113 protein-coding genes, 1 tRNA gene, 1 other RNA gene, 2 pseudogenes and 2 riboswitches (1 of these 119 running past the window's edge) are annotated in these 115,343 nt (G+C 47.2%); of the genes and pseudogenes, 21 read left to right on the top strand and 96 right to left on the bottom strand.

Features of this window, described 5'->3' with window-relative positions; translation table 11 throughout:
• Positions 1 to 352 precede the first annotated feature (352 nt).
• From LCM00_RS12555 to fdhF, 9 genes are all read right to left on the bottom strand, one after another.
• Positions 353 to 916 (bottom strand): hypothetical protein, encoded by a 564-nt coding sequence (locus LCM00_RS12555; protein ID WP_224902337.1) that lies wholly within the window; start codon positions 914 to 916, stop codon positions 353 to 355.
• 117 nt (positions 917 to 1,033) lie between these two features.
• On the bottom strand, positions 1,034 to 1,612 hold the full coding sequence (locus LCM00_RS12560) for a GNAT family N-acetyltransferase (protein WP_224902340.1): 579 nt from the start codon (positions 1,610 to 1,612) through the stop codon (positions 1,034 to 1,036).
• A 30-nt stretch (positions 1,613 to 1,642) separates the two neighbouring features.
• Complete coding sequence (locus LCM00_RS12565; protein ID WP_224902343.1) at positions 1,643 to 2,215, bottom strand: GNAT family N-acetyltransferase; 573 nt, start codon at positions 2,213 to 2,215, stop codon at positions 1,643 to 1,645.
• 128 nt (positions 2,216 to 2,343) lie between these two features.
• Positions 2,344 to 2,988 (bottom strand): exonuclease domain-containing protein, encoded by a 645-nt coding sequence (locus tag LCM00_RS12570; protein ID WP_224902346.1) that lies wholly within the window; start codon positions 2,986 to 2,988, stop codon positions 2,344 to 2,346.
• Between the two features lie 178 nt (positions 2,989 to 3,166).
• Positions 3,167 to 3,898 (bottom strand): exonuclease domain-containing protein, encoded by a 732-nt coding sequence (locus LCM00_RS12575; protein WP_224902351.1) that lies wholly within the window; start codon positions 3,896 to 3,898, stop codon positions 3,167 to 3,169.
• Positions 3,898 to 4,872 carry a DUF294 nucleotidyltransferase-like domain-containing protein gene (locus LCM00_RS12580; RefSeq protein WP_224902354.1) on the bottom strand — a complete coding sequence of 325 codons (975 nt, stop codon included), beginning with the start codon at positions 4,870 to 4,872 and terminating at the stop codon, positions 3,898 to 3,900. Before LCM00_RS12580 ends, LCM00_RS12575 begins: the two co-directional genes overlap by 1 nt.
• A 278-nt stretch (positions 4,873 to 5,150) precedes the next feature.
• Positions 5,151 to 6,416 (bottom strand): ammonium transporter, encoded by a 1,266-nt coding sequence (locus LCM00_RS12585; RefSeq protein ID WP_224902357.1) that lies wholly within the window; start codon positions 6,414 to 6,416, stop codon positions 5,151 to 5,153.
• Positions 6,417 to 6,717: 301 nt separating this feature from the next.
• A complete protein-coding gene (locus LCM00_RS12590; RefSeq protein WP_224902360.1) occupies positions 6,718 to 7,257 on the bottom strand; it encodes a DUF1641 domain-containing protein in 540 nt (179 codons plus the stop codon).
• Entirely contained in the window at positions 7,250 to 10,219 is a 2,970-nt protein-coding gene (gene fdhF, locus LCM00_RS12595; RefSeq protein WP_224902770.1) for a formate dehydrogenase subunit alpha, read from the bottom strand. Before fdhF ends, LCM00_RS12590 begins: the two co-directional genes overlap by 8 nt.
• A gap of 199 nt (positions 10,220 to 10,418) precedes the next feature.
• Between fdhF and liaG the strand changes: the two genes are divergently transcribed.
• The gene (liaG, locus tag LCM00_RS12600) at positions 10,419 to 11,267 is read left to right on the top strand and encodes a LiaG family protein (protein WP_224902363.1); all 849 of its coding nucleotides are present in this window, start codon (positions 10,419 to 10,421) and stop codon (positions 11,265 to 11,267) included.
• Positions 11,268 to 11,284: 17 nt separating this feature from the next.
• Here liaG and LCM00_RS12605 read toward each other — a convergent pair whose 3' ends face one another.
• Entirely contained in the window at positions 11,285 to 12,085 is an 801-nt protein-coding gene (locus LCM00_RS12605; RefSeq protein ID WP_224902366.1) for an aminoglycoside adenylyltransferase domain-containing protein, read from the bottom strand.
• 180 nt (positions 12,086 to 12,265) lie between these two features.
• Between LCM00_RS12605 and LCM00_RS12610 the strand changes: the two genes are divergently transcribed.
• Positions 12,266 to 12,958, top strand: a complete 693-nt coding sequence (locus tag LCM00_RS12610) for a C39 family peptidase (RefSeq protein WP_224902369.1) — start codon at positions 12,266 to 12,268, stop codon at positions 12,956 to 12,958.
• A 314-nt stretch (positions 12,959 to 13,272) separates the two neighbouring features.
• Here the strand turns inward: LCM00_RS12610 and LCM00_RS12615 are convergent, their stop codons facing one another.
• Positions 13,273 to 13,638, bottom strand: a complete 366-nt coding sequence (locus LCM00_RS12615; protein ID WP_224902372.1) for a winged helix-turn-helix transcriptional regulator — start codon at positions 13,636 to 13,638, stop codon at positions 13,273 to 13,275.
• A 164-nt stretch (positions 13,639 to 13,802) separates the two neighbouring features.
• Here LCM00_RS12615 and hxlA point away from each other — a divergent pair, with 164 nt between their 5' ends.
• The 3 genes from hxlA to LCM00_RS12630 are packed head-to-tail and all read left to right on the top strand — an operon-like array spanning position 13,803 to position 15,741.
• On the top strand, positions 13,803 to 14,435 hold the full coding sequence (gene hxlA, locus LCM00_RS12620; protein ID WP_224902374.1) for a 3-hexulose-6-phosphate synthase: 633 nt from the start codon (positions 13,803 to 13,805) through the stop codon (positions 14,433 to 14,435).
• Positions 14,436 to 14,439: 4 nt separating this feature from the next.
• Positions 14,440 to 14,997 carry a 6-phospho-3-hexuloisomerase gene (gene hxlB / locus LCM00_RS12625; RefSeq protein WP_224902773.1) on the top strand — a complete coding sequence of 186 codons (558 nt, stop codon included), beginning with the start codon at positions 14,440 to 14,442 and terminating at the stop codon, positions 14,995 to 14,997.
• A 27-nt stretch (positions 14,998 to 15,024) separates the two neighbouring features.
• Positions 15,025 to 15,741 (top strand): 3-ketoacyl-ACP reductase, encoded by a 717-nt coding sequence (locus LCM00_RS12630; protein ID WP_224902377.1) that lies wholly within the window; start codon positions 15,025 to 15,027, stop codon positions 15,739 to 15,741.
• Positions 15,742 to 15,778: 37 nt separating this feature from the next.
• Here the strand turns inward: LCM00_RS12630 and LCM00_RS12635 are convergent, their stop codons facing one another.
• From LCM00_RS12635 to LCM00_RS12665, 7 genes are all read right to left on the bottom strand, one after another.
• Entirely contained in the window at positions 15,779 to 16,555 is a 777-nt protein-coding gene (locus tag LCM00_RS12635; RefSeq protein WP_224902380.1) for a sulfite exporter TauE/SafE family protein, read from the bottom strand.
• A 62-nt stretch (positions 16,556 to 16,617) separates the two neighbouring features.
• Positions 16,618 to 17,730, bottom strand: coding sequence for an MBL fold metallo-hydrolase (locus LCM00_RS12640; RefSeq protein ID WP_404802160.1), 1,113 nt, complete (start codon positions 17,728 to 17,730; stop codon positions 16,618 to 16,620).
• Positions 17,731 to 17,784: 54 nt separating this feature from the next.
• Positions 17,785 to 18,360, bottom strand: coding sequence for a sulfurtransferase TusA family protein (locus LCM00_RS12645; RefSeq protein ID WP_224902386.1), 576 nt, complete (start codon positions 18,358 to 18,360; stop codon positions 17,785 to 17,787).
• Positions 18,361 to 18,397: 37 nt separating this feature from the next.
• Entirely contained in the window at positions 18,398 to 18,691 is a 294-nt protein-coding gene (locus LCM00_RS12650) for a rhodanese-like domain-containing protein (protein ID WP_224902390.1), read from the bottom strand.
• A gap of 12 nt (positions 18,692 to 18,703) precedes the next feature.
• A complete protein-coding gene (locus LCM00_RS12655) occupies positions 18,704 to 19,183 on the bottom strand; it encodes a DsrE/DsrF/DrsH-like family protein (RefSeq protein WP_009793111.1) in 480 nt (159 codons plus the stop codon).
• A gap of 54 nt (positions 19,184 to 19,237) precedes the next feature.
• Positions 19,238 to 19,465 carry a sulfurtransferase TusA family protein gene (locus tag LCM00_RS12660; RefSeq protein ID WP_224902393.1) on the bottom strand — a complete coding sequence of 76 codons (228 nt, stop codon included), beginning with the start codon at positions 19,463 to 19,465 and terminating at the stop codon, positions 19,238 to 19,240.
• 82 nt (positions 19,466 to 19,547) lie between these two features.
• Positions 19,548 to 19,811: a metal-sensitive transcriptional regulator gene (locus tag LCM00_RS12665; RefSeq protein ID WP_224902776.1), complete on the bottom strand. Its 264-nt coding sequence runs from the start codon at positions 19,809 to 19,811 to the stop codon at positions 19,548 to 19,550.
• A gap of 315 nt (positions 19,812 to 20,126) precedes the next feature.
• On the opposite strand from LCM00_RS12665, the gene LCM00_RS12670 reads away from it, so the two are divergent.
• Positions 20,127 to 21,317 (top strand): cation:proton antiporter, encoded by a 1,191-nt coding sequence (locus tag LCM00_RS12670; protein ID WP_224902396.1) that lies wholly within the window; start codon positions 20,127 to 20,129, stop codon positions 21,315 to 21,317.
• A gap of 24 nt (positions 21,318 to 21,341) precedes the next feature.
• On the opposite strand, the gene LCM00_RS12675 is transcribed toward LCM00_RS12670, so the two are convergent.
• The 16 genes from LCM00_RS12675 to LCM00_RS12750 all read right to left on the bottom strand — a co-directional run bounded on the left by LCM00_RS12675 (position 21,342) and on the right by LCM00_RS12750 (position 38,719).
• Entirely contained in the window at positions 21,342 to 21,983 is a 642-nt protein-coding gene (locus LCM00_RS12675; RefSeq protein WP_404802159.1) for a sterol desaturase family protein, read from the bottom strand.
• Positions 21,984 to 22,103: 120 nt separating this feature from the next.
• Positions 22,104 to 23,267, bottom strand: coding sequence for an ABC transporter permease (locus tag LCM00_RS12680; RefSeq protein WP_224902399.1), 1,164 nt, complete (start codon positions 23,265 to 23,267; stop codon positions 22,104 to 22,106).
• 34 nt (positions 23,268 to 23,301) lie between these two features.
• On the bottom strand, positions 23,302 to 24,243 hold the full coding sequence (locus tag LCM00_RS12685; RefSeq protein ID WP_224902402.1) for an ABC transporter ATP-binding protein: 942 nt from the start codon (positions 24,241 to 24,243) through the stop codon (positions 23,302 to 23,304).
• Complete coding sequence (locus LCM00_RS12690; protein ID WP_224902405.1) at positions 24,240 to 25,112, bottom strand: ATP-binding cassette domain-containing protein; 873 nt, start codon at positions 25,110 to 25,112, stop codon at positions 24,240 to 24,242. Before LCM00_RS12690 ends, LCM00_RS12685 begins: the two co-directional genes overlap by 4 nt.
• A 2-nt stretch (positions 25,113 to 25,114) precedes the next feature.
• Positions 25,115 to 25,510, bottom strand: a complete 396-nt coding sequence (locus tag LCM00_RS12695) for a GntR family transcriptional regulator (RefSeq protein WP_224902408.1) — start codon at positions 25,508 to 25,510, stop codon at positions 25,115 to 25,117.
• A 15-nt stretch (positions 25,511 to 25,525) separates the two neighbouring features.
• Positions 25,526 to 26,245 carry a hypothetical protein gene (locus tag LCM00_RS12700; protein WP_224902411.1) on the bottom strand — a complete coding sequence of 240 codons (720 nt, stop codon included), beginning with the start codon at positions 26,243 to 26,245 and terminating at the stop codon, positions 25,526 to 25,528.
• Between the two features lie 160 nt (positions 26,246 to 26,405).
• On the bottom strand, positions 26,406 to 29,537 hold the full coding sequence (locus tag LCM00_RS12705) for an MMPL family transporter (protein WP_224902414.1): 3,132 nt from the start codon (positions 29,535 to 29,537) through the stop codon (positions 26,406 to 26,408).
• Positions 29,538 to 29,539: 2 nt separating this feature from the next.
• Positions 29,540 to 30,001: a MarR family winged helix-turn-helix transcriptional regulator gene (locus LCM00_RS12710; protein ID WP_224902417.1), complete on the bottom strand. Its 462-nt coding sequence runs from the start codon at positions 29,999 to 30,001 to the stop codon at positions 29,540 to 29,542.
• A 404-nt stretch (positions 30,002 to 30,405) separates the two neighbouring features.
• Entirely contained in the window at positions 30,406 to 31,959 is a 1,554-nt protein-coding gene (locus tag LCM00_RS12715; protein WP_224902420.1) for a glycine betaine ABC transporter substrate-binding protein, read from the bottom strand.
• The gene (locus LCM00_RS12720; RefSeq protein WP_224902423.1) at positions 31,952 to 33,097 is read right to left on the bottom strand and encodes an ABC transporter ATP-binding protein; all 1,146 of its coding nucleotides are present in this window, start codon (positions 33,095 to 33,097) and stop codon (positions 31,952 to 31,954) included. The genes LCM00_RS12715 and LCM00_RS12720 overlap by 8 nt, the downstream gene beginning before the upstream one ends.
• A gap of 95 nt (positions 33,098 to 33,192) precedes the next feature.
• Positions 33,193 to 33,519 (bottom strand): hypothetical protein, encoded by a 327-nt coding sequence (locus tag LCM00_RS12725; RefSeq protein WP_224902425.1) that lies wholly within the window; start codon positions 33,517 to 33,519, stop codon positions 33,193 to 33,195.
• A 145-nt stretch (positions 33,520 to 33,664) separates the two neighbouring features.
• Complete coding sequence (locus tag LCM00_RS12730; RefSeq protein WP_224902428.1) at positions 33,665 to 35,224, bottom strand: histidine kinase N-terminal 7TM domain-containing diguanylate cyclase; 1,560 nt, start codon at positions 35,222 to 35,224, stop codon at positions 33,665 to 33,667.
• A 162-nt stretch (positions 35,225 to 35,386) separates the two neighbouring features.
• The gene (locus LCM00_RS12735) at positions 35,387 to 35,539 is read right to left on the bottom strand and encodes a DUF1540 domain-containing protein (protein WP_224902431.1); all 153 of its coding nucleotides are present in this window, start codon (positions 35,537 to 35,539) and stop codon (positions 35,387 to 35,389) included.
• Positions 35,540 to 35,679: 140 nt separating this feature from the next.
• Positions 35,680 to 37,197, bottom strand: coding sequence for an osmoprotectant update ABC transporter permease/substrate-binding subunit OpuFB (gene opuFB, locus LCM00_RS12740; RefSeq protein ID WP_224902435.1), 1,518 nt, complete (start codon positions 37,195 to 37,197; stop codon positions 35,680 to 35,682).
• Positions 37,190 to 38,146 (bottom strand): osmoprotectant update ABC transporter ATP-binding subunit OpuFA, encoded by a 957-nt coding sequence (opuFA, locus tag LCM00_RS12745; RefSeq protein ID WP_094768536.1) that lies wholly within the window; start codon positions 38,144 to 38,146, stop codon positions 37,190 to 37,192. Before opuFA ends, opuFB begins: the two co-directional genes overlap by 8 nt.
• 246 nt (positions 38,147 to 38,392) lie before the next feature.
• Positions 38,393 to 38,719: a thioredoxin family protein gene (locus tag LCM00_RS12750; RefSeq protein WP_224902437.1), complete on the bottom strand. Its 327-nt coding sequence runs from the start codon at positions 38,717 to 38,719 to the stop codon at positions 38,393 to 38,395.
• 130 nt (positions 38,720 to 38,849) lie between these two features.
• Here LCM00_RS12750 and LCM00_RS12755 point away from each other — a divergent pair, with 130 nt between their 5' ends.
• Entirely contained in the window at positions 38,850 to 39,389 is a 540-nt protein-coding gene (locus LCM00_RS12755; RefSeq protein WP_224902439.1) for a flavodoxin family protein, read from the top strand.
• Positions 39,390 to 39,425: 36 nt separating this feature from the next.
• Here the strand turns inward: LCM00_RS12755 and LCM00_RS12760 are convergent, their stop codons facing one another.
• The 7 genes from LCM00_RS12760 to secG all read right to left on the bottom strand — a co-directional run bounded on the left by LCM00_RS12760 (position 39,426) and on the right by secG (position 45,782).
• The gene (locus LCM00_RS12760; RefSeq protein WP_224902441.1) at positions 39,426 to 40,325 is read right to left on the bottom strand and encodes a helix-turn-helix domain-containing protein; all 900 of its coding nucleotides are present in this window, start codon (positions 40,323 to 40,325) and stop codon (positions 39,426 to 39,428) included.
• An 84-nt stretch (positions 40,326 to 40,409) separates the two neighbouring features.
• Positions 40,410 to 40,868 (bottom strand): DUF2269 domain-containing protein, encoded by a 459-nt coding sequence (locus tag LCM00_RS12765; protein WP_224902443.1) that lies wholly within the window; start codon positions 40,866 to 40,868, stop codon positions 40,410 to 40,412.
• Positions 40,869 to 41,141: 273 nt separating this feature from the next.
• Positions 41,142 to 41,500, bottom strand: a transfer-messenger RNA (tmRNA) gene (gene ssrA, locus LCM00_RS12770).
• Between the two features lie 176 nt (positions 41,501 to 41,676).
• Positions 41,677 to 42,144, bottom strand: coding sequence for an SsrA-binding protein SmpB (gene smpB / locus LCM00_RS12775; RefSeq protein ID WP_148974016.1), 468 nt, complete (start codon positions 42,142 to 42,144; stop codon positions 41,677 to 41,679).
• Positions 42,145 to 42,259: 115 nt separating this feature from the next.
• Positions 42,260 to 44,602: a ribonuclease R gene (gene rnr, locus LCM00_RS12780; RefSeq protein ID WP_224902445.1), complete on the bottom strand. Its 2,343-nt coding sequence runs from the start codon at positions 44,600 to 44,602 to the stop codon at positions 42,260 to 42,262.
• Between the two features lie 27 nt (positions 44,603 to 44,629).
• Entirely contained in the window at positions 44,630 to 45,376 is a 747-nt protein-coding gene (locus tag LCM00_RS12785) for an alpha/beta hydrolase (RefSeq protein ID WP_224902447.1), read from the bottom strand.
• A 172-nt stretch (positions 45,377 to 45,548) separates the two neighbouring features.
• Positions 45,549 to 45,782, bottom strand: coding sequence for a preprotein translocase subunit SecG (gene secG, locus LCM00_RS12790; protein ID WP_224902449.1), 234 nt, complete (start codon positions 45,780 to 45,782; stop codon positions 45,549 to 45,551).
• A 178-nt stretch (positions 45,783 to 45,960) separates the two neighbouring features.
• Between secG and LCM00_RS12795 the strand changes: the two genes are divergently transcribed.
• Entirely contained in the window at positions 45,961 to 46,926 is a 966-nt protein-coding gene (locus LCM00_RS12795; protein ID WP_224902452.1) for a nuclease-related domain-containing protein, read from the top strand.
• 212 nt (positions 46,927 to 47,138) lie between these two features.
• On the opposite strand, the gene eno is transcribed toward LCM00_RS12795, so the two are convergent.
• The 10 genes from eno to LCM00_RS12845 form a co-directional block, all read right to left on the bottom strand.
• Positions 47,139 to 48,434, bottom strand: coding sequence for a phosphopyruvate hydratase (eno, locus tag LCM00_RS12800; protein WP_009793079.1), 1,296 nt, complete (start codon positions 48,432 to 48,434; stop codon positions 47,139 to 47,141).
• A 24-nt stretch (positions 48,435 to 48,458) separates the two neighbouring features.
• Positions 48,459 to 49,994 carry a 2,3-bisphosphoglycerate-independent phosphoglycerate mutase gene (gene gpmI, locus LCM00_RS12805; protein ID WP_224902453.1) on the bottom strand — a complete coding sequence of 512 codons (1,536 nt, stop codon included), beginning with the start codon at positions 49,992 to 49,994 and terminating at the stop codon, positions 48,459 to 48,461.
• On the bottom strand, positions 49,987 to 50,748 hold the full coding sequence (tpiA, locus tag LCM00_RS12810) for a triose-phosphate isomerase (RefSeq protein WP_224902456.1): 762 nt from the start codon (positions 50,746 to 50,748) through the stop codon (positions 49,987 to 49,989). The genes gpmI and tpiA overlap by 8 nt, the downstream gene beginning before the upstream one ends.
• A gap of 27 nt (positions 50,749 to 50,775) precedes the next feature.
• Positions 50,776 to 51,960, bottom strand: coding sequence for a phosphoglycerate kinase (locus LCM00_RS12815; protein ID WP_224902460.1), 1,185 nt, complete (start codon positions 51,958 to 51,960; stop codon positions 50,776 to 50,778).
• Between the two features lie 195 nt (positions 51,961 to 52,155).
• The gene (gap, locus tag LCM00_RS12820) at positions 52,156 to 53,163 is read right to left on the bottom strand and encodes a type I glyceraldehyde-3-phosphate dehydrogenase (RefSeq protein ID WP_094768528.1); all 1,008 of its coding nucleotides are present in this window, start codon (positions 53,161 to 53,163) and stop codon (positions 52,156 to 52,158) included.
• Between the two features lie 57 nt (positions 53,164 to 53,220).
• Complete coding sequence (locus LCM00_RS12825; protein ID WP_224902463.1) at positions 53,221 to 54,243, bottom strand: sugar-binding transcriptional regulator; 1,023 nt, start codon at positions 54,241 to 54,243, stop codon at positions 53,221 to 53,223.
• A 152-nt stretch (positions 54,244 to 54,395) separates the two neighbouring features.
• Entirely contained in the window at positions 54,396 to 54,647 is a 252-nt protein-coding gene (locus LCM00_RS12830; protein ID WP_224902466.1) for a glutaredoxin family protein, read from the bottom strand.
• 20 nt (positions 54,648 to 54,667) lie between these two features.
• Positions 54,668 to 55,999, bottom strand: a complete 1,332-nt coding sequence (gene rpoN / locus LCM00_RS12835; protein WP_224902468.1) for an RNA polymerase factor sigma-54 — start codon at positions 55,997 to 55,999, stop codon at positions 54,668 to 54,670.
• A gap of 193 nt (positions 56,000 to 56,192) precedes the next feature.
• A tRNA-Arg gene (locus LCM00_RS12840) sits at positions 56,193 to 56,264 on the bottom strand.
• Positions 56,265 to 56,361: 97 nt separating this feature from the next.
• Positions 56,362 to 56,868: a DUF6241 domain-containing protein gene (locus tag LCM00_RS12845; RefSeq protein WP_224902471.1), complete on the bottom strand. Its 507-nt coding sequence runs from the start codon at positions 56,866 to 56,868 to the stop codon at positions 56,362 to 56,364.
• 336 nt (positions 56,869 to 57,204) lie between these two features.
• Between LCM00_RS12845 and clpP the strand changes: the two genes are divergently transcribed.
• Positions 57,205 to 57,810, top strand: a complete 606-nt coding sequence (clpP, locus tag LCM00_RS12850) for an ATP-dependent Clp endopeptidase proteolytic subunit ClpP (protein WP_101549461.1) — start codon at positions 57,205 to 57,207, stop codon at positions 57,808 to 57,810.
• Between the two features lie 113 nt (positions 57,811 to 57,923).
• On the opposite strand, the gene LCM00_RS12855 is transcribed toward clpP, so the two are convergent.
• The 21 genes from LCM00_RS12855 to hprK all read right to left on the bottom strand — a co-directional run bounded on the left by LCM00_RS12855 (position 57,924) and on the right by hprK (position 76,154).
• Positions 57,924 to 58,181 (bottom strand): HPr family phosphocarrier protein, encoded by a 258-nt coding sequence (locus LCM00_RS12855; RefSeq protein ID WP_009793068.1) that lies wholly within the window; start codon positions 58,179 to 58,181, stop codon positions 57,924 to 57,926.
• Between the two features lie 30 nt (positions 58,182 to 58,211).
• Positions 58,212 to 59,162 (bottom strand): DNA-binding protein WhiA, encoded by a 951-nt coding sequence (gene whiA, locus LCM00_RS12860; RefSeq protein WP_224902474.1) that lies wholly within the window; start codon positions 59,160 to 59,162, stop codon positions 58,212 to 58,214.
• A 41-nt stretch (positions 59,163 to 59,203) separates the two neighbouring features.
• Positions 59,204 to 60,187, bottom strand: coding sequence for a gluconeogenesis factor YvcK family protein (locus tag LCM00_RS12865; RefSeq protein ID WP_224902477.1), 984 nt, complete (start codon positions 60,185 to 60,187; stop codon positions 59,204 to 59,206).
• Positions 60,184 to 61,077, bottom strand: coding sequence for an RNase adapter RapZ (rapZ, locus tag LCM00_RS12870; RefSeq protein ID WP_224902480.1), 894 nt, complete (start codon positions 61,075 to 61,077; stop codon positions 60,184 to 60,186). Before rapZ ends, LCM00_RS12865 begins: the two co-directional genes overlap by 4 nt.
• A 29-nt stretch (positions 61,078 to 61,106) precedes the next feature.
• Complete coding sequence (locus tag LCM00_RS12875) at positions 61,107 to 61,565, bottom strand: 8-oxo-dGTP diphosphatase (protein ID WP_094768572.1); 459 nt, start codon at positions 61,563 to 61,565, stop codon at positions 61,107 to 61,109.
• 570 nt (positions 61,566 to 62,135) lie between these two features.
• The gene (gene trxB, locus LCM00_RS12880; protein ID WP_224902485.1) at positions 62,136 to 63,086 is read right to left on the bottom strand and encodes a thioredoxin-disulfide reductase; all 951 of its coding nucleotides are present in this window, start codon (positions 63,084 to 63,086) and stop codon (positions 62,136 to 62,138) included.
• Between the two features lie 219 nt (positions 63,087 to 63,305).
• Entirely contained in the window at positions 63,306 to 64,805 is a 1,500-nt protein-coding gene (locus LCM00_RS12885; protein WP_224902488.1) for a tetratricopeptide repeat protein, read from the bottom strand.
• 500 nt (positions 64,806 to 65,305) lie between these two features.
• A complete protein-coding gene (gene hisIE, locus LCM00_RS12890) occupies positions 65,306 to 65,941 on the bottom strand; it encodes a bifunctional phosphoribosyl-AMP cyclohydrolase/phosphoribosyl-ATP diphosphatase HisIE (protein WP_224902491.1) in 636 nt (211 codons plus the stop codon).
• Positions 65,938 to 66,696 carry an imidazole glycerol phosphate synthase subunit HisF gene (hisF, locus tag LCM00_RS12895; RefSeq protein ID WP_224902494.1) on the bottom strand — a complete coding sequence of 253 codons (759 nt, stop codon included), beginning with the start codon at positions 66,694 to 66,696 and terminating at the stop codon, positions 65,938 to 65,940. Before hisF ends, hisIE begins: the two co-directional genes overlap by 4 nt.
• The gene (hisA, locus tag LCM00_RS12900) at positions 66,696 to 67,427 is read right to left on the bottom strand and encodes a 1-(5-phosphoribosyl)-5-[(5-phosphoribosylamino)methylideneamino]imidazole-4-carboxamide isomerase (protein WP_224902497.1); all 732 of its coding nucleotides are present in this window, start codon (positions 67,425 to 67,427) and stop codon (positions 66,696 to 66,698) included. Before hisA ends, hisF begins: the two co-directional genes overlap by 1 nt.
• Positions 67,424 to 68,062, bottom strand: coding sequence for an imidazole glycerol phosphate synthase subunit HisH (gene hisH / locus LCM00_RS12905; protein ID WP_224902500.1), 639 nt, complete (start codon positions 68,060 to 68,062; stop codon positions 67,424 to 67,426). Before hisH ends, hisA begins: the two co-directional genes overlap by 4 nt.
• Before the next feature lies 1 nt (position 68,063).
• Positions 68,064 to 68,651 carry an imidazoleglycerol-phosphate dehydratase HisB gene (gene hisB, locus LCM00_RS12910; protein WP_224902503.1) on the bottom strand — a complete coding sequence of 196 codons (588 nt, stop codon included), beginning with the start codon at positions 68,649 to 68,651 and terminating at the stop codon, positions 68,064 to 68,066.
• Positions 68,652 to 69,932, bottom strand: coding sequence for a histidinol dehydrogenase (hisD, locus tag LCM00_RS12915; protein WP_224902506.1), 1,281 nt, complete (start codon positions 69,930 to 69,932; stop codon positions 68,652 to 68,654).
• Between the two features lie 26 nt (positions 69,933 to 69,958).
• Complete coding sequence (gene hisG / locus LCM00_RS12920) at positions 69,959 to 70,600, bottom strand: ATP phosphoribosyltransferase (protein ID WP_224902509.1); 642 nt, start codon at positions 70,598 to 70,600, stop codon at positions 69,959 to 69,961.
• Entirely contained in the window at positions 70,597 to 71,781 is a 1,185-nt protein-coding gene (locus LCM00_RS12925) for an ATP phosphoribosyltransferase regulatory subunit (protein WP_224902511.1), read from the bottom strand. Before LCM00_RS12925 ends, hisG begins: the two co-directional genes overlap by 4 nt.
• A gap of 99 nt (positions 71,782 to 71,880) precedes the next feature.
• The gene (locus tag LCM00_RS12930) at positions 71,881 to 72,123 is read right to left on the bottom strand and encodes a hypothetical protein (RefSeq protein WP_224902513.1); all 243 of its coding nucleotides are present in this window, start codon (positions 72,121 to 72,123) and stop codon (positions 71,881 to 71,883) included.
• Between the two features lie 62 nt (positions 72,124 to 72,185).
• Positions 72,186 to 72,719, bottom strand: a complete 534-nt coding sequence (locus LCM00_RS12935; RefSeq protein WP_224902516.1) for an acyltransferase — start codon at positions 72,717 to 72,719, stop codon at positions 72,186 to 72,188.
• A complete protein-coding gene (ppaX, locus tag LCM00_RS12940; RefSeq protein ID WP_224902518.1) occupies positions 72,716 to 73,369 on the bottom strand; it encodes a pyrophosphatase PpaX in 654 nt (217 codons plus the stop codon). Before ppaX ends, LCM00_RS12935 begins: the two co-directional genes overlap by 4 nt.
• Entirely contained in the window at positions 73,366 to 74,313 is a 948-nt protein-coding gene (locus LCM00_RS12945) for a nucleoside recognition domain-containing protein (RefSeq protein WP_224902520.1), read from the bottom strand. The genes ppaX and LCM00_RS12945 overlap by 4 nt, the downstream gene beginning before the upstream one ends.
• A gap of 25 nt (positions 74,314 to 74,338) precedes the next feature.
• Complete coding sequence (lgt, locus tag LCM00_RS12950) at positions 74,339 to 75,166, bottom strand: prolipoprotein diacylglyceryl transferase (RefSeq protein WP_224902522.1); 828 nt, start codon at positions 75,164 to 75,166, stop codon at positions 74,339 to 74,341.
• A 58-nt stretch (positions 75,167 to 75,224) separates the two neighbouring features.
• Positions 75,225 to 76,154, bottom strand: coding sequence for an HPr(Ser) kinase/phosphatase (hprK, locus tag LCM00_RS12955; protein ID WP_224902525.1), 930 nt, complete (start codon positions 76,152 to 76,154; stop codon positions 75,225 to 75,227).
• Positions 76,155 to 76,401: 247 nt separating this feature from the next.
• On the opposite strand from hprK, the gene nagA reads away from it, so the two are divergent.
• The 4 genes from nagA (at position 76,402) to LCM00_RS12975 (ending at position 80,427) form a co-directional block, all read left to right on the top strand.
• Entirely contained in the window at positions 76,402 to 77,577 is a 1,176-nt protein-coding gene (nagA, locus tag LCM00_RS12960) for an N-acetylglucosamine-6-phosphate deacetylase (protein WP_224902528.1), read from the top strand.
• The gene (gene nagB / locus LCM00_RS12965; RefSeq protein ID WP_224902531.1) at positions 77,577 to 78,302 is read left to right on the top strand and encodes a glucosamine-6-phosphate deaminase; all 726 of its coding nucleotides are present in this window, start codon (positions 77,577 to 77,579) and stop codon (positions 78,300 to 78,302) included. Before nagA ends, nagB begins: the two co-directional genes overlap by 1 nt.
• Before the next feature lie 12 nt (positions 78,303 to 78,314).
• Entirely contained in the window at positions 78,315 to 79,040 is a 726-nt protein-coding gene (locus LCM00_RS12970; protein WP_224902534.1) for a GntR family transcriptional regulator, read from the top strand.
• A gap of 733 nt (positions 79,041 to 79,773) precedes the next feature.
• Complete coding sequence (locus LCM00_RS12975; RefSeq protein WP_224902536.1) at positions 79,774 to 80,427, top strand: N-acetylmuramoyl-L-alanine amidase; 654 nt, start codon at positions 79,774 to 79,776, stop codon at positions 80,425 to 80,427.
• Between the two features lie 393 nt (positions 80,428 to 80,820).
• On the opposite strand, the gene LCM00_RS12980 is transcribed toward LCM00_RS12975, so the two are convergent.
• The 9 genes from LCM00_RS12980 to LCM00_RS13020 all read right to left on the bottom strand — a co-directional run bounded on the left by LCM00_RS12980 (position 80,821) and on the right by LCM00_RS13020 (position 91,919).
• Positions 80,821 to 82,281, bottom strand: a complete 1,461-nt coding sequence (locus tag LCM00_RS12980) for an IS1182 family transposase (RefSeq protein ID WP_224902538.1) — start codon at positions 82,279 to 82,281, stop codon at positions 80,821 to 80,823.
• 516 nt (positions 82,282 to 82,797) lie between these two features.
• Positions 82,798 to 83,154, bottom strand: coding sequence for a phage holin family protein (locus LCM00_RS12985; protein WP_224902540.1), 357 nt, complete (start codon positions 83,152 to 83,154; stop codon positions 82,798 to 82,800).
• A 65-nt stretch (positions 83,155 to 83,219) separates the two neighbouring features.
• Positions 83,220 to 84,338 (bottom strand): DUF4097 family beta strand repeat-containing protein, encoded by a 1,119-nt coding sequence (locus LCM00_RS12990; RefSeq protein WP_224902543.1) that lies wholly within the window; start codon positions 84,336 to 84,338, stop codon positions 83,220 to 83,222.
• Between the two features lie 28 nt (positions 84,339 to 84,366).
• Positions 84,367 to 84,684 carry a DUF4870 domain-containing protein gene (locus LCM00_RS12995; RefSeq protein WP_257992387.1) on the bottom strand — a complete coding sequence of 106 codons (318 nt, stop codon included), beginning with the start codon at positions 84,682 to 84,684 and terminating at the stop codon, positions 84,367 to 84,369.
• Positions 84,685 to 85,066: 382 nt separating this feature from the next.
• Positions 85,067 to 85,393, bottom strand: coding sequence for a hypothetical protein (locus LCM00_RS13000; protein WP_224902549.1), 327 nt, complete (start codon positions 85,391 to 85,393; stop codon positions 85,067 to 85,069).
• Positions 85,394 to 85,475: 82 nt separating this feature from the next.
• Complete coding sequence (locus tag LCM00_RS13005) at positions 85,476 to 86,192, bottom strand: SGNH/GDSL hydrolase family protein (protein WP_224902552.1); 717 nt, start codon at positions 86,190 to 86,192, stop codon at positions 85,476 to 85,478.
• Between the two features lie 128 nt (positions 86,193 to 86,320).
• Positions 86,321 to 89,200 (bottom strand): excinuclease ABC subunit UvrA, encoded by a 2,880-nt coding sequence (uvrA, locus tag LCM00_RS13010; RefSeq protein ID WP_224902556.1) that lies wholly within the window; start codon positions 89,198 to 89,200, stop codon positions 86,321 to 86,323.
• 7 nt (positions 89,201 to 89,207) lie between these two features.
• A complete protein-coding gene (uvrB, locus tag LCM00_RS13015) occupies positions 89,208 to 91,187 on the bottom strand; it encodes an excinuclease ABC subunit UvrB (RefSeq protein WP_224902559.1) in 1,980 nt (659 codons plus the stop codon).
• A 498-nt stretch (positions 91,188 to 91,685) separates the two neighbouring features.
• Positions 91,686 to 91,919 carry a CsbA family protein gene (locus LCM00_RS13020; protein WP_224902562.1) on the bottom strand — a complete coding sequence of 78 codons (234 nt, stop codon included), beginning with the start codon at positions 91,917 to 91,919 and terminating at the stop codon, positions 91,686 to 91,688.
• A 244-nt stretch (positions 91,920 to 92,163) separates the two neighbouring features.
• On the opposite strand from LCM00_RS13020, the gene LCM00_RS13025 reads away from it, so the two are divergent.
• On the top strand, positions 92,164 to 92,442 hold the full coding sequence (locus LCM00_RS13025; RefSeq protein ID WP_224902565.1) for an alpha/beta-type small acid-soluble spore protein: 279 nt from the start codon (positions 92,164 to 92,166) through the stop codon (positions 92,440 to 92,442).
• Between the two features lie 41 nt (positions 92,443 to 92,483).
• Here the strand turns inward: LCM00_RS13025 and LCM00_RS13030 are convergent, their stop codons facing one another.
• Genes LCM00_RS13030 through LCM00_RS13045 form a run of 4 tightly spaced genes read right to left on the bottom strand, consistent with a single transcriptional unit; the run spans position 92,484 to position 96,251 of the window.
• Entirely contained in the window at positions 92,484 to 93,695 is a 1,212-nt protein-coding gene (locus LCM00_RS13030; protein WP_224902568.1) for a M20 family metallopeptidase, read from the bottom strand.
• A gap of 38 nt (positions 93,696 to 93,733) precedes the next feature.
• Positions 93,734 to 94,564: a MetQ/NlpA family ABC transporter substrate-binding protein gene (locus LCM00_RS13035; protein ID WP_224902571.1), complete on the bottom strand. Its 831-nt coding sequence runs from the start codon at positions 94,562 to 94,564 to the stop codon at positions 93,734 to 93,736.
• A gap of 15 nt (positions 94,565 to 94,579) precedes the next feature.
• Positions 94,580 to 95,230: a methionine ABC transporter permease gene (locus LCM00_RS13040; RefSeq protein WP_148974049.1), complete on the bottom strand. Its 651-nt coding sequence runs from the start codon at positions 95,228 to 95,230 to the stop codon at positions 94,580 to 94,582.
• On the bottom strand, positions 95,220 to 96,251 hold the full coding sequence (locus tag LCM00_RS13045) for a methionine ABC transporter ATP-binding protein (RefSeq protein WP_224902574.1): 1,032 nt from the start codon (positions 96,249 to 96,251) through the stop codon (positions 95,220 to 95,222). Before LCM00_RS13045 ends, LCM00_RS13040 begins: the two co-directional genes overlap by 11 nt.
• Positions 96,252 to 96,327: 76 nt before the next feature.
• A riboswitch (SAM riboswitch) is annotated at positions 96,328 to 96,430 on the bottom strand.
• A gap of 126 nt (positions 96,431 to 96,556) precedes the next feature.
• A riboswitch (SAM riboswitch) is annotated at positions 96,557 to 96,656 on the bottom strand.
• A gap of 324 nt (positions 96,657 to 96,980) precedes the next feature.
• Here LCM00_RS13045 and LCM00_RS13050 point away from each other — a divergent pair.
• The 3 genes and pseudogenes from LCM00_RS13050 to LCM00_RS24895 all read left to right on the top strand — a co-directional run bounded on the left by LCM00_RS13050 (position 96,981) and on the right by LCM00_RS24895 (position 99,898).
• The gene (locus tag LCM00_RS13050) at positions 96,981 to 98,408 is read left to right on the top strand and encodes a PAS domain-containing sensor histidine kinase (protein WP_224902577.1); all 1,428 of its coding nucleotides are present in this window, start codon (positions 96,981 to 96,983) and stop codon (positions 98,406 to 98,408) included.
• Between the two features lie 266 nt (positions 98,409 to 98,674).
• A pseudogene (locus LCM00_RS24890) lies at positions 98,675 to 99,136 on the top strand (protoglobin family protein); the annotation flags it as partial.
• Between the two features lie 243 nt (positions 99,137 to 99,379).
• Entirely contained in the window at positions 99,380 to 99,898 is a 519-nt protein-coding gene (locus LCM00_RS24895) for a methyl-accepting chemotaxis protein (RefSeq protein ID WP_404802161.1), read from the top strand.
• 59 nt (positions 99,899 to 99,957) lie between these two features.
• On the opposite strand, the gene LCM00_RS13060 is transcribed toward LCM00_RS24895, so the two are convergent.
• The 4 genes from LCM00_RS13060 to LCM00_RS13075 form a co-directional block, all read right to left on the bottom strand.
• Positions 99,958 to 100,098: a hypothetical protein gene (locus tag LCM00_RS13060; protein ID WP_224902583.1), complete on the bottom strand. Its 141-nt coding sequence runs from the start codon at positions 100,096 to 100,098 to the stop codon at positions 99,958 to 99,960.
• Between the two features lie 55 nt (positions 100,099 to 100,153).
• Complete coding sequence (locus tag LCM00_RS13065) at positions 100,154 to 100,927, bottom strand: methyltransferase domain-containing protein (protein WP_224902586.1); 774 nt, start codon at positions 100,925 to 100,927, stop codon at positions 100,154 to 100,156.
• A gap of 86 nt (positions 100,928 to 101,013) precedes the next feature.
• Positions 101,014 to 101,475, bottom strand: coding sequence for a GNAT family N-acetyltransferase (locus LCM00_RS13070; protein WP_224902589.1), 462 nt, complete (start codon positions 101,473 to 101,475; stop codon positions 101,014 to 101,016).
• A gap of 24 nt (positions 101,476 to 101,499) precedes the next feature.
• Complete coding sequence (locus LCM00_RS13075) at positions 101,500 to 103,767, bottom strand: EAL domain-containing protein (RefSeq protein ID WP_224902592.1); 2,268 nt, start codon at positions 103,765 to 103,767, stop codon at positions 101,500 to 101,502.
• 209 nt (positions 103,768 to 103,976) lie between these two features.
• Between LCM00_RS13075 and LCM00_RS24900 the strand changes: the two are divergent.
• The 3 genes and pseudogenes from LCM00_RS24900 to LCM00_RS13085 all read left to right on the top strand — a co-directional run.
• A pseudogene (locus tag LCM00_RS24900) lies at positions 103,977 to 105,011 on the top strand (HAMP domain-containing protein); the annotation flags it as partial.
• Positions 105,006 to 105,953, top strand: coding sequence for a methyl-accepting chemotaxis protein (locus tag LCM00_RS24905; protein ID WP_404802162.1), 948 nt, complete (start codon positions 105,006 to 105,008; stop codon positions 105,951 to 105,953). The pseudogene LCM00_RS24900 and the gene LCM00_RS24905, both read left to right, overlap by 6 nt.
• Before the next feature lie 153 nt (positions 105,954 to 106,106).
• Complete coding sequence (locus LCM00_RS13085) at positions 106,107 to 106,409, top strand: hypothetical protein (protein ID WP_224902598.1); 303 nt, start codon at positions 106,107 to 106,109, stop codon at positions 106,407 to 106,409.
• Positions 106,410 to 106,437: 28 nt separating this feature from the next.
• On the opposite strand, the gene LCM00_RS13090 is transcribed toward LCM00_RS13085, so the two are convergent.
• The 6 genes from LCM00_RS13090 to LCM00_RS13115 form a co-directional block, all read right to left on the bottom strand.
• Positions 106,438 to 106,605 carry a hypothetical protein gene (locus tag LCM00_RS13090; RefSeq protein ID WP_224902601.1) on the bottom strand — a complete coding sequence of 56 codons (168 nt, stop codon included), beginning with the start codon at positions 106,603 to 106,605 and terminating at the stop codon, positions 106,438 to 106,440.
• Positions 106,606 to 106,832: 227 nt separating this feature from the next.
• On the bottom strand, positions 106,833 to 107,831 hold the full coding sequence (locus LCM00_RS13095; protein WP_224902604.1) for a Gfo/Idh/MocA family protein: 999 nt from the start codon (positions 107,829 to 107,831) through the stop codon (positions 106,833 to 106,835).
• A gap of 104 nt (positions 107,832 to 107,935) precedes the next feature.
• Positions 107,936 to 109,816, bottom strand: coding sequence for a stalk domain-containing protein (locus LCM00_RS13100; protein WP_224902607.1), 1,881 nt, complete (start codon positions 109,814 to 109,816; stop codon positions 107,936 to 107,938).
• Positions 109,813 to 110,439 (bottom strand): hypothetical protein, encoded by a 627-nt coding sequence (locus LCM00_RS13105; RefSeq protein ID WP_224902609.1) that lies wholly within the window; start codon positions 110,437 to 110,439, stop codon positions 109,813 to 109,815. The genes LCM00_RS13100 and LCM00_RS13105 overlap by 4 nt, the downstream gene beginning before the upstream one ends.
• A gap of 202 nt (positions 110,440 to 110,641) precedes the next feature.
• Positions 110,642 to 111,835, bottom strand: coding sequence for a PDZ domain-containing protein (locus LCM00_RS13110; protein ID WP_224902612.1), 1,194 nt, complete (start codon positions 111,833 to 111,835; stop codon positions 110,642 to 110,644).
• Between the two features lie 163 nt (positions 111,836 to 111,998).
• Positions 111,999 to 113,453, bottom strand: coding sequence for a S41 family peptidase (locus tag LCM00_RS13115; protein WP_224902615.1), 1,455 nt, complete (start codon positions 113,451 to 113,453; stop codon positions 111,999 to 112,001).
• A gap of 201 nt (positions 113,454 to 113,654) precedes the next feature.
• On the opposite strand from LCM00_RS13115, the gene LCM00_RS13120 reads away from it, so the two are divergent.
• Entirely contained in the window at positions 113,655 to 114,683 is a 1,029-nt protein-coding gene (locus LCM00_RS13120; RefSeq protein WP_404802163.1) for an STAS domain-containing protein, read from the top strand.
• A 51-nt stretch (positions 114,684 to 114,734) separates the two neighbouring features.
• On the opposite strand, the gene LCM00_RS13125 is transcribed toward LCM00_RS13120, so the two are convergent.
• A protein-coding gene (locus tag LCM00_RS13125) for a murein hydrolase activator EnvC family protein (protein WP_224902617.1) crosses the window boundary here: on the bottom strand, positions 114,735 to 115,343 show its 3' portion. 756 nt of this gene lie beyond the right edge of the window; 609 of the gene's 1,365 nt are visible here — the last part of the coding sequence; its start codon lies off the right edge, out of view; the stop codon is at positions 114,735 to 114,737.

Here is a 115,343-nt window from a genome sequence, read left to right on the forward strand (position 1 = left end):
AGCCCCGACAAGCATAAGACGCTTAAGGATAGAAGGCGTTCTTTGCCTTCAATCCTTAAGTGGCTTATGACTCGAGGGGCTAGCGCCCGGAGCTGGACAATCCGAAATGCGGAGGGCGCTTGCTCAGCCCCGACAAGCATAAGACGCTTAAGGATAGAAGGCGTTCTTTGCCTTCAATCCTTAAGTGGCTTATGACTCGAGGGGCTAGCGCCCGGAGCTGGACAATCCGAAATGCGGAGGGCGCTTGTTTAACAGGCTAAAACCGCCACATCCTGTGGCAACGCCTGCATGACCCGCATCCTGCGGGCCCAGCATAAAACGCTAATGCCAGCCTATACAAGGCTGGCTTCTTTTAAGCGATGGAAGCATCCATGCTTTCGCGGGCTGGATCTGCCTGCAGGTAATCAGCCAGACTGCCTTTATATACAAGATGAAGCGGAAAGACTTTCTCCAGCTCATGCGGCTTGAGCAGCGATACAGGCTTTTCCACCCGGCATCCGCCAGTTTCCTTGAGGATGGTTCCGACGAATTCAGAGCAGAAGAAAGCATTGGACCTGTTATATTCCCAGTTGAACAGCACGGCAAATAAACCGAGGAGATTATATTTATAATGATGCCTGTTTTCTTCAAAAAATTCGGCCTGCTCCTGCATCCTGCCATACTCCTGCTCGCTCACCGTATAGGCATAAACCGCGCAGCGGGCCTTTGCAAACAAATCCGCGCGCACATCTTCTTTCACGAATCCGCCGGAGAACGGATTGGCAGGATTAATCCTCCCGAAGCTGTATACATCCAGCAGCCCTTCATCAAATGAGATGGACGCATGATTAAGTTCTTTTCCAGTAAAAATCCGGATCAGCTTTGTGAATAGAGTTCCTGTATCGGTCAGCAGTACAAATACCTGGCGATGGCCCATTTCTTTTCCCTCCTGAAAAAAATGAAGGGAAATGCGCAGTGGCGACCGTGCTGCCCTTCTCCATAATCATACAGCCACAATGCTCCCTCAAAGAACGAACTCTGGTATTATTTGCTTCTAAGACCCTAGGCCTAGATGATCGGGATTAATGATTGAAAACATCAGCAGATCATCAAACTTCCCGCAGGTATACTCATAATTCCTCAATAGTCCTTCACGGATAAAGCCGCATTTTCCGAAGAGGCGCTGGGATTGGAGGTTTGCAGGTTCAATCAGCGCCTGGATCCTCATCAGATTCAGATTCTCAAAGCCATACCGGATGATCGCCCCAATTGCTTCGGTGCCGATTCCCTGATTCCAATAGGCAGGATCCAGCTCAAGCCCTATATCTGCCCGGAAATGGCCGGAATCCATATTCAAAAATCCGCAGCTTCCAATCAGCTCTTTTCCGCCCTTTAAAGAAATTCCCCATCGGACACCCGTGCCTTCCTTCAGTATGCGCTCATACCAGCCGATTTCAGAGCGCGCATCCTCCAAATCAGCGAATGGCTCAAGTCCGTAATATTTCGTCACTTCAGGATCAGAAAGATACCTGAAGATATCAGCTGCATCTTCCATTTTCACTTTTCTGAGCAGAAGGCGGGCCGTTTCGATTTCCGGAAACGATCCCTTCAATTTTTCTTTTATATTATTCATTGGACATACTTCCGTTTCTCAATTTAGTAATTATTCTCCAGCAGCTGACCCAGCCAGTTGAAAGACGGGATTAGTCTCCCACTCTTCACGCAAAAGGCCCATCCGTATTGAATCATAATGGACACCGTTATAGATTCTGCATTTCCGAAGCCTGGCTTCCATCGTCATCCCCAGCTTTTCGCCGACCTTGACCATCCGCTCATTCCCAGACCAGGTGGTGTAGCCGGTCCTGGCAATCGGCTTTGTTTGGAAAAGATGGCTGATCCATAGTTTCAATGCCCTTGTCCCGTAGCCGCCGTTCCAATATTCCGGCGAATATATAACGATTCCCATCTCCAGCCACAGAGATGGCTCATGTTCCCAATAATAGCTGACAGTCCCTTCTATTTTGCCGTTGATTTCGATGGCCAGCATATCCTCCTGGTTGACTGCTTGCTCCTTCCTCTGCTCGTATTCAGCAAACGTCAGTGATTTGTGCTCAAAATAGGGTGCGTCCCATTTTTTCCACTCCGGATCCTCTTCCTTATAGGCCAGCTCCCATAACCGGGGCAAATCTTCTTCGGTGATGGTCCGGAGAATAACTACATTGTCAGTCAATAACATAGCTTTACCTCTTCGTTTTTTATTTTTGTAATATTTCCATTATATCAATAAATCCTTTCTCAAAAAATGGAAAATCCCATTATTTCTTCATAATAAAAACCGCCTTAATGGCGGTTTCGTTAAATAGATTAATTGAAGGGCGGATCAATGCTGCTGCCGGCACTCCATGAATAAGTTTTCCCAGGTTTTTTCGCGGGCTGATATTTTCTCATCGGCCCTTTATCAAGCACCTCTTTTAAGAACAGGCCGCCGTCCGGGTTCTGCTGCTTCATCAGCTCCATCAGATATGTAATATCGTCCATCGCCCTGTGGGTTTGATGATCTGTAATATTGTGGGCGGAAAGGAGCGTCGCCAGTTTGCTGTTGGCAAATCCATATTTTTTCCACTGTACTCCCTTCATAGTGCAATACCATTTAAGATCATTTACTTCAGGATACATCTGATACATGAAGCTTCTGTCAAATGATGCGTTATGGGCAAATACAGAGTCGGCTTTATTAAGGAAAAACTGGACTGACTCATCATGGAAAGCCTGCCCTCTTACCATTTCAAATGGAATCCCATGAATCCGGTAGGCACTGCTGTAATTTCTCAGTGCCCTGCTTGAAAGCGGCTCCCTCAGGAAAGACTCCTTTTCCTCAACCTGGAGGATTTCTCCTGTAGCTCCATCATATGAAAACAGAATGAACGCCAGCTCGATGATTTCGTCACCGCCAGGAGCCAGGCCTGTTGTTTCCACGTCGACCAGCAGTCCTTTTTTGTTTATATTCATTTTGATCACCTTTATATTTTTTTGCTTTCAAATAGAAAGCTGGAATTTTTAACACTCTTATATCTATTTCCTATTCTAGTATTTTCGAGGGAAAAATGACAGTTAAACCCTCTTTCTGGTTGAAAAAGGAAATTAAAGGATGCCAAAAGGTGCGGCAGTGACCGCACCTTTAATGCCGCTATAATGAAGCGACCCTTTCATATACATCTTTCAGAGTCATACAGCCTTTACTCCGGACCTTGTTTATATAACAGCACCAAAGCTCAGCAGCCAGGCGGGCATCCTCCAAAGCATGGTGGCGTTCCATGACCGGAATGCCATTATGACCGCACAGATCCTCCAGCCTCTGCAGGTTAAGCTCCGGCTCAGCAATCCGGTACAGAAAAGAGGTATCTATAATCCTGTGCTTAAGAGGTGCCTTGAAATGCTTCCAGTTCGCATTCTGCAGGAAGCTCTTCTCATGCTGGGCATGATGCGCTATAATGGTCCTCGCTTCGCAGAATTCAAAGAACCCTATCAGCACTTCAGGCAGCGGCGGCGCCTCCTTAAGCTGGGAATCCTTAATGCCTGTAAGCTGTTCAATCTGCGGTGAAAGTGTTTTTTCATATCTGATCAGGGAATAAAACTCTTTTTCCTCATTTATCGTCCCATTCTCTATCTTAACCGCCCCTATTGAGATAATCTCATCTCCCTGATCAGGAAAAAAACCCGTTGTTTCAATATCCATGACGACTGACTTCATCCTGTCAAGCGGTACCGACAGCGCTTCCTCTGCCCGTATCTCTTTATTCAGCCTGCGCAGGAAGGCCTGCTGCTGGGAATTCTGCCCGCCCTGCATCCCGCCGAATACACCGGAATTCAGTTTACCCGGCAGTCCTTTCATCATTTGGAACATACTTTCAAAGCCCATTATTGAACACCCTTTTCAATCTTGGCCTGTACAAATTGATGGAGCTTTTTTCCGTCCTTCAGAATATTGCGGAGCTTGGTCCGCTCTTCCTTTGAAAGCTTTCTTACATTCAAATAGTGTGAAGCTTCATAAGAGCTGGCACTGGAGAAAATGGATTCCCTGTAAGACAGCAGAAGGCGGAAATTGCGTTCTGCCTTTTCCAGCACGTCCCCATATTCTGCCTTTTCTGCAAGCCTGCTGATCCTTTCAAGAGTGGAGGTCTCAAAAAGCCCTTCCTTCATCGCCAATAGACGAATGCTGTTGACATAAGGAAGGAATGCAGTCTGCTTCAAGTCAATGCAGCCCTCAAACATCCCTTTTTCCTCGGCCAGGATCTGGCCCAGGGGACCTACAGCCGGTTTTATATGCATGCTGTTCTCCGCAAGTCTTTTCAACAGCCTGGGACTGACCATCATATTAGTGTGCACATAAGACTTAAGCTCGCTGATATACTCTCCGGTTCCTTCCAGGGATCTTGCATCATAAAAAATCTGCAGATACCGGATCGACTCCCAGCTTTCCTCCTCAATCCATTGCTCCAGCTGCCCTTTCCAGGCTTCTGCTGTTTTCCGCCACAATGGGTTGCTGCTCATCACCTTGCCTTCACAATAAGGATAGCCTGCTTCATCCAGGCCATATGAAACTTCCTGTCCCAGCTCCTCAAAATATGCAGCCGCCCCAACTTTCTCTTGAAAGACGATGCCGTGATCCTGGTCACTGATGACCCCCTGCTCCAGCCTGCCTCCGCTGCCGGTCACAAACCAGACAAACTCCGATTCCTCGGGCCTTTTTCCGATCTTTTGCACAGAATGCCTGAACACGTATTTCATTGCTTCATCATGGATTTCATTTATTCTGGCTGTGCTGGAGGCAGCCATGGAGATGCGGCTGTCCTTCCATTCCCTGATTTCTGCATATGACTGAAAATCCTGCATACAAACGCACTCCCTTGATAATAAGAAAAGCGCAAGCGCCTTGCTCACCCTTAAGGAATGCAGACTAAGAACGCCACGTCCTGTGGCAACGTCTGCATGCCACCCATCCTGGGGGCCTCAAGACGATCCTGCCGAAGAGGCGCTCTTTGCCTTTTTGGCAGGATTGGCTTGTGACCTCGAGGGAGTAGGCGCAGCTGCTAGACAATATTCGAAGTTAAAGAATATATTTACTTATCTGCGAAACATAAAGCCTCTCATAAAGAGGCCCTGTGCTATGCTCATGAAGACATTTTGTTATCTTTAGAAAGAAAAACTTCCGGGTACCCATAGCTGCCATGCTCGCTGACATCAAGGCCCATAATTTCTTCTTCCTCAGATACACGCAAGCCATTCATAACCTTTTTCGCTATAAGCAGTATGACAAATGATACGGCAAATGCATAGATGGCAGAGACAGCAACACCCATTAATTGGACTCCGAGCTGCGTGAAGCCTCCGCCATAGAACAATCCGGGCTGTCCGACTGTGGCCAATTCCGGAGTGGCAAAGAATCCGGTTGACAATGTGCCCCATACCCCTGCCGCACCATGGACCGAGAGGGCATATATCGGATCATCGATTCTCAGCTTCTCGAAGAATCGGACACTATAGAAGACAAGTACTCCTGCTGCAAATCCGATGAGGACAGCTGCCCATGTGTCAACGAAGGCACAGGATGCTGTTATGGCAACCAGGCCGGCCAGGGCACCATTCAGCATTGTTGTGATATCAGACTTGCCTAGAGCAATCCATGAAATAAGGAGTGCCGCGACCGCCCCTGCCCCGGCGGCAAGATTGGTATTCAAGGCAACAAAGCCAAAGAATGCTCCTTCAACAGAAACCGTGCTTCCTGCATTGAATCCAAACCAGCCGATCCAGAGGATCAATACCCCAAGGGCTGTGAACACCTGGTTATGTCCGTAAATATTATTGGCAGAGCCATCTTTATTATATTTGCCTATCCTTGGTTTAAGCAGGAGGGTCGCTGCCAATGCCGCCATTGCCCCTGTCAGGTGAACAACAGTGGATCCGGCAAAGTCCTGCTTCCCATGTTCAGCCAGCCATCCCCCGCCCCAGATCCAATGGGCCACCACCGGGTAAACAAGCGCTGAAAACAGAATCGTAAATATCAGATAGATTGAAAGCTTTGCCCTTTCTGCGAAGCCGCCAAGGGCAATCGTGATGGAGATGCCTGCGAAAGCAAGCTGGAAGAGGAAAAACACTGATGAGGAAAGACTCATTCCTTCAATTTCATACCCTGAATAAAAAAAGTGCGATAATCCTGTAAAGAAATTGCCGTTGTCGCCAAAAATGAATCCAAAACCGACTGCCCAGAAGACGAGTGAGGCAAGACCGAATGTAAAAATGGTCTTCCCCGCGATATGGCCGGCATTCTTCATTCGGGTAGACCCTGCCTCCAGCATAATGAATCCGCCAAGCATGAAAATGACCAGGACTGCACTAACCATGACCCATAAACTGTTCATCAAAAAAGTTGTATCCACTTTCTCTCCCCCTCAAATAATGTGTGCATTTCATCTAACGCAATGATGTTAGAAAACATAACATTAAATTTCTTACCCTTATTTTAACTCTTTTTAAACGGGTGTCAATGAGTATTTTAAAGTTTCTGATAACTAAATGTTAACTAACCTAACATGTAACCGCTATCTTTCTTGTTATGCAAGGCTTTTTTTTTTTAGGAAAAGTTAAAAAATGAAGATGCAGATGAGGAAGAAAGAACGAATGGCTGTACATGGTTTTTCCGCACAAAAAAAGAAGAGGGCATCTGCCCCCTCCTGAACATTACTCGTCTTGCTTTCTCTGCTCTTCAATTTGTTCCTGCGGAAGCTGAGTATTCCGCTCCAGCTCCTTCGTTTCCTGGCCCATCCCTTTCAGGAAGGTCAGCAGCAGGGTGACGGCCCTGTTGATTTCCGGATCTTTCAAAGATTTAGCCAGATCGAAAAAGCCTGTTTTTTCCTGTGTATCTCCTGCCTCTGCCACCCTGGCAATGCCTGAGTCGATTTTAAGCAGGAACGGCTCCAGCTGTTTGACATTGATCATGCCCAGTGTCCCGCCCATCAGGAGCAAATTTTTCAATGTGTTCGAGGTTTCCGGTTTGTCAGCCGCCCTGACGAGGATATCGAGGACTTTGTCTCCCTGGCCAAACAGCCCGCTGAGCAGGGTAAGCACCCCCCGGTCATGCATATTCCTCATGACCTTGAGGGACTCCAGGATGGCCTCTTTATTATCAATCAGGGCATCTTCTACTTCCATCAGATCTTTTTTACGCTTTTCTTCCTCGGTCAATGTCTTTCGCTGGATATGCGTGATCGCTTTAGCCATGTTCTCGCTCCTTTTTCACAAGATCTCCAGGGAAAATATAGTCCTTCCGCGCCCACTTTTTCTGGACCTGCACACCGATCTGCGGCTGCGGGTTTCCATAGCGGTGGTTGATCCTAGGGAGCGGATCTTCGCCCTTCGCTTTCAGGATTTCCATCTTGGCCCGGATTTCTTTATAAGCCGGCGTATCTGTATCTTTATCAGCATAGCTGCTTGTCAGAAGATTAATGGCAGCCTCTCCCCTGTCATTCATCGGAAGGTACACTTCCTTCCCTTTTACCCTGTCGGTAATATGGCATTGCACCTTCACATTCCCATAAGGAGACGAAAGCCTCACAAGCGTGCCGCTTTCCAGCCCGCGCTCTTCTGCAAGCTCAGGGGAAACCTCAAGAAACACCCTTGGCGTCTTCTCGGTGATTCCTTTGGAACGGTACGTCATATTGCCTTCATGGAAATGCTCTAGAAGCCGTCCATTATTAATATGGAGATCATACTCTTCCTCAAATTCCAGCGGCTTTGTCCAATCCACCGGCACGAGCCTTGCCCTGCCATCATCAAATGGGAATCTTTCTGTATATAAAAGCGGGGTATCCTTCCCATCCTCCGCTACCGGCCATTGCAGGCTGTTATACCCTTCCAGCCTTTCATACGTCACACCGGAATATAAAGGCATCAGCTTGGAAGCTTCTTCCATGATTTCGGATGGATGGTTGTAGCTCCAGCCTGCCCCAAGGCTGTTGGCGATTTCCATGATGATCTGCCAGTCAGGCTTTGAGTCACCAAGGGGTTCAAGGGCCTGATACAGCCTTTGGATCCTGCGCTCGGTATTGGTGAATGTTCCTTCCTTTTCAAGGCTCGGGCTTGCAGGAAGGACCACATCGGCAAACTCAGCCGTTTTGCTTAGGAAAATATCCTGGACCACGAAAAAATCAAGCTTTTCAAACGCCGCGTGCACGTGATTGATATTTGAATCAACGAGCCCCATATCCTCACCCTTCAGGTACATTGCCTTAAGGGTGCCTGCATGAATGCCTTCCACCATTTCATGGTTATTGAGCCCAGGCTCTCCTGGAAGCTCTGTTCCCCATGCCAGCTCATATTTCTTCCTGACCTCGGGATCAGCAACTTCCTGGTATCCCGGGAACATGTTCGGCATGCTGCCGAAATCGCTCGCCCCCTGGACATTGTTATGCCCTCTAAGCGGGTAAGCCCCTGCACCTGGCTTTGCATAGTTCCCGGTGACAAGCAGGAGGTTTGAAATAGCTGTACTTGCATCACTGCCGCCCATATGCTGGGTAATGCCCATAGCCCAGAGTGCGCAGACTGATTTTGCCCGGCCAATCATTTCAGCCATATCAGTCAGCTGCTCCAGCGGGATGCCTGTCACTTCGGCAGCATATTCCATCGTGAACTTTTCCAGATTCTTCGTAAATTCATCCAGCCCGTTCACTTTTTCAGCAAGGAACTTTTCATCTGCCATGCCATTGTCGATGATATACTTAGTCACTGCTGACAGCCAGACGATATCGGTTCCTGCCTTCGGCTGCACGAACAGATCGGCCCTGTCAGCCATTTCATGCTTGCGCAGATCTGCCACAATCAGCTTCTGGCCGCTGAGCTTGTGCGATCTTTTTACCCTGGTTGACAGGACAGGGTGGGATTCTGCTGTATTGGAGCCGATGATGAGGACAAGATCGGCTATTTGGATATCCCGGATGCTGCCTGCATCCCCGCCATAGCCGACGGTCCTGAACAGCCCGACAGTCGCAGGAGTCTGGCAGTATCTGGAGCAGTTATCGATATTATTAGTCCCGATTACCGCACGGCCCAGCTTCTGCATCAGGAAAGACTCCTCATTCGTACATTTAGAGGAAGAAATGAAGCTCATGGCCTGCGCTCCATGTTCATTCTTGATTTCGGTGAAACGGCGCGCGATCAGGCTGATGGCTTCATCCCATTCCGCTTCCCTGAAAGATTCTCCCTCCCGGATCAGGGGCTTTGTCAGCCGCTCTTCGCTATTGACAAAGTCCCATCCGAATTTTCCTTTCACACAAGTGGAGATCCCGTTTGCCGGGGCTTCCGCCTGGGGCTCCACCTTCAGGATCTCACGGCCCTTTGTCCAGACATCAAAACTGCAGCCCACTCCGCAATATGTGCAGACTGTTTTTGTTTTTTTAATTCTCTCGTCGCGCATTGCGGCTTCCATATCCGAAATGGCGAGTATAGAGCCGTAGCCTGTTTCGACATTTTTAGTGATCTCTATCATCGGCCGGAGCGTTTGCTTGGCGATCCCGGTCAAATAGCCGGCTTCCCCTTCCATGCCTTTTTCCAGCATGGCGTTGCACGGACAGACTGTTGAACAGTGCCCGCATGAGACACAGGAAGATTCATTGATTGGTACATCATTATCCCAGATGACCCTTGGCTTTTCCCGCTCCCAGTCGATTGTCAGCGTTTCTGTCACCTGAACATCCTGGCATGCTTCGACACAGCGTCCGCAAAGAATACACTGATCCGGATCATAACGGTAGAAAGGATGGGAATCATCCACAGGATACGGCTTTTGCGCAAAAGGGATGCTCTGATGATTGATTTTCATTTCTTTGACTGTGTTATGTACTTCGCATCCGCCATTATTATAATCGCATACTGTGCAGTAAAGCTCATGATTGGTCAGGATGCGGTCCATCCCGATAACCTGTGCTTCCTTTACATCCGCCGATACCGTATCAATGATATCCCCATCGTTGAGCTTGGTTGAGCATGACCTGACAAGCTCCCCATTCACACTGACGATGCAGGTATCACATGTTTCAATCGGCCCGAGGCTCGGGTGATAGCACACATTCGGCACCTCCACCGATGAGTTCTGCAATAGCTGAAGGATGGTTGTCTCATCACCTGCCGCCACCTTCACTTCAGCACCATTTAGTTTTACTTGATATGTATCAGGCAAATCCCTCATCCTTTCTCTCTTAATCATTTTCCTGCTAACAATCCCTCTACCCTCCTTTTTTCAAAATAAACCATCTGAAAAAGCGGTTTCACATATATGTCTCAGGTCTTAGAAGAAAATCATGCGGAGGTGCATTAAAGGGAAATGAATACTCAGGTAGACTATAAACAACAAATTCAAATCATGAAAAATAGAAAGAGGTTTTTATATGAAAAAAATCATTCTGCTATTCCTGTCTATCACGGGGCTTTACCTGGTTTTTACAAGTTTCAGCCATTTCAGCTGGCTCGGACTTGGTGCAAACGGAAAGGAAAAGGCGTCAGCTGAACGGGTAAGCCAGATCGAAGTAAATGTATCCGGCGTTGAAACAACCATCATCCAAGAAAAAAGGGATACCGTTGAAGCCGTTCTTGATGGCAAGGGTGAAGTGAGCGTTAAGAAAAAGGGCAGCCTGATAAAGGTTGACTACAAACGAAAATGGCCCCACTGGTTCAGCGGCTTTGAAAAGACAAAGCTCAGCATCTATATCCCTGATAACTATGACAAAGATCTGGATATCAATCTAGGCTCAGGGGATTTCGAATTTGCAGGCAATGATCCAATAAATCTGCGGGAAGTTTCACTGGATATGAGTTCAGGAGATGTTAAGCTCGGCGATCTTGATGTCCGGGAATTTGAGCTTAACGGCGCATCTGGTGAACTATTCATATCTTCTTTGAAAGCTGGAGAAGCAGACCTTGAAATCAGTTCAGGCAGCACGATCATCGACAGTTTAGAAGGAAAGCTTGAGGCCGGCATTGCATCAGGAGAGCTTAACATTAAGATGAAGAAGCTTACAGCACCCATCGATCTGGAGGTCAGCTCAGGAGATGTACAGCTCGACTTGCCTGATAATGCCAGCTTTGCACTCGATGCCCATTACAGCAGCGGTGATATTAGTGCAGACTTCGCACTGGACGAAAAAGAAATCAAAGACAACCGTATACTTGGCAGGCACAAAGAAGGCAAACATGAAATCAAGGTTGATGTTTCCAGCGGTGATGTCAGCATTTATTAATCTGGAAAGGGCCCCTCTTATGAAGGAAGGCCCTTCTTTTCTATCAGAATAGAAGAAGACAAAGCATCCATAAGCTGAAGCGCATCCATGATCACATCTTTTTCCGGTGCGGCCGCTGGCATATTCCCCTTCCGGACAAGAAGCGCCAATTCAATCACTGGATGCCATTTATCCGGCATATGTATGAGTCCATATTCCCCTGCACCGGATTTTGAGATAATCCCGTTTTCCCGTATTGTATAAAACTGCCGCAGCAGGCCAAGTATGCTCCACTCCAGCTCCTCATAAATCTTTTCTGCCGGAAGGGACAGGATTCCATCAGGATCAGTTTTCATTGCCTCCGTCCTTTTCCGCCAGTACGACTGGCTGTTCTCAATGATATATTCAGCCAAATCATCCTCCTGAATAGGGATAGAAAGATCTGATATCTCAGGACCTCTTAATCTGATAGCATGATCTTTTAAAATCCTCCACATAACAGGATTAAACGGGGCACCCTCTGCCAGCTCTCCGCCGTTATAGACATAGCGGAGTTCTTTGGAGAGGCTCCCAAAATCATCCCATACCAGATAACAGCCATCCAGCTCAGGATAACGATGCCTTGAGGCAAGCTCTCTATGGACTTTCTGCAGCCGCACTGCTTCCTCCTGTGTCAAGACCTCTTTTGTTACTGCTGCAAAGTCAATATCGCTCTTGCCCGGTTCAAAAGCTCCGAGCGCGGCAGATCCATGAATATACAGCCCTTCCAGCCTGCCTGGCAAATAACGGTCAGCCAGTTCCATATACTCTGCCATTATCAGATTGAATCCACTTTCCACTCTGCTGCCTCCTCTTGATCTTTCTTATCACCTTCTATTATTCGAGCCGGAAAATAAAAAACCTTCCTGTAAAAGAGAAATTGGCGATCATCCCTTCACTAAGGCTCCAGCATGCTTTTTCAGGTTAACTCACCGGTATAAAGGGAAAGGACAATAAAAACGCTAAAGGAGAGAAATTCTTTGAAAAAAGCAATGATAGCTGCAGTTATTGTGCTTGCCGGCTGTTCAGAAAGCAGCGGTTCCGAAGAAGAAGCTGTATCCAGGCCAGCCGAGGAGCAGACAGCCGAGCAGATGATGATTGATGCCCCTCATATTTCCCAAAAGCCTGAGCTGATGAGGGGCTGTGAAGTGACTGCCCTTGCCATGCTGCTCCAGGATGCAGGTGTCTCTGTTGACAAAATGACCCTTTCCGAGGAAATCAAGCGGGTGCCTTTCGAGGAAAACGGTGTCCGCGGCAATATCCATGAAGGATTTGTCGGCAATATGCAGACAATGGATGAGCCCGGCCTTGGCGTTTATCATGAACCGGTTGCCGAACTTGCAGAGAACTACCTGCCGGGGAAAATTAAAGACATGACAGGTGAAGACTTTGATTCTGTCCTGGAGCAGGTCGAAGACGGCCGTCCTGTCTGGGTCATCGTCACCAGCACCTTCGATAAACTGCCTGAAAGCGAATGGGAAACATGGGAAACCGAAAGCGGGCCTGTTAAAGTCACCTACAGCATGCATTCGGTCCTTGTCACAGGATTTGATGAGGAATATCTCTATGTTAACGACCCGCTCGACAAAAAAAACCGTAAGCTTCCGCGGAAAGAGTTCATAGCCGGCTGGGAACAGATTGGAAAGCAGGCAATTACCTATGAGGATGCGTAAAGTTAACCATGGCATTCCCTTATTTTGATGCAGCGGCAAATCATGCTATTCCATATTTGATGAAAGGGGGAGAACCTCACTTTGCCTCTTTTCCCCAGAGGCTGGATGAGAGATGCTGCTTTCTTTAGGCAGCTCTTCCTGGCCAATATCTTCAACCATCTGCTGCACGGCAGGTTTTCTTCAGGCCAAGAAAGGGAATCTGCAAACAGCCGCCTATTTTTCTCCTTATGCTGCTAAAATCCATTCGGCAGGACAACTTAATAAAGTCGTGTAAAAACAAAAAGACTGCTTCACATGAAGCAATCTTTTTTTCGTCAATTTGCAGTCTGATCGGGATCCTGGTCAGAATTCAGGACGGTTTCCATATAGTTTTTTCCCCAGCTGTACATGCTGTCCAGGATGGGCATAAGCGTCCTTCCCTGTTCAGTGAGGGAATATTCGACTTTTGGCGGCACGACAGGATAGACTTCGCGGTGGACGATGGCGTCTTCCTCCAATTCGCGCAGCTGGTTGACGAGCATGCGCTGGGTGATGCCCGGTATAAGGGCTTTGAGTTCGCCAAATCGTTTGGTGCCTTCTTTGCCTAAATGCCATAAAATAATCATTTTCCACTTTCCGCCAATCACAGAAAGAGTCAGTTCTTTTTCACAGTTAAAGGTTTTATCCAGCATGCGGGACATCCCAAACACCTCCGAAGCCTATTATAACTCATTAGTATACTTTTAGGCACTATGTAAAATTAAAGTGCGTACTTACAAACGAGAGTTGTTATCTCTATAATGACATTCATACTGTGATATCCAATAACACAGTTCATCCCAGACTATTTGAAGGAGTGAAAGAAATGGAATTACAATTAGCATTAGACCTGGTAAACATCCCTGAAGCAATCGAGTTGGTGAAAGAAGTAGAGGAGCATATTGATGTTGTGGAAATCGGCACTCCTGTTGTCATAAATGAAGGCCTCAAAGCCGTCAAAGAAGTAAAGGAAGCATTCCCTAATCTGAAAGTCCTTGCCGACCTGAAGATCATGGATGCTGCAGGATATGAAGTCATGAAGGCATCTGAAGCTGGCGCAGATATCATCACGATTCTCGGCGCTGCAGAAGATGAGTCCATCAAAGGCGCAGTGGAAGAGGCGAAAAAGCAAGGCAAAAAAATCCTTGTTGATATGATTGCCGTCAAGGACCTCGAAGGGCGCGCAAAAGAACTGGACGAGCTTGGCGTTGACTATATTTGCGTACACACCGGTTATGACCTGCAGGCTGTCGGCCAGAACTCTTTTGAAGATCTAATAACAATTAAAAGCGTCGTTAAAAATGCTAAAACAGCCATCGCGGGCGGGATCAAGCTTGATACCCTTCCAGAAGTGGTTAAGGCCCAGCCTGATCTGGTCATCGTCGGCGGAGGGATCACCAGCCAGGGCGACAAAAAAGCTGCTGCAAGCAAAATGCAGGAAATCATCAAGCAAGGTTAAGATGATGAATACGGCAGAATACCTGAAAAAGATTCTAAGCGAGCTGGAACATGCGGCAGAAGGGATTGACCCAGGGCAGGCGGAAGCACTCGCCAGCCAGATACTCGAAGCCGGAAAAGTTTTCACAGCCGGCGCCGGCAGATCAGGCTTCATGGCAAAATCCTTTGCCATGAGGCTCATGCATATGGGGGTTGATGCCTATGTTATCGGCGAAACCGTTACGCCAGGCTTCGAGGAGAATGATCTTCTGATCATCGGGTCAGGCTCCGGCGAGACAAAGAGCCTTGTTTCCATGGCTGAAAAAGCCAGGTCGATCGGCGGTACAATAGCAGCCGCTACAATCGTCCCTGACTCATCCATCGGCAGCCTTGCTGACATCACCGTCAAAATGCCGGGAGCGACAAAGGATCAGAATGAAGGCGGGCTTTCCACCATCCAGCCGATGGGATCCCTGTTCGAGCAGTCCCTGCTCCTGCTTTATGATGCAATCATCCTTCGCGTCATGGAGAAAAAAGGCCTTGATTCAGCCAAAATGTTTGGCAGACATGCCAATTTGGAGTAGTATCATATCATTAAAAGGAGTGATCTTATGCAAAGCCTAAAAGGCAAAACAGCTTTAATTACAGGCGCCGGCCGCGGGATTGGCCGTGCAGCGGCAATTGCTTTCGCCAAAGAAGGCATTTCTGTCGGACTGCTCGGAAGGACTCTTTCCAATCTTGAAAAAGCAGCCGAAGAGCTGAAAGAGTATGACGTAAAAGTATCTATTGCAGCTGCCGATGTCCAGGACAGCGAGTCCGTCAACAAAGCCGTTGAAAAGATAACGTCTGAGCTTGGCGGGATCGATATCCTGATCAATAATGCAGGCATAGCGAAATTCGGCGGCTTCCTTGAGCTTTCCCCGCAGGAATGGGAAGACATCATCCAGGTAAACCTGATGGGAGTCTACCATGTAACACGTGCGGTCCTGCCTGGAATGATTGAAAGAAAGTCGGGCGATATCATCAATATCTCTTCAAGTGCAGGCCAAAAAGGCGCACCGGTGACCAGCGCATACAGCGCTTCCAAGTTTGCTGTCCTCGGCTTGACAGAATCACTGATGCTTGAGGTCAGAAAGCATAATATCCGGGTCAGCGCCCTGACGCCGAGCACAGTGGCGACAGATCTTGCGATTGAAACAAACCTGACTGACGGAAACCCTGAAAAAGTCATGCAGCCTGAGGATTTGGCTGAATATATGGTTGCCCAGCTGAAGCTGAACCCGCGCATTTTTATTAAAAATGCCGGAATGTGGTCTACCAATCCATAAGAACTGCAGAAAAGCAGACCTTCTACGGTCTGCTTTTTTAAATAATATCCATCCATATCTTAATAGCTGTAGCAAAGATCAGGACAGCCAGGATTACCTGCAGCACTTTCGTATTGGCCTTTTTCCCGGCCTTCGCCCCAAGTGGGGAAGCCAGCAGGCTTGCAGCAACCATGATCAGGGCTGGCAGATATTCCACCTGTCCGGTCGAAATCTTAGCCGCCGTTGCACCGATCGAAGAAATAAATGTGATGGCAAGGGAAGATGCAATCGTCATCCTTGTTGGTATTTTCAGGATAACAAGCATAATCGGAACGAGCAGGAAGGCCCCGCCGGCGCCGACAATTCCTGCCCCGATGCCCACGAATAGGGCAAGCGAAGCTGCAAGCCACTTATTAAAAACGACCTCATCGAGCGGTACATCATCAATCCCCTTCTTCGGAATGAACATCATGACCGCCGCAATCAATGCGAGGATGCCATACACAAGGTTGATGCCTGCTTCAGGCAGGAACTTTGAACCGAATCCGCCGATCATGCTTCCGGCAAGGATACTGATGCCCATATAAAGGATCAGGGACTTATTTAGGAATCCGCCTTTGCGATAAGCCCATACACCGCCGAGTGTCGCAAATAGCACCTGGACCGCACTGATGCCGGTTACTTCATGCGCAGTGAATGAAGCCAAACCCAAAAGAGCCGGTATATACAGCAGCATAGGATAATTGATGATAGCACCGCCTATGCCAAGCAGCCCGGAAATAAACGATCCAGCAAAGCCAAGCAGGAAAACGACGATGATTAATTCAATGCTCATGGTTCTCATCCTCCCTTTTCAGGAAAAAGCCTGCAGGGGTACTGGCAGGCACTTGCCTGTTATTACCTGACAGCACAGCGGTTTGGACCTATTTCCATTTCACGCTGCTCATCTTCATCAGGAGTGATTCTGCCCATATTGGTTTTGCGGATTTCCTGATAGGCATTCGGCTGCGGCGGGAGGTTTTCGGTGACCAGCCTGCGGAATTCTGACTCATCGCTGATGTTCAGGCCATGGTTTTCTGCGAATAATGTGCCCAGCTCCTTTGAAACAGAACCATCATGATTCAATTCATCAATGATCATGAAATGGGCCGGCAGAACCAGCAGCTCTTCCGACAGATCGCGGTAACGCTTATACAATGTCTCACGCAGATCCCCTACCCAGTCGTCCGCGAGACCAGCCAGATCAGGGCGGCCAATGCTGTCGATGAATAAAATATCGCCAGAAAGCAAATATTGTCCATCAATCACGAAAGATGTTGATCCAATCGTATGGCCAGGAGAGTACAATGCATGGATATCAATAGCAGTTGTGCCGATTTCGACTGTTCTTCCACCTTCAAGGCTGCTGTAATCGAAAGCGACTTCGCCGGCATCCTTTGGCGGCAGCCAGTAGCTGGCGCCAGTCTGTTCAGCAAGCATTCTTCCTCCTGAAATATGGTCGGCATGAAGATGTGTGTCAAACACATGCTTGATCGCTGCGCCTTTATCGTCAGCAAAACCTCTGTATACTTCCGTCATCCGTGCTGCATCAATAATGGCCGCTTCCCCGCCGGAAATCACCATATAAGAAAGGCAGCCTTTCCCCAGGCGCACAAACTGGTACAGCTCTCCGCCGTCCTTCAGATCCCCAACTTTGACCGGTTCAAGATGCTCGCTCCATGCCTTCATTCCGCCCTGCAGATAAGATACATCCAGCCCTTCATCGGAAAGCATCTCAGCTACCATTACAGATGAACCTTCCTTGGCACAGACAACCAGGATATCTTTGTCTGCCGGCAGCTTCTCCATAATCTCCTCGACGCCGTCCAAAAGATCGAAATAAGGAATATTCAAATATTGAAAATGGTCTCCTTCAATTTTCCAATCCTCGAATGCATCATGATTGCGGACATCAAGAATGAACATTTCTTCTTTTTGAATTACTTTTTGCGCAGCTTCTTTAGCAGTCATTGCTTTTACAGTCAACCCAATTACCCCCTACCGTATATTTTTATTTAAAATTTTTTATTGATTCATACTGGCTGATGGACCGTTCCACTGGCTCATGCCAGGGAGCACGTTTTTGACATTCTTGAAGCCTTTTTCATCAAGCATCCTTGCAGCAAGATCGCTTCTGCTGCCTGTCCGGCAGACTACATAGACCGGAGCTTCCCCGTCCAATTCTCCAGCGCGCTCCTCCAGCTCTCCTAATGGGATGGAGACAGCGCCCGGAATGTGGTGGAAAGCAAATTCTGCAGATTCCCGTACGTCCAGCACAATGATATTGCCGTCTTCTGCCACAAGCTTCTCAAGATCATCATTGCTGATAACATGAGGATGCTTTTTCTCCTGCACCTCTTCACCGCTGGCTTTGCGGAGATAGTGCTTTAGCACGCCTTCCTCTTCAACAGTCCCGAGATACTGATGGCCGGCACTTTCAGCCCACGCCTTCAAATCTGCCTTCGAGCCTTTATCAGTAGCCAGCACCTCCAGCACTTCACCTGCATTCATACCGTTAATCTTTTTCTTCGTTTTGACAATCGGCATAGGGCAAGCAAGCCCTTTTGCATCAAGAGTGGAATCTGTCTTAATCTGTGTCATCTTTAAACCTCCCAGGGTATATTAGTTCTTAAAAAAATTACTTTATCTGCCCTTCCCAGGCAAGCATTCCGCCCTCCATATTAACAACCCTGAAGCCATGGGATTCAAGCAGCTGGCACGCCCTTCCGCTGCGGCCTCCTGACCGGCACACGAGGACATATTCTTTATTTTTATCAAGCTCATGCATCCGGAATTCAAGGAGTCCAAGCGGGATATTGACACTATCAGGAATACGGCCTTCTTTTACCTCATCCACTTCCCGGACATCCACAATATTTAGCATTCCTTTTTCCAGCTTGCTTTCTACTTCTTTAGCTGACCATTTCTCCATTGTTTTGCCCTCCTATATAAACAGATTTACATTGCCGTCTTCGGCATCACCGAGATAAGCTGCAACACCTGCATATTCAATATTGTCAAGCAGCTCTTCCTGCTGGAGTCCGAGCAAATCCATCGTCATTGTACAGGCAACCAGTTTTACATCCTGTTCCTGGGCCATCTCGATCAGCTGCGGCAGCGGAAGTGCATTATGCTTTTTCATGACACCTTTGATCATCTTAGGACCAAGCCCTGCGAAGTGCATCTTTGAAAGCCCCATTTTATCGGCTCCCCTTGGCATCATCCTGCCGAACATCTTCTCCATGAATCCTTTTTTCACCATAGTATTCTCATCTTTCCGAAGAGCATTCAGTCCCCAGAAAGTATGGAAAATTGTAACTTCGTGGTCATAAGCTGCAGCTCCGTTCGCAATGATATAGGCTGCCATTGCTTTATCATAGTCTCCGCTAAAAAGGACAATCGTTGTTCTTTTCTTCTCTGACATTCTAATCCCCCTCATCTAATATACACTACCGGGTATATAACCCCGCAAAAAAAATCAGCCTTTTTTAATGTAAAAAGTAAATACGCCTGCTTCTTCCTTCATATCAACCAGTTCATGCCCTGTTGATGAAGCCCATGCTGTCAGATCGCTCTTTGCTCCTTTGTCAGTCGCGAGAACCTCTAAGATCTGTCCTGATTCAAGCTCACCGATTGCCTTCTTTGTTTTAACGATCGGCATTGGACAAGCCAAGCCTTTTGCATCTAATACTTTACTGCTGTTCATGAAAAATTCCTCCTTGGATAATTGATTTATTTTTAATACCTCATGGGGTATATAATATTTTAAAATAAAAAGGATGTCAACCCTATCTGCTTCTTACAAGCAGATTGACTGCTTCCTTTATCATCTCTTCCGGCTCCAGAGTGCCATCTTCATCGGCTTCTTTCATGCATTCCACAAGATTTGTGCTCACGATTACGCCGATTGCCCGGTCAATTGCCGACCTTGCAGCAGACAGCTGGGTAATGACATCCTTGCAATCTGCATCTTCTTCAATCATGCGCATAATGCCGCGCATCTGCCCTTCGACCCGCTTAATCCGATTCTTCGTGCCATTATTATATTCCAAAGGATGCCCCCTCCATTTCTTGTGAACGCCGCTTTGTTCGGCGGCCATGAACCAATAATATACCCTAGTAGGTATTTTGTCAACACTCCAAATCTGAATTTGCGATAATACGGCAGAGAAGGGTCTTCCATACTGCTGAGAGGGATAGGATGGGCGGCCGGCCTCTTCATTCTGCTGCATCCCCCTGCTCTTTTTCATCATCAGTGCTGGCAATCCTTATTCCAGTACCCGTCCGATAAAGATACCCCCCCGCCTATAAGTTTCCATCTGCCGGCAAAAGGGTAATTTTCTATAAAATGCGAAAGGGGGAAAAGCATGGAGCCGATAAAAGTAATTTTGCTGCTTTTGGTGGGCTATATTGTTTTTACCATTGATAAAAAGAAAAAGCTGTTCCCTGGTCCGCCTGTATTGGTGCTGATAGGGATCGGCCTTTCTTTTATAGGCTATTTTGCATCGCTTCATATTGGAAAGGAAATTTTATATGATATTTTCCTGCCTTCATTATTATTCATTTCGGCATATCGATTTCCTCCAGCCGCCCTGAAAAAGAATGCGGGCATGATTGGCTTCCTTAGTACAGCAGGCCTTTTGATCACAGCACTGCTTCTTGGGGCTGCCATTTATTATTTTGCCAATCTTTTCTTCAGCATCAGCTTCCTGGGAAGCCTGATGATTGCGGCCATTCTTACCCCGACCGACCCGGTTTCTGTCATCTCCATTCTTAAGGAGGCGTCCTCCGACCCGAGGGTAAGTGAAATTGTCGAAGGTGAGTCCATGATCAATGACGGGACAAGCTTTGTACTGTTCACTGTACTGACAGGGATGTTTGCGAGAGGGGAATCTTTTTCGGTTCTTTCGTTTGCAAAAGACTTTCTCTTTGTATCACTCGGGGGTATTTTTCTTGGATTAATATGCGGCTGGATCGTCAGCAAGGCCGTCCATGTGACCGAGCGGAAGGATTATCAGGTGATGCTCAGTATCATTCTTTCGTACGGTATCTTCTATGCGGCCGAGCTTGCAGGCGTTTCAGGTGTGCTGGCTACGGTTTCTGCCGGCATCATGCTGTCTTGGGAGTTCAACCATACCAATAAGGAAGACCATTACCTTCAGTCGCTCGACAGCTTCTGGGGAATAATCGAGCCGACCATCATTTCCCTTGTCTTTCTTATGATCGGAATTGAAGCAACCAGCCATCTGACCATTGATCATTGGGGCATTGCCTTTGTCATTTTTGCTATGAGCATCCTGATCCGCTTTGCTGTCATCCATGGAACCGTCCTGGCCCTGCCGAAAGAAAGGAAGCTGTTCAGCTGGCGGGAATCGTCCATCATATCATGGGCAGGCATTAAAGGGACCATGTCGGTCGTTCTTCTGCTGATACTCGATGCGGCACAAACCACCAGGGCGGATATGATCATTTCGCTGACCTTTACAGCGGTCATCTTATCTTTGATTATTCAGAGCTCGACCATTTATCCGCTTTCCAAAGCACTTATAAAAAAATGAAAAAGCTGCCCAGGGGCAGCTTCTTCAGGATAAAAGCTTCTTTTCCTTGCTCCTGCCCTCAAGATCCCTCACCGTTTTGCTTGTTTCTACTTCCTTCTCATCCTTTAATGTCCCAAACAGAGCATCGACAAAAGGGGTTGAGACGCCATACCAATAGTTTTCATTTTTGAAATGATGAAGGATATGCGTTTTTTTCAGCCATATTCCAAATTGGGATTTTGGCTTAAGCGGGCGGTGGGCTACATAATGCTTCCATTCATAGATCAGCAGCATGAGCACGAGGCCTAGGCTGAATGACACAGTATCAGGCAGCGAACCAGTAAAGAAGAAAAAGATGAGGGCAAGGACCGACAAGTTCGGCAAACTGTACCAGACCGGCAGAAACAGCAGCTTCAAATCATTGGGATATTTGTGGTGGTCATAGTGGATACGCTTTAAAAATGTCAGAAACAAAGCATTCTTTGGCGGATTAAGATGGAACAGGAAGCGGTGTGTGAGATATTCACTGAACATAAATGTAAGCATTCCCCCAGCTGTAAAAGCAAGGAGCTGCCAGCCCGCACCCTGTACTGCTATATACCAAATGAGCCCGGCTGCAAAGAGGCCTGACATAATGATGATATCAGGATGAAAGAAGAAATCCTTATAAATGCCTTTGCTTTTCAATTGCTTCACACTCCTGTCTAATATGTCCAATATATTCTTGGAGATATTATATGTCAATATATTCTGAATATTATTAGGGCTTAATAAAAGCCTGGATGACTTCATCCAGGCTTTCTCTATTTATTCCGCCTTACTCAGCCACTTCCACATTTCCTGCGGAGTGGCATTTTTGCCGTGCATTAAAATCCCGACCTTGAAGATCTTTCCGGCCGCCTTCATCAGTAACGCAATACTGGCCAGGAGGATGGCTGCAGATAGAAGTATCTCTCCCCATGGCCATTCCTCCATGACGGAAAGCCTCATGATCCATACCCCCGGGGCTGTGAATGGGATATAAGAGCCCGCGATTGCAATCACTCCTTCAGGGTCGGAAAAGACCGGCTTGATTAATAAAAGCGGTGCAAAAGGAAGCATCAGTATAAAGCCCTGAAAATTGCTGGCAGAGTTTACATCCTCCACGGTTGCACCCATCCCTGCAAAAACTGCAGCAAACAGCAGATAGCCAAGGATCGCAAACAGCATAAGAACCAATGTTTCCGGAACTGCGAGATACTGGATCAGCGGTACATCGAGCCTCCATGATGCGGCCGGGATGACGAACAGAAGCCAGACGGCCACCTGGATGATGCCAAGGGTAAAATAACCGATGATTTTCCCCTGCATCAGTTCACCGGATGTCAGAGAAGACAGCATAATTTCAGCTATTTTATCTTTCTTTTCCTGTGACGCACTCTGGAAGATCATCATCCCCGAAATCACGACTGAAAACAGGACGACACCTGCTGTGATCCCAGGAATCAATCGTTCATATAAATCCTTTCCGGCTGCTGTATCCTTCGCTTCAATCGCTTCAAAGCTGATATCCTGTGAAACTGCTGCCAGCTCCTCTTCATCAAGTGCCAGCTGGCTCAGCTGAAAGGCGCGCAAGGGCTGCTCCAGCAGCATGGCCTGCTGCAGAACATCATCCGGTACTCCTTCACTCATATAGATCGGGAAACTTCCAGCATCAAGTCCGTTTTTTGTCAGTGGAATAAAGATCGTATTTTCAGCAGCTTCAAGCTTATTTAAAATTTCACTTTCAGAGGCATTCGTCAGCTCGACTTCCCACTCAAGCCCTGCCATGATTCCTTCTGTGCCATTCCAGATACCCAGTTCGTCCTTTATTATTACATTAACCGGCTCGGGCTCGCTTTGGAAACGGTCCATCACGGATGGCAATATGGCAAAAAGCAGGAAGCTTAGAGGCGTCAGCAAAAGCGAAATGACAAAGGATTTATTTTTCATATTCCGTTTTATCTCCCATTTGGCTACCTTTAAGCTATTGCGCAATTCTATGACCTTCTTTCTGTACAAGATGATTTTCCGATGCAATGTCTATGAATATTTCATGCAGGGAAATACGGTCGATGGACAGCTCCTGGACAGCCAGCTGTTCTGGCAGCTGCTTCAGCCACGTAGCTGGATGAACACTGCTGTCGAGAAAAAGGACTGATACATCGCTTTTTTGCTCCACCCTCTGCACATGGGGGATTTTCTCCAGCATTGCCGCTCCATTTGCCCCGCGGATTGTGCATTTATAGTTCGCATACTCTTTTTTCACTTCTTCCACCGTTCCTGCAAGGACCTTGTGCCCTTTATGGATCATAAATAACCGGTCGCACATTTCCTCTACCATATTCATCTGATGGGAGGAAAGCAGAATGGCCGTGCCTTTATCCGCAAGCTCCCTGATTTCCTTTTTGAAGACCTCCTGGCTGACTGGATCAAGCCCGGAAAAAGGCTCATCAAGGATGAGAAGGCGGGGCTCATGAAGGACAGAGGCGATAAACTGGATTTTCTGCCCCATCCCTTTGGACAATTCCTCCAGTTTAGCTTTCTCCTTCCCTTCCATATTGAACTTAGCCAAATACTCCAAGATCCGTTCTTTTGCCTTTTTCAATGGGTAGTCCTTTAACTCCGCAAGATAGAGCAGCATATCCATCACCTTGACATTCTTATAAAGGCCCCTTTCTTCAGGCAGGTAGCCGATCAGGTGGCGGGGAATGCTTTTTCCTGAAGAATGCCCGTGAAATGTGATATCTCCTTCATCAGGCAGAATGATGCCCATAATGCTGCGGATCGAGGTGGATTTGCCGGCGCCATTCGGTCCAAGGATAGCCATGATCTCACCCTCATGCACCGAAAAAGAAATATCCTTCAGCACTTGTTTGTCTTTATACGACTTGCCGATACCTTCCACAGATAGCACCTTCCCGCTCACTCTCTCCACCCCTTTTCCTGTTCTGGCTGCTGGAGCATGATGGCCAGCGCTTCCTCAAGCTCCAGCACCTCTTCCTCCAAAATTGAAATGCCAGCTTTTTTAAAATAATGTTCTGCTTCCAGGGCTGCCGACGTTATGACCATCCGAGTCCCCTGGCGTGATACTTCCCCAGGTATAGTGGCATCCGGCAGCTGCCCCACCCAATACTTTTTAAACTTGAGGGCCAATTCATCTTTTTCAAAATGCCCAGTGATTTTTCCATCCTTCATAAAAAGGATATAATCGGCCAGTTTGCGGATATCCTCCGCCTGATGGGTCGCAATGATCATCGTCTTGTCTCCCCGCTCCATCCACTCAGCAAGCGATTCCATCAAAAGATGCTTAGCAGGTATATCCATGGAGGCAGACGGTTCATCCAGGAGGAGGATCTCTGTATCCCGGGGCAGTGTCAATGCAAGATTAAGCTTCTGCTGGACTCCTTGGGAAAGCTTTCCGTAAGGCTTATCAAGCGGAACTGAAAACCGGCTCACAATTTCATCGAACAGCTGCTTATCCCAGGAAGGATACCATCGCGAAACAAGTGAATACAGCTCATATCCGGTAAGCGTGCTGACGCCGTTCAGTGTCTGGGGCTGATAAGCGATGTTCTGTTTCCAAGACTCCCCCTCTGAAATCGATTGTCCGTTTATCAGGATATATCCCTTGTCTCTCTTGGCAAGATTCATCATTAATTTTAATAGGGTGCTTTTTCCTGATGAGTTATTGCCGATCAGAGCTGTGATGGTCCCTGGCTCAAATCTTGCATCCAAAGGGCCCAGTTTAAAGCCGTCTATCTCTTTTTCAAGTCCGGTGATTTCTATTGGCATCATGCTTATTCCTCCCCGTTCTTTATTTTTTCTATGACTTTATGAAAAATCTCTTCAATTTCCTCAAGTGTGCAATCATAGCTCATGGCTGTCAGGATGCCATTTTCGAGCGCCTGGTAGACTGAATTGTGCTTAACATCCGCCTTTTCCGATTCAGCCACCTCGGCCACAAAGGTTCCCTTTCCCTGGATCGTGTGGATGAAGCCTTTATATTCAAGGTCCTGATAAGCCCTTCTCGTTGTGATTACACTTACCTCAAGATCCTTCGAGAGGGAGCGGATGGACGGGAGCGGCGATCCTGCCGGGAGCACACCGCTCGCAATCAAAGCTTTTATCTGTCCCTCAATCTGGTGGTAGATGGGAACGCGGGATTCCTTGGATAATCTGATAGGAAGCTCCAAGCGGTTTCCTCCTTTCTATGACAGATAGTCAATTGCTGCCATTTTCTTTAGCATGTATTTTTTATAGAAGAGCGTACAGGCCGCCGCTGCTGCTATTGCCAGCAACGAAGTTAATAGCGGCCATTTCCCCGCGGCCATAATCGTCCAGCCGACAAGGCCGCTGCTGTAGGTATTGAATAGGATGACAGCTGCAAGTCCTCCGCCATACAGCATAATGCTGTAAATAACCAAGTTGGTGCGCTTTATGATATCACCAGCTTCCATCGCCGGGAAAGACAGGCCAAAGAAAATGCTGAAAGCAAGCCACATAAGCGAAAAGGCAGTAAAGCCGCCCATTCCCAGCTCACTGTTCAGACTTGGACTAAAGCTGTACAGCAGAATCATGAAAATCAGCTGCGCTGGGATAACGGTCAGAAAATAAGTCAAAAAACGGCTTTTCACCAAAATCCCTTTCCCTATCGGGAGCTGGCTCAGCGTCATGAAATAAGGCGAGGCCCATACATCGGCTTGCACCCTTTGAGTCTGGAAGTCCTTTGTCCTCGACCAGGCCGCCGAAAATCCGAATAAAACCACAAACATAAAATCCACAATGGCTGTTTTACTTAAGTCAAGTGAAAAGGCCAGAATAGACACCACAAGAAACAGGACAGTATTAAATATCAATTGAATGAACCCTCTTGCTGATTTACCCATTTCAAACTTAACGAGCCACATTGCTTCTTTCCATTCGTTCAATTTTGATTCCTCCCACTGTTATACTGTTTATATCTATATACACAGTATAAAAGACACTCGTTCTTTTTGCCAGCATTTTTGTAAAATAATCCAAATCCTTTGCAGCCATAAAGAAACACCGTCCTGCCAAGCAGAACGGTGCTCAAGAAGCTAACAGCTTTTATTCATTTGTTCCCCTTCTAAATGGCCACCAGTTTGCCTGGCCAAAGTTTTTCACCATAACCGGGATAAACAGCGGCAGGATGATGAACGCATACAGCAGGAGTCCGACCAGAATGATAGAGGCAATCTGCAGCAATGACAGCATGCCGGATGGCATCATCGCCGCGAATGTGCCGCCAAGGATGACAACGGCCGAGATGATGACAGTTCCCATCTTTTTCATTGCCATCAGCATTGCATCTGCTACTGAAAGGTCTTTATATTCGTTAAATCGGTCCATGAGGAAGATGCTGTAATCCACCCCAAGCGCAACAAGAATGACGAATCCGAAGAACGGCACGGCCCAGCTGATGCCTGTATAGCCGAGAATATCCACGAAGATCACTTCGTTCATCGCCATGGACGTGTAATACGTCAGGATCAATGACCCGATAATATAGACTGGCATAATGATAGAACGGAACAGGAATACAAGAATGATAGAAATGCCGACAAGCATCAGCACAACTGTACGTGAATAATCCTTGCCTGACATCTCATCAAGATCTGCGTTCGTGCTTGTAATTCCGCCTAATGCCAATTTAGCATTTTCAAGCTTTGTATCCTTCGTCGCCCGCTCCACGGCATCCTTGATTTTAGGAACCTGATTGATGGCTTCATTTGAATATGGATTTGCTTCAAAAATAACATCCAGTGTCATGACTTTGCGGTCTTTGGACATATACGCATCTACCGCCTGGTCAAAATCGTCGCTCTCCAGGACTTCTTCCGGGAGATAGAAAGCATTCAGGGAATCTGACTGCGACAGTCCAGACAGATAGTCCTGCGCAGAACCCAGTCCGTCTGATACCTGATTCAGCCCATCCACACTCTGATCAAGGCCGTCCGTCAGCTCACCCAGCTGGCCGCCGAGGCTGCCGAAGCCGTCAAGGAGCTGCTTCTGGCCATCATTGACCCCTGCAAGTCCGTTTGACAGCTGCGGGAATCCATTGACAATCTGCCCCTGGCCGTCTGCCAGCTGTTCGAGGCCGGCCTGCTGCTGCTCGATGCCGGCGATGATTTTCTGAAGTCCGCCGGCCAAATTCTGCTGGCCTCCGATTGCCTGGCCGAAACCTTTGTTGGCTGTGTCAAGTCCGGTCCTGACATCCGCAAGACCGCCATTCAGCTGTGCCAGGCCTTCTGCCAGCGGTTTAATATTTGCCTGTACATTCTGCACAGTTCCTTTAATTTTTTTGTAAGAAGTGTTGTCAGCTATTCCCTGATAACTGTCTTCCAGTACAGCAAAATCATCTGCTTTAATGCCTGCAAGGGCTTCTGAAAGACCATTCAAACCTGAACCGATATTATTATATTTAGCTTGCAGACCGCTTACTCCGTCTGCTGCTTTCTGATATCCTCCGAGTAATGTATTATAATTTGCAAGAAGCTCTTCCGCCCCAGCCTTTGTCTCCTCCAGCCCTTTTTTCAGCTCAGTCGATCCGGCCGTACCCTGGCGGAGGCCGTCTTCAATTTTAGCCAAATTGGTTTCGATTTCGGATAGGCCATTCTGTATCTCGCCTGTTCCCGAAATTAAAGTTCCAATGCCGGAAACAGCCTGTTCCAGCTCCGGCTCTGATTTAGACAGCTCGCTTCCTGCTTCCTGAAGCCCGTCGCTGATCTGGTCGAGTCCGTCTTTTCCTTCGCCCAGGCCATCTTCAAGGCTTTCGGCCTGCTTGGAGACGAAGAAATCTTCGATCGGCTCACCGGTCGGCCTTGTTACAGACCGGACAGTATCAACCAGGTCCACTTTTTCCAGCTCCTGGCTGATTTTTTCTGCAAGGGCGATATATTCAGCTGAGTCCATCCGCTCATCATCCTGAAGCACAATTTGCGTTGGCATTGATTCACCAGGGCCAAAGCTGCCGCTGATGGCATCAAATGCCTTGATGGACGGTACATCCCCGCTGATTTCCTCAAGGGAGTTATACGATAGATCTCCGTCATACACCACAAGGAACGGCACACAGACTGCCGCAACAATCAATAGTGCGATGAATGGGCGGGCAAGAGAAAAGCGCCCGACTGTACCCCAAAGCTTACTTTCACCATGTTCAGCCGTACTTTTTGATGGCCAGAAGATCTTTTGGCCGAGCACAGCCATAAAGAAAGGGACAACTGTGAACAGGGCGATCAGCAGCAGTGCCACCCCGACAGCAACAGCTGAAGCTGACTGATACAGCTTAAACTGGGAGAATCCGATGGCTGCAAAGCCGATCATAACCGCCAATCCGCTGAAAAATACGGTTCGGCCGGCATTCTTGTATGTGGCAACAATCGCATCTGCCGTTGATTCGCTGTGAGCCAATTCTTCCTTAAAGCGGCTCAGCAGCAGGATACAGTAATCTGTCCCGATACCGAAAAGGACGGCCACCAGGAAGATTTGCGTATAGTTGGAAATCGGGAAATCCACTTTATCCACCAGGATCGATACAATCGATTGTGAAGCCAGATAAGAAAATCCAACCGTCAGCAGCGGAATAACCGGTGCCACGATAGAGCGGAATACAAGGAACAGGACAACGAGAATGAACACAACGGTAATACCCTCTGTTTTCTTCAGGCCTTCCTCAGAGCTGGTGGTCAAATCCTCATTGATCATCCAGTTGCTTGTATAATAATGGTCAACATCCGCATCTTCAATCGTTTCATACAGGGCATCGCTCAGCTCGCCTGCTTCGCGGCCGTTCCAGCTGATGCTCAATGATGCTAGAATCGATTTTCCATCATCGGAAACTAGCTGGTCTTTCAGGTTTTCTTCTGTAAAATGGGAGAGGATTTGTGTAATCCCCAGCTCCTCTTTATTTGCTTCCAGATCATTGATGGCTTTCTCAGCTTCTTTGATCTGATCTGCCGACAGCTTTTTATCATCATGAAAAACAAGGGCCACCGAGGTTTCATCGCCTCCGCCTTCCTGCTTCTGCACTTCGTCCATGATCTGGCCTGCCAGCTTGGAGGAATATTCCTCCGGCACATCCACCTGTCCTTTTTCACGGACAAGATCCGCCATATTTGGGGCCAGGAAAAACAATCCGGCAATGACTGCAATCCACGCGATAATGACAAACCATTTTCTCTTGATTATTGTATACACGCCTATTCCTCCACCTGTTGATCTTTAATTTCAAGCAGAATACTGTTCAGTTTCTCATAGGTTGTGATGAACTGCTCTATCTCCTGCTGGTCAAACTTTTTGATAAAAGATTCAACCAGTTTGCTGATTCTCTCTTCCGTTTCTGAAAAAAGCTCCCTGCCTTTTTCAGAAAGCGTTAAGTATACAACCCTGCGGTCTTTATCGTCACGGGTCCGTTCAATCAGGCCCTTCTCAAACAGCCTGGTAATGATGGCAGTGATCGCACTTTTTTTGACATCAAACACCTCGGCCAACTCCGTTGACGTGCAGTTCTCTGAATGGTGGATATATCTGAGTGTATAATGCTGGTCATTCGTCAGGTCATCCCCGAGCTGGCACTTCACCAGGTTCTCGCCCGTCTTGTTTACTGAGAAGGAAACGGATATGTACCGGTCCACTAAGTCTTTTATATTCTCATGCGGCATGCATTATTCACCTCTTTCGCTATAAAGTTCTATCCTTTAATAATTCAACACTTTAACTAATTTATCTTAATTGTATTTTTCTGTCAAGGGGGAGCCTTTCAATAAAAATCCCCCCCCTATGAGCATTCTTTTATAGACCATTTCTTTTTTCTTGCTTATAAATGGGGTGTTGATTTCCGTTGCAGGCACTTCGCTTTCCGCGGGGCGGCGCTGAGCCTCCTCACGCTTACGCGCTGCGGGGTCTCAGCTTTGCCGCTATCTCCCGCAGGAGTCTTCGTGCCTTCCACTGCAATCAACTGGTTTTTTGAAACTCGTTTAGCTTTTGTAACCAAGGCTATTGAACAATCAAACAAAAAAGAGGCACGGAATGAGATTATTCCGTACCCCTGGTGTCTGTTATTTGCTTAGTCGATTAAGTTTTTCTTTTTCAGGAAGTCGATTGCTACTTCGCGCGGGTTTTCTTTGTCCAGGTCTACTCTTGCATTCATTTCAGCCATTTCTTCCTCGGAAATCTGGCCGCCGAGCCTGTTGATGACTTCTTCAAGCTCCGGATATTTCTGGAGTGTTTCCTGGCGTATGATCGGGGCCGCATAGTATGGCGGGAAGAATTGCTTATCATCTTCAAGCACCTTCAGGCCGAAGCGTACTATACGCCCGTCTGTCGTAAAGGCAGGGATGGCATCCACTTCCCCTTCCTGTACAGCGGAGTACATCAGGTTCGCATCCAATGTCCGCTTTTCGCTGAAGTCCAGATTATATGCCTCTGTAAAAGCTGTGAAACCGTCCTCGCGTTCGTAAAAATCAGCAGGACCCCCGAATCGGAGCTCCGAGGACACAGGAGAAAGGTCGGAAATTTTTTCAGCACCATACTCACTGTCGGTTTCCTGATTGACTGCAAGGGCGTATGTGTTCTGGAATCCTAAAGGCTCCATCCACTCCAGCTGGTATTCTTCGCTGTAGCCTTTCTTTACCTTGTTATAAATATCCTCAGGGCTGTCCTCCGGGTTATAGGATTCCTTCATGATCGTCAGGAGACCCGTCCCCGTATAATCCACATACATATCAATATCGCCTTTTCGGAGGGCCTGGGTCAGGATCGGGGTATCTCCGAGACCTTCCTGCACCCTTACATTATAATCTGTCTGATCTTGAATATATTCAGACAGGATATGAGGGAGGATATACTGTTCTGTCCATCTTTTCCCGCCAAGGACAATGGTATCTTCCTCATTGCCTCCCCTGAGTCCAAAGAACAATGCCAGCGCAGCAATAGGAATGAGGAATAGTGAAATCCTCTTCCAGTTTACCCTTTTGCCTCTGCGCGGGTCGGTGGCAATTTCAATCCTTTTCAATATTAAATCAATGACAATCGCAAGGACCGCTGCAGGGATCGCACCTGCAAGCACGAGCTCATTGCGGGCTGTGGAAAGGCCCCTGTATATAAGGTCCCCAAGGCCGCCTGCCCCAATGAAAGCGGCCAGGGTTGCCACCCCGATTGTCAGAACGGCCGCTGTCCGCAGTCCTGCCATGATGATCGGCAATGCAAGGGGAAGCTCAATCATTCTCAGGATTTGGTTGCTTGTCATCCCCATGCCGCGTCCTGCCTCAACAGCAGACTGGTCTACACCGTTGATGCCTGTATACGTATTTCTCAGAAGAGGCAGCAAAGCATACACGGTCAAAGCGATGATTGCTGTTACATTACCGATTCCGAACAAAGGCAGCAAGAATCCGAACAGCGCGAGGCTCGGGATCGTCTGGAAGATGGATGTAACGCCGATGACCGGCTCAGCCAGCTTCTTCCTCCGCGAAATAAAGATGCCTAATGGCAGGGATATGGCGGCAGCTATCACAATGGAAACGACCGACAGAAATAAATGCTGCTGAAGGGCCTCCAGAATTTCAGGCCACCTATTTTTAAAAATATCAACAACAAGTACAAAGAAATTATCATTCATTTAAAGCGCCCCCTTCAGCCGGTGATGAAATTTTCATCCCTGCCAGGCCTCTCATCATCGTAGACCTTGTGATGAGCCCGGCCAGCTTTCCGGCCTCAAGGACGGGAATGTAAAGGGACCCTTTCGCAAATAGCTCAGCAACCTCATTATAAGGTGCATCAACATCCACTGACTGATAGTCCGCGCTCATAATATCGCCAAGTGTTTTTTCTTCCTCGGCGTAATATTTTTCGACATCATCAATAGTTGCGATGCCGAGGAGCTCATTCTGGCCATTCACTACAAAAAGTGAGTCAACCTTATATGTCTTCATCGTTTTCAGGGCCTGTGCCAGACCTCTGCCGGGACGGGCAGTAATAACCTTCCTGAGCATCAGGTCAGCGGCGGCAGGCTGTCCGTTCTCAGCGTCATTCAGGCGGTCTTCGCCAATGAAGCCTTTGACAAATTCATTCTTTGGATAACGAAGAATCCTTTCAGGCGTATCAAACTGGATGATCTCGCCGTCTTTCAGAATGGCGATCCGGTCGGCGATCTTAATGGCCTCATCCATATCGTGGGTCACAAACACAATGGTCTTCTTGATGGTTTCCTGCAGTTTGACCAGCTCGTCCTGCAGCTGCTCACGGCTAATTGGATCCAGCGCACTGAAGGGCTCATCCATGAGGATAATCGGAGGCTCGGCCGCAAGTGCGCGGATAACACCGACACGCTGCTGCTGCCCGCCCGATAGCTCGCCCGGAAAACGGGTCCGGTATTCTTTCGGATCCAGGCCGACAAGCTCCAGTAATTCATCCACTTTATCGGAGTACTGCTCCTTTTCCCAGCCTTTGAGCCTGGGTACCAGGGTAATATTATCTTCAATGGTCATATGGGGCAGCAGGCCGATCTGCTGGATTACATAGCCAATATCCCTGCGCAGCTTCACAGGATCCTTTTTGGAGATATCCTCTCCATTGATAAAAATCCGGCCGCTTGATGGCTCAATAAGCCGGTTGATCATTTTCATGGTTGTCGTCTTTCCGCAGCCGCTTGGCCCGATCAGAGCAACCAGTTCTCCTTCGTCTATATGGAAGTCGATATCCTTGAGAGCGACAAAGCCATCCGGATATTTCTTTCCTACATGCTTAAACGTAATCAATAATCAACGCCTCTTTCATTATGTAATGTTGCTAGGATTAACATGCCCAAAACAGGCAGCTTGAATGAACGCACAGAAAAAAACAGGCTGTAGCTTCATAAGCAGCCAGGCATATACGATTTAATTTGCAAATGGTATTTGACAAGAGTTCTGCCAATGGCAGATGCAGATATATGCGGGAATTTCAAAGACAGGTAGATTCCTGAAAGATTGATTTGCTTTATATGGCGCTGAGGAATTTGGCCATAATCTCGCGGTTTCAGCAAATCAATGTGTTGAGCAGGCTTTCGCAGTTGCCAGATACTCAGCAGCAAATGCGGTCGAGGCCGCCAAGCTGCCTGCCCAAAATAGGGCTGAAACAAAAAAAATGAAATCCCAAACCAATGATTCTTTGCAGCCTTCCCTCCTTTATAATTGTCCAACTTTTTACCCATCCCTATTTAATTGTAAACATAAATGACACAGTTTTTCAAATTTGTATATAATATCGACTGTTTCAACTTGGTGCAGAATTCTATCATATAACCAGTATATAAAACACAAAAGGCTGCCATTCAGGCAGCCAGGCTATAATACGGAAACAGGTGAATCGCAGCATGTAACTCTGTTTCTGCCTCCATATTTTGATTGATATAAAGCAGTATCTGCATTGTGAAGCAGGCGTTCGAGCGTCATTCCCGGAGCTGTTTCTGCCGCCCCAAAGCTTGCCGTAAGGGGAATCATCCCCTTTTCAGAAATCAGCAGCTCCTCTTCGATTCCGGCCCTGATTTTTTCCGCCTTCTCTGCCGCTGCCTCAAGATTGGCACCAGGGAGGCAAATGACAAATTCCTCTCCTCCGTAGCGGGCAAAAATTGAATCCCCGCCAAGGCGGCTTCCGCTGACCCGCGCTATATGCCGAAGCGCTTCATCGCCCTGCAGGTGTCCATACTTATCATTGATATTCTTAAAGAAATCGATATCAAATAAAATGACTGACATGGTTCCCCCGGCAGCTTCAGCTTCCTGAAGAAGCCTGCCGCTCTGCTCAATGAAATAGGTCCGGTTATAAATGCCTGTCAGCCCATCTTTAAAAGCAAGCTCCTCCAGTTCCTGCCTTAGCTGTACTTCCTTGGTGATATTGCTGAGGATCACCGTGGTACCGGCTAATTCGCCGCTGCTTTTTTTTATCGGGAAAGAATGAATCTGGAGATAAACTTCTGTCTCACCCTCAAATTTATGAATGCCTGAATAGCTGCCGCCAGCAGCCCAGGCCCCTGAATATCCGGCAGCTGACTGGAGAACCACCTTCATATTTTCACCGATCAGCTTGGAATCAAGCCCTGGCAGCATTTCCTTTGCCGCCGGATTATAGTCCACAAGTACATCATCCTGGGCAAAAACGATAACACCGTCCCTCATGCTTTCAAAGACACGCTCCTTTGCGATCGGCGCAGCTGTCAGCCTGTCCATGAAAAAGGAGCGCAAATATAAAAAGGATGTCAGGCACATCACCATTGGAACAGGATCCATGCCGTAAGGGGAATACCCCATTAAATAAAGGAAAGAGGCAGTCATGGGGATTGTCAGTCCCGCGAACATGGTAATAAGCCGCCTTCTGTAGGCGAATCCAGCTCTCTTCCAATACCATACAACCATGCATGCCCCAGCAAAAAGGCTGCCGAATGTAAAGCTGCCATGGATCACATACCAAAAGCCCACATCCATATCCACAAGCAGATATGATCCCTCATGATGCAGATGATATTGGGTGTAAAAAAGCCCATGCCAATCATTTGTCAGCACCATTACCATGCTGATGAAAGGAATGGTGTAAAAAATAATGAGATTGAGGCTGGTCAAATACCTGTCCAGACCGGTGAATCTCATGACCATGACTAAAGTGATAGGGGAAATAAAGGGCAGGCCCGCATACTGAAAGGCGATCCAGAACTTGATCTCTGCCAGCGAATCAGCAGTCAGCTCAAAAGCATGTCCGAATATGTAGATGGCCGAGGTCACCGCAATCCAGACAAAGATATTGCCGGCAGAAAATGTTTTTCTTTTAGCAAAGGCATACATGCCCAAAACGCTTGTCAGGACTCCGGACACAGAGATCAGAACAATATAACTGAAAATATCTGAGTTCATTATATTCACCAGGTTAATTTTTTGCTTTAATGGTACCATAACCCAGGTAGAAAAAGAATATAAACCGGAAGATGGGCAGTATTAACCAGAAAAAACCTGCCAGGACTTTTGTCCGGCAGGCCGTTATGTAGCGGCAGCCTTCATCCAAGGCTGCCGCAGTGCTTATTCAGGCTCAAAAGTTTTACAGTCGGTTTCTTCATTGGTGCTCGCTTTCTTTCCGGTGATCGCGCCGACAAAAATTTCGTCCGCCCCGCATTTCCTGCCGTTGCGGTTAAACTTGCAATTGACTACTTCACATAATACATCCTGTGCCACTCTAACCACCTCCTGTGAGATTTGTAAAGTGAGACTAGTGTTTCTGATTAAGTAGCACTTAATAGTCTATTCCCGCATACAGGCATTTTTAAACGCTTTTAAACGGACACCGACTGGCAGCCGGGCACCCAGGAAGCCCCTTACTCTATAAGCCCTTCATTCTGGAGGAATTCCCTGGCTGTGTCCTCAGCACTCATTCCATCAACATTGACCTTATAATTCATTTCACGCATCTGGTCGTCTGTGATTTTTCCTGCCAGTTTGTTTAAGCTATCTGCAATTTCCGGATGATCTTCAAGTGTCTCTTTCTTTAAAAGAGGAGCCCCCTGGTAAGGAGGGAATAGATTTTTATCATCTTCAAGCACCTTCAGATTGTAAGCTTCCAGCTCACTGTCCGTCGAATAAGCATCCACCATATTGATATCGCCTGTTTCAACGGCACTATAGCGGAGCTTTGGTTCCATCGTTTTCACATTTGGAAATTCTATGCCATACAGTTCTTGAATACCACGATAGCCATCTTCCCTGTCGGAAAATTCCAGCGTAAAGCCCGGCTTGATATTCTGCTGCACCGCTTTTACATCTGATATTGTTTCAAGTCCATATTGTGCGGCCAGCTCTTCCGGGACAGCCAGGGCATATGTATTGTTATAATCCATCGGCTCCAGCATCTCCATTTCAAACTCTTCTGACAGGCCGTCCCTTGCCTGCTCATACACTTCCTGCCGGTCTGTGCTCACTGCCGTCTCTTTTAAAAATTCCGAAATGGCTGTTCCAGTGAACTCAGGATATATATCAATATCACCTGAACGGAGCGCGTTGAACACAAAAGAGGTCTTGCCTAGTCCAGGCTGCAATTCAACACTCATATCAGTTTCCTCTTCAATGAGGATTTTGTACATATTGATCAGGATTTCCGGTTCAGATCCAAGCTTTCCGGCAATCACCAAATCTTTTTCTCCTTTGCCTGAAACAAACGGCAGAACCATGATGACAATGGCTGCCAGAGCGATTGCCCCCAGCGGAATCAGGGATTTTTTGAATGAAATCTTTTCGAACCTTCTCAGCAGCAGGTCAAATAGTATGGCCAGCAGTGCAGCCGGGATCGCTCCCAGTACAATGAGGGACGTATTGTTCCGGTCTATCCCGAGAAGGATGATATCCCCAAGGCCTCCTGCACCAATCAAAGCTGCGAGAGTTGCTGTACCGACGATCAGGACCATTGCCGTCCGGATCCCTGCCATGATCACTGGCATGGAAAGGGGCAGTTCTACTTTTATGAGCCGTTTCCAGCTGTTCATCCCCATGGCCCTTGCCGCTTCAATAAGCGAAGGCTCCACTTCTTTTATGCCTGTGTATGTATTTCTCAGGATCGGAAGAAGCGCATAGACGATCAGCGCAATGCTTGCAGGCACTTTCCCGATCCCAAACAGCGGGATGAGGAGCCCAAGCAGGGCGAGGGAAGGAATGGTCTGCAGCACCGCTGTGACGCCGATGACTGCCTCTGCTGCTCTTTTATGCCTCGTCAGATAAATTCCGAGCGGTATTGAAATCAGGACAGCAAAGAATAGCGCAATAAATGAAATTTGTATATGTTCTATGAGTGCACTGAAAAGCTCGGATTGCCTCTCTTTAAATACACCGGCCAAATCATTCATTTAGAGCCCCCCTTTCCCCTAAGCTTCCTGCCATATGCCTGATGGCTTCCCTGCGGCTGATTGAACCGACGATGGTCCCGTCTTTTTCAACAGGTATCTCTTCCCTGTCAGTCAGCAGTTCCAGCACTTCCTTTAAACTGGCCGAAGCTGCGACCGCTTCAGCAGAAACACTTTCGGCATATCCGGCTTTCATCATTTTTTCAGCTGTAATCTCCCGGCCTGCGCCTGCCTGTGCACCGACAAATTCACGCACAAAGTCATCTGCCGGTTTTTCAATGATTTCCTCAGGCGAAGCCAGCTGCACGATCTTCCCTTCCTTCATGACGCAAATCCTGTCTCCCAGTTTAAGAGCTTCCTGCATATCATGCGTCACAAACACGATCGTCTTCTTAATATTGCGCTGCAGATCAAGCAGATCGTCCTGCAGCTTTTCCCTGCTTAAAGGGTCAAGTGCACTGAAAGGCTCGTCCATCAGAATGATCTCAGGGTCGGCTGCAAGGGCGCGGATGACGCCGATCCTCTGCTGCTGCCCTCCGGAAAGCTCGCTCGGCTTCCTCGTCAAATATACCTCCGGCTCGAGCCCGACCATAGTCAGCAGCTCTGCCGCCCGCTTGCGGATCTTCTCCCGCTCCCATTTTTTCAATTCCGGGACGATGGCTATATTTTCTTCGATCGTCATATGCGGAAAGAGTGCGATTGATTGCAGCACATAGCCGATGCTCCATCTTAATTCGTGGATATCATACTCACTGATCCTTTTCCCCTCTATCCTGATCGTCCCTTTCGTGAGATCGATCAGCCGGTTGATCATCTTGAGCGTCGTTGTCTTGCCGCAGCCGCTCGGCCCGATCAGCACGAAGAATTCCCCTTTCTTTATGGTAAAATCCAGGGACTCTACCGCCTTCGTTCCGCCCGGGTACTCTTTTGTCACACCCTCAAACTCTATCATGGCTTCTCTCCTTTTCATCGGTCCTGCTTACTCTTTATGTATAAACATCCTTATATATTATTGCCTTTTTTAAGCTGTGTGCGGTTCCTGTCCTCAGGAAAATTTACCCACCGCTCTCCATTAACTCTATTAACTACCCTGATTCCCCGTTTTCCAAACATAGCATTTTTAGCTGCCAGCTTCAATTTTCAGTTCTCTGTTCAAAAAATAAAAAAACCGGGAGCAGTCCTCCCGGCTTTTATTTGCTTATTTGCTATAATACTCGCCAAGGTATTCTGATACCTGTTCTGGTGTCTTCGCATTCGCGCTGTGAAGATGTCCAAGCTTTTCGCCGTCCTTGAATACCAGCAGGCTTGGAATGCCCATTACATTATATTCAGCAGCCAAGTCAGGCAGTTCGTCCTTGTTCAGCTCATATAAAGGAAACTCCTGAAACTCCTCAAGCACGCTCGGCATGAACATATCCATCCTTTTGCAGTCCGGGCACCAGCCAGCAAAAAACTTCACTGTCACTGTTTCCCCGCTTTCGACTATTTCCCTGAACTCTTTTTCTGTTTTTATCATATTTGCCATTCTCATCATCCTCCTGCCCTCATTATATACAAAACGCTTCTGCTTATCCTCAAACTTGCTTTCCTTCAAAAACTGCTTATTTCCGTGTTACACTTAAGCAAAAAGAACTTAAGTGAAGGAGCATGTGAAGATGAAAACTTTATGCTTGCTGGGAAGCACCCGCAAAAATGGCAATTCAGAATATCTGGCAGGAAAAATCCTTGAAGGAACAGACCATACTATTGTTCACCTGGCTGATATGCATATTGAAGCAATCCACGACCAGCGCCATGCTGAAGGCGGCTTTGATCCGATTCATGATGACTATGACGAATTGATCGAGCTGATCTTCAGCCATGATGTCATCCTGTTTGCCACTCCCCTGTACTGGTACGGTATGAGCGGCCCGATGAAGGACTTTTTTGACAGATGGTCCCAATACCTTCGCGACGAACGCTTCAATTTAAAAGAAGAGCTCGCCAGGAAAAAAGCATATGTAGCCGTAACAGGCGGCACAAGCGCAAAAATCAAGGGACTGCCGCTCATCCAGCAATTTGAATACATATTTGAATTTGTCGGCATGGAATTCGCCGACTATATCATCGGCGCAGGCGTCAAGCCCGGCGAGGTGAAGGAAGACCAGATTGCACTGGCTAAGGCAGAGGTTTGGAATAGGGGATTGCGCTCATAGTTGAAGAGGACCTGCCGGGAGGGCAGGTCTTTTCTGTTAAGATTTCTTCATTGACTCTTTTAAATTCTCGATCTTGCCTTCAATAAAAGAAACGAATCTATCATCCTTCTGTGCTTTAAAGATGCTAATCGTTATATCATAGTGCTCAATCGCCTGATTGTAATCTTTCAAGCCTTCATAGCTTATGCTCAGATAATAATAAATCTCCCCTAAATAGTCCAGCAGATTTGCCCTCACGCACCAGTCAATGCCTTTATAGCAGTAATCTATTGCCTTTCCATATTGGTGAAGGGCCCATAAACTTCTTGCTTGATTATAAAGTACTTTTGTTTTCAAATCCTTGTTTTGCAGCTGCGGCAGCTCTTTAATAACAAGAGACGCTTTTTCAAGCCAATCATAGCACAGCTGGAATTCTTTTATATCATAGTGGAAGATGCCCATGCTGATATAAATCTCAAGCTCGGATTCGGTCCAGATCGAGGCGTTTTTATGGGTCAGATCAATAGCTTCCTGCAGGATTGAAATACTTCTCTCAAAATCTTTTTCCAAGTAAAAAGTATATATTCCTTTATTCCAAAGAAGCACCTGATGGTATTCAGGGTTTTCCAGCACCTGCGGGTTCTTTTCCTCAACAGCCACAATTCTCCTGAGCTCAATATAATCGAGCTCCTTTCTGGCTGTATAGAGCTGTTCCATCACATCTTCAACATATTCATTGCTGGCAATCCCGTTCATCCCGAAGAAATAGGAAATATCCACACCAAGCCTCCGGGCAATGAGGTAAAGTGTGGAAGAAAGCGGAATGATATCCCCCCGCTCAATCTTGCTGATCTGCGCCTGTGTGCAGATGCCTTCTGACAGTTCACTCTGCTTGAGGCCCCTTGAAACTCTTAGATCTTTAATTTTTTTCCCAAGATTGCTGCCAAAAATATTCAAGCTATCACGTCCCGGATCATCTTTTATTGTAGAATAGCAATAAATTCAGCAAAATAGAAATGATTTATCCGGAGGCTGTTCATCTTAAAACGGCTTCATCACCATAAGAACAATCAAAGCAACTGCTGCTAAGTGTGTATATAATGTGAAAGGCTGCTGTTCTTTATTTATGCGGTGGTAAGAATCAGGCAGGGATTCGTCCTTGACTCCATGATTAGCAAGAATCTCCTGCTGTGCTTTGATTTTTTTCGGCAGGACTGCCGCTACAATAGGCTGGACCGAAATAAAGATAATAATAGAAATGATATACCAGACTTCTTTAAATAGTGCAGGATTCAAAGCTCCAAAAATCAAACCGGTAATTAATAGTGTAATGCTTCCGTACTTTGCAAGTTTCTCTACCCTCTCATTGATCAGGATGCAAAGCCTTGCCTGTGAGACTGTTTTGGGCGCCTTGGAGATGATTGGCTGCGCAAAAGCAGCACCCAGGCCGCATACCGCGGCAATGATATGCACTGTAAGCAGGATGGAATAAAAAGTCAAAGATAAGTTCCCCTTTCAAACTGATTTTTTATATCTCTCTTGTATAATAATACATTTTTGTTAAAATATGAGTATTTTTTACTAATTTAATGGTTAATTTTTCTATATTATTGGGTAATATACATGAATAACCATTATTATAAGGGCCTTTATAAAGAAGTTGGCATGTGTTTTGTTATGAGAAAAAGTTTTTTAAGCAAATAAAAAAGCCTGGATCCTCCTTAAGGAAAATCCAGGCTTTATAATTTAAGATTTAATCCACCAAAGTATGTATGGTGGAGACGGTGGGAGTCGAACCCACGTCCAGAAACATCGCCACTTAAGCTTCTACGAGTGTAGTCAGCATATTTGCGTTTCGCTGCATCTTATGCCTGCTGACAGGCGTCCGTGCAGCTAGTCTGGTTATTCTCTTCCTTCATCCTCAGACGGTGGAATCCGGCGTAGTCCACTTAGAGTGAGTCCCTTACCCTACCACATGGACGATGGAGGGAGGAACCGCTTAGCGCTATTAGGCAGCTAGAGCGAAGTTGTTTTGTTGTTTGCCAGTTATAGGCGTTGACGTTTTAACGAGGCCGATCCCCTCGACTCGCAACCTAAGCTCGAACTATCCCTGTCGAATCCGTAACGTCCCCATATTGGGCAAATGAGCCTAAGCTTCATTTCCGCTGAGAGCCGGTGCGAATCTTATTCTGCCACTCGGTTTGACGCCGGGAGCGCTCGAAATAGAAGAGCGTAAGTCAGGCAGCATCGCTGCTACAATACTTATTATATCATATACAGCACGGATATCAATTGTTAAGTCTTGGCTTTACATTTTCTGCCGTTCACGGAATGCCCGTTCAATATCACGGCCTGCTTCTTTCTTTTTCAATGTTTCGCGTTTATCATAATTCTTTTTACCCTTGGCCAGGCCGATCAAAACTTTCGCAAAGCCATTTTTCAAATACATCTTCAGCGGTACGATAGAGTATCCTGCTTCCTTGGTGTCGCCGATCAGCTTGCTGATTTCTTTATTATGAAGCAGCAGCTTCCTTGTTCTGAGCGGATCATGGTTGTACCGGTTTCCCTGCTCATAAGGGCTGACATGCATGTTGATGAGGAATATCTCGCCATTGATGATTCTGGCATAAGAATCCTTCAGCTGCACCCTGCCTGCGCGGATGGCCTTTATTTCTGTACCCTGCAGGACGATGCCCGCTTCATATGTCTCTTCAATGAAATAGTCGTGATTCGCTTTTTTATTCTGGGCGATAACCTTGCCCGTTCCCTTTGGCATATGAACTTCCCCCTCAATCTCTTACAATGATTTTAACAAAAATCTCTCCCTGCAACAATCATGACCCTATATCGGAAAGGAGAGCCACTTTGATGGCTCTCCGGTTTCCAGCTTTTTAGCGTTTCTTTTTCTTCCGCTTGGCTTTTGGCGCATTTTCAAAGTGCTTTTTCTCTTTTCGGCCGGGGCCGCCGCTTTTGCCTTTTGAGCTGCCGCCGCGTCCTTTCGGGCCTTCGCCGGCTTTGCCTCTGCGCGGTTTCTTTTCTGTGCTGCCTGTCTTGAACACTCGCGGCGCATCCCGGTCATCACGCTTCCGGGGGCCTTTCATGCCGACGATTTCAAAATCTATGGAGCGCTCATCTTTGTTGACATTTATGACGCGTACTGTAATTTCGTCGCCAATCCGGAACACATTGCCTGTTTTCTCGCCGATCATGGCGAAATGGCGCTCATCATAGCGGTAATAATCATCCGTCATATAGCTGACATGGATCAGACCTTCTATCGTGTTCGGCAATTCGACGAACATGCCGAAGTTTGTAACCGAACTGATGATTCCATCATATTCTTCACCAATTTTATCAGCCATATATTCTGCTTTTTTCAGCTCATCTGTTTCCCTTTCAGCTTCGACCGCGCGGCGCTCCATATTGGAGGAATGATCGGCAATATCAGGAAGCCTTGAATTCATCCGCTCCCTTGTCGCCTGGCTCAAATCGCCTTCAATCAGATAGGTGCGGATGAGCCTGTGGACAACCAGGTCCGGATAACGGCGGATCGGTGAAGTGAAATGAGTGTAGAACTCAGTCGACAGCCCGAAGTGGCCGAGGCTCTCTGGATTATATTTCGCCTGCTGCATCGAGCGCAGCATGACGGTGGAAATCACCATTTCCTCAGGCGTTCCCTGCACCTCTTCAATGATTTCCTGGAGGGCGCGCGGATGCACGGAGTTTGCAGTGCCTTTTACAATGTAACCGAAGTTTGTAATAAACTCAAAGAACCTTCTCAGCTTATCTTCCTTCGGATCTTCGTGGATACGATAAATGAACGGAACATCCATCCAGTGGAAATGCTCAGCGACCGTTTCATTCGCCGCAAGCATGAATTCCTCGATAAGGCGCTCTGCCACAGAACGTTCGCGGAGTACGACATCACTCGGCTTTCCTTCTTCATCGACAAGAACCTTTGACTCTTTAAAATCAAAGTCGATGGCACCGCGGCCCATCCGCTTCTTGCGGAGCACGCCTGCAAGCTCCTCCATAAGCTGGAACATCGGCACAAGCGGCTCATAGCGCTTCATCAGCTCTTCGTCTTTATCCGTCAAGATCTTATTAACATCATGATAAGTCATACGCTCTGTCGTTTTAATGACACTTTGGAAAATTTCATGATTAACCACTTCGCCGGAGCTGTCCATTTCCATTTCACAGGAAAGTGTCAGGCGGTCAACCTGCGGATTAAGGGAACAGATGCCATTGGATAATCTGTGCGGGATCATCGGGATGACCCGGTCCACCAGGTATACACTTGTTGCCCGCTCTTCTGCTTCCTGATCAATCGGCGTATTCTCGCGCACATAATACGTCACATCGGCAATATGTACTCCGAGCTTATAGTTCCCGTTTTCAAGCTTTGTAACAGTAACCGCGTCATCCAAATCCTTTGCATCAGCGCCATCAATAGTTACAATTGTTTGATCGCGCAAATCGCGCCGATTCTTGATTTCACTTTCATCAATGCTGTCAGGTGTATCATTCGCCTGCTCCAGCACTTCTTTCGGGAATTCCATCGGCAGCCCATGCTTGTGGATGACAGACAGAATATCGACGCCCGGATCATTTTTATGGCCGAGAATCTCAATGACTTCCCCTTCAGCACTCTTGCGCCCTTCCGGATATGTCGTCAGCTTGACTACGACCTTATGCCCTTCTATTGCCCCTTTGGAGGCTGATTTCGGGATAAAAATATCGCTGGCGAACTTTTTGTCATCAGGAAGAACAAAGCCGAAATTCTTGCTTTCAACATATGTCCCGACAATCTGCTGGACGCCGCGCTCGAGAATCCTGACGACAGTCCCTTCACGCCTCTGTCCGGAAGACTCAGAAGAAACTCTCGCAAGGACAATATCGCCGTGCATAGCATTATTCGTCTCATTCGGCGGTATGAAGATATCATCAAGGCCAGGCTCTTCAGGTATGACAAAAGCAAAACCTTTCGCATGGCCGGACAATTTACCTTTAATGAGATTCATTTTATCCGGCAGGCCGTAGCGGTTGCTCCGAGTCCGGACAACAAGTCCTTTCTGCTCCATGACCACAAGGGCCTTCACAAAGTCTTTAAAATCGGAAGAATCCTCGATTCCGAATGCCTCCTCCATCTCCTGGACGGTCAAAGGCTTATATGCTTCATCTTTCATAAAGTGGAGAAGCTTATCCACGATTTGCTTAATATTATTTTCCATCTATGCTATCCCTCCTAAATAAAGGATTTAAACAGTCCAATCCAGCGATTCCAGGAACTGATATACATCCTCATGCAGCTGATCCTTTTCCTTGTCCAATGTGATGACATGACCGGACTCTTCATACCATTTCAGTTTTTTATTATCATTCTCCACTTCCCTGAAGATGATGTTGGCACTGTCGGTATTGATCATGGCATCATGGCGTGCCTGCGCCACAAAGGTCGGGGAATAAATCATATCCACATGATTCCTCACGTCAGCGATCAGCTCCTGCAGCGCTTTAAGTGTCTCCATCGGAGTTTTCCTGAATTCAGCCATTTCCTGTTCAATCTGCTCAGGGGATTTGCCTTCTAGCCTCTTATACTCGCTGGCATAATGAAGGATTCCCTGATACATGACTTCCTCGCTCTTAATATACATTGGTGCACACATTGGAACGATACCCTTTATAGGAACAGTGTAACCTAATTTCAAGGAAAATACCCCGCCCAGCGAAAGCCCGGCAACTGCAACCTCTTCATAGCCCTGCCCCTTCAGCAGCTCATAGCCTTCCATAACATCCTTCCACCAGTCATCAGGCCCTGTATGGACCAGCTCCTCCGGCGGCACCCCGTGGCCCTTATACTGTGGTGCATGGCAAGTATACCCCTTGGTCTGCAGGAAGCGGCCGAGCATTCTTACATCCGCAGTATTGCCTGTAAAGCCGTGCAAAAGCAGGACTGCCCTTTTCCCGCCTTCAAAGGTAAATGGTTTCGGTGCAACAATCTTCATTTTGAAAACTCCTTTTGCTATGTAAATGATTTCTTTGATAAGTTCAGCTTCCTTATTTTTAGCAAAGCCGCGCTCAACAATCCACTAAAACGGCTTAGTGGTGATGAAAGGAAAAATATTCCGTTCGGCGGCAAATAAAAAACCTGACCTTCAGGGCCAGGCAGCAGCTTCATTATTTTACAAAATAAGCAACAGCAATTGTTAAAACAAAAAACAGTACAGATAATACAATCGTCACACGGTGGAGTATAAGATCAAGCCCGCGCGCCTTTTGCTTGCCGAAAAGCTGCTCGGCACCACCTGAAATTGCGCCGGAAAGACCCGCACTTTTCCCTGATTGAAGAAGTACAACAACTATAAGAGCAACTGAAACAATAATCAACAGCGTAATTAAAAATGTGTACATGAAGTCCACCTCCTGAAACGTACAATCACATTATTCTTAATTTATCATATTTTGGCGGATTGGACAATAGCAATGTTGGGTGGTGTGGGAGAGGGGTGAGTTAGTTTGCAGCTCAAGAAGGAGGACAGGGCATGGAGGACGAAATAAATAGATAATACATTCTTATAAGGAGGAAGATATGATTGTTAAAGAATTAACAGTACCGGAGCGGATAATAGCCCTGGAAGCTTTGCTTCGGCGCCTGGAGGAAGGGAGTCCCGAATGGCTCCGTGTTAAGGAAGATCTCGCAAAGCGCTGGGCGGGCTACTATGGTGAATTGTCTTTGGATTATTATTTGCAGATGCTGCCGGAAAAAGAGTATCTAGTACTGCATGATTTGCGGCTCGGTCTGTCCGGCAGCTTTTTTCAGATTGACATCCTCGTCGTGCATGCTCATTTCGCATTAATCCTGGAGGTGAAAAACATACTTGGCACCCTTGTGTTTGATAAGCAATTCAGCCAGATGATCCGCACTCATGATGAAAAAGAAGAAGGCTTTCCCAATCCTATCGCACAGGCTGAACAGCATAAAAAACAGCTGGCCCGCTGGTTTGCGGAACGCAGCATTCCTCTCCCCGCCGAAGCCCTTGTGGTCATCAGCAAACCCTCCACTGTCCTCAAAGCGAACTCTCCAGCCATCAGCCGAACGGTCATCCACAGCCACCGCCTTCTTGGGAAGGTGGAAGAACTGAGCGGGCGATATCAGCAAGCCCTTATGGATGCGAAAGAGCTGAGAAAAACCTCCAAACTGCTGATTAAAAACCACACACCTGAAGAAATTGATATTTTGTCCAAGATGAGAATCAGCCCGGATAATGTGAGGATGGGTGTCCATTGCGGCAGCTGCGGCCATATTCCTGCTGTAAGAGTATATGGGACATGGCTGTGCCCTAAATGCGGGGCAAAGGACAAGTCTGCGCATATCTCAGCGTTACAGGATTACTTCCTTTTGTTTGGGAAGGAGATTACGAATGGCGGATTTCGGGAGTTTTCGGGGGTGGAATCGGTTTTTGCTGCTTCCAGGCTATTAAAAGGAGCTTGTTTGCCATCTAATGGGGAGAAAAAAGGAACAACATACTTTGCTACGGAGGAATTTATGAAGTAGGGAAATGTTTATTTGCGACTTTTTGGGAATATTTGCGACTTTTTCGCTATATTTGCGACTTTCGAGATTTATTTGCGAGTTTTCAAATATATTTGCGACTTTCCAGATTTATTTGCGACCGCCCTCCCCGCAGAACCACTCTCAAGCAAACAGCCACCTAAAAAAAATAAAAAAACACCAGCCCCAAAAGGCTGGTGTCTCCCCCAAAAGAATTACTTCTTCAGGTTATAAAAAGATTTCAAACCATCATATACAGCCAGATCGCCAAGCTCGTCTTCGATGCGGAGAAGCTGGTTGTATTTCGCGATGCGGTCAGTACGGCTCATAGAACCGGTTTTGATTTGGCCTGCATTTGTTGCAACAGCGATGTCAGCGATTGTGGCATCTTCTGTTTCACCTGAACGGTGGGATACAACGGCAGTGTAGCCTGCGCGCTTAGCCATTTCGATAGCTTCGAAAGTTTCAGTCAGTGTACCGATCTGGTTCACTTTGATCAGGATGGAGTTGCCTACGCCCTGCTCGATACCTTGTGCAAGCTTCTTAGTGTTTGTTACGAAAAGGTCATCTCCGACAAGCTGAACTTTTCCGCCGATGCGGTCAGTCAGAAGCTTGTGGCCTTCCCAGTCGTTTTCATCCAGTCCGTCTTCGATTGAAAGGATTGGGAATTCGTTTACCAGCTCTTCGTAGAAGTTAACCATATCTTCTGAAGATAAGCCAGTGCGGCCTTCGCCTGCAAGATCATATTTGCCTGTTTCTTTGTTGTAGAACTCAGAAGAAGCAACATCCATGCCAAGAAGGATGTCTTTGCCTGGCTCATAGCCGGCGCTCTTGATTGCTTCGATGATTACTTCAAGTGCTTCGCGGTTAGAACCAAGGTTCGGAGCGAATCCGCCTTCGTCCCCTACTGCTGTGTTAAGGCCTTTGCCGGAAAGAACTTTCTTAAGCGCGTGGAATACTTCAGCACCCATGCGGATCGCTTCCTTGAAAGTAGGAGCTCCTACAGGAAGGATCATGAATTCCTGGAAGTCAACGTTGTTGTCAGCATGTGATCCGCCGTTGATGATGTTCATCATTGGAGTTGGAAGCTGCTTCGCGTTGAATCCGCCAAGGTAGCGGTATAATGGCAGGCCTACAGATTCAGCTGCAGCGTGCGCACAAGCCATGGATACGCCAAGGATTGCGTTAGCGCCCAATTTGCCTTTATTTTCAGTACCATCAAGCTCGATCATTGTGCGGTCGATTCCGACTTGGTCTGTTACATCCATGCCGATGATCGCTTCAGAGATCAGGTTGTTTACATTGTCCACTGCGTTTTGAACACCTTTTCCAAGGTAGCGGGACTTGTCGCCGTCGCGAAGCTCAACTGCTTCGTGCTCGCCTGTAGATGCGCCGGAAGGAACAATCGCTCTTCCGAAGAATCCTGATTCTGTTAATACTTCTACTTCAACTGTTGGGTTACCGCGGGAATCTAATACTTCGCGGGCATATACGTGCTGGATAAATGGCATAGTAAAATCTCTCCTTAAAATTGGTTATTTTTTTAGAATTGTTGTGCCGGTCATTTCTACCGGCTTTTCTACTCCAAGCAAGTCAAGCATGGTTGGGGCAAGGTCAGCAAGGATTCCGTCCTCACGCAGCTCATCCCCTTCTTTTGTTACGATGACAGGCACCGGATTAGTGGTGTGGGCTGTCATTGGATTACCTTCAAGAGTGACAACTTCGTCAGCATTTCCGTGGTCAGCTGTGATGATGGCATGACCGCCTTTTTGAATGATCAGGTCAACAATGCGGCCAAGGCATTCATCCACTGTTTCAATTGCTTTCACTGTCGGCTCGAGCATTCCGGAGTGCCCGACCATATCAGGATTGGCAAAGTTCAGGATGATAGCATCAAAGTTATCGGCTTCTATTTCCTTCAACAAAGCATCTGTTACTTCATATGCACTCATTTCAGGCTGAAGATCATAGGTTGCCACTTTTGGCGAATTGATGAGGATCCGTTCTTCGCCTGGGAACTTCTCTTCACGCCCGCCGCTCATAAAGAATGTTACGTGCGGGTATTTTTCAGTTTCAGCGATGCGCAGCTGTTTAAGATCGTTCTGGGCCAAAACCTCGCCGATCGTGTTGTCCAGGTTATTAGGCTTGAACGCTACATAGCCGTCAACGGTTTCGCTGAAGTGGGTAAAGCATACAAAGTGCAGATTCTGCGGGTGCCCAGGGCCCCTGTCAAAGGATCTGAAATCTTTGTTTGTAAATGTATTGGAAATCTGGATTGCACGGTCCGGGCGGAAATTGTAGAAAATGACTGAGTCATTATCTTCAATGGTTGCCACCGGCTCTCCATTTTCCCTAGTGATAACGGATGGAATGACGAATTCATCAAAAATCCCGTTTTTGTAGTTGTCTTCGACAAGGTCAAGCGGATCGGAATAAGTTGGTCCATCTCCGTACACCATCGCACGGTAGGATTTCTCCACACGGTCCCAGCGCTTGTCGCGGTCCATGGAATAGTAGCGCCCTGAGATGGTCGCAAATTCGCCTACGCCATATTCCTTCATTTTTTCCTGTGCTTCTTTGATATATTTCTCGGCTGTTTTCGGACCGACGTCTCGGCCGTCAAGGAAACCGTGGATATATACCTTTTTCAATCCCTCATCAGCAGCAAGCTTCAGCAGGGCGTACAGGTGGTGGATATGGCTGTGGACACCGCCGTCAGACAGAAGGCCAAACAGATGGAGAGCTTTATTGTTCTCCTTTGCATGGTTAATCGCGTCTAAAAAGGTTTGATTCTTTTCAAACTCGCCTTCACGGATGGCCACGTTAACCCTTGTCAGGCTTTGGTAGACGATCCTTCCGGCACCGATATTCAGGTGTCCTACTTCAGAGTTCCCCATCTGCCCTTCAGGAAGGCCGACTGCTTCACCGCTTGCCTGCAGAGTAGAGTGGGGATATTTGTTCCAATAACGCTCAAAGTTCGGTTTGTTCGCTTGAGCAACTGCGTTTCCCATCCGTTCACCGCGAAGGGCGAATCCGTCCAGGATGATCAGTGCTACCGGGGATTTACTCATTCTTGCCTGCCTCCAGTAATTGAAGGAATGAGTTTGGCTCAAGGCTCGCCCCTCCGACCAGTGCACCATCGATATCAGGCTGGGCCATATATTCTTTGATGTTTTCCGGCTTAACGCTTCCGCCGTACTGGATGCGGACTGCTTCAGCTGCAGCGCTTGAGAATTCTTCGCCTACCACCTTACGGATATGGGCGCAAACTTCATTTGCATCCGCAGAAGTGGAAGATTTGCCTGTACCGATTGCCCAGATAGGCTCATAAGCGATAACAGTCTGCTTCACCTGGTCTTCTGTCAGGCCGGCAAGGGCTTTTTTCACCTGGCTGCCGACGATTTCCGTTGTTTCGCCGTTTTCGCGCTGTTCGAGCGACTCGCCGACACAAACGATCGGAGTCAGGTTATAGTTGAATGCAGCCAAAGTCTTTTTGTTAACAGCTTCGTCTGTTTCGTTGAACATTTCACGGCGTTCTGAGTGGCCGAGCACGACATAAGATACACCGATGTCCTGAAGGGCTTTCGGGCTGATTTCACCTGTGAAAGCACCGCTTTCTTCGAAGTGCATATTTTGGGCGCCAATAGCGACGTCATGGCCTTCTGCACTTTCAACAAGTCGCTCTAAAAATAAGGCTGGAGCACAAACGACTGTATCAACATCTTCCTTTGAAGGAACAAGGCCGTTGATTTCCTCTAAGAAGCTTTTCGCTTCAGGCAGGGTTTTATGCATTTTCCAGTTGCCTGCAATGATTGATTTACGCATTCCGGCACATCCTTTCAAATCTTTTGCTTATTTATCATTCAAAGCCGTTACACCAGGAAGCTCTTTTCCTTCGATGAATTCGAGGGAAGCGCCGCCGCCTGTTGAGATATGGCTCATTTTATCAGCAAGATCAAACTTTTCGACTGCAGCTGCAGAGTCTCCGCCGCCGATTACCGAATATGTATCCTGGGATTCAGCAAGGGCTTCGGCTACTGCTTTCGTTCCGCCTGCAAATGCATTCAGTTCAAACACACCCATAGGGCCGTTCCAGATGACAAGCTTGCTTGATTTGATAACATCCTGATAGATGGCACGCGTTTTCGGACCGATATCAAGCGCTTCCCAGTCTGAAGGAATTTCTTCAATGGAAACTTCTTTAATATTGGCATCCTCCGAAAAATCATCCGCAACAAGCACATCAACAGGCATATAGAATTTAACGCCTTTTTCTTCTGCCTTTTTTATAAATGAATTGGCAAGATCGATTTTGTCTTCTTCAAGAAGGGATTTCCCGATTTCATGGCCTTGTGCTTTTACGAACGTATAAGCAAGTCCTCCGCCAATGATCAGATTATCTACCTTATCAAGCAGGTTTTCGATGACACCGATTTTGTCCTTTACCTTCGCTCCGCCGACAATTGCCGTAAATGGGCGCTCCGGATTGGACATCGCTTTTCCAAGAACGTCCAGTTCCTTTTCCATCAGCAGGCCGGAAACAGCCGGAAGGTGGTGTGCAATGCCTTCTGTGGATGCATGGGCACGGTGGGCAGCGCCGAATGCGTCATTCACATACACATCCGCAAGCTCTGCAAACGATTTTGCCAGCTCAGGATCATTCTTTTCTTCACCAGGGTAGAAACGGACGTTTTCAAGAAGGAGAACATCGCCCTCAGCCATTTCGGAAACCATCCCCTGCACAGTTTCACCGTATGCTTCGTCTGCTTTCTTTACATCCTTGCCCAACAGCTCTGATAAGCGCTTGGCAACCGGTGTAAGGCGCAGTTCTTCTACTGCCTGGCCTTTTGGACGGCCAAGGTGGCTTGCAAGGATGACTTTAGCTCCCTGTTCAGTCAGATACTGAATGGTAGGAAGAGCTGCTGTGATACGAGTTTCGTCCGTAATAGAGCCGTCTTTCATCGGCACGTTAAAGTCCACACGGCAAAAAACGCGTTTACCTTTTAAATCAATGTCTTTTACGCTTTTTTTGTTCACGGCAAAGGACCTCCCAGTTTGTGATAGTTTTTCAAAAGAAAAGGGAGAGGGAATTGTTTCCCGCTCCCCTTTTCCCCATCATTATAGATGTTCGCTATTTTTTTATCCAATAAAACAAGGTTTTAGAGGAATGCTTCGGTTCCCGGAGTTAATACAGGACCAGGCTATAGCATTTTATTGATTTAAACTTACCTATTAAAGGCCTTGCTTTGCAATGTAGTCTACAAGGTCTACAACACGGTTAGAGTAGCCTGACTCGTTGTCATACCAAGAGATTACTTTTACCATGCTGCCTTCCATAACCATTGTTGACAATGCATCAATAGTAGAAGAAGCAGGGCTTCCGTTGTAGTCGCTTGATACTAAAGGCTCTTCGCTGTAAGCAAGGATTCCTTTAAGGTCGCCTTCAGAAGCTGCTTTGAATGCTGCGTTGATTTCTTCAGCTGTTACGTCTTTGTCAAGCTCAGCAACAAGGTCAACAAGAGAAACGTTTGGAGTTGGAACACGCATAGCTCCGCCGTTCAATTTGCCTTTCAGTTCAGGCAATACAAGGGAAACTGCTTTTGCAGCACCAGTTGTAGTTGGGATGATGTTTTCTGCAGCTGCACGCGCACGACGGTAGTCTTTGTGCGGAAGGTCAAGGATCTGCTGGTCATTTGTGTAAGAGTGAACAGTAGTCATCATACCGCGCTTGATTCCGAACTTGTCGTTCAATACTTTAGCGAATGGCGCTAAGCAGTTTGTTGTACAAGATGCATTTGAGATTACGTGGTGGCTTCCTGCATCATATTTGTCATGGTTAACGCCCATAACGATTGTGATATCTTCGTCAGAAGCTGGAGCTGAAATGATAACTTTCTTCGCGCCTGCTTCTAAGTGTTTAGCTGCATCGTCGCGCTTTGTGAAGCGTCCAGTAGATTCTACTACTACTTCAACGCCAAGGTCGCCCCATCCAAGCTGAGCAGGGTCGCGCTCTGCAAGAACCTTCACTCTTTGGCCGCCTACTACTAGGAAATCTCCGTCTACAGAAACTTCTTCGTTAAGTGTGCCGTGAACTGTGTCATATTTTAAAAGGTGTGCAAGCATGTTTGCATCTGTAAGGTCGTTTACCGCTACAACTTCTACTTCTGAGTTCTTAAGTGCTGCGCGGAATACGTTGCGCCCGATTCTTCCAAATCCATTAATACCAACTTTAACTGCCATGTTAATATTTCCTCCTTTAGATAGTAGGGATATTTGTTAGTTTTATATTAAAGGGGATTACCCTTTTAACAACTGTATTGCTGCGCCTTCATCCGTGATCAGGATAGTTGAGGACGGCGCCTGCTTCATATAGGCCCTTATTGCCTTAGCCTTCGAAGACCCTCCGGCAACTGCAATAACATTATCGATATGCGCCAGGTCTTTGAGCTGAAGCCCTATGGTCTGCACTTTATGGACCACTTCGCCCGCTTCATCGAAATAATAGCCGAATGCTTCTCCTACTGCTTTTCGCTCCTGAATCTTCAATAAGTCCTCCGGTGTCGTTTTACGGCGCTCCGCCATTGTTATAGCGTCTCCAATTCCGTGTAAAACCATTCCAGCGGATTGTATCAGATTCAATACTTCATTAATAACGGGTTCCTTCATGATTGTCTCGTACATCGTCTTGCTTACCTGATCCGGGACATGAAGGAATTTGTGGCGCGAAGCTGTGTGCTCCGCCATCATGGCGCAGATCGTATTCGCCTGGTTTTTGACCTCTTCGCCGATGCCGCCCCGTGCAGGGACGAACAGCAATTCATCGTCAAAAAGATTTGGCGTCAGCATCTCCGCCACGGCCGCCATGGTAGATCCGCCCGTTACTGCAACGGTATTCTTGCCCTTAAGCCGCTGTTTCATACTGGCCGCACAGGCCCTGCCAAGCTCGCTTTTCACCCATGGTGATTCATCGCTGTTGCCGGCAACCACAATCACCTGCCGGACGCCGAGCACTTCCTTCAGCCTTGCTTCCAGTATGTCTATACCCGTTATGTCCCTCATTATGCTTTCAAGTCTTTCCAGTAAATCCTTGCCTTCGGCTGTCAGATTCATACCTGAACTTGCTACAGAGATAAGATTTTGATTCTTTAGGAAATCAACCTCGCTTCTAAGCACTCTTTCCGTCGATCCAAGGCTCACTGCCAGACTTCTTCGGCCCACCGGCTGCATAAAACCTATGTACTGAAGAATTTGGTAGCGTTTTTGCATAACAGTAAGTAAATCAGGCAATAATCTTTTTTGTATATCGATCAATGAGTCCATCGCATGCCCCTTTTTTAGAAGTATTCCACATAGGAACGCTCTAACGTGGTCAATTTCTGTCCCGCATAGACATATTATGTCCCGCTTGAACCAAAAAAAATCACCCCTGTTACAATTACATTCTAGCAGGAGTGATTTGCGAATTCAACTGATTAGGATTGGTTTTTTGCTGTAAGCGCTTCATATAATGTAAATTGATCAATCCGCCCATATTGGACCTCTTCTCCGTCCAGTTCAACGACCGGAATCATAAGCCCGTACCGTTCTGTCAGATCATCGCTGGAGCTTATATCTACTTCCTCTAATTCAAATTCATGGTCTGCCTGGAGAGCCAGGATGGTTTCCTTAGCATTCTCGCACAAATGGCAGCCTTCCCTTGTATATAAGCGCATATGCCGTGCCATAACTTTACTTCCTTCCTTCTTCATTCATATCTTTTGCGTTTCGCTGATGAAGGGATGCCCAGCTGGTCCCTGTATTTGGCGACCGTCCGCCTGGAAATGACGATAGCATCCTCCTTCTCCAGTATGCTCATGATCTCCGAGTCAGAAAGAGGCTTCAATTTATCCTCACCATCGACCAGGGCAGCTATCTTTTGCTTCACGCCTGCAGACGACGCGCCGTCGGATCCGGTTGTTTTCACTGTGCTTGTAAAAAAGGTCTTCAGCTCAAATGTGCCATAAGAAGTCTGAATATACTTCTCACGGACCGTCCGGCTCACTGTCGACTCATGGATTTCCAGTTCATCTGCTATTTCTTTCATCGTCATCGGCTTCAGCTTTGCAGGCCCTTCAATGAAAAATTCCTGCTGCTTTTCTACCAGTTTCATTGTAACCTTTTTAATCGTTTCTTTCCTTTGTTCCAAGCTGCGGACAATCCAATTATAGTCCTGTGACCGGTCCTGGAGGTATTTCCTGACCTCTTTATCGCCAGTGCTTTTAAAGCTTTCATAATACTGGCTGTTAAAGCTGACTTTCGGGAGCTGCTCATCCTGGACTGTTATCAGGAAAGAGCTGCCGTCCCAGCTGACAGCCACATCAGGGACAATATAGCCGGCACTTTCCTTTGAAAAAGCCGCTGCAGGCCTCGGGTTGAGCGATCTGACTAAATCGGAGACACGCTGGATATCCTTCAGCTCCACACCAAGGAGCGCTGCCAGCGGCTTCCACTTTTTATCTGCAAACCATTCAAAATGCTCACCAATGATCACTTCAGCGAGTTCATCCGGGCACAAAAGCCGCTGCACCTGCAAAAGGAGGCATTCCTGGAGCGTCCGCGCCCCAATGCCTGCCGGCTCCAAAAGCTGCAGCTCCGCGAGCGCTTCCGCGGCTTCTTCCTCACTGACGCAAAGCTCATCCGCAATGTCTGTGATACTATCACAAAAGTAACCGTTTTCATCTATACTTGCAATAATCCTTCTGATGATCTTATCCATCAGAGGTGATATATATTTAATTTCAAGCTGTGAGATCAAATAGTCCTCAAGCAGATTGTCTTTTGCCCTAATCTGTTCGATCCAAGATCTGTCATCCTTTTTCAGCTTGCTGTTTGCGCCTCTGACTCTGTCGCGGCGCGGATCCATCGCCCTTACCGTTTCTGTCTCCACCTGCATAAGGGGATTTTCAAGCGCCCTGCTCTCAAGAAAGGCCGTAAGCTCAAGCGCAGAATATTGAAGGAGCGCAATCGCCTGGGACAACTCCTGTGTCATCGCCAACTTAAGCGACTGCTGCTGAAATAAACCTGCATTCATGTTCATTGCACATTCCCCCTTCTTCTATTTTACATGATGGGATGGGAATGTTGAATGGGAATATATATAAAGAAAGCAGAAGCTTTTCGTATTCCGGCCTATTGCGGATGATTCCAAGGTGTTCGTCCCGTGGAGCTGTAAAGCATGTATCAAACGAAAAAAAGCCTCCAGCCCTATAACAGGCAGGAGGCTTTTGGTACGCCCTCGGCAGGAATCGAACCCACATCTCAAGAACCGGAATCTTACGTGCTATCCGTTGCACCACGAGGGCAAATCAAGCAAGTCTTCTATAAGACACTAGTATATAATACTAAAGCTGGCCGCTTTTTGTCAATGGTTAAACCCTAATTGACCGGAAGCGGCCGATTTTATTTGAAGTTTTTCTCAATATACTTCTGTTCCTCTTCCTTACTCAGGAGGCCTTTAGCTTCCCCGACAGTTCCGCCCTGGAGCTTCCATATGCTGTTATGGTCTCTGGCTGCTGAAGAAAAGTCACCTTCATTCCATCTTTCCAGGATATCCAGGTACACACTTGAATGCTTATAGCTCATTTCATTGGCCTCGACAACACTCAGGAGCCTGCTGATCCTGTCAGGAGTGACCTGCAGCGCGCCCCATTTGTTTTCTGCCTTGACCTTCTGATGGCTCATATCGTGGATGGCCTGCTGGACAGCTTCTTCTTCCATATTATTTGGAAACAGCTTTTCCAGGTCCTTTTCCCCTTTAGAAGCAGCAGACCTTTCTTCCGCAGCCCGTTCACCCTTTCCGAGTGCAGTATAATTATAGGCAGCATATCCGGCCAGCGCCAGGATGATCAGGCCCAGCCCTGCAAGCCGCAGCTTATTATGAAAAAATGATTTCTTCTTTTTAGACAAAATCGCAGCCTCCAGCTTACTGATTTACATGCCCGTATCCCTGCTTCAATTTTCAGCCTGCTTTGTTTAAAAATAGAAGAGGTGGGTATGATGGTTATGGATAAGGAAATTTTTATCAATGCAATTATTATACCGCATTAAGCAGGTATATCCTGCTAAAGAGAGAATAAAATGATTGCAGCATATACTGGATTTCCATAAGCGATTTGTTTGACCTTTATTGACCATCAGTGTATCATAATGATTACATACAGAACCCAAAATATTTCTTCTTATGGAAGAACATGCTTTAATCCGTTGTATGTTGGATCTTTATCTTGAAGGAGGAACTGACAAATGAATTTAATCCCTACAGTTATTGAACAGACAAACAGGGGCGAGCGCGCATACGATATTTATTCACGCCTTCTGAAAGACCGCATCATCATGCTTGGTAGTGCGATCGATGATAATGTGTCAAACTCCATTGTAGCTCAGCTGCTATTCCTGGAAGCAGAGAACCCTGAAAAGGATATCACTTTGTACATCAACAGCCCTGGCGGCAGCATCACTGCCGGTATGGCCATTTATGATACGATGCAGTACATCCGTCCGAAGGTTTCCACAGTCTGCATAGGGATGGCCGCTTCCATGGGTGCATTCCTTTTGGCAGCAGGTGAGAAAGGCAAGCGTTATGCCCTTCCAAACAGTGAAGTCATGATCCATCAGCCGCTGGGCGGAGCGCAGGGCCAGGCAACAGAAATCGAAATTGCCGCAAAGCGCATCCTTTTCCTTCGCGAAAAGCTGAACCAGATCCTTTCAGAACGCACAGGCCAGCCGCTTGAAGTGATCGCTAAGGATACTGACCGCGACAATTTCATGACTGCTGAGAGAGCATTGGAATACGGGCTGATCGACCAGATCATCACCCGCAATGTCCTGGAAGAAAAGAAAGATAAGTAAAGAGAGCAAGAGGGCTGACAGGTTCAGCCCTCTTTTTTATGATTAAAGAGATTATGTTGTTAAACAAAGAAAAAGCGCCCTGCACAAATGCTCAGGGTGCCTTTTCAGTTTTTTCAGCTCTCCTGCTGGATATATTGCGAAAGCTCTTCGAGTGCTTCCTCTTCATCACTTCCATCTGCCACCAGGTTCACAACAGAGCCTGTGCTGACTGCTAGGCTCATAAGGCCCATGATGCTTTTTGCATTGACCTTTTTCCCGTCCTTCTCCAAAAAGATGTCTGAAGAAAAGCGGTTTGCTTCCTGGACAAACAGGGCGGCAGGCCGGGCCTGAAGGCCGGTCCGCAGCTTTACTTCCACTTGTTTTTCAACCATTTCTCTCTTACCTCCCATATTATCTTATTTCTAATTGCCTGTTATGGATTCACCTAAACGCAGTTTTTCTGCTATTTCATCTATTTTTCTAAGTCGGTGATTAATGCCTGATTTGCTGATATGGCTGCCTGACACCATTTCCCCCAGCTCCTTCAGAGTCACATCCTGATAGGCCACCCGCAGCTCAGCAATTTCCCTGAGCTTTTCCGGGAGTATATCAAGGCCGACAGTCTCCTTGATATAACGGATATTCTCGACCTGCCTGAGGGCCGCGCCGATTGTTTTATTGAGATTGGCGGTCTCGCAGTTTACAAGCCTGTTCACCGAGTTCCTCATATCCCTGACAATCCGGATATCCTCAAAGCGCAGCAGCGCTCCGTGGGCACCGATGATGTTCAGGAATTCGGTGATCTTTTCGGCTTCCTTTAAATACGTGATAAAGCCTTTCTTTCTCTCAAGCGTCTTGCTGTTCAATCCAAATGTATTCATCAATTCACACAAAGAATCATTATGCTCTTTGTATAGTGAAAAAATTTCCAAGTGATAAGATGATGTTTCAGGGTTGTTCACCGATCCGCCGGCAAGGAAGGCGCCGCGCAGATAGGAGCGCTTGCAGCATTTTTTCTTCACAAGCTCCTCAGAAATATCATGGGTGAAATCAAATCCCTCTTTCAGGATCTTCAGGTCGGCGAGTATTTCCTGCGCCTGCTGCGCCAGTCTTACAATATATACATTATTCTTTTTCAGGCGCATCTTTTTTCGTACAAGCAGCTCCACTTGAACGGTGTAATTCTTCTTCGTCAGTGTATAAATTCTTCTCGCTATCGCGGCATTCTCTGTCTGGATATCCACAATTAATTTCCGGCTGGAAAAAGAGAGTGATCCGTTCATCCGAATAAGCGCTGATAATTCAGCCTTGCCGCAGCAGTCTTTAACTTCAAGGTTGGTTAATTCCTTTTTCGTTTCCGAAGCGAAAGACATACCTTCACCCCCCGCCCAGACAAACGCTTGCACATTTATATTTACGCTTTATATCGCTTGCTGGTTTCATTTATTAGTAAAGAAAATAAAATATCTGCTACTTCCTGTGTATCATGGCGGATGACGCCTCCGTCCAGGCTGACGATATCGCCGTGTACAACCTCAAGGCCCAGCCCCTGCAGATTGGCAACATCATAATGGACAGGCTTGGCCAGCTCCTCGCTGTACCGCTCCTGTATTTCTTCCGGAATGTCTTCCTTATTGACAAGGATGGTATTGATAAAAGAACAGTTCATATGATCATATATGGCCTTTACATGATCACTCGCCGTAAAATCAAGCGTCTCCCCTGCCTGCGTCATCAGGTTGCAGATATAGACCTTCTTGGCCTTCGCATTGCAGACCTCTCTCCCGAGGTTCGGAACAAGGAGGTTGGGCAGTATGCTCGTATAAAGGCTGCCAGGCCCGATGATGATCAGATCAGCCTGCCTGATGGCCTGGATGGTCTCCGGCAGGGCATTGACATCCTCCGGACTCAGGAAGACTTTTTTAATTTTTTTCCCAGAGTATGGGATCTTGGATTCTCCTGAAACAATCGTCCCATCCTCCATCTCAGCATGGAGGACTACACTCTGGTCTGCGGCCGGGAGCACCTTTCCCCTTACATTGAGGACCTTGCTCATTTCCTGGATGGCATGAGTGAAATTGCCTGTGATCGAGGTCATGGCAGCAAGGATAAGGTTGCCAAGTGAATGGCCGGAAAGCTCATTCGCGGTGCTGAACCTGTGCTGGAACATTTCCTCGACGAGCGGCTCCACATCCGACAGTGCAGCTAAAACATTTCGAATATCCCCAGGGGGAGGAATCTGCAGTTCATTCCTGAGGCGGCCCGAGCTCCCGCCATCATCAGCAACCGTAACGATGGCTGTGATATCTGCAGGATGCTTCTTCAGACCGCGCAGGAGGACCGGAAGCCCTGTGCCTCCCCCTATGATGACGATTCTAGGCTGTTCTGTACCTGTCATGTTGTTTTATCCTTTCTCCTCTCGATATCGCGATGAGTGACGTGTGTATGGTAATCCTTCTCATAAAAGCGGGCGATATACTCGGCGAGGGCTACAGAACGATGCTGGCCGCCTGTGCAGCCAATCGCGATCACCAGCTGGGCTTTGCCCTCGCGCTTATAGTGAGGGAGCATGAAGCTCAGCAGATCTGTAACTTTTTCGAGAAATTTATTGGTTTCATTCCATTTCAGTACATATGTTGACACATCTTCGTCCAAGCCGGTTTTCGGCCTCATGCTCTCGATGTAATGGGGATTCGGCAGAAAACGTACATCAAACACAAGATCCGCGTCTATCGGCAGGCCATGCTTAAAGCCGAATGACATCACATTGACTGTAAACGTCGTCTTCCTGTTGACTGAAAACTCATCAAGGATTTTCTCCCTGAGCTCCCGCGGCTTCATGTTAGATGTTTTGTATATCAGCTGGGCCCTTCCCTTCAGCTCCTCCAGAAGCTCCCTTTCAAGCTTGATGCCCTCAAGAGGCAAACCTGACGGAGCAAGAGGATGGGAGCGCCTCGTTTCCTTGTAGCGCCTGACCAATGTAGAGTCATCAGCATCCAGATACAAAATCTGCGGAGCCACCCATGAAGTTTCGGCCAAATCGTCCAGCGCCTTGAATAAATGATCAAAGAACTCCCTGCCGCGAAGGTCCATGACCAGTGCAACCTTATTCATCTTATTCCCTGATTCCTTCATCAGTTCAAGAAATTTCGGAAGCAGAGTCGGAGGCAGATTATCCACACAGAAAAAGCCAAGATCCTCAAAACTCTGGATCGCCACTGTTTTCCCTGCTCCCGACATCCCAGTTATTATGACCATTTGTGTATCAGTCGCCGCACCGCTGCTCATTCCTATTCTCCCCCTGTAATCTATATTATTTAACTCGGGTCCAGCCGATAGCTTAGAAGCTCGAAATTCGGCGTATAGGTAAACGTCCCGTAAATAATTCCATTCCCATGAATCATATATTCAAGAATGTGATAATCGCCTGCAGCCATTGGCAGATTCTTGATATCATCAAAATCATGCCAGGCCAGCTTCCCTTCCTCCGACTCATCCAGATTGATGCCATCAGACTCCCGTGCAAGGAAAGTAAACATCATCCATTCAGAAAGCACTTTATCCCCGTCTTTCATAATGAAGGTGAAGATCCCCTTCAAGCCCGGATTTCTTAAATATATGCCTGTCTCCTCGCGAAATTCCCTGATGCAGGAATCCCGGACTGATTCACCCGGCTCCATCTTCCCTCCGGGCGCTACCCACCAGCCACGTCTCGGTTTTTGTAAAAGCAATACTTGATTTTCCTTCAACAGCACACAATTCGTGACCCGCTGCAACAGCCTCACCTCAGCATTTCCTTCTCATGACCGCCGCACAGGCAGTCCTGTCGAATATATTCTTTTCATTATACTATTTTTGTTATCCAGCCACAATGAAATGAAAAAATGAAATTCGGAGGAGGCTCGCCCAGAGCCGACAAGCATAAGACGCAAAAGAATAAAAGGCGTTCTTTGCCTTTAATTCTTTTGTGGCTTATGACTCGAGGCTCTAGCCGCCGGAGCTGGACAAATTGAAATGCAAAGGCGTTTTGCCTACGAAAAAAAAAGAGCACAGGCTATGTATGCCTGTGCTGCACAAAGGATTATATCTTAAAAGGGGGTCAATTTCTATTCCTATATTACCCGATATTTATTGCACTACTGTTACAGTACGATTAAAACAAAATGACTTTTTATTTTTTTAGTAAAAAGCTGGCCGAAAGCCTTGTACAATGCGGCTTTCGGCCTATTGCTGCCGGTGGGTGGAAGCGGCCTCTCTTTGGAATTTTCTCTTGCGGAAACCGCACCTGCCGCAGCCGGTTTATGATGAAAAAACGCCCATTTCAAGAATGAGCGTTTTTATACATATTAAGCTTTCGTCTTTAAAGATTCCATCAGTTCTTCAACATAATGCTGGGCACTTTGGGCTGCGATACTGCCGTCGCCTGTTGCTGTCACGATCTGGCGAAGCATTTTCTCGCGGATGTCGCCAGCAGCGAAAATGCCGGGAACCTTTGTTTCCATGCGTTCGTTTGTTTCGATATATCCGTTCTCATTGGTGATGCCAAGGCTTTGGAAAGGCTTAGACAGAGGAACCATGCCAATATAGATGAATACGCCATCTGCCTTGAATTCCCGCTCTTCCCCATTTTCAGTGGAAACAAGTGTGACGCTTCCTACCTTGCCTTCGCTTTCGTTGATTTCTTTTACTGTAGAGTTCCAGATAAAGTCAACCTTCTCATTGTCAAATGCGCGCTGCTGAAGGATTGCCTGTGCGCGCAGCTCGTCGCGGCGGTGGACGATGGTCACTTTTTCCGCGAAACGGGTCAGGTAGACGCCCTCCTCGACAGCAGAATCCCCTCCGCCGACAACAACAAGCTCTTTGCCTTTGAAGAACGCGCCATCACAGACGGCACAATAGGATACACCGCGGCCGCCGAGCTCTTTTTCACCCGGAACACCGATTTTTTTATATTCAGCACCCGTTGTAATGATTACAGCGCGGGCTTTGTATTGTTTTGATCCTGCAACAACGGTTTTGTAATCATCACCGTCGATGATTTCTTTGATATCGCCATAAGCATATTCGGCGCCGAATTTCTTAGCGTGGTCGAACATTTTAGTGGACAGATCAGGGCCCAGGATATGATCGAAACCAGGGTAGTTTTCGACTTCTTCTGTGTTGGCCATTTGCCCTCCCGGCACGCCGCGTTCAATCATCAATGTAGACAGGTTGGCACGGGATGTATACACAGCAGCTGTCATTCCGGCCGGTCCTGCGCCAGCGATGATGACATCATAAATTTTTTCTTCTGTCATCTTGCTCCACTCCTTCACTAGGACTTTGCTGATTCCCCCTGAGAAATGCTTTTTTATACTTAGTTATTGCTCTGCAAAATTGACTTTCCCAGCCTTGACAGGCAGAAGGAGCTGTAAGAGCAAGTGCGTTTATTCCCAAGAAAAACAGCGGTTGTTTCAGTAGTATTTCCTTACTAACATTATCCTATAAAACAAAAAGGATACAGTCCAAGAATCTGCTCATTTCAGAATGCTGCTGACTGATTTTACATACTTCTGCAGTGTGGAAGCAGAAAGTCCGTACTGGGCTGCGACGCTTTGCTGAGAGACTTTTTCGCTGCGCTGCTTTCTCCAGACATATTCAACGGCACCGGCCCATGCTTTTGCATTCTTGGCAAGAAGCCCCTGACCTTCGGCTTCATTGAAGACAGTGAACCATGCCAGGTACAATCCGGCTTCAACTGTCCCGATCGGCTTATGGTGTTTGTATAAGAGCTCTGCCGTTTCATGGGCAATTTTCACACTGTTCTTTTCTGGTGCGCCCATTTCCACCAATGATGCATATTCCCGGTCAACGCTTGTGAATTTTGGATTCTGCTTAACATCCTTGCTTGCAAGAATCTCGTCTTTGCTGCCTGATTTTGAAGCAAGGAAAAGTGCAAATAAACGTTCCTCCGCATATTCACTGTTCAGCTTTTTATAGATGGAATCCAGATGGTCCTCGAATCCGGCCGTCTCAGGCTTATCTTCGTTCCATGGCTCAAGGCCCGCCTTCTCCGGGCTGTATTCCAGCACCCTTTTCCAGAAGTTCCTGGCCTGGTCTTCTTTCCCCGTGAAGTAGGAGGAATAAGAAAGCCAGTAATAAAAGGCGCCATCACCCTCATAGCCTGACTTGTGAAGCTTGCGCAGCCATTTGTAGGCAGGCTCGTATTCACCGACAAGCGCAAAGGTTGCCCCCAGCTTGAACTGGTGCTCAATCAGAAGCGGCTGGATTTTTTTCAGCGTTGCAACTAAAGCCTTTACCTCTTCAAGATCATGCTGGTAATAAGCAAACACAAGCTTATTGCAGAGCGCATGCAGATTGCCCTGGTTGCGGACAAGCACCTCATCCAGGATATCGTTCGCCTTGTTCACTTCCCCCAGGTAAAAATGGGCAAGCGCCAGATTATTGTATGCTGACCAATATTCCGGATAATCCTCAATCACCGTGCTCAGAATTTCCACTGCTTTCGGGAAATGCCCTGATTCAAGAAGCTCCCTTGCCTGTTCCTGCTTGGTGATCAGGTCGTCCTGCTCATACAGCTCTTCATCCAAATCCTCGGCTTCCAGTGTCAAAAGCTCCAGAAGATCCTCGGTATCCTCGATGAACTCTCCATCAGGCTCAAGCTCCAGATACGTATTGGCATGCTGATAAGCATCCTTGAAGAATCCCAGGTGGGCATAATTATTGGCAAGGAAGTAATGGCATTCAGCCATTTCCTCGTCAAGCTCCTCCAGGACAAGATGCAGCAGCTTATTAGACTTCTGATATTCATTCAACTCTGTATATACGATCGCCAGCTGGCAGGCAATCATCGGCTCGCCCGGCTCCAGCTGCATCGCACGCTGCAGATATTTGCTTGCTTTATGAAAATCCCGGCGGTGAAAGGATTTGATCCCTTTTGAAAAATAATATTCGCCAGTCGGGATGAATGAAAGTAGTTTCCCCATCGGTTGTCTTGCTTTTGAGTCTTTGCTCATGTAATCCCTCATCTCTAGGCAGCAGGCAAATCACTCGCACACCTGTGCCAGCCTTAACTACAGTAGTATATCACATGTGCAAGCCGCCGGAGAAGAGCAGAATGAGATTAGTATTCTTTGGGGAACAGCATTCTATCGGTGCTGTGCCGGAAGCGGCGGAATCTGCCGTTGTGCCGGGCTTAATCTCAGCCGGTCAGGCTTGTTGGAAGCTGACTTTTCCTGGTTTCTGTCAAATATGAGGGACGATTTAGATTAAGGGTCAGATTTTCGGAGTAGCTCTGGAGAATTCTGCTGATTTTTCTAATGTTCTATTCAAAAACCACAATGATTCTGCCTAAATTTCACATGATTCTACCCAAATTTACCGTTATTCTACATAAATTTCGCATGATTCTACCAAAATTTACAGTTATTCTACATAAAATCGGCTTTATTCTACCAAAAATACATTTTTTACCAAAGTAAAAAAAGACCGGCACTCAGACCGGTCCTTTCTCTCATTATCCTCTTTCATGACGCTCTTTCAGCACACCAAGCACTTCCTTGAATGGCAGCTTCTGCTCGCGCAAGAGGACGAGCAGGTGGTAAAGGAGATCGGCAGTTTCCCATTTGAGCTCTTCCTGGTCGCGGTTTTTAGCAGCGATGATGACCTCTGCTGATTCCTCCCCGACTTTTTTCAGGATTTTATCCACGCCTTTTTCAAACAGATAGGTTGTGTAAGCCCCTTCCGGTCGCTCTTTTTCCCGCTGGCCGATCACCTGCTCCAGCTGGCCCAGGATGCTGTAGTTTTCCTCTTCGGCATCTGCCAGTCCTTCTGCCTGATAAACTGTTTCGTTAAAGCAGCTGACGGCGCCTGTATGGCATGCAGAACCGGCTGGCTCAACAAGCACGACAAGGGCATCCTGGTCACAGTCATATTTGATTTCTGCAATCTTCTGCGTATTTCCGCTGGTTGCTCCTTTATGCCACAGCTCCTGGCGGGATCTGCTGTAAAACCAGGTTTCGCCGCTTTCAATGGAGAGAGACAAAGATTCACGGTTCATATAGGCCAGAGTCAGTACTTCCCTCGTTTTCCGGTCCTGGACAATCGCCGGAATCAGCCCGTTTTCATCGTATTTCAGTTCATCTGGATTCATCGGACCGTCACCCCTTTTTCTTTTAGAAATTGTTTTACTTCGCTGACTGATGTTTCTTTATAATGGAAAATCGACGCAGCAAGGGCCGCATCTGCTTTTCCTTCTGTAAAAGCATCAGCAAAATGGGCACTGTTGCCGGCCCCGCCGGATGCAATGACCGGTACGCTGACCGCCTCGCTCACTGCTTTCGTTAATGAAAGGTCAAACCCGTTTTTCCCGCCGTCGGCATCCATGCTGGTCAGCAGGATCTCACCTGCGCCAAGCTCAACAGCCTTCCTTGCCCATTCAATTACTTCAAGGCCTGTCTCTTTGCGGCCTCCATGGGTGTATACTTTCCAGGATCCAGGCTCAGGATCATACTTCGCATCAATTGCGACAACGATGCACTGTGATCCAAAGAAGCTTGCTCCTTCCCTGATCAGTTCCGGATTGTTTACAGCTGCCGTATTCAAGGAAACCTTGTCAGCTCCAGCCCTGAGGATTCTTTTCATATCTTCAAGCGCATTGATCCCGCCGCCGACCGTAAAAGGGATGGCCAGCTCTGAAGCGACCGCCTTCACGACTTCGGTCATTGTCTTTCTGCCTTCATGGGAGGCAGAGATATCAAGGAAGACAAGCTCGTCAGCCCCCTGCTGATCATAAAAGCGGGCCAGCTCAACCGGATCGCCGGCATCGCGGAGCTGCACAAACTGAATCCCTTTTACAACCCGGCCATCCTTAACATCCAGGCATGGAATGATTCGTTTTGTCAGCATCAGCGGGCCACCTCTTTCAAGGCCTGTTCAACCGTAAACCGTCCTTCATAGATGGCTTTCCCGACAATCGCGCCGGAAACGCCCTCAGCTCCATACTCCTTCAATGCTGCCAAATCAGCAAGGCTGCTAACGCCCCCTGAAGCAATGACGCTTTTTCCGGTTGCTCCCGCGAGCTCCCTGACAGCCTCCGCGTTTGGCCCGGACAGCATTCCGTCTGTCGCGATATCGGTAAAAATAAAAGTCTCTGCTCCTGCATCAGCAAACCGCTTCCCAAGCTCAACCGCCTTTACACCGGAAGTATTGAGCCAGCCATGTGTCGCAACATAGCCATCCTTTGCATCCAGCCCGACCGCAATTTTTTCGCCGTATTTGCGGATCATCTTTTCAGCAAACTCAGGATCAGAGACTGCGATGCTGCCGATGATGACACGTGAAACGCCATTGCCGAGATAGTGGGCGATATCCTCCTCAGTCCTGATCCCCCCGCCTATCTGGACCTTTGCATCAAGTTCCTGTGCAGCTTTTATGACAAAAGAGTCATTCACACGCTTTCCATCTTTTGCGCCATCAAGGTCTACCATATGTATCCATTGTGCACCGGCATCTGCGAATGATTTCGCCATATCGAACGGAGAATCGCCGTACACCGTTTCTTTTTCATAATCCCCCTGCAGCAGGCGGACACATTTGCCTGCTCTCATATCAATTGCCGGATAGATTGTAAAGCTCATAGTGACTCTCCTCCTTTGCTGGCTATCATCGTGAAGTTACGCAGCAGCTCCATGCCAAGGGAACTGCTTTTTTCCGGGTGGAACTGCATCCCAAAGACATTGTCCCTGCCGACCACAGCAGGCACTTCCTTATCATAGAAGCTTCTCGCAATAACGACATCATGATCGCCCGGCTCTGCATAATAGGAATGGACAAAGTAGACATAGCCTTCTTCCACGTTCTTCAAGATCTGTGAAGAGTTTATGAACTCAAGCCTGTTCCAGCCCATATGCGGTACCTTGTATTTCTCGCCTTGCTCACCGGTACCCGGAAAACGGACAACCTTACCAGGCAAAAGTTTAAGGCCTTCTGTACAGCCATTTTCCTCACTGCTTTCAAATAAAAGCTGCATGCCAAGGCAGATGCCGGCGAGCGGCTTTCCTGCCGCGGTATATTCCTGGATCATCCCTGTCAGCCCGGCAGCATTCAGCCGGTCCATCGCATCCTTGAAGCTGCCTACTCCAGGCAGGATCAGCCCATCGGCTTTTTTCAGCTCCTCCTGGTCCTCTGATAAAAAGTAAGGGACTTCAAGCCGCTCGAGTGCTTTGCTTACGCTGAACAGATTACCCATTCCATAATCAATGATGCCGATCATTTTATAACATCCCTTTCGTTGACGGAACTCCTTTAATTCTTGGGTCGATTGTCGTTGCTTCATCAAGCGCCCTTGCAAGCGCCTTAAAGATTGCTTCAATAATATGGTGTGTATTTTGGCCATAGTGGACGATCACATGCAGATTCATCCGTGCTTCAAGGGCCAGCTTCCAGAGGAATTCATGGACAAGCTCTGTATCAAAGGTGCCAACCTTCTGGCTCGGGAAGTCTGCCCTGATTTCCAGGTGCGGACGGTTGCTCAGGTCAACGACTACCTGTGCGAGGGCTTCATCCATTGGCACAAACGCATTGCCGTACCGCTTGATCCCTTTTTTATCCCCAAGCGCTTCCTTCAGCACCTGGCCGAGGCAGATGCCGATATCCTCTGTTGTATGGTGGTCATCCACCTCTGTGTCACCCTTCGCATCAACTGTCAGATTGAATTGCCCGTGCTTGGCAAAAAGGTCGAGCATATGCGTCATGAATGGGACAGGCGTTTCCAGCTTGGATTGTCCTTCTCCATCGATATCGAGGGCTAGTGAAATTTGTGTTTCATTTGTATTCCGTTCAACAGATGCCGTTCTTGCCATTTACTTATCCTCCTTGTTATTCAGGCGCTCCTCGATTGCCCGCGCATGGGCTTCCAGGCCTTCAAGCCTGGCAAAGGATGCGATTTTTGCTCCATTTTCCTGAAGCGATTTTTCACTATAATAAACGATGCTCGATTTTTTCTGAAAGTCTTCCACATTGAGCGGACTTGAGAAACGGGCTGTCCCGTTTGTCGGCAATACGTGATTCGGACCGGCAAAATAGTCGCCGACAGGCTCAGGGCTGAAGCGGCCCAAAAAAATGGCTCCCGCATGCCTGATTTGGCCGAGCAGCTCCATGGGGTTTTCAGTCAGGACCTCGAGATGCTCCGGCGCCAGCCGGTTCACTGTTTCAACCGCTTCTTCCATTGTTTCCGCCACATAAATCACACCGAAGTCTTTAATCGATTGGGCTGCAATTTCCCGGCGCGGCAGATCTGCAAGCTGCCGTTTCACCTCTTCTGCCACCTGTTCAGCGAGATTTGAGGATGTGGTAACCAGAACACTGCAGGCCATCGGATCATGCTCTGCCTGTGACAGCAGGTCTGCAGCGACTTCGTTGGCCTTAGCCGTATCGTCGGCAAGCACTGCAATCTCACTTGGGCCCGCGATCATGTCAATATCCACATCGCCGAAGACTTCCCTTTTCGCGAGTGCGACGAAGATATTCCCCGGACCTGTGATTTTATCAACCGGCTGAATGGACTCTGTGCCATATGCCAATGCCGCTATTGCCTGGGCACCGCCAATCTTGTAGACCTCTTCTGCTCCTGCTTCCTTTGCAGCCACAAGTACTGCAGCCGGAAGCTTTCCGTCCCGGCCTGGCGGGGAAGTGATGACGATTCTTCTTACTCCTGCCACTTTTGCCGGGATTACATTCATGAGGACAGAGGAAGGATAGGCAGCAGTGCCTCCCGGAACATACAAGCCTGCTGAATCAAGCGGTGTCACCTTCTGGCCGAGCATTGTCCCATTTTCATCCGTGGTCATCCAGGAAGGCCGAAGCTGCTTCTCGTGAAAGCTGCGGATATTGGCTGCTGCCTCCTTGATCACCTCCAGGATAGAAGGGTCGATTGTGCTGTAAGCTTCCTCTACTTCAGCATATGAGGCCGCAAAGGAGGAAAGCTGGATACCATCAAACTTTTCCGTGAAGCTGCGGACTGCTTCGTCACCGTTTTTGCGGACCTCGGCAATGATGCTTTTAACAGCTTTTCTCTGCTCTTCCGTACCGCTGTCGACCGACCTTTTAATAGAAATATCTTCTGATACTTTAATGATTTTCATCCTGTTTTCCTCCTTGGAGCAAAAGCTTATAGAGCTGCCTGTTCATTCACGACTCTGCTCAGCTTGTCGACAATCTCGCTGATCCGCTTGTCCTTGATCCGGTAGCTGACCGGATTGACAATCAGCCTGGATGTGATGCCGACGATCTGCTCATACTCAACCAAACCGTTTTCTTTGAGCGTCCTGCCTGTTGAAACGATATCAACGATCCTGTCGGACAGTCCGATCAGCGGAGCCAGCTCAATCGAGCCGTTCAGCTTGATGATTTCCACCTGTTCCCCCTGCTCACGGAAATAAGCCGCGGCAACATTCGGATATTTAGTCGCCACTTTCGGCGCGACTTCATTCATTTTCGTACCAGGAATTCCTGCTACAGCAAGATAGCAGGCACTGATTTGGAGGTCGAGGAGCTCATATACATCCCGCTCTTCCTCGAGCATAACATCCTTTCCGGCAATCCCAAGATCGGCGACTCCGTGCTCTACATAGGTCGGTACGTCCATCGGCTTTGCAAGGATAAACTGAAATCTTTCTTCTTCCACATCGATGATCAGCTTGCGTGAGTCATCAAATTCGGGCGGCAGATCAAAGCCGGCCTGGCGCAGCAGCTCTGCAGCCTCCTCGAATATCCGCCCTTTCGGCATCGCAATTGTCAGCAGGTCCTTCATTGCTGCTCCTCCTTCCCGGCTTTTCCGACTAAAAAGGTAATATCATCATATTGGCTTGTGCACGCATCCAGGTTTTTGACGCCGCTGATGTCCTGAAGCACAGCCTTGATCCCTGATTTCCGCATATCCTTCGCTTTTTCATACGCCTCGCGCCGGCGCTCAGCGCTGAAGATGATGCAATGCAGCGGCTCTTTTGCACCTGCTCCGCCAAGTGCCTCAAGCAGGCGGTCAAGCCGGATAGCAAAGCCGGTCGCACCTGAAGATTTCCCGAACTTTTTCAGCAGGAGATCATAGCGGCCCCCGTTGCCGATCGGAAAGCCGACATTCCCGGCGTATACTTCAAATAAGATGCCAGTGTAATAGCTCATATGGCTGACGAGCGTCAAATCGAGCTTGATTTTCTCACCTTCACCAAAATCGGCCATTGTGTCCCAAAGACGTTCAAGCTGGACGATCGCTTCCCTGCCCTTATTATTTTCAATCAGGCTGAACGCCTGCTCAATGGCTTCACGGCCGCCCCTGAGCTGGAGGAAATCCAGAAGGCGCTGCTTATCTATAGAAGACAGCGGGAGATTCTTCACATGCTCCCGGTACCCGACATAATTTTTTTCGTAAAGAAATCTCGTTAATTCATTGGCCCTTTCTTCTGTTCCAAGAACCTGACGGAAAAACTCCTGGACAAAGCCGATATGGCCGACAGATAGCTGGAAGTCCTCCAATCCCGCTTTTTTCAGCGAGCTGATGAGGAGAGCCAGCCCTTCGCCATCCGCACTGATTGAATCATCGCCAATCAGCTCGACGCCGATCTGCTCAAACTCAGCCGGTCGTCCGCCTTCCCTCTGCTGGGCCCGGTACACATTGGCCGAATAAGCAAGCCTTAATGGAAGGTCTTCCTTCAGGAGCCTCGATGCAGCCACACGGGCAATCGGGGCTGTCATATCAGGCCTGAGCACAAGAGTATGGCCCTGCTGGTCCAAGAGCTTGAACAGCTGCTGATCAACTGTTGCCGAAGCCGAACCGACGGTTTCATAATATTCAAGCGCCGGTGTTTCCATAAACTGATAGCCCCAGCTCTTCATCTCATCTTCAATGGAAGAGCGGACCCTGCTTTTCGTTTCGTATATTTCAGGCAATGTATCACGCATGCCTAATGGCTTTTCAAACATAAATAAACGGCTCATCGAATTCCACCTCTAAATCCAAAAGTTCAAAATCCTTTAGTTCGCTAATATGTTATCGAATTGAAGTTATTAGTAGTTTATCGCTGTTTCCAGCAGGCGTCAACCATTAATGCTTATTTTCTGAAAATCAGGGGGATGTATCCGTGGAAAAGCTGATGGTGCGGCTTTATTGAGGGCTTGGATTAAGGTAGCAGCGTGTCCTGGCGGTTTTATTTGCGGAGTTTTTGTTTTATTTGCGGGAATCTGGATATATTTGCGGGTTTTGATTTTTATTTGCGAGTTTCCAATTTTATTTGCGGCTTTCCCGATATATTTGCAAGTTTCCATTTTGGCAGCTTTCACAATTTACCTGCCCCCTCCTCCTAAAAAAAGCCCCATCAACCGAAGTCAATGAAGCCTTTTCCTCACTCAGCCTGGCCGTAGATCGGATCATCCTGCCAGCGCTCTTGCAGTTCTTCTTTTGTATAAATGACGCGCATCGGATTTCCTCCGACAAAGCTGCCGGGCGGGACGTCCTTGTGGACAAGGGTTCCGGCGGAGACGATGGCACCGTCTCCAATTGTGATGCCGGGCAGCAGGGTTGAGTTGGCGCCGATCATGACCTCGCTGCCGATATTCACTTCACCGAGGCGGTATTCACGAATTAAATATTCGTGCGCAAGGATGGTTGTGTTATAGCCGATGACTGTGTTCCGTCCGACGCTTATTTTTTCCGGGAACATTACATCCAGCATCACCATAAGCGCAAACGAAGTCTGATCTCCGACCTTCATTTTTAAAAATGTGCGGTACAGCCAGTTTTTCAATCCGAGAAAAGGGGTGTACCGGGCCAGCTGTATGACGATGAAATTTTTTACAACCTTCGCGAACGGGACCGTTTTGTACACATGCCAGAGGGAATTGGCGCCCTCAACCGGATGCCTGACTGTCTTCCTCATCCTTTATAATCCTCCAGGATATCAAGGAGGTCAGCCATATTCTCCAGCATAAAATCAGGCTTGTACTGCATCAGGTGCTCCCTGCCCTTAGCAGACCATGCGACAGCTGCTGATTTGGTTCCTGCATTATGACCGGCAAGGATATCATGGTGGTTATCGCCGACCATGATCGCTTCCTCCGGACGGGAGCCGAGAAGGTCAAGCGCCTTGAAAATCGGCTCTGGGTCAGGCTTTGGTTTTTCCACATGGTCCAGTGCCACAACAACCTCAAAGAACTGGTCCAGATTTGTCAGCTTCAGTCCTTTTTCCACGACAGGCATTACCTTCGTCGTGACGATGCCAAGCTTGTAGCCTGACTCCTTCAAGGTCCTGACTGTGTCAAACACACCCTCAAACTCTTTGACTAGCACATCATGGTTGGCCAGGTTGAACTCGCGGTATTTGCCGATCATCTCTTCAACCCTGCTTTCATCAATGCTGGCAAAAGTCTCATGCAGGGTCGGACCCATGAACGGGAGTACATCCTCCCGCTTATATTTGTTTGGATAATAGCCTTCAAGCGTGTGGAGGAATGACCTGATGATCAGTTCATTTGTGTCGATCAATGTTCCGTCAAGATCAAATAAAATAGTGTTTATGTTTTCGTTCACAAAGCAGCTTCCTTTCTATTGCTGGCCATTTGGGAGCGGCGGTTCCAGAAAAACGCGACCGCCAAAGTCAGTACGATGGCTGTGCCGAGACGTATCAGGAGCAGCGGCAGCACCGGAATGCCGAGCGGGAGGAAAATAAGTGTATCTTCGATTACCGCGTGGCATGCGACCAGGAAGATGAACGCGATGGTAACATCCTTCCTGCTGACTCCGTCCTCTTTGACAGCCTGTATCATGACACCCGCCCCGTATGCCAGGCCAAAAATCAGGCCGGCGGCCAAAGTGGTCGAGGTGTTCTCTTTCATTCCCAGCGCCCTTGTTGCAGGCGCCATCCATTTTGAAAAAACATCCAGCCATTTCAAGTCTTTCAGCAGCTGTATACCAATCATCAGCGGAATGACGATGATGGCGAGCTGCAGAATCCCCAAACCAGCCTTGGTTACCGCTTCTAAAAGAATGGCAGCAACGCCTGCTGCCTGTTCTTCCTTCGCCGGGATCAGGCCGTACTGGGCAAGCTCAGATCCGCCGTGCCATACCAGGTTGATCACCACGGCAGACAGGATGGCAAGGCCGAAACGTACTAGCAGGATAATCCAAAGCTTGACGCCCACCTTGAGTGCCACACTGGATTCAATCAGGATATTATGCGAGAAGGACAGCATGACCGCAATGATGAATACTTCCTTCACCGAAAGATCCAATGTCAGAATGGCCCCGATGGCTGCGTACAGATTCAGGAAGTTCCCCAGCACAAGCGGAATGGCCGCATCGCCAGACAGTCCAAGCAGTCCCATCAGCGGCGTTATCATCTTGATTATCCAGGGAAGCACAGGCGTATATTGAAGCAGCGCTACAATCAGCGTGACAGGGAAAATGATTTTCCCCAGTGACCATGTCGTTTTAAGCCCTGCAGCTAATCCTCGTTTGAGCGTGCCGAACAGCATGTATCTCTCTCCCCTTTTTTTAAAACTATTGAGCTTTAGCGCTCTTATCTAAATATCGTTTGTCTGCATAGCCTTTTGTTCTTCTGAAGACGATGAGTACAATGGCCCCGATGATCAGGACGATGGAAATCATCTGCGCCATACGGAGGCTTTCAGTCAGCATCAGGCTGTCCGTCCTCATCCCTTCAACGAAGAAGCGGCCGATGCTGTACCATATGACATACGTAAGAAAAAGCTCGCCCCTGCGCAAATTCACTCTTCTTAAAGACAGGAGGATAACAAATCCGGCTATATTCCATAATGATTCATACAGGAAAGTCGGATGGTAGTACGTTCCGTTTATGTACATCTGATCTATGATGAACTGCGGAAGATGAAGATTTTCCAAAAACGCACGTGTTACTTCACGGCCATGTGCTTCCTGATTCATGAAGTTGCCCCAGCGGCCGATAGCCTGGCCGAGGATGATGCTCGGCGCTGTGATGTCAGCCAGCTGCCAGAAAGAAATGCCTCTTTTCTTTGCAAAAACATAGGCAGTGATGACAGAGCCGATCAATGCCCCGTGAATGGCGATGCCGCCATGCCAGATTTTAATGATCTCGGCAGGGTTTTGAGCATAATAGTCCCATTCAAAAATGACATAATACAGCCTTGCAGACAAAATTGCGATAGGAATTGCCCACAGCATCAGATCGGCAAACAGTTCCTTCTGCAGCCCGCGCTTTTCCCCTTCGCGCATGGCCAGCCATAAAGCAAGTGCAATCCCCGTCCCGATGATCAGCCCGTACCAGTGGACCTGGATGGGACCGAGCGAAAAAGCAATCGGATCAAGCGGCTGGATATTTTGTTCCATAATTATTCTCCTTTTTTGCAGAATCCCCTTACAGAAACTCTCTATTTATATAGATATGCTAATCGTTGTCTCCGTCCTCGATCACATCAGACAGGCGGCTTGTGAATTGCTCGGCGGCATTGACGCCCATTCGCTTCAAACGGAAGTTCATTGCGGCCACTTCAATGATGACAGCAAGGTTCCGCCCCGGGCGGACCGGGATCGTGAGCCTGGTGATATCTGTGTCAATGATCTTCATTTTCTCTTCATCAAGGCCAAGGCGGTCATATTGTTTTTTCTGATCCCACAGCTCAAGATTCATGACAAGGGAAATGCGCTTATTGCTGCGGACGGCACCTGCACCGAACAAGGTCATTACATTGATGATGCCAAGCCCCCTGATCTCAAGCAAGTGCTCAATCAGCTCCGGCGAGGTCCCGACAAGATAATCTTCATCTTCCTGGCGGATTTCCACGCAGTCATCTGCAACAAGGCGGTGTCCTCTTTTCACAAGCTCAAGGGCTGTTTCACTTTTACCAACGCCGCTCTTGCCCGTAATAAGCACGCCCACTCCGTATATATCGACAAGCACGCCATGCACCGCGGTCGTCGGGGCCAGCTTGCTTTCAAGGAAATTTGTCAAAAGGCCTGAGAACCTGGTGGTTTTCTGCTTGGAACGCATAACAGGCACTGCTTCCCTTTCCGAAGCCTCAATGAGCCCCTCCGGCACTTCCATATCCCTTGTAATAATAATGCCTGGCGTGATATCAGTGCAGAGGGATTCCATCCTGTTCTGCCTGTCTGCATCACTCAGCTTCTCCGCAAAGCTCATCTCCGTCTTTCCTATGAGCTGGATGCGCTCTGCAGGGTAATAGTCAAAAAATCCCGCCATTTCAAGCCCGGGCCTGGAAATATCACTTGTCGTAATCGGCCGGTTGATCCCTTCCTCCCCGCTGATCAGCTCTAAATTAAACTTCTCAATGATGTCTTTTGTTCGCACTTTTGCCACGCTGTTGTCCTCCTTTTGCGGAATGCGCCTGATAAGGTCTATTATAATGAATGGTTTCTTTCAATTGGAGAAACTACACAATAAAGTTTCATCTTATTGTAGCATTTTTCCCCGCAGAACCAAATTGTGCTATCTGATTTTTTCAAAAACCTTTACATAAAGGATACAGAATTGGTATAGACAACTATATATGATTATTTTATCATGGAAATATAAAATATCAGGATTCAGAACGGAGATGTAATACATGAGTTCCCTACTTTTAAAAAACAGCAGAGTGCTGACAGAGGATGGAATAATTGATAATGGATATGTACTGGTTGAAGACGGTACGATTAAAAGCTTCGGCCCAGCGGATGAATTTGGCGGCCAGCCTGCAGATAAAACGATAGAGCTGGATGCCGGTGCAACCCTGGCACCGGGCTTTATCGACATTCACATCCACGGAGCAGGCGGGGCCGATACGATGGACAGCACACCTGAAGCATTACAGACGATAGCCCGGACTCTTCCCGCTGAAGGGACAACAAGCTTCCTGGCGACCACTATTACACAGGAAAAATCCTTGATCGAACAGGCACTGGCCAATGCGGCAGCATACAAGCCGGAAGGGGCGGAAGCCGAAATGCTCGGCATCCATCTCGAAGGTCCCTTTATTAATGAAAAAAGAAAAGGTGCCCAGCCGCTCAAGCATATCCTGAAAAGTGATGTAGAGTTATTCAAATCCTGGCAGGAAAAAGCCGGACAGCTGATCAAGCTCGTCACCCTTGCCCCTGAACTGGAAGGCGGCAAAGAACTGGTCCGCCATCTGGCTGAAACTGGCGTTGTTGCTTCCATCGGGCATTCTGATGCAGACTATGAAGAAGTCAGCGAGGCTGTGGTAGCAGGTGCGACCCATGTAACCCACCTTTTCAATGGCATGAAGGGACTTCATCACCGCGAACCCGGCACAGCAGGCGCAGCCCTCCTCTTCAAAGAGCTGATTGTGGAAATGATCGCAGATGGAGTCCATGTACGGCCTGAAATGATCAAGCTGGCATTGAACAGCAAGGGATTAGATGGAATGGTGCTGATCACCGATTCTATGAGGGCAAAATGCCTGAAAAACGGCACCTATGATCTCGGCGGCCAGGACGTCACTGTCAAGGATGGCATGGCCTTGCTTGAAGACGGCACACTTGCGGGAAGCATCCTGAAAATGAAGGACTCTGTCAAAAATATGACGGCGTTTACGGACATCACATTAGCTGAAGCCGTCAAGCTCGCCAGTGAAAATCCTGCAAAGCAGCTGAAAGTATTCGACCGCAAAGGCAGCATTGCAGAAGGAAAAGATGCAGATCTTACAGTCCTGAACGAAAACATGGACATTGTACTGACGATCTGCCGCGGAAAAGTCGCATATAACCATTTGGAGGTAGAATGATGAAAATCGTCCAAGCAAAAGACTACCAGGATATGAGCAGGATTGCCTGCCAGATTATCCTGGAAAAAATCAAATCAGCTCCTTCCCTCACATTGGGCCTTGCAACCGGAAGCACGCCTAAAGGGCTGTACGATTGCTTAGCAGAGGATTATAAGGATAACAGGACTTCTTATAAAAATATCCATACAGCCAATCTTGATGAATATATCGGCCTGCCTAAGGAAGATAAGAACAGCTACCATACCTTCATGAATGAAAATCTGTTCAAGCATATCGACATACCTGTGAGCCAGACTTATATTCCGAATGGCCTGGCTGCTGACCTGGCAGAGGAATGCAGGCGCTATGACAGGCAGATCAAAATGCTTGGCGGAATTGACCTTCAGGTGCTCGGCATCGGGCAGAACGGCCATATCGGCTTCAATGAACCCGGTACTCCCTTTTCAAGCAGGACCCATGTCGTAGACCTTGATGAAAGCACAATCGAAGCAAACAGCCGTTTTTTCTCCAGCATAGAAGAAGTTCCGAACCAGGCCATCACAATGGGCATCGCCTCCATCCTTGACAGCAGGGAAATCCTGCTGCTTGCTTCAGGCAAATCAAAGGCCGAAGCCATCTATCATCTATTGAACGGAAAGCCGGATGAAAAATTCCCTGCGTCCGCCCTCCAGCTGCATCCGCATGTGACAATCGTGGCTGACGCAGAGGCACTGCAAAAGGTATAAGGAGACATTCATATGATTGATAAAAATTCACCGATTCCCATCTATCACCAGCTGGAAGAACAGCTGAAAAAGCAGATTAGGGAAGGCACCCTGCAGGAAGAAGCAGCCATACCATCCGAACGGGAATATGCCGAGCAATTCCAGATCAGCAGGATGACCGTGAGGCAGGCCATCAGCAATCTTGTCAGGGAAGGCCTCCTATACCGGGAAAAGGGCCGCGGCACATTCGTCAACAAACAAAAAGTCGAGCAGGAGCTCCAGGGGCTAACAAGTTTCACGGAGGATATGCTGATGCGAGGGATGAAGCCGAGCAGCCGGACCCTTTCCTTTCAAACAATGCCTGCTCCAGCCGGCATTGCATCCCGACTTCAGATTGCCGAGGGCAGCCCAGTCTATGAAATCACCAGGATCCGCCTGGCCGACGGACTGCCCATGGCAATTGAAACCAACTATATCCCTGAGACACTCATGCCCGGCCTGACAGAAGAGGACCTGGCCAATTCCCTTTACGAATATGCCGAAAACCGCCTATCCCTGTCCATCGCAGAAGCAGAACAGGAAATCGAAGCAGCCGGCGCCAAAAGCCGGGAGGCCGGCCTTCTCTCCATACAAGAAGGCTCCCCCATCCTCCTCATCCTCCGCACAACCCGGCTCTCCGACGGCACCCCCTTCGAATTCGTCCAATCCGCCTACCGGGCTGACCGGTATAAATTCATTCATACCATGCGGAGGGTGTGAGGGGATTTGCGGTTATGTATTAGTATTAAAGGCAAAATTGCTATTCGTTAGGACGTATTAATTTCTTTAAGATATTTTGAGGCCCTAGAGAATTTCTAAAACCTTGTTGGTCGGAGTGGAAGGCACGAAGACTCCTGCGGGAAACAGCGGCAGAGCTGAGACCCCGCAAGAGCTTGCTCTGAGGAGGCTCGGCGCCGCCCCGCGGAAAGCGAAGTGCCTGCAACGCAGATCAACAGGCCCGTTCAAAGAGAGCTTTAGGTTCTCTTCCTTTGGTCTTTTACACATAAAGTTTTAAAACCCTGTTGATCGAAGTGGAAGGCACGCAGACTCCTGCGGGATTGCAGCGGCAGAGCTGAGACCCCGCAAGAGCTTGCTCTGAGGAGGCTCAGCGCCGCCCCGCGGAAAGCGAAGTGCCTGCAGCGCAGATCAACAGCCTCATTCAAAGAAGCTTTGGTCTCCCCCTTTGGCAAATGCAAATAAATTCTAAAAACCTGTTGATTGCAGTGGAAGCCACGCAGACTCCTGCGGGATTGCAGCGGCAAAGCTGAGACCCCGCAGGAGCTTGCTCTGATGAGGCTCGGCGCCGCCCCGCGGAAAGCGAAGTGCCTGCAGCGCAGATCAACAGCCCCTGTTCAAAGAGAGCAGTGGATAAAAATTTATTCACCCTCACCATGTCCTAAATCCCCATTTCCCCCTATATAGTAAATGAACAAATCATTTAGGAGGGAAACAAATGAAAATCATACTCGACGCAGGACACGGCTACGAAACCCCTGGAAAAAGAAGCCCCGACGGCTTCAGAGAATACGAATTCAACCGCCAGGCCGCACACTACTGCCGCAAACTCCTCGAACAGGCCGGATTCACCGTCCTGAACTCCCATTCCGACGAATGGGACATCCCATTATCCGAAAGAACAGGCATGGCCAACCGCTGGAAAGCAGACTGCTATATCTCCATCCATGCCAACGCTTACGGAACAGGCTGGAACAGCGCAAACGGAATCGAAACATACGTCCACACCTCCCGCCCTGCAGAAGCAGTAAAACTCGCCCAAGCCGTCCAGGCACAGCTCGTAAAAGAAACCGGCCTGGCCGACCGCGGAGTCAAAACCGCAGACTTCCATGTATTAAGAAAAACCAGCATGACAGCCATCCTCATCGAATGCGGATTCATGACCAACAAAACAGAATGCAGTCTGCTGCAATCCAAAGAATACCAGCAACTCTGCGGAGAAACCATCGGCAAGGCACTCCTATCCTTCTACAAACCATCAAGCGGCCTCTACAAAGTCCAAGCCGGAGCCTTCTCCCAACTAAAAAACGCTCAAACCCTCGCTGAAAAACTAAGAGACAACGGCGTACCGACTTTTATTACTTATTCCTGAGAATAAAAAAAGAGCGGTCACCGCATAAAGTGATCCGCTCTTTTTTATAGACAAAGGTGCACGGTATATGATCTTCCGCCCTCAGCCGATTTAGTTAATCCTACTGGCCTTTTTTTGGAATTAGTAAGCTAGCCTAATCTCTAGGACACAAAAAAACTTTAGAAACCCTGTTGATCGGAGTGGAGGGCACGCAGACTCCTGTGGGATTGCAGCGGCAGAGCTGAGACCCCGCAGACGCGCAGCGAGGGCACTGAAAAACTTATGCTTTTTTCATTCTAAAGACGGTCAGTAGAAGAATATCAAAACTTATTTAGGGAAAGGGTGAATACAAATCGAAAATGCAGATTTCCTTCGGAAAATAGACGGAAAGTTGCTTATCTCCCTCCTTTTTCTTTACTTCTTTTCTTTAAGAAGTTTGATAATTCGTTTGAGATTGACTGCGAATATGGTTGTGGCTCCTTGAATTTCCATACCAAATAGACCCGAGGAAATCGCTGTATCATACCCGTGTCCATGTTTAAGTTCACTATTTTTCGCTTCAATCTTATAGCGGTTTTTTGCCAGGGTTTTAAATCTTTCCGTTTCCTGGAATGCCTCCTGGTCAAGGTGCTCTGTAGACTTAATAGTGATGGAATAGGATTTGGTCTTGGCACCTTCCTGATAACACCCTTCACGTAAAGGGCAGACCTTACATTTTTCTATATCAAAAAGGTACTTAATTCTAGGGTTTTTATCCTGGTTTTTTCTATCGTCGTATTTAGTCTTAATGGCCATATGCCCGGCTTTACACACGTACATTCCTGCATCTTTGTTAAATTGAAATTCATCTTCCTTTGATCGTCTGCCTTGAGTAATATGGGGATGTAGTTTAGAAACAAGCTCAAGCTTTTCTTCTTTAGTGTAACAAATATTCTCTTTGTCGGAATAAGCAGTATCTCCAATGACTGTTTTAATTTCCATGCCTGTAGCCTTGCTTTTCCCGATTAGATCCTTCAGATATTTCCCGTCACTTTTTTCACCTGTTGTAACAACAGCTGCTGTGATGATTCGTTCGTCACTCATAGCGATATGAGTTTTGTAGCCAAAGAAGGAAGAATCAACTGTTTTATGCCCGACACGTGCATCTGGATCAGTTGAAAAGCTCAACTGATCGGTGCAGTCTTCCACTACTTCTTTAAGTAGATTTAACTTCTCCTTAACCGCAGGAAATTCAGATACCTTCGGTTCTGATTCAACAACGGAAATAACTTGGCGGCAATAATCCAGTTCATCTTCCACTTCGTTAGAAGTGGATTTCGGAGGGAATCTCTCTTTGATAGATTCATCAATTTGGTAAACGGCTTTCCGGACATTCTTTGATTTTTCCTGCAAATATTCCTTCGGTGATTTTTGGTTATAACGAGCTTTTGTATGTGTGGCATCAATGATAATGGTTTTACTTGTAATGATTTTCTTTTCTAGTGCAATTTCAACTGTCTTTTTAATAAGTAAATCCAATAAACCTACATCTTTGAGGCGTTGTTTACGAAAACGTGTTAAAGAACTTGGATCAATGACGGGGTCTTCTGGGGCCATATCAAGAAAGTATTTAAATGACATATCGTATTTGGATCGTTCTACTAAGTCTACGTCAGACAATTCATGAATGGCTTTAAGCAGTAGGTATTTGAACATCCGTATTGGAGGGATGGCATTGCGGCCGTTATCAAGGCAATATTTCGTTTTCAATTCTTCAAGTATGAATGAGAAGTCCACCAACTCCTTGATTTGGCGAAGCATATTATCTTTTGGGATAACGACATCATAGATAGCCATATACGGGCTGAGAGGGAGCGAATCTTGAAAGGAAATCATTTGGATACCACCTACAAATTGTTGTTAACCATATTATAAAATAGAAAAGCAGTTGAATGCTGAAAAATCAGCATTCAACTGCCAAAAAGAAGTTCACCCTTGATATTAGGTAAATGAATGAATTCTTCAGTTCTATAAAGGGATTTAGTATTCTTTATGGAAGATACTTTTTCAGTGCCCTCCGCGCAGCGGTGAGGAGGCTCAGCGCCGCCCCATGGAAAGCGAAGTGCCCGCAGCGTTAGATCAACAGCCCCATTTAAAGAGGGGTTTTGGTCTCTCCTTTTTACTAATGCAAATAAATTCTAAAAACCCTGTTGAATCGGAGTGGAAGGCACGAAGACTCCTGCGGGATTGCAGCGGCAAAGCTGAGACCCCGCAAGAGCTTGCTCTGAGGAGGCTCAGCGCCGCCCCGCGGAAAGCGAAGTGCCTGCAGCGCAGACCAACAGCCCCATAAACAGCAGTAACCTAACTATTTTCGCAAAAGGGGTCTTTTCATTATTAGACCACTCCCTTTAGCTAGTCTTCCTTCCTATCCATAACCGTCCTCTGAATAACCAAATTAACAACTGCCATAATAACAGCCACCAAAAAAGCCATCCCAAAACCATCAATCTCAAAAGAGCTTCCCATAATCCCATCAGTCAGGAGCAAAGTAACCGCATTGATAACAAATAAAAATAGGCCCAGCGACAAAAGAGTCACAGGCAAAGTCAAGATAATCAGAATCGGCCGCACCAAAACATTCAGCAGGGATAGAATGAAGCTTGCCCCCAGAGCTGCACCAAAGCTTTCTAAATAAAACGACTCACGGAAAAACCCTGCCAGAGCCGCAAATAAAACAGCATTGATCAAGATGCCTATCAGCCATCTCACGGTCCATCACCTCTTTTATGGTTAAAAGCCAGAAGCATCGCTTCTGGCCGCAGCTTATTCTTATATTATTTAACAAAATCACCAGTTTTAACAGCAATTGACCCTGTCTTGGTCTTAGCCCTCAAATCAATTGCAGCTGCAGGATCTTTAACAGACTGGAATCTGAGCATTTTCTGCACCATCTCTGATTTCTCCTCCACCACCTGGATCCCATCCAGCTCAAGCTGGAAGCCTCCAAGATTGGTTCTTAAATCACCATTGACAGGCGTCCCGGATGGAAGGTAAACATCGACTGTCCCGGTGACAGCTTCAGCTTCGAGACGCTCACATTTCTCTCCTTTAACATGGACCTGGATATTGCCGTTAAAGGATTGAAGATCTGCACTTTTATAATCTCCCGCGACTTTTATCGCCCCATTGACAGTCTCTGCTTCAATATGATCCATGGTGCTGCCAGTTACTGAGATCTGGCCATTTCCTGCCTCAGCCTCAAGGTGGCTTGCATTAAGCTTTTCCAGCGTGATTTTTCCGTTCGCTGACTTGACCTTCAGCTTTTTCACAGCCAGGTCGCTGCCTTCTACCGGCCCATTGAACATCCTGATCCGGATGCTGTCATACTGTTCCTTTGGAATGTGCACAGAGGCCTCAACTTTCATCCATTTCTGCTGCGCCGAAAACAGCAGCCGCCCATTGTCAGCCGTAAAAAGGACATCCCTTAAAAAATTCTGGCGTGCTTCTTCATGAGTTTCACCGCGGTACACCTTAGCCCGGCAGTCAATGCGGACATCATTCTGTTCCCAGGGAATCAGCGTCAGTTTTCCGTTTGCCACTTCCATTTCAATTTCGGATAATCTAACATCGTTCTGCTGGAACACATGAGATACTTCAAGTGCAGGGCCGAAATTGAAATCCAGATCGGCATCCTTAATCTTCTGGAAAGCAGTATCCACAAACTCAATGATTTTTTCCTTGGCATAATGGAATTTGTATTGAGCCGTGTCCTGCTGCTGTTTCTTCGCTTCTTCAAAATAGGTTTGGCTTCCCCATTCACTATGAAGCTTTTCCTCTTTTTTCTCCATTGTTTTCGACGCCTTTTCCAGCTCCTCAAGCAGAATAAGCGCCTCCTCAGCACGCAGGCTTCCGTCCTCGACCATTTTTAAAATCCTTTTTCTCTCATCTTTCATGCAAATGCCTCCTCGATATAGTTGTTCACTACTCTTTTGCAGCCAATATCTGCACGCCCTTGACAATATTCCAGATCACAACAATCAAGCTAAGAATGACTGAAAGGCCAATTCCAATCAGGAAAAAAACCGGAACTTCATTTGGATTGGAGAAAAGCTCAAAAGGAATTGCCAGAAAAATGACCGGCAGGGCTATCAAAGGGATCAGATGCGACAAAAATGCTTTTTTAGCATGCACTTTTACAAAAGGATTTTCAGATGCAAAGAAAACCACGAGCGGGAAAATAAATCCTGCAAAAAACACACTAAAATAACTTAATGCCGAAAGCACCTTTTTAGAATCCATCATTTTCAACTCCTTGATAATACTTACGCACAGGCGCTTTAAAAGTTTCACTGAAGCTGAAAATAATGAAGTGAATCATGCTTTTTCACAAATAGTGCAAAAATGAAAGATATTTGGATTACTTTCATAAAATTAAAGCGAGAAGAGGACAAATTAAAGGCCGTTTACAGAATCGTAACTCCCGGAGTAATGTTTATTAGCAGCTTTTTCAATTTATTAGCAAGTTTACCTAAATATTAGCAACTCTTTAAGTTTTTTAGCAACTTTCCCGATATACTAGCAACTTTCACATTTTATTAGCAACCAGCTCAAATCAACGGTTTCCCTGCCCCAGCTGTCATATAAAAAAGCACTGATTTCCAGTGCCCTTTCGAGAGCCACCCTAAACGGTTTTTGCGGCTCCCTTCCTGCTTACTTCATCAATTTTATGGACAAACATCTGGAATACCTTGCGCTTTTCTTCCAGATCCCGGATCGAGCCCTTCAGTTCATTATATTTTTCCTCAAATGGCCTGTGGTACTGCTCCCGGATTGTTTCAATGATCTCATCATTGACTGTTGATTGTATAACCTGCTTCGTTATCCCGTATTTGTATGTATACACCTGCAATTCCCTTTTAACTTCTTCATAATCCTGGTTGATCTGGTCCAACACCTTGGAAATATCTTCTTTCCATTCATTAAGGGAATCTTCAATATAAGTATGCATGGGCTGCCCCCTTGTAAACTCTTTTTGTCTATTATAAGGGCTGCAGTTTACAGCCCTTTTTCTATTCGTTTACAGAGTGGTGTCAATCTTCCTGCAGCCTGGCATATTCCTGCGCCACCCGGTCAGCAATCAGGTCATATCCGCTGGCATTGGGATGCAGGGAATCATAGAAATAGAGCTTTTTCTTTTTGCCCTTAAACAGATCGTCCGTAGGAACCCAGCTGACATGGGGATGGCTGGCAACTGCTGCTTTTACTTTCTCGTTCCAGCTCTCTATGATGCTGCCGATCTTATCATTGCCTGGATAGGGATTATAGAGGCCTAGCAGAAGAATTGGACTCTCAGGATTATTCCGCTCTGTCCACCGGATTATTTCTTCCAGGTTTCCCCTATAGATATCTTCTGCCTTCTGAAGCTTTTCTCTGTGAAGTGGTGTCAGGTCCCCGCCATTTGCGTGAAGCAGGTCATTTGTGCCGATAAAAATAATGATTGTGTCTGCCTCCTGCACCTCTTTTAAGACTGCGGGTGTATTTAGCTGCCTTTTGACGTTCAGCGTATCCTGTCCATAGACTCCAAAGTTTTCAACATCGAAGTTTTCCTCATAAATCTTGTCCAGTTTTCCTTCAAGCCTGCCGGTATACCCCTTTCCGCTTTTATCTCCATATCCGTAGGTGATGGAATCCCCGATAGCTACGATTTCTTTCTCGCCATCATGCGAAACAGTATTTTCCGCCTGGATGGCGACAGCAGAGCCAATAAGCAAAGTAAATCCGATAATAATCCAAATATACTTTTTCATCATGAACCTTCCTTTTCTAATTAAGGTTCATTTACCCGATTCAGCAGCAGGCAATCTGGCAATATCCAGCAGGAATTCCATCATACTAAAAAAGCGAGCCCGCAGTAATTGCGGAACTCACTTTGGGTTTATGCTTTTGATACGCTTGTTTCTCTTTCTTTGACCAGTTTCTGCATGCGGATGCGGTCCCTGTCCAGAATTGGCTTAAGATACTTTCCTGTATATGAGCCTTCTGCTTCAGCTACTTTTTCCGGAGTGCCCTGGGCAATGATGGTTCCGCCTTTATCGCCGCCTTCTGGTCCAAGATCGACTATATAGTCGGCAGCCTTGATGACATCGAGATTATGCTCGATGACCAGGACTGTATCCCCGTTTTCAACAAGCCTCTGCAATACGGTGAGCAGCCTGGAGATATCATCGACATGGAGCCCTGTGGTAGGCTCATCCAGAATATAGAAAGAGCGGCCGGTTGACCTGCGGTGCAGCTCAGAAGCCAGCTTTACCCGCTGGGCCTCCCCTCCGGACAATGTCGTTGCCGGCTGGCCAAGTGTGATATAGCCGAGCCCAACATCATAGATTGTCTGGAGCTTGCGGCTGATCTTTGGAATATTCTCAAAGAACTCAAGTGCATCCTCAACTGTCATATCCAGAATGTCAGATATATTTTTGCCTTTATACTTTACTTCAAGGGTTTCGCGGTTATAGCGTTTCCCATGGCATACCTCGCAAGGGACATACACATCAGGAAGGAAATGCATCTCAATCTTGATGATTCCGTCTCCGCGGCACGCCTCGCATCTTCCGCCTTTAACGTTGAAGCTGAAACGCCCCTTTTTGTATCCGCGGACCTTTGCTTCATTGGTAGAGGCGAATACATCGCGGATATCGTCAAAGACGCCGGTATAGGTTGCCGGATTAGAGCGCGGTGTGCGTCCGATCGGCGACTGGTCGATGTCTATGACCTTATCAAGATGCTCAATCCCTTTGACATCCTTATGCTCCCCTGGCTTTGTTTTGGCTTTGTGAAGCTTTTGCGCCAGCGTTTTATGGAGTATCTCGTTGATCAGCGTACTTTTCCCGGATCCGGAAACACCAGTAACAGCAGTAAACGTGCCAAGCGGGAATTTGGCATTTACGTTTTTCAGGTTGTTTTCCTGTGCACCCTTGATTTCAATGAAGCGTCCATCGCTTTTTCTCCGTTCTAGCGGCAGCGGGATGAACTTCTTGCCTGACAAATACTGGCCGGTCAAGGAATGCGGATCTTCCATTACCTCTGCAGGCGTACCCTGGGAAACAATCTGGCCTCCGTGCACGCCAGCTCCAGGGCCGACATCAATAAGGTAATCCGCTGCGATCATTGTATCCTCATCATGCTCGACGACAATGAGCGTGTTCCCGATATCACGCATATTTTTCAGCGTATCAATCAGTCTGTCATTATCCCGCTGATGAAGGCCGATTGACGGCTCGTCCAGGATATACAGGACACCGGTAAGGCGGGAGCCGATCTGAGTGGCAAGACGGATGCGCTGTGCTTCGCCTCCTGACAGAGTACCTGCTGCCCGGCTTAGTGTCAGATAATCCAATCCTACGTTGATGAGGAAACCAAGCCGTTCTTTTATTTCCCTCAAGATCAGATTGGCAATCTGCCGTTCTTTTTCAGAGAGAATGACATTTTCAAAAAAGTCTTCTGCCTCTTCGATGGACAATGATGTAATTTTCCCAATATGCTCGCCTGCAATCAGGACAGCAAGGCTTTCCTGCTTCAGGCGGTTGCCCTTACAGGCCGGGCAGGGATGCTGGGCCATATACTTTTCCATCTGTTCGCGGATATAATCGGAGCTTGTTTCCTTGAAGCGCCTTTCCACATTGCGGATGACACCTTCAAATTCTATAAAGTTCTCCCTTACCTGGCCAAAGTCATTTTCATAGCGGAAATAGATTTTTTCTCCTTTTGCTCCGTATAGAAGCTTATCAAGCAAATGCTTCGGTATGTCCTCTACAGGCATATCCATGTCAATTCCCAAGTGGCTGCTGACTGCCTCAAGCAGCTGCGGGTAATACTGTGAGCTTGTCGGCTCCCAAGGGGCGATGGCATGCTGCCTTAGAGAGAGTCCGCGGTTTGGGATGACAAGGTCAACATCCACTTCAAGCTTGCTGCCGAGCCCGTCGCAGGATGGGCAGGCGCCAAATGGGCTGTTGAAGGAGAACATTCTCGGTTCAAGCTCGCCGATGGAGAAGCCGCAGTGCGGGCAGGCATGGTTTTCGCTGAAGAGGAGCTCTTCCTCTCCGATTACATCAATGATGACTTTGCCTTCACCGAGCTTAAGCGCCGTTTCAAGAGAGTCAGCCAGCCTTGCTGCCACGCCCTCTTTTACGACTACGCGGTCGATGACCACTTGTATGCTGTGTTTCTTATTTTTTTCCAATGTGATGTCTTCGCCCAGGTCATGCATTTCGCCGTTGACCCTGACGCGGACATAGCCCTGCTTTTTCACATCCTCAAGAACCTTGACGTGGGTTCCCTTCCTGCCCTCAACAACCGGAGCGAGAACCTGCATCTTCGTTCTTTCCGGATATTCCATAATCCTGTCGACCATCTGCTCGATTGTCTGGGAGGATATCTCCACATTATGGATCGGGCATGTCGGACGGCCCACCCTGGCGAACAGCAGCCGCAGATAATCGTAGATTTCCGTCACGGTGCCGACAGTCGATCTTGGGTTCCTGCTTGTTGTTTTCTGGTCGATGGAGATTGCCGGCGACAGCCCTTCAATGGCATCGACATCAGGCTTATCCATCTGGCCGAGGAACTGGCGCGCGTAAGCGGAAAGAGATTCCACATAGCGGCGCTGCCCCTCTGCATATATCGTATCAAAGGCCAAGGATGACTTCCCGGATCCGGAAAGCCCCGTCAGCACCACGAGCTTATCCCTCGGGATGGTGACATCAATATCCTTCAGGTTATGGGCCCTGGCGCCTTTTACAATCAGTTTTTCCATTGCCATCAGTTCGTCATCCTTCCGCTTTCAGCTCTAATAATAGATCACGAAGCTCGGCCGCCCGCTCGAAGTTGAGCGCCTTGGCTGCTTCCTTCATTTCCTTTTCCATATTTGCGATCAGTTTGTCGCGTTCTTTCTTTGTCATTTTTGCCGGTTTGGCCGGTGCAGCATAGTCGGCCTGCTCCTCGGCAGCGTGGGTGGCGCGGATCACATCGCGGATTTCCTTCTGGATCGTCTGCGGTGTGATGCCATGCTCCTCATTATAGGCTTCCTGGATTTCCCGGCGCCTTTTCGTCTCGCTGATCGCCAGCTCCATTGAATTGGTGATCTTATCAGCGTACATGATGACATGTCCGGATGCATTCCGGGCCGCGCGCCCGATTGTCTGGATGAGGGACCTTTCTGAACGGAGGAAGCCCTCTTTATCTGCATCAAGAATGCTGACAAGGGAAACCTCCGGAATGTCGAGCCCCTCCCTCAGGAGATTGATCCCGATCAGTACATCATATTTTCCAAGGCGGAGCTCACGGATGATCTCGATCCGCTCCAGCGTCTTGACCTCTGAATGGAGATACTGCACCTTTATGCCGATTTCCTTCAGGTAGTCGGTCAAGTCCTCTGACATTTTTTTCGTCAAGGTCGTAATGAGGACCCTCTCATTCTTCTTTACCCGTTCATTGATTTCGCCAATCAGGTCATCGATCTGGCCTTCAATCGGGCGAACCTCGATCGTCGGATCAAGCAGCCCTGTCGGCCGGATGATCTGCTGGACCATTTCAGGCGTATGCTCTATTTCATACGGACCCGGGGTTGCGGAAACATATACAATCTGATTGATATGCTTTTCAAATTCCGGGAAGGTGAGCGGCCTGTTGTCCATTGCGGAAGGCAGCCTGAATCCATGATCCACTAAAACTGACTTCCTGGCCTGGTCCCCGTTGAACATACCTCTGACCTGAGGGATCGTAACGTGTGATTCATCTACGACCATCAGGAAATCATCAGGGAAATAATCAATCAGCGTATATGGCGTTGAACCAGGGGGGCGGAGAGTCAGGTGGCGGGAATAGTTTTCAATGCCTGAGCAGAAGCCCATTTCCCTCATCATCTCCAGGTCATAGCGCGTCCTCTGTTCCAGGCGCTGAGCCTCAAGGAGCTTGCCGTTTTCGCGCATTTCCTCAAGTCGTTCCTCTAATTCTTTTTCGATATTCCCGATTGCAATCTTCATCTTTTCCTCGCGTGTTACGAAGTGGGAGGCCGGGAAGATGGCAACATGGTCGCGCTCGCCCATGATTTCTCCGGTCAGTGCATCCACCTCGCGGATCCGGTCAATCTCATCACCGAAAAATTCGACCCGCATGCAATGCTCATCCCTTGAAGCCGGGAAGATTTCCACCACATCTCCGCGGACTCTGAACGTCCCCCTCCGGAAATCAATATCATTCCGTTCATACTGGATATCAACAAGGCGGCGCAGAAGCTGATTCCGCTCAATTTCCATCCCTGTCCTTAAAGAGAGAACAAGCTCCTTGTATTCCTCAGGTGAACCGAGGCCGTATATGCAGGAAACACTGGCGATGATGATAACGTCTTTCCGTTCAAAAAGTGAAGACGTCGCTGAGTGGCGCAGCTTATCAATTTCATCATTGATGCTCGCATCTTTTTCAATGAATGTATCTGTCTGCGGCACGTATGCCTCAGGCTGGTAGTAATCATAATAGCTGACAAAATACTCTACAGCATTGTTCGGGAAGAAGTCCTTGAACTCACTGTAAAGCTGGCCGGCCAGGGTTTTATTATGGGCAATGACCAAAGTAGGTTTGTTAACCTCTTTAATCACATTGGAAATCGTAAACGTCTTACCAGTACCAGTCGCACCCAACAGGGTCTGATGACGCTTGCCGGAGCGGATGCCCTCGACAATCCTGCTGATGGCCTCCGGCTGATCGCCCTGCGGCGAGTATTTTGAGACTAATTCAAATTGGTCCTTCACAAAAAAAGCCTCCTGTTCAAGAAGTTGATTTTAACATTTTATCTATATTTGCAGGCAGGCATACCAGTAAGCAAGCACCTTGCTTCCGTTGCCCCTGTTCTTTTAATGGTTAAGCGGTCCTAAATGCACGTGATGATTCCTGCTGAAGATATATTATAGAAGAAAAAGGTCAGAAGCCTTGTACGAAGCTGAAAAACTCATATCCTCATTCTACCACAAAGCACATGAAAGAAACCAGGAATATGCGAACGGATATTCGTTTTTCATGAATATCATGTGATGATTAAAAACGGCTCCTGCCTGAATCAGCTCGATTCCTGCCGAAGAAAGGTTAATCAAACGTTTGATTAAATGGTGACCCAGCCGCTTAAAGCTGGAATATTTCCCGCGAAATATGTCGGCGGGAAATATGGATGTTGATGACAATTAAAAGCCTTGCCTGCTAAATAAAATAACCTGCCCGATTAAAACCAGGCAGGTTTTTGAAAGATTATAAAATTAAGCTCGCTTCTTTGCTCTTTGTTTCATGATCTGTGCATACCAGAAACCGGCAGTCAAAGAAAAGGCATCAACAACAATAAGCCCCCAGCTGTCTGTATAGCCCTTGTAGACGGAGGCGGCAATCAGGGCGACTGTCAGAATAAGCCCGATCACATGATTATACGTCACCCTGGTAAACAGCATGACAAGCAGTCCGGGCAGCAGCAGGGCTGAAAGATACTTTAGCGCCACTTTTTCACACCTTCTTTATAATAGATTCACTATGAATTGCGGACAAGTATAACATTAGAATAGCGGTTCAAAGTATATGATACAAGCAATTTCAACGAAACGCCTCTGTTTTTTCTTTTATCCTTCGGGCATTGGTGTCTGCTCACCGGATTCTGTGTGGTACTGATTATATGGCCGGAGCTTCGCTTAGAAAAAGGCTGTTTGCAAAATACTAAGCATAATGAACAGAAAGGAGGTTTGCATGATGTCCAGAAGAAGGAGGCGCCCTCTTGTACCAGAATCCCGTGAAGCTCTCGACACATTGAAGGCACGTGTCATGGCCGGCCAAGGCTATAAGGTCAGTGCGGATGCGCCGGAGGAAGTAAAATATGAGGTGGCCAGGGAAAAGAATGTTCCGCTTCAGCCGGGATATAACGGCAGGCTGACATCCCGCGAGGCAGGTAAAGTCGGCGGCCCGATCGGCGGCAGCATGGTGAAAGAGTTAATCCGTATGGCCCAGGAAAGCCTCAATAAAAATCAATAGTAAAACGGAAAATAGAGCCGCCATATTGGCGGCTCCATCCTTTATTTTTGCGCTTCTTTGTTCCTTGTGAACTCTTCTTTAATGGAAGCAAGGAGTTCAGGCTCAGTGATAAGCCGGAATGCAGTCTGTGCCAGCGCCTTTGCACCTGTGAGCAAGGCTTCATCGCCTTTTTTCGAGCGTGCAGCTTCACGGAAAGGTACGGTATGGGCAACAAGGTCGTCGCTGCCGATCTTGATATAAGGGTGAATCGTAGGTACCTGCTGGCTGATGTTGCCTGCATCTGTCGAACCGATTCCTTCCCTGCCTGAGATATCGACCTCTTCGCCCAGTTCCTCGATGACTTCACGGAATGCTTCATCATACGTTCTATTTAATAGAAGATTATCGACTTCATTCTGGAATGCGATCACATTCAATTCAGCGCCAGTTGCCAGGGCGGCACCTTCTGCCACCTTCTTCACTTTTTCTGTAACCTCATTTAAATAGGTTCTTGTTGCTGCCCTGATGAAGAAACGCGCTTTTGCATATTCCGGGATAATATTTGGTGCATCGCCTCCGTGAGTGATAATGCCGTGGATCCGGACATCATCCTTCAGCTGCTGGCGCAGGGCATTGATGCCGGTGAAAAGCTGGATGACCGCATCAAGGGCATTGATGCCTTCGTGCGGTGAAGCCGCGGCATGGGCAGGCTTCCCGATATACTCAAAGTCCAGCGGATCTACAGCCAGTGAGGAGCTTGTCAGTGCCGTCTTGCTTGAAGGATGGATCATAAGCGCCGCATCAATTCCCTCAGTCAGGCCGTGCTTCACGAAGCTGCCTTTTGCACTTCCGTTCGGACCGCCTTCCTCTGCAGGTGTTCCGAATACGACGACCTCTCCGCCTGTTTCTTCAATCACCTTGCTTAAAGCAATCGCTGCCGCTGTGCTTGTTGTGCCGATGATATTATGGCCGCAGGCATGGCCGATACCCGGCAGTGCGTCATATTCTGCAAGGAAAGCGATGGATGGTCCAGGCTTGGAAGACTTTTTCCTTGCGGCAAAGGCTGTCTCATGGCCGGCAACTGCACGTTCGACCTCAAAGCCCTCTTTTTCAAGAATTCCCGAGAGCAATCCGGATGCAAAAAATTCTTCGTTGCCGATTTCCGGCTTGTCATGGATCTGATGGCTTGTTGAAAGGTAAAGCTTCCTTCCAGCCTCCACACTTTGATTGATTCTTTCCTTCAGTTCGGTTACAGATTTAACAGGTGCTGACATCATGATTTCCTCCTATTTGCGGTGCCAGGCACCGGTTTTTATTCTCCGATTTCACTAAGCGGAACGAATGTCGGGATGGTGCTGCCTTTGTATTCTTTTTCAATGAATTCGGCTACATCATCTTCCTGGTACAGTTCTCCAAGGCGCTTCAGCGTTTCATTGTCTTTGTCTTCTGTTCTGGCGGCAATGATGTTGATATATGGTGTTGCTGTTGCACTTTCATGGAAGATGGAGTCTTCAACAGGGTTAAAGCCAGCATCAACAGCGATTCCATTATTGATGATGGAGGCCGCTACATCCGGCAGGACGCGCGGTGTCTGGCCCGCCACTACAGGAACAATTTCCAGGTTTTTCGGGTTGTCGACGATTTTGTCGATGCTTCCATTCCCGTCAAAGTCTTCAGGCAAAGTGATCAGGCCGGCTTCCTGCAGAAGCAGGAATGATCTGCCCATATTGGTTGCTTCGTTCGGCACGGCAATCTTTCCGCCTTCCGGGATATCTTTTACATCCTTATATTTTTCAGAGTAGATTCCCATTGGTGCAATGACTGTTGTAGCGATTGGTGAAAGATCCAGATCATGCTCCTTTTTAAAAGCATTGAAGTAAGAAATGGTCTGGAAGGCATTGGCATCAAGCTCTCCCTCTGCAAGGGCAATGTTTGGCTGGACATAATCAGAGAAGCGGACGATTTCCACTTTGATTCCTTCTTTTTCAGCCTTCTTGGCTACGAAGTCCCAAATGCGGTTGTCTGACCCGCTGACCCCGATTTTCACTTCTTTTTCTTTTTCCTTGCCGCTTGTTGATGATGAGCAGGCTGCACTGAAAACCGCCAGCGCGAGGATGATTGCTGTTAATATTAGTTTTTTCATGGATGATTCCTCCTGTTATCGTCTTCTGATTTTTTTGGATAAAATATTGCCGAAGCTTTGCAGCCCCTGGACCATAATGACCAGGATAGCGACTGTTATGATCATGACCGTTGTATCAAAGCGCTGATAGCCATAGGTAATGGCCAAATCGCCAAGCCCGCCGCCTCCGACAGCCCCTGCCATGGCGGATGCTCCGACAAGTCCGACGGTTGCAATAGTCAGTGCCAGGACAAGCGAACTGAGTGCTTCCGGTACGAGAAACTTAAAGATGATCTGCGCCGGTGTCGCCCCCATCGCTTCCGCTGCCTCGAGGACACCGGGATCAACCTCCAGGAGCGAGTTCTCGATCAATCTTGCAATATATGGGCCGGCATAGAATACGAGCGGTACCACAGCAGCGGCCGTTCCGATTGAGGTGCCTACTAAAAACCGCGTCACAGGAATGATTGCTACCATCAGGATGATGAATGGAACAGAGCGGAATATGTTGATGATTCCATTCAGCACGTTAAAAACGGGCAGATTCTCCAGCAGATGGCCTTTTCTCGTAATTACCAGCAGGATTCCCAGCGGCAATCCAAGGATGGTGGAAAAAAGAAGCGAGAAGGCCACCATTTGAATGGTTTCGATGAGTGCTTCTATGATTTGCGTGTGATCAACTAGCATGTGTTTTCACTTCCTTGATTGAGACTTTTTCCTGATGAATGTACATAAGGGCGCGCTGCACTTCCTGGTCGGTTCCCTGGAATTCGACCACAAGGTTCCCAAACGGGATGCCCTGCAGCTCGGTTATATTCCCGAACAGCACATTTATATCTATATCGAACTTCTTGGCAAGCCTGGAGAGCAGCGGCTGTCCCGCTGACTGGCCGACGAAATTGATCCGGAAGATCCTTTCCCTGCCATTGTTGTTCTCAACAAGCTGCTTTACAGAATCAGGGATCGAATCATTCATGACAGAGCTGACAAAGTTCTGGGCAGTCTGTGTTTTCGGCGCCGAGAATACATCGAACACTGATCCTTCCTCAATGATCTTCCCAGCCTCGATCACCGCCACCCTGTCGCAGATTTCCCTGATGACCGTCATTTCATGGGTGATGATCAGGATGGTGATATTGTATTCCGCGTTTATTTTTTTCAAGAGCTGCAGGATGCTGCTTGTTGTCTGCGGGTCAAGGGCCGATGTTGCTTCATCGCACAGCAGGATTGAAGGCTGTGTGGCAAGCGCCCTGGCAATCCCGACTCTTTGCTTTTGTCCGCCTGAAAGCTGATCCGGATATTTATCCGCTTTATCAGCAAGGCCGACAAACTCAAGCAGCTCAGCCACCCGTTTTCGGATCTGCTCTTTCGGGAGCTTTGCCAGGGTGAGCGGCATGGCTACATTGGCAAACACCGTCTTTGAGTTCAGCAGATTGAAATGCTGGAATACCATCCCGATATTACGTTTAACTTCTCTCACCTCTTTTGCTGAAAGAGAGGTAAGGTCATGCCCATCGACGATCACCTTGCCTGAGGTCGGCCTTTCGAGCAGATTCACACAGCGGATCAGCGAGCTTTTCCCCGCACCGCTGAAGCCGATGACACCAAAGATTTCTCCTTTATTGATGGCAAGATCAATGCCATTCAATGCCGCAACCTGCTGGCCCCCGCTTTCATACACCTTTTTGAGATCCTGGAATTCTATCATTTTGTTTCACCCTCCATATCAATTAAAAAACCCTCTCCTGGGAACAGAAGAGGGCATGCATCATCAGCATTGGCTCTTCTTATCTCCCAGGCTCACACCTGCTGGAATTGGCACAGTACTCATAAGAGTCCGCTGCCGAGGCTTCACAGGGCCAGTCCCTCTGCCTCTCTGGATAAGAAATTAAGGTTTTCCTATATAATTAATTGGTTTTAATACAATAGCTATGCAGCATCCCGCATTTTATTCCGGAAAACAAGAAAGCCCTCTTCAAAAAGAAGAGGGCAGAATAATAGGCGTTCGTCCTCTTCTTATCTTTCAGGCAATCTGCCTGCTGGAATTGGCACGGTTCATCAGTCCGCTGCCGAGGTGTCATAGGGCCAGTCCCTCTACCTCTCTGGATAAGAAGCTATCGTATTAAGTTTGTTTGCTTGATTAATTGTTTTTTACTTTACACGCGTTTAAAAGTTCTGTCAAACCCTTTTTTGAAATTTGTGGATAAAAAATTTTATCCACAAATTTATGTAAGCCCTTACTTAATTTTATGGAATTCTTAAAAAATAAAGCTCCCTCTTCTGTGGATAAAGGAGGTTTTCCACATTTTCCCCTTATGTTATCAACATTCTCCCCAGGATACACACAAGAAGAGGGAGTTTACTCCTATATTTCTGCACGCCCGTCTATTGTATAATAGTGGAAAAGCGCAAATTGTACTGCATTCCGGGAGGGATAATGGTTTTGATTGCAGCAAACAGAGACTATCAATCTGAATTATTTGTGGACAAAGTTGAAGCAAAGAATCTCGAACTGGCTCTGAGGCATTCGGCAGACCTGATTTCAAGGCATACTAAAGAAGGCATCTTTTTATATGTTTCCCCATCCTGCAGCACCCTTTTGGGCTATACACAAGAGGAACTGTACAAGGACTGCATTCTTTCCTACTGCCACCCCCAAGACAAAGAAATCCTCAAAAAAGAATTCCGCGGGCTATCCCCGGGCAGCAGCTCACGCATTTCATTCCGGTTCCGCCGCAAGGAAGGCGACTATATCTGGCTTGAGACCAGCATCAGCACACTCGGGGACGGCCAGGAAGCCATGTGTATTTCCAGGGATATGACCGAGCGCGTCATTATGGAAGAAGAAAACATGGAAACTCAGGAGAAATACCGCTTCCTGGTTGAATACAGCCGAGATACCATAGGCATGACAACTGAGAAAGGCATATGGACCTATATGAATGATGAAGGCAAGAAGGTGTTTGGCTTCACTTCAAGCAAGGAAATCATCGGCGCCTCTTTGTACGACTATGTAGCACCTTCTGACCATGGCTATCTGAAGGATTTTTACCAGGCGAACCAGACTGTCAGCTTTGAATTAAACCTGATCAGGAGCGACGGGAACACCCGGAAGGCAGCCATCCAGCTGATTCCTACTGTTTTTAAGAACCGAAAGCTTTTCCAGATTATCATTAAAGACGTGACCGGCCAGAAAAAGACCGAAGAAAAGCTTCATAATGCAGAAAAGCTCTCTGTCGTCGGGCAGCTTGCCGCAGGAATCGCCCATGAAATCAGAAACCCACTTACCGCAATCAAAGGCTTTACCCAGCTTCTTACTGAGCGGAAAACAGAAAAATATGCGGATGTGATTCTTTCCGAGCTCGAACGGATCGAGGAAATTGTCAATGATCTCCTTGTCCTGGCCAAGCCTGTTGTGACAGAGGCTCAGGAAACCAATCTGGTGAATATAGTCAAAAGCGTCGTCACCCTTTTAAACACCCAGGCGCTTATTTATAACATTATGATAGATGTAAAATACTCCCTGGCTGAAATCAGCGTCCGCTGTGAGATTGATAAAATCAAACAGGTGCTCATCAATGTTATCAAGAATTCGATTGAAGCCATGCCCCATGGCGGAAAAATCAGCATTGAAGTCAGGCAGGATAACACCTTTGCGATGATCAGCGTGAAGGATGAAGGTGTCGGCATCCCTGAAGAACGGCTGCCTAAGCTCGGTGAACCGTTCTACAGCACGAAGGAAAAGGGGACAGGCCTTGGGCTCATGATCTGCAACCGGATCATCAAAAGCCATGGCGGGAACATTTATATTACAAGCAAGGAAAATGAGGGGACCATCGTTAAACTGCTGATCCCTGTCGTCTAAGTGGAGCTTCCGGCGTTTCTGCCGGAGGCTTTTTCTGCAATATCTGCCTCTATTAAACCTCTTCCTTTACAGCTGTATGGCTCTCCTTCTTAAGAACATTTCCCTTCCCTTTCAAACATATGTAAAAACTCCTCTCAAACTGCCGATATAAACTAGGATAATAGATATAGAAAATGGGAGTGTTTCAGGTGCTTTTTACGAAAACAGCAAAACCGAAATCGTTTGACCTTGAAAGCTTAATTCAAAAAGAACAGCAAAATGTGGTGATGGAAGCGGATTTTGATCAGGACCTGAAGCTTCAGCTTGAAGTGATGGGGCTCACAAAAGAAGATCTGGCTATTTTGCGTGCTGTGCGCCCGATTGCCGAAAAGCATATCAGTGCCGTTTACAATGAACTTCTCACTTATGAACAAGAGGATGTAAGGAAAATAACTGATATTTCTAAAATAGGTGTAACAATAGAGATGAGCCAGCAGTATATCCTCAGTCTGTTCGACGGAATCGTCAATCCGGAATTCATAGAACGCCGCAGAATGGCGGCTAGAGCATATGTACAGATCGGGGTGCAAATTCACTGGTATATGACCATCTATCAGCTGCTTATGAAAAACATGATGGGAGCAATCATGAAGGAGCTGGAGCTGACTTCGAATGATCAGCGCCGTCTGAGTTTTGCAATGGCTAATATCTTCAATCTGGAGATCCAGCTTTGCATTTCCATTATGCAGAAGACAATGGAAGACCTTGCAGCCGAAAAAGAGAGCCAGGCGAAGACAGAATTGAAAGGCTATGTAGGGGAAATCGTTGAAAATCTGGCAGCCATGTCAGAGCAGACAGGCGCATCAGTTGAACAGATTGTGCATCAGTCACAGCAGATCTCAGGCAATGCAAAGGATGGGGCCATTTCTTCAACAGAAATGGAATCGCGTTCTTCCAAAGGCCGTGACCAGCTGAATCGCGTTGTGGAAAATATGCATGAGCTGAAGAGCAATGTGAATGAAATTACCAGCACCATCAGCAGCCTGGAAAAAACATCTAACCAGATCGGCGAGATTGCCGGCGTGATTACAAGCATTGCTGATCAGACCAATCTGCTCGCACTTAATGCTGCTATTGAAGCCGCACGGGCAGGCGAGCATGGGAAGGGATTTGCAGTAGTTGCTGATGAGGTCAGAAAGCTGGCTGAACAGACAAAGGACTCCTCCTCCAATATTACATCCCTGCTGAATGCAACGATCAGGCAAATATCAGAGGTCATTTCGCAGATCGGCACGATTGATGGAATTGTCGTGAATGGGAATAAAGAAATCGAAAACACAGGGAATGTCTTCAAAGAAATCCTGTCGGCAAGCACAGAAAGCAAGGATAAGAGCCGCCAGATCGAAAAGGATATCGAGCTCCTTACCGGCCTTCTTTCCGAAATCAGCAGCGCTGCAGCCAAGCTGTCAGATTCCGCTGAGGAACTAAGCTTAACAGTGGCGAATTTTTAAAAAGGCAAAAGAGAAGCATGGGCATCTGTGCTTCTCTTTGTTTATATTCAGGATTCGGTTCACTGCACAAACTTAAAAAGGGAACGGATGAGAAACCGGGACAGAAGGTAAATCGGCTCGATCAGATCGATTGCAGCATCAATCACTTCAAGCTTGCTATTCTTTTTCTTTTCTTTCTTCCGCTTCATTCTGAATTTCAAAATACCGCCCTCCCATCTTGATTTGTATATATTTTACAGTAAAATTCCACCTTTGTCACTTCACGGCGAGCCAGATGGTCCAGCGATCTTCCTCTATTATCTCGCCCGCGTCAGGGAGCCGGCTTTCAATATGCCACACAAGGCCCGCAAGCTCGCTGTCATTCAGCTCATGGAGGATGGAGCGACCTGTTCTCTTCAAGAGATCATCACGCAAAGCGCTGATATCCTTATATTTCTTCCTTATTTCCCATAAAGATATCTCTTTGACCGAGAAGAAACCTGCCTTCTTCAGTGCTGAATGAACAGCAGCACTATTGTATCTCCGGGATATCTCTTTCTCTGCAAGCGCCGGAAATTTTTCAAAAAAGTACCCTCTGATATGGGTGCTGCTGCCGGGAAGCAGGCAGTCCTCAGGTGTCCGGTCCTGAATCAGGCAGAATCCGCCTGGACGCAGTACCCGGAAGCATTCAGCAAAGGCGGCCGGAAGCTGGTCGAGATGATGGATGACAGCTCTTTCAAGCACCAAATCGTAAGCTTCTTCCTCCCTGCCGGTTTCGTACGCATTTCCATGTACAAATTCTATTTGCGGATAGCCCTCCGAGGCCCTGTCTGCGGCCGCAAGCAGCTCTCTCGAGAAATCCAGCCCTGTCACATATGCTGCTCCCATATCTGCCAGAGCACGTGAGTAGATTCCGCCTCCACAGCCAATGTCGAGAACCCTTTTTCCCCTTAAATCAATTTCCTTCCCAACCGTCTCTATCCATGTAGGATCAGCTTTCCGGGAAGAATAGGTATTCTGATTGGTTTTATCATGAAAATTTATCGGCACTGCGACCCCCTCCTTATAATCCAATTATAAAGCAGGCAGCCGCCAGGAAAAATATTGAAATTATTATCAGCTGTAATAGGTTTTGCTTATTCTTTCTCAAGAACAGTCAGCAGAACGCCCGGTTCCGGCTCCAGCTGGCCTTTTTCCTGAAAGCCGCAGCTCTTATAAAGCTGAAGGGCTGGTGTATTTCCTTTCCCCGTAAGCACCCTCATCTTCCTTTTGGCGAATCTGCTGGTTAAATAGGCAAGCAAATCCTTTGCAATCCCCTGCCGAAAAAACGCTGGATGAACGGTAAGACGGCTGATCTCCACCCAATCTCCATCTTCTTCATAAGCAAGGACACCTGCCAATTTGCCTTCCATGCTCATCCCAATAAAGCTTTCACTGGAAGCCATTAAGCTTTCAGCCGTATCAGACAGCTGCGGGATACCGTCAAAGCCTATAATCTCAGCTTCTGCTTTATAGGCAGGAATCTGGATGCTTAAGACCGCCTTTGCAGTTTCCCAGTCTTTGATATTCAGATGTCTAATTTCTCTTCCTGTCACCATCCTTGCCCCTCCCTTTCTTTTGAATTAAACCCCTGCTGTTAATTTATTCAGCTGCTTTTCCAGCTCGGGAGCTGGCAAGGGTTTGCTGAAATAATAGCCCTGGAGCTTGGAGTCACTGCTTCCCCTGATATATTCCAGCTGCTCCTCTGTTTCTATGCCTTCTGTCACACAGTCCAGTCCCAGTTCATTCAGGATTTTGTAGATCCCCGTCAGAAGCACAGTATCAAATGCTTGAAAAGGTACCTTTCTGACAAAATTACGGTCGATCTTTATCGTATCAACCGGAAGATCTTTAAGGAAAATCAGCGAGGACGTTCCGACTCCAAAATCATCGAGAGCGATTTTGACCTTCCTTTTCCTGAGATCTTCGACAAATGGCAGCAGCTCTTTTTTATAATCGCTCACATCACTTTCCGTAATCTCAATCTGCAGGAGCCCGGGCGTAAAATGATATCGTGCAAGGACCTCATCCAATTTTTTAACAAAGCGTCCGTCCTTCATTTGCGATTTAGACAGATTAATAGCTAAACTAAGCTCTTCAAAGCCGTCCGCATGCCATTTACCCACCTGCTTAACAGCCTCCTCCAGCACCCAGGAGCCCATCCTGTTAATCAGACCCGTCTCTTCAGCGATCGGGATAAACTTATCGGGAGAAATCAGCCCCTTAGCAGGATGATTCCAGCGAAGAAGGGCTTCAACACATACAACATATTTCCCCTCTTTATCCATAATAGGCTGATAATAAATTTCAAGCTCATTCCGTTCTACCGCATATTTCAGCTCATGCTCCAGCTCCAGGAGGTTTTTGTAATAGCTGCCCGAAGAGATATCCTCATAAAAAACAAATTGGTTCTTGCCTGTACTCTTAGCCTCATACATCGCAATATCGGCCTTTTGCAAAAGTGTATCCAGTGTTGTTCCGTCCTGCGGAGACACAGCAATCCCGACACTCGCTGTTGTAAAGGCCTTAAACTGGAATGTCTCATACTCCTTCCCAACCTGAGAAAGGATCCGGCCCGCAATTTCCTCCAGTTCCTTCCTGCTGCGGGTGTTGACAAGAAGGGCAAATTCATCGCCTGCCAGCCTGGCAAAGAGACCGTTTTTTGCAGCTGCAAGCCCCTTTACTTTTTCTGCAATCTCCTTCAGGAATATATCGCCTGCCTGGTGTCCCAATGTATCATTGATACGTTTAAACCCATCCAAATCAAAGAAGAATACAGCCTTCATACCTTTCAGGCTTGTCAAATAATACTCAAACAGAAAGGCCTGATTGGGAAGGCCGGTCAGCTGATCGATATAAGCCAGATCCCTGATTTCCCGGTTCTTATCCTCAAGCGAGACCAGCACCTTATTGATGGATTGCTCGAGGTTTGTAATTTCATCCCTGTGCTTTGAGCTGATGGGCAGTCTTAAGCCGGTATCCCGTCTCTCCTGTATTCCTCTTAAATTCTCTGACAGACTGGCCACCCTGGAAAGGATGAAGCGGTCCAGCAGGAACAAGACCAAGAGCAGCATGATGGCCGAAAATCCGGCAATATAATAGCACTGCTGAATTAAACTTGACCTTTTTTGCCGATAAAATTCTCTGTCCATCAGTATGCTGATGCCATAGCTTCCGCTTCCCTCTAATTCTTTTATAAGCAGGTTCCCCTTCATTTTTGTATCACTATAAGTCTCTACTGCCAGCTTTTTGCCCAGCTTTTCTTTCTGTTTACTGAAGGACAGTAATAGGCCCAGCTCTTTCCCCATTTTATCAACATAATTATGATCCAAAAACTTCCCCATTATCAATGAACCCGCGGCAGTACCGCTTCCATCGCTTTTGTATACAGGCTGTACCGAGTAAAACGCCAGTCCCAGTTCTGTCATGACAAACCCCTGAGCTTTATCCAGCCCGCTGAAGTCCTTATAGAATTCAGCAGGGAGCCTGATGGGCTCTTTCCTTTTCAGGTCATAGGCAGACTGATAAATATTAGAACCTGATCCATCCAAGAAAAGCATGAAATTCACTTGGTTATTTTCAAAGGTTTCCGGCAGCAGATTGACTGCAGGATAGTTTGGATATTCTCCCTTTAAAAATAAAAAGGTGTCATCCCAGACAGCCCAGTCCAAATTGGTTCTGTTCAACACATCCGCTTGTGAACTCAGATGGCTTTCTATTCTTTGCAGTTCTTTTAATACAGTCCGCTTGTCCATCTGATTTGCATCCTTAAGCAGTGCCGGCCAGATGAACAAGAAAATAACGGATAAGAATAAGGCAATCGCACTGCCGACCACCAAAAATGTCTTCATGATTAGTTTCATAGCAATTCCCCTGTCCGGCCTGCTTTGGCCTCCGCTCGTTAATTTCATTACTTATATCGGTCCAACATAGGACTTTTGTTATAGAAGATATTTAATTTGAATAATCATAATATTATTATTTTTTGTAAAATTTATGATTATTATGCCGATAAATATATTAACTTGTCAGGAATATAGCAGATTTGGGGGAAAAGGAAATGAACAAAAAAAGAAACTTTAAATTACCTGGATTATCGATAAAAAGAAAGCTGATTCTGGCTTTTGTATTAGTCCTTATCATTCCAAGCGTATTAATCGGGGGGTTCTCCTATCTATCGGCCAAAAGAGAACTAGAAACTACTATCCTCTCTGCTGCAGATGAAAGCATTGCAGCTATAAATAAAAATATTAATAGTATTTTTACACCTAAAGAAAATGATCTGGAGTACTTCTCCACTCAAATTACCCGTGAGGATTTCGGGGATAAGGAAGCAATGCAGACAAAATTCGACCAATACACAGAGCTCCATAAAGAAGCTTCTGCCATCTATGTGGGGACGGATACTGGAGAAACTACTATTTCTCCGAAAATTGATCTGCCTGCTGACTTTAATCCTAGAGAAAGACCCTGGTATCAGGACGCAATGAAGAAAAAAGGGGAAATTATTATCACAGAGCCCTATACAGATGTAAACACAGGCGGAACCACCATCTCACTTGCCAAAACCAACAAAGATGGAAGCGGGGTCATCGGCATTGATATTGATCTTGGAATGCTTGCTGAGACAGCGGGCGGCAAGATTGGAGCGGAAGGCTATGTGCTTTTGCTGGACGCAAGCGGAAAGTACCTCGTCCATCCTAATAAAGACGCCGGAACACAAGCAGCTGAAAGCTGGAAAAACAAGATTTATGAGATGGATAAAGGGCAGTTTTCCTATCTCCTGGAGGGACAAGATAAGAAAATGACCTTCCTCACCAATGAACTTACAGGATGGAAAATTGTCGGTACCATGTATAAGAATGAAATCAATGATGCCGCCCAGCCTATTTTATTTAGCCTGGCAGCTGTACTTGGTGCCTCCATTTTAATTTTTGGAATCATCATTATTATGATAACCCGGTCCATAACGCGGCCGCTTAGCCTATTGGCTGCAAAGGCACAAACCATTGCCGAAGGGGATTTGACCAGCCGCTTCTCCCTTCACAGGAAAGATGAAATTGGCCAGCTTGCCGCAAGCTTTAATCATATGATCGATTCCCTTAAACATATTGTTGAAAATGTCAGAGATTCCGTTGCCCATGTAGCTTCTTCATCCGCACAGCTTACAGCGAGCGCAGATCAAACCACACAGGCTACAGAGCATGTAGCATCTGCCATTCAGGAAATCGCAGGCGGCGCCGAGCAAACATCAGGAAAAATGGAAGGGAATTCCGTCATTTTAAAGGAAGTTAATCAGGGCATTGAGCATATAGCAGAAAATTCTTCTGTGATTTTCGGATTATCAAAAGAGGCAGAAATGGAAGCACAGGCAGGCGAGGAATCGGTGCAGCAAAATCTTTCCCAGATGAAAAGCATTCACCGCTCTGTCAAAGAATCGAATGCAGTTATCCAATCCTTATCACAGCGTTCCAATGAGATAGGAAATATTCTCGACGTCATAAGTGGGATCTCCAATCAAACAAACCTGCTCGCTCTCAATGCTGCCATTGAAGCTGCGCGAGCAGGCGAAGCCGGCAAAGGATTCGCCGTCGTGGCTGATGAGGTAAGGAAGCTGGCAGAACAGACACAGACATCTGCAAAGCAGATTTCGGAAATCATCCAAAGCATCCAGGATGATACAGAAAGATCTGTATCCGTCATGGCGGATGTATCCAGGAATACTGAAGAGGGGCTGGCCATTTCGGAAAAGGCCTCACTCAAATTCAATCAAATTTTGAAAAAATCAAGGGAAATTACACCACAGGTAGAAGAGGTCACCCTCGCAATCAATCAAATCTCCCTGGGCGTGGATAAGTTTACAGAATCAGCAGAGCAATTATCTCTAATTGCAAAACAAAATTCCTCCAGCACTGAAGAAGTTGCTGCTTCAACAGAAGAACAGCTTGCTTCTATGGAAGAAATCGCTTTATCGTCCAAATCACTTTCCTCTATGGCCGATGAACTGAAAGATCTTATCAGTCACTTTAAAATATGATGGCAATAATGACAAAAGCCCTGTTCCTTCATTTCAGGAACAGGGCTTTTTTTACCAATCTTTTACTATGTTTAATTAATAATACAATTTTCATCATATTCAGACACACAACGGGTAAAGAAATAATAAACCTAATGAAAGGCGGGACAGACTATGCATGATACCAGTTCATTCAGTGACAATCAGCTGACAACCTTTGAAATAAAGGATCTGCTGAACCTTTATATTACCCCTTTCAAAGATATGTGCATCAATACACCCGAGGAATCAGTAAGAATCAGCCGCACGAAGGCGGTCAACCTTCTCCTTGAGTGTTTGAGCAAAAAACAATTATACGAACTGCTGAACCAGCTTCAGCTTATCCACAAGAAGAATCAAAATGACTTATATTATATTCAGTATATTTTGATTGGTGTCATGAGTCTGGAGGCAGGCAGGAAAAAGAGTTTCCATTAACATTCAGCCTGCTTTTGCAAGTACCGGGTTACCTTTCTCCTGCATTAATGTTATGTATGACAATTGACAGTTCATCAGAGGGATCCTTAAAGGGACTCAGCGAAGCAGCAATATTTTCCAGAGCTTCAAGCTGCTGATCTGAGATGGCGTTGATTTCATTGCAAGCTGATACAGACTGCTGGAATCCTGCTGACATGCTTTAAATGGATTCAGCTGCTTCCTTGTATGAATTCATGAAAGCAGAACCATTTGTAATGTTCTCAATCGGTTAGACCATCTTAATAAGATGTGTCATCAATCGATATGAAAGCATTCTCTGCATCCGGCACTGTTTGTTCATGAGGCTGGCTGCGAATTCTTGGGTTCGGCCCATCTCTTTCATTGCCCGTGCAGATTCCTGCTGAATATCAATAGATGGTGCCTTCACTCCCCCTGTCTCTCACTATCTGCCGGGTATACGACTCCCATCTGTTTTCTGGCTTCATCCAGCATTTCCAAGACCAGCATGCTGTTTTGGAATGTGTTTTTATCTGATTCTTTTTCCCCCGCCTTGACGAGGCGGATGAATTCCTGAAGCTCATAGAAAAGGCTGTTCTTATTCTGCGCCACGGAGATGATTTCTGGCTCCTGGTTGCGCAGCTGCAGCTCGACTACATCCATGGTAGAAATCCGGTCTATCTTTATCGAGCCCTTTTCACCCTGTATTTCGGCCGGCAGGGAGGAATCCGTGATTTTTGAAAAAAGGACAGCCGCATCCATTTCATCATAGGTAAAGACAATGCTTCCGGACGCATCCGACCCGGTTTCCAGCAGAATTCCGCTTGCCTGGAGGCTTTTCGGCTTTCCGAAAAGAACCAGCATCGGATAGATCGCATACACGCCGACATCCATCAAAGCGCCGTTTGACAGCTTCGGATCAAAGGCATTTGCCTGCCTGCCCTCCTTGTAATCTTCATACCTGGAGTCATACTGGCAATAGTGGGCGAAGTATTGCCTCACCTTCCCGATCCTCGGCAAATGCTCCCTGATCTGCTGGAAATTCGGATAAAATGTCGTTTTCATCGCTTCCATGAACAGCACATTATGTTCTTTAGCAGCCTGGATCATCACCTTCAGCTCAGCCGCATTTGAAGCTGCCGGCTTTTCACAAAGCACATGCTTCCCATTTCGCAAAAACAGCTCTGCCTGCCCGCTATGAAACGAATTGGGACTTGCAATATACACCGCATCTATCACTTCACTTTTTGCCATACTCTCCAAATCTGTGAATATATGCTCTGCACCAAACTTCTCCGCAAACCTTTCGCCTTTATCCCGTGTTCTTGAATACACTGCCGCCAGCTGAAAATCCTCCAGCTCTTTTCCGGCAAGCACCAATTTTTCTGTAATCCAGTTTGTGCCGATGACTCCGAATTTGATCATCATAAACGCTCCCTTCCAATTAAGTTAGATTAATTTTATCATGGAAACGAAAGGAAGTTATAGAAATAAAAGAGAGCCGCCCCAGCAGCTCTCTTTCTAATTGCTTATAAAGTTTCCAGATATATCGCTACAGGCAGTGCAGCACCGCCGGCATGCATAATCTCAATCTCCAGTGAACCACTGGTTCCCTGCAGGTCATAATCCATAATATTTACATATTCAGTGCCTGGCCTTAATGTAGGAATCAGATGGACCTCTCCATTAATCTTGATTGCCCCACTATACAGCCCCCCTCTTCCAGAAGCTTTAACACGAATCTTTTTGCTGGATCCGTCAGGGTTTACAAGTGGGATATGAACCTTATACGTTAGACCAAAATGACCTGGATTGCCTACTGATCCATTAGTTTTTGAAAGCGAATTGTCCTCCGTTAATAGATGATCCGTTCTTCCATTTGATAGATTATAACCGACTTCCGCGGTCCCAGCCGTATAAGCAGGAATCTCTGTCTTCACGCTTGTCTGCGGCCAGACTCCTCTTGGGTGGGCAGCGTCCCGGTCAACCGGAAGAGGGTTCCCCTTTATGTCGGCAAGATTCTGGTTTGTTTCAGCAAGTACAGTCCTGATGACGTAGTCTGAATTTCCCTGTCCTGAAGATGTAATCGTTAAATCATTCAGGAAGCCAATGATAAACTGCCTTGAAAAGTCAAATTCCTCAAGAACGACTGTTTCACCTGGATTTATAACAGTATTAGCAGGAAGCTTGTTTACAAGGCGTTCATTCAAAACAGCATCTGCAATTGGCAAGCCAATATCATAGTTTATCCAGCTGTTGTTGCTTCTCTTGGTTATGCCTTTTGAAGAAGCAATCTGCAGGGTTTTGCTCTGCGAGCGATTCTCTATGGTAATGCCTAATTTCATGTCCTTGCCTATTCGATTATAATGCCAGCCAAATACTCTGTGGTCTCGTGATGCTTCTTGTGCCGATACTATGTTTTCAGACAAGACTGCTGCAGAAGAAGCATGCGCTGAAGTGATAGTCTCAGGATTATCACTGAGCAGCAAATCCCTGCTGCCCTCAAGGCTGGCTGATGGAGTGTACTCCGGCCTGATTGTCGAACCATACTCTTTAGGCAGAAACTCGCTTGTAAACATGAACTGATTAATATAAATATAGATTTCTTTCGATTCACTTCTAAATCTTAAGTTGCCTCCAAGCGCATTTACTACATAGTGGACCGGAACATACAATTCTTCATTGGCCATAAAAGGCACTTCATCTATTAGAACGGGCTCCTGGTTAACAAGCACTGTCCTGCTTCCCGGTGTAAAGGTAAAGCTTAGCCCCCCAATAACCATTTCCATTGACTGCTGATCAAGCCACTCACCTGTAGAGTTTTCAAGATTTTCATAGAAATATTTTGCTGGGATATAATTTCTGCCGCCTTTTAGGATGGCAGGCTTGTCCATAACAATCCTTCTGTTATTGAGATATAAAGTAAAAGGATCTGCAGGCTGTTCAGGAACAGCTGCCTCGCCTACAGTAAGCTCTACTGTCTGCTTCTTCTGATTCCATATAACCTTGCCGTCAAAGTTTTCAATAACAAAACGCAGCGGGACATATGTACGGTATTTATATAGTAAAGGCGGGGTTGTTAAAGTATTTTTAACACCATTCACATAGGCAGCGGAGGAATTGATTTTTAAAATCATTTCCTTCCCATTCCTGTTTGCCTTAACGGTTTTCTCTTTCTGATTCCAAGTTATTGATGCCCCAACTGCCTCATAAACAGCACGCATCGGCAGTAAAATATGTCCTGATTGATTGATGACAGGATCCGAAATAGATAGCTTCTTACCATTTAACAGAATTGAAACGTTATTTTTCACATAAATCTTTCCTCCTGCGGCAGAGGCACTTCCTGATGTACCCAGCAGGCTAATAAACATTAATAATACTAGAAAAATAGACATTGATTTTTTCATGCTTTCACTCCTTTAATTGTGTTCCATCTCACTAAGCTGATAATGTACGCGGCCAGCAGCAGAAGTAAACCTGCAATCGTGCTGCGTTCAGATGAAATGGCATTCACATAAGATGGATCGCCTCCTGCTGCACCTTCATAAATTCTATAAATAAGCATTGCGGCTGCTCCCGTAATTATCAGAGCTCTTCTATTTAAGAACTTATAATCCTTTCTGAAAACGATTATGCCCACTAGACTCACAATAACTAATAGAAAGGCCCTGGCAAGAATAATATTTCTATCCCTCGTTAGATATTCATAGATCATATTATTAGGACTGTTGGTTAAATTGAGCACAAACCACTCATATGCTCTAGACAGCAGGGCTGCAAAAAAAGCTCCCGCTGCAAACCCTTTTAAATCCCGCTTCCAGGCTGCAGCCGCAAACAGAAAGCCCAGGATTAACTCAGCAATTACTGGACGAGCAATCAAATACATTAAACCAGTTCCCAAATAAGCAGAAACTATGGAAGTAAAGGCAAATACAATGATCATAAATGCATAATATAGAAACGGCATCAATATATGCAGGTATACATCAACAATTATTAAAGCAGATAATATATGTATCACTTTCTTCAAACTTTCACCCCCTTAATTCTATTAATTTAACCTCCCATTATATTATATATAAAGGAAATACTGATTCGTCAGTTAAATACTGGTAATTTCTGACGGCGCCTGCAAAGTGCAGTTTCAAAGCTCACCAATTTTATAGGCAGATGAAAAAAGCGGGGGACGATTGTCCCTCGCTTGTCTATTAACAGCTTTCCATTTCCGGACATCAAACAGCCCGCTCATCTTTCTTCCACTCATCCTGAACAAACAGAATGCCGAGCTCATGATGGTCTCCCTCATATAATGCCTTCTGGACAAAGCGGATCTGTCCATTTACATCGAATACTTCCAATTTACAGTGGGCTCCGTTGCGCTGAAGGGCATTGTATAAATCATTTTCATCCTGGACCTTCAGTCCATTCACCTTCGAAACCAGTTCACCGGTTTTAAGGCCCATCGATTCTGCGGGCGTGCCCGGCTTGACTCCAAGAACAACAAGGCCCTCGTTCCTTCTCGAGAAAAAGAAAGGCTGGTTCCGGTCATATACCTTTTGGCGGTATGTGATGAATTCTCTTCCGATCACAGCCAATGCAGCAACCCCAACCGATGCCAGCGGGTACCAGTAGCCGGCTGCCGAAAGCAGGAGAAGGACGATAGAGAAAACAAGCAGCCTTCTGCCAGTCCGCTTGGCAGCCATATCCGGAAGCATGCCCTGGACCTGCTGATGGAAACCTATCGAAAAAGGCACAAAAATGATTGAGTAAGAGCTGTCCCCAATGGAAAATAAGGGCCACCAGCCAAACAGCCCAGAGATTGCATCGCCAGGGATCAGCAAAAATAAAGGAAGCAGCCAAAGCCTTTTCGTTTCGTGGACACCGATTGTCTGGCCCCTTTTGCTTTTAATAAGCTTAGGGGACGTTGCCCTGCCGCCGTTCCGCACAATCAGGACAGCTTCTCCAATCATCAGAAGAGCAAGCAGAGACGCACCCGCAGGGAAGAGCATGTCATCCGTCCAATTGCCGGCAGCTTCAATGAAAGGGATGCTATACCCCCTGTCAATGATGTAAATGCTTGCGAAAAATGCTGCTCCCGCCGTATAAGCCGGGGCAAGCAGCCGGACCCTTCCTGTCAGGCTCCAAAGAATGGTGAATGCCGCTGTCAGCCATACAAGCTCAATCGGAATCACCATGCCGGTTCCCAGAGTTATCACAGAAAGGACCAGACCGGCTGCAAGCCCAGCCGGAATCAGCTGGCGCAGCTCAAAGTAGGCATTTTCCACCCTGATATGAAAATTCTTGCGCTCGCGCTTCACTCTGGAAACGCCAAGCAGCGCCGCTACAAAGAACAGATAATAAAACACGGGATTCAGCAAAAGCTTTCCCGCACCCTTTGCCAGCTCCAAAAGCCACTCCTGAATCAAATGCTTCCACCAACCTCTAGTATAAAAGTTTTCTATTACTCCTATTCTATCAAAAAAACAGGGCGGCAGGCACCAGTAATATTCGATATGGCGAATATTACTGATGCCTGCTGCCCTTTAATAGATTCGACAAATTTCGGGAGGTACCTGTCACTGCTAAGGATTACCTGCTTAAATAGCGGATAGCGGCCTGAAGCTGGATATCATTTTCTTCTTTCTTGGTTTCGGCGATAATGGCCTGTTCAAGTTCGGCAGCGGTCTTGCTGTCAACCTTGCCTGTTGCCTCCAGTCCCTGATGCTGCTGGAAGGCTTTGACCGCCGTTTCGGTCGCTTTACTGAAGTAGCCGTCCTTCCGTCCAGGCGACAGCCCGAGCCCATCTAGCATGATCTGGGCATTTTTCACCTGCTCATTATTCATATCAAGCACAAGCGGCTTTTCCAGATTGAGCGGGTGGGTATGAAAGATCTCCGGCTGGACGACTTCAATCGTCGGCTTGATCCCTTTCCTATGAATCCAATTTCCATCAGGCGTCAGCCATTTGAACAATGTCAGCTTAATATTGCTTCCATCTCCCATCGGGACGGGCTGCTGGACTGTCCCTTTTCCAAAGGTGGATTCCCCGATGAGCGGGTAGCCTGCCCCTTCCTCCAGCGCTCCGGCAAGAATTTCAGACGCAGACGCACTGCCTTTATCAATCAGAACGGCTACCGGATAGTCTTTTTCTTTCTCAAGCTCTGAGAAATATCTGGTTTTATCTCCGTTTCTTTTTTGAATCTGAACATAAGGCTTTTCTTTAGTAACGAGACCTTTCAGAATTTCCTCGACGCTGGACAGCAGTCCTCCCGGATTGCCGCGCACATCAATGATCAGTCCGTCCAATCCTTCTTTTTCAAGCTTTTTAAGCTCTTTGCTGAATTCTTTTGCTGTATCCTCTGAAAAAGTCGTAATTTCGATATGGCCGATTTTTTTATCGTTTTCTTTTTTCATTTCCGCATAGACAGTGATCTGTGGGATTTCATCTCTTTTCACTTTTACCGAAAGCGGTTCCTGAAGGCCCTGTCTCCGTATTTCCAGCATAACATTCGTTCCTTTTTCACCGCGGATTTTCAAAGTGGCTTCATATAAATCTAGGCCTTCAACACTTTCACCATCCACCTTCAGAATCTGGTCGTTTGGCTTCAGACCGGCTTTCTCTGCAGGAGAATCCTTAAAAGGAGATACAATGATCACCTTTCCTTCCACCATGCTGACTTCCGCTCCAATCCCTTCAAACGATGACTCAAGCGTTTCATTGAATTGCCTGGCCGTTTCTTCGTTCATATATACCGAATAAGGATCATCCAATGTAGAAAGCATCCCCTGGATGGCCCCTTCTACCAGCCGCTCTCCCTCTACCTTCTCTACATAGCTTCCAAGAATCAGGTCATACGCCTGTCCTACCTTCCCGAGCTCCTCTGGTGCAGCGCTGCCTGGATCCTCCTTGCCTTCCAAACCGGCTTTTGGCTCAAGGCCTGCCTCTTTTTGCGAATGATAGAACCACTGCATTCCTGCATATGTCCCTCCCGATCCGGCCAGCAGTGATCCGGCCATAAAAAAAGCGAGCACTCTTCGATTCATAGCTATCTTCCTTTCATAAGCCTTAAGCTTGATATTTCACTATATGAAAGATATGGACAGGTTATGATGGAATCCATTTTCCCCCTAGCTTAAAACCGCACTATTTCCCTTTTTATTGGTATTCACCCCTGCTTTAAGGGTAAAATGGTAACGGAGTTTATGATAACTTGCTGGCTGAAGGAGGAAAGCTTTTTGGATGAAATGACTAATAATGAATTTAAAATTGGGCAAACGACCATCCAATGGAATGAAAGCAGCGGTTCCCTTAATTTTGAAGGAGATGATGCCATTCTCCTTTGGACCAAAACCGCCCTGAAAACCTTTATCAACACAATCGAAGAAGTAGCAGGAGATGATTCTGCCAGACTGGTGCTTGAAACAGCGGGCTACAGGACCGGTGAGGATGTAAGCAGATTCTATAAAAGCACAGGCAAAAGTATAGAAGCAATCATTGAATATCTTCCATCGCTCTATAGAAGTGCCGGGTGGGGCCAGGTTGAGATAACCGAATATTCCCTGGATAAAAGAACGGCGATGCTGCGGCTGAATAATGATTGGGAAGAACGGGTCATCCGCGCCCAGGGAAAAAGCACGGCAGGTGCCTTTATTCCGGGCCACTGGGCAGGTGTGCTGTCAGGCCTGTTTGCTACAAGCATCTGGTATGAAATCACAGCCAGCACCTTTGAAGGAAGCACTTATACGGAAATCAGCTATTTCCCTTCTCAAATCACACCGAAAGACAATATACATGACAGCATCCGAAAGAAAGAGCAGCAGGCAATCCTCGAACTTGAAAGAAAAGTCGATCAGCGTACAAGAGAATTGAGCGACCTGGTGAATGATCTGTCTTCTCCGCTTATCCCCGTAATAGATGGCATTACAGTCCTTCCTTTAATGGGCAAATTTGAGGAGAACCGTTCATCACAGCTCATCGAAAAGGTCCTTTCAGGCCTTCTGCTTCATAAACCCTCTACACTGATTGTGGATATAACAGGCATCAACTCTGTTGATGACTATATTTTGGAGCTTTTGAATAACCTCACAAAAACAATAACCCTGATGGGGGTCAAGCCTTTCATTGTAGGCATCTCTCCGCAAATCAGCATGCAGCTGACAGAGCGGAATATCACGCTGAATGACCAGCACTGTTTTGCCACACTCAAGCATGCCATCAATGAGGCACTGAGCATGGAAGGACTTGAGATTGCACCTGTAAAAAAGACAGACTAATCTTTTCGTGCATAAAAAAAGGAAGAAGCTTAGAGGCTTCTTCCTTTTTTATTACATCGGTACGATGCCGATTGGATTGATGGCATTCGATTTGGCTGCATTCCAAGGACCTCTGTGCAGTTCGAAGTGCAGATGCTGTCCTTGAGAATCCCCGGTGTTGCCCATAATGCCGATCTGCTGTCCTTTTGAGACAGTCGCTCCTGTGCCGATTGAACGGCTGCTCATATGAGCGTATACAGTCGTGTAGACTTGTCCCTCAATAGAATGCGAGATGAATACAACATTTCCATAGCTGCTGGAATAATATGATCTGATTACTACACCATTTGCAGCTGCTACGATTGGAACTGTCCCGCTCTTAGCAATATCAACGCCCGCATGGAAGGTTCCCCAGCGCTGTCCAAGTCCGGATGTCACAACACCTGCAGCAGGCTTCGTGAAGTTTCCTCCTGAAATCGAAGGTGCGGATGATACTGGGCCGCCGCCGTCGCTGCTACTGCTATTGTTGCTGCTATTGTTGCTGCTACTGCTGCTGCTTCCGGATGAGCTGTTTTTCTTGGCAGCCGCTGCTGCCGCTGCTGCAGCCGCACGTCTTTGACGCTCAAGCTCAGCCTGCCTTGCCAATTCTGCCTGGTGCTTTTTCTCGAGCTCGATCGCCTG

The sequence above is a fragment of the Bacillus infantis genome, from assembly GCF_020171945.1.
Classification (GTDB): domain Bacteria; phylum Bacillota; class Bacilli; order Bacillales; family Cytobacillaceae; genus Bacillus_AB; species Bacillus_AB infantis_A.

Coding starts and splice junctions, on each gene's coding strand:
- hisIE (WP_224902491.1), bottom strand. CDS start 65,941: ATGAATCCAGATGAACTGAAATACGATGAAAACGGGCTGATTCCGGCG.
- LCM00_RS12575 (WP_224902351.1), bottom strand. CDS start 3,898: ATGGGCTTTGAAAGTATGTTCCAAATGATGAAAGGACTGCCGGGTAAA.
- tpiA (WP_224902456.1), bottom strand. CDS start 50,748: ATGCGTAAATCAATCATTGCAGGCAACTGGAAAATGCATAAAACCCTG.
- hisH (WP_224902500.1), bottom strand. CDS start 68,062: ATGATCGGCATCATTGATTATGGAATGGGTAATCTGTTCAGCGTAAGC.
- LCM00_RS12755 (WP_224902439.1), top strand. CDS start 38,850: ATGAAAACTTTATGCTTGCTGGGAAGCACCCGCAAAAATGGCAATTCA.
- LCM00_RS13000 (WP_224902549.1), bottom strand. CDS start 85,393: ATGCATACTTATATTGAAGATTCCCTTAATGAATGGAAAGAAGATATT.
- liaG (WP_224902363.1), top strand. CDS start 10,419: ATGAAAAAAATCATTCTGCTATTCCTGTCTATCACGGGGCTTTACCTG.
- opuFA (WP_094768536.1), bottom strand. CDS start 38,146: ATGATAGAGTTTGAGGGTGTGACAAAAGAGTACCCGGGCGGAACGAAG.
- gpmI (WP_224902453.1), bottom strand. CDS start 49,994: ATGAGTAAATCCCCGGTAGCACTGATCATCCTGGACGGATTCGCCCTT.
- LCM00_RS12630 (WP_224902377.1), top strand. CDS start 15,025: ATGCAAAGCCTAAAAGGCAAAACAGCTTTAATTACAGGCGCCGGCCGC.
- LCM00_RS12645 (WP_224902386.1), bottom strand. CDS start 18,360: ATGACACAGATTAAGACAGATTCCACTCTTGATGCAAAAGGGCTTGCT.
- rnr (WP_224902445.1), bottom strand. CDS start 44,602: ATGGAAAATAATATTAAGCAAATCGTGGATAAGCTTCTCCACTTTATG.
- LCM00_RS13075 (WP_224902592.1), bottom strand. CDS start 103,767: ATGAAGACATTTTTGGTGGTCGGCAGTGCGATTGCCTTATTCTTATCC.
- nagB (WP_224902531.1), top strand. CDS start 77,577: ATGAAAATCGTCCAAGCAAAAGACTACCAGGATATGAGCAGGATTGCC.
- LCM00_RS12580 (WP_224902354.1), bottom strand. CDS start 4,872: ATGCAGGATTTTCAGTCATATGCAGAAATCAGGGAATGGAAGGACAGC.
- LCM00_RS12935 (WP_224902516.1), bottom strand. CDS start 72,719: ATGAGGAAGACAGTCAGGCATCCGGTTGAGGGCGCCAATTCCCTCTGG.
- LCM00_RS12570 (WP_224902346.1), bottom strand. CDS start 2,988: ATGAATATAAACAAAAAAGGACTGCTGGTCGACGTGGAAACAACAGGC.
- LCM00_RS13095 (WP_224902604.1), bottom strand. CDS start 107,831: ATGATCAAATTCGGAGTCATCGGCACAAACTGGATTACAGAAAAATTG.
- LCM00_RS12995 (WP_257992387.1), bottom strand. CDS start 84,684: ATGGATTCTAAAAAGGTGCTTTCGGCATTAAGTTATTTTAGTGTGTTT.
- LCM00_RS12650 (WP_224902390.1), bottom strand. CDS start 18,691: ATGGAGAAATGGTCAGCTAAAGAAGTAGAAAGCAAGCTGGAAAAAGGA.
- LCM00_RS12730 (WP_224902428.1), bottom strand. CDS start 35,224: ATGAACTCAGATATTTTCAGTTATATTGTTCTGATCTCTGTGTCCGGA.
- LCM00_RS12560 (WP_224902340.1), bottom strand. CDS start 1,612: ATGAATAATATAAAAGAAAAATTGAAGGGATCGTTTCCGGAAATCGAA.
- rpoN (WP_224902468.1), bottom strand. CDS start 55,999: ATGAACATGAATGCAGGTTTATTTCAGCAGCAGTCGCTTAAGTTGGCG.
- LCM00_RS12640 (WP_404802160.1), bottom strand. CDS start 17,730: ATGACTGCTAAAGAAGCTGCGCAAAAAGTAATTCAAAAAGAAGAAATG.
- uvrA (WP_224902556.1), bottom strand. CDS start 89,200: ATGGCAATGGAAAAACTGATTGTAAAAGGCGCCAGGGCCCATAACCTG.
- LCM00_RS13005 (WP_224902552.1), bottom strand. CDS start 86,192: ATGAAAAAGTATATTTGGATTATTATCGGATTTACTTTGCTTATTGGC.
- LCM00_RS13035 (WP_224902571.1), bottom strand. CDS start 94,564: ATGAAAAAACTAATATTAACAGCAATCATCCTCGCGCTGGCGGTTTTC.
- LCM00_RS24905 (WP_404802162.1), top strand. CDS start 105,006: ATGATCGATTCCCTTAAACATATTGTTGAAAATGTCAGAGATTCCGTT.
- LCM00_RS12795 (WP_224902452.1), top strand. CDS start 45,961: ATGATTGTTAAAGAATTAACAGTACCGGAGCGGATAATAGCCCTGGAA.
- fdhF (WP_224902770.1), bottom strand. CDS start 10,219: ATGAGGGATTTGCCTGATACATATCAAGTAAAACTAAATGGTGCTGAA.
- hisF (WP_224902494.1), bottom strand. CDS start 66,696: ATGCTGACAAAACGAATCATTCCATGCCTGGATGTTAAGGATGGCCGG.
- hxlA (WP_224902374.1), top strand. CDS start 13,803: ATGGAATTACAATTAGCATTAGACCTGGTAAACATCCCTGAAGCAATC.
- LCM00_RS12635 (WP_224902380.1), bottom strand. CDS start 16,555: ATGAGCATTGAATTAATCATCGTCGTTTTCCTGCTTGGCTTTGCTGGA.
- trxB (WP_224902485.1), bottom strand. CDS start 63,086: ATGACAGAAGAAAAAATTTATGATGTCATCATCGCTGGCGCAGGACCG.
- LCM00_RS12715 (WP_224902420.1), bottom strand. CDS start 31,959: ATGAATGATAATTTCTTTGTACTTGTTGTTGATATTTTTAAAAATAGG.
- LCM00_RS12865 (WP_224902477.1), bottom strand. CDS start 60,187: ATGACAGGTACAGAACAGCCTAGAATCGTCATCATAGGGGGAGGCACA.
- LCM00_RS12655 (WP_009793111.1), bottom strand. CDS start 19,183: ATGTCAGAGAAGAAAAGAACAACGATTGTCCTTTTTAGCGGAGACTAT.
- hisG (WP_224902509.1), bottom strand. CDS start 70,600: ATGAAGGACCTGCTGACAATTGCGATGCCGAAAGGGCGGATATTCGAG.
- LCM00_RS13100 (WP_224902607.1), bottom strand. CDS start 109,816: ATGAAAAAATCAATGTCTATTTTTCTAGTATTATTAATGTTTATTAGC.
- LCM00_RS12830 (WP_224902466.1), bottom strand. CDS start 54,647: ATGGCACGGCATATGCGCTTATATACAAGGGAAGGCTGCCATTTGTGC.
- LCM00_RS12970 (WP_224902534.1), top strand. CDS start 78,315: ATGATTGATAAAAATTCACCGATTCCCATCTATCACCAGCTGGAAGAA.
- secG (WP_224902449.1), bottom strand. CDS start 45,782: ATGTACACATTTTTAATTACGCTGTTGATTATTGTTTCAGTTGCTCTT.
- LCM00_RS24895 (WP_404802161.1), top strand. CDS start 99,380: ATGCATGAGCTGAAGAGCAATGTGAATGAAATTACCAGCACCATCAGC.
- LCM00_RS13045 (WP_224902574.1), bottom strand. CDS start 96,251: ATGATAGAATTCCAGGATCTCAAAAAGGTGTATGAAAGCGGGGGCCAG.
- LCM00_RS12975 (WP_224902536.1), top strand. CDS start 79,774: ATGAAAATCATACTCGACGCAGGACACGGCTACGAAACCCCTGGAAAA.
- LCM00_RS12590 (WP_224902360.1), bottom strand. CDS start 7,257: ATGGCTAAAGCGATCACGCATATCCAGCGAAAGACATTGACCGAGGAA.
- LCM00_RS13085 (WP_224902598.1), top strand. CDS start 106,107: ATGCATGATACCAGTTCATTCAGTGACAATCAGCTGACAACCTTTGAA.
- hisD (WP_224902506.1), bottom strand. CDS start 69,932: ATGAAAATCATTAAAGTATCAGAAGATATTTCTATTAAAAGGTCGGTC.
- LCM00_RS13090 (WP_224902601.1), bottom strand. CDS start 106,605: ATGTCAGCAGGATTCCAGCAGTCTGTATCAGCTTGCAATGAAATCAAC.
- whiA (WP_224902474.1), bottom strand. CDS start 59,162: ATGTCTTTCGCTTCGGAAACGAAAAAGGAATTAACCAACCTTGAAGTT.
- smpB (WP_148974016.1), bottom strand. CDS start 42,144: ATGCCAAAGGGAACGGGCAAGGTTATCGCCCAGAATAAAAAAGCGAAT.
- LCM00_RS12710 (WP_224902417.1), bottom strand. CDS start 30,001: ATGCCGCATGAGAATATAAAAGACTTAGTGGACCGGTACATATCCGTT.
- LCM00_RS12670 (WP_224902396.1), top strand. CDS start 20,127: ATGGAGCCGATAAAAGTAATTTTGCTGCTTTTGGTGGGCTATATTGTT.
- hisA (WP_224902497.1), bottom strand. CDS start 67,427: ATGAGCTTTACAATCTATCCGGCAATTGATATGAGAGCAGGCAAATGT.
- clpP (WP_101549461.1), top strand. CDS start 57,205: ATGAATTTAATCCCTACAGTTATTGAACAGACAAACAGGGGCGAGCGC.
- nagA (WP_224902528.1), top strand. CDS start 76,402: ATGAGTTCCCTACTTTTAAAAAACAGCAGAGTGCTGACAGAGGATGGA.
- LCM00_RS12885 (WP_224902488.1), bottom strand. CDS start 64,805: ATGAGCAAAGACTCAAAAGCAAGACAACCGATGGGGAAACTACTTTCA.
- hxlB (WP_224902773.1), top strand. CDS start 14,440: ATGAATACGGCAGAATACCTGAAAAAGATTCTAAGCGAGCTGGAACAT.
- LCM00_RS12680 (WP_224902399.1), bottom strand. CDS start 23,267: ATGAAAAATAAATCCTTTGTCATTTCGCTTTTGCTGACGCCTCTAAGC.
- LCM00_RS12615 (WP_224902372.1), bottom strand. CDS start 13,638: ATGTCCCGCATGCTGGATAAAACCTTTAACTGTGAAAAAGAACTGACT.
- LCM00_RS13120 (WP_404802163.1), top strand. CDS start 113,655: ATGACTAATAATGAATTTAAAATTGGGCAAACGACCATCCAATGGAAT.
- LCM00_RS12660 (WP_224902393.1), bottom strand. CDS start 19,465: ATGAACAGCAGTAAAGTATTAGATGCAAAAGGCTTGGCTTGTCCAATG.
- opuFB (WP_224902435.1), bottom strand. CDS start 37,197: ATGAATGATTTGGCCGGTGTATTTAAAGAGAGGCAATCCGAGCTTTTC.
- hisB (WP_224902503.1), bottom strand. CDS start 68,651: ATGGCAAGAACGGCATCTGTTGAACGGAATACAAATGAAACACAAATT.
- LCM00_RS12980 (WP_224902538.1), bottom strand. CDS start 82,281: ATGATTTCCTTTCAAGATTCGCTCCCTCTCAGCCCGTATATGGCTATC.
- LCM00_RS12990 (WP_224902543.1), bottom strand. CDS start 84,338: ATGAAAGATGAGAGAAAAAGGATTTTAAAAATGGTCGAGGACGGAAGC.
- lgt (WP_224902522.1), bottom strand. CDS start 75,166: ATGGAACAAAATATCCAGCCGCTTGATCCGATTGCTTTTTCGCTCGGT.
- LCM00_RS12690 (WP_224902405.1), bottom strand. CDS start 25,112: ATGATGCCAATAGAAATCACCGGACTTGAAAAAGAGATAGACGGCTTT.
- LCM00_RS12925 (WP_224902511.1), bottom strand. CDS start 71,781: ATGAGCCGTTTATTTATGTTTGAAAAGCCATTAGGCATGCGTGATACA.
- LCM00_RS13030 (WP_224902568.1), bottom strand. CDS start 93,695: ATGTCAGCACCTGTTAAATCTGTAACCGAACTGAAGGAAAGAATCAAT.
- LCM00_RS12555 (WP_224902337.1), bottom strand. CDS start 916: ATGGGCCATCGCCAGGTATTTGTACTGCTGACCGATACAGGAACTCTA.
- LCM00_RS12855 (WP_009793068.1), bottom strand. CDS start 58,181: ATGGTTGAAAAACAAGTGGAAGTAAAGCTGCGGACCGGCCTTCAGGCC.
- LCM00_RS12785 (WP_224902447.1), bottom strand. CDS start 45,376: ATGAAGATTGTTGCACCGAAACCATTTACCTTTGAAGGCGGGAAAAGG.
- LCM00_RS13040 (WP_148974049.1), bottom strand. CDS start 95,230: ATGCTAGTTGATCACACGCAAATCATAGAAGCACTCATCGAAACCATT.
- LCM00_RS12825 (WP_224902463.1), bottom strand. CDS start 54,243: ATGGACTCATTGATCGATATACAAAAAAGATTATTGCCTGATTTACTT.
- LCM00_RS13050 (WP_224902577.1), top strand. CDS start 96,981: ATGGTTTTGATTGCAGCAAACAGAGACTATCAATCTGAATTATTTGTG.
- LCM00_RS13025 (WP_224902565.1), top strand. CDS start 92,164: ATGTCCAGAAGAAGGAGGCGCCCTCTTGTACCAGAATCCCGTGAAGCT.
- eno (WP_009793079.1), bottom strand. CDS start 48,434: ATGCCATTTATCCAGCACGTATATGCCCGCGAAGTATTAGATTCCCGC.
- gap (WP_094768528.1), bottom strand. CDS start 53,163: ATGGCAGTTAAAGTTGGTATTAATGGATTTGGAAGAATCGGGCGCAAC.
- LCM00_RS13070 (WP_224902589.1), bottom strand. CDS start 101,475: ATGGTGACAGGAAGAGAAATTAGACATCTGAATATCAAAGACTGGGAA.
- LCM00_RS12945 (WP_224902520.1), bottom strand. CDS start 74,313: ATGCTGTTCGGCACGCTCAAACGAGGATTAGCTGCAGGGCTTAAAACG.
- LCM00_RS12750 (WP_224902437.1), bottom strand. CDS start 38,719: ATGGCAAATATGATAAAAACAGAAAAAGAGTTCAGGGAAATAGTCGAA.
- LCM00_RS13115 (WP_224902615.1), bottom strand. CDS start 113,453: ATGAATCGAAGAGTGCTCGCTTTTTTTATGGCCGGATCACTGCTGGCC.
- rapZ (WP_224902480.1), bottom strand. CDS start 61,077: ATGAGCAGCGGTGCGGCGACTGATACACAAATGGTCATAATAACTGGG.
- LCM00_RS12565 (WP_224902343.1), bottom strand. CDS start 2,215: ATGTTATTGACTGACAATGTAGTTATTCTCCGGACCATCACCGAAGAA.